We start from the raw sequence: 113,713 nt of genomic DNA, 5'->3' as shown, positions 1-113,713 counted from the left end.
AGGCAATGGCGGCGAGAGTAATCAGCGCGCTAACCATAGATGTCTCCTTTCATTGTGCTTACTCTGTTACCCGCAAGCGTTTAGTTACTACGCCTTAGTAGCCGCATGGTGCTGAACGCTGGCTGGGGCCACTTGCCTAAAAGAGAAGTGGCCCGCACAGCAGGGTAAGGTATCAGTCAGTGTTAAAACATGACCTGCCCACCAGTTATATTGATTGACTGCCCGGTACAATAAGAGGCTTTGTCACTGGCGTAAAACAGCAATAAGTTCAGGACATCCTGGTAATCACAACCGCGTTTTAGCGGGACTTTATCAATATAATACTGTTCCACCTGCTCGGGCTCGATCCCCAGTTTCTGCGCGTATTGCGGTAGCAGTGACTGGAACATCGGGGATTTCAACAGGTTGCCAAGCATCAGTGAGTGAACAGTAATTCCGTATTCAGCCAGATCCAGCGCCAGCGATTGTGTCAGCCCCACACCACCAAATTTTGCCGCACTGTACCCCGAGTTATGTTTGCTCCCCACTTTCCCGGACTTCGAGTTAATCTGAATAATACGCCCCTGGATATTGTCGCGAATCATCAGGCGTGAAAATTCACGCGCACACAGAAAGTAGCCAACCAGGTTTACTTGTAATGAACGGTCAAAATCACCCAGTGCAAAGTCAGAAATAAACGCCGCTTTGGCAATACCGGCGCTATACACCAGTAAATCAACCCGGCCAAAAAACTCATCCACACCACGGGCTACCGCCATGACGCTTTGCTCGCTGGTGGCATCGGCACCAAACCCGCAGGCAGTGCCTTCACCAAATTCATCGTTAATGGTTTGTGCAACACGCGAGGCTTTATCGCTTTGAATATCAACAACCGCTACGCAGTACCCTTCTTGTGCGAGCCCATGGCAAAGGAACGCACCAAGAGTTTGTCCCCCACCAATGACAACGGCAACCTGATTCATGTGTAACTCCTTAAGTAACCTGTTAAGCAATAAATTTGATAGTGCTGCCCGTGGGAATGTCACATGGCGTTTGCCCGGCGACATGAACGCACCCGGGATATTCCGCCTGTTCACTGCCATCGAAGCGCAAGGTGATATGCCCCAGTTCACGCAAGTTTTGCCCGGCAACTGAGCCCACAGCGGTAACGGGGTAACGGTGCCCGGCCAGTTCCAGTGTGCAGCCGGGTGCCAGGTCGGCATTCAGTGCGCCATGGCTGTGGATAAAACAGAACGCTTCAATGTCTGCCGGCGCTCCTTCACGGAAAGTAATCAGCATGTTGTCGAGCAGCGCGTCACATGCGTGTTCGCCAATATGTGTAATGGTGGTCTGATAAATAGTGTGCATTCGGTACCTCACTGATAAATAAACCCGGACACCAGCCATGCAATAAGCACTGTTGGCGCGCCAGTCAAAAAGCGGCCAACCAGCACGGAAGGCACCCCAACCCGAACGGTATCCTGGCGCGCTTCTGCCAGTGACAGCCCTACCGGGATAAAATCACAGGCGGCTTGTGCGTTGATAGCAAACAACGCAGGGAGCGCAAGATGAGGAGGAATATTGCCAAGGCCAATTTGCACGCCAATCAGCACGCCGATAACCTGAGCGATGACTGCGCCTGGGCCGAGAAATGGTGACAGAAACGGGAAGGAACAAATCAACGCCAGTATAACCAGCCCAACAGGGTTGCTTGCCAGGGGAGACAGACCATGAGCAATCCAGTCGCCCAGGCCGGAAGCCATGATGATGCCTATCAGTGCTGAAACAAAGGCCATAAAAGGCAAAATGGTTTTCAGAACCGTATCAATGGTATCGCGCCCGGCCTGGAAGAAAACCGCCACCACAGAACCCATTCCCATACCAATTTTTGCCAGCAGACCATCACTTTGTTCAGTGATTTTTTTGCTGGTGTCATAGTCCCGTGCTGTGTGCTGTTTTGCTTCTGCCTGTAGTGTGGGATTGGTAACCGGCGCAGGCTGTGAGGCCTGTGTTTCGTCTTCACCCAGCAGTGAAATGTTGTGCTCTTTCACGCCGGAAACATAAATATCTTCCACAATAAATTGGGCAAGAGGGCCAGATTTCCCGGTTGAGTGAATGTTGATGGTGGGGATACGGCGTTTAGGGTAGATACCGCAACGCAAGGTGCCTCCACAGTCAATAACCGCGACACCAATCTCTTCTGCGGGGGGCTCACCTTCTTTAAAGCCATCCACCGCTTCCCATCCGGTCAGTTCGCTGAGCTTATCCACAATCGCCGGGCGGGTGCCTGCTGTGATATAGACAATCTTCTTGCCTGGCTCTGCTACCAGTGTGAGTGGGCCACCCCAGCCGCCAGTGCCTTTAATAATTTGAACGGTACGCATAATGGATGTCCTTTAAAGTTGAACCTGACGGGCTAACTGGATCCCCATTTTTTTCTCAAAAATGGAGGTGGTGAGATCGGTTATCCAGCCACGGAAGAAGTTAGTGACCATGCCGACAAATAAATAGCTGACGGCGAGAGGTGCCAACGGCAGGCCGAGGGTGGTCAGGCCATTGGCTATCCCCAGGTAGACGAACAACTCACCGGGGTTGATATGTGGAAATAACCCGTTCATTGAGTGGCAACTGTAGGATGCGGCGGCGTAATAGCTGGGCTTGTATTTTTCCGGCATAAAACGCCCCAGGCTAAGTGTCATTGGGTTACAGAACACAAATGTGCCAATAATCGGCAGCAACAGGTAACGTGATACCGGGTTACCTGCACAGCGTTGGGCAAGGCGTTCAATTCTGTCCTGCCCTATGAAATTGATCAGCGCATTCATGACAACCAGCAAACTGATCAACAGCGGCAGTATGCCGGTCACCATGCCGGTGAAGACGGTGCCTCCCTTCTGAAACAGCCCGATAAACCATTCGGCACTGTGTGTTATGACATCAATCATTCTTATTCTCCTGTCGGGTAGTGAGGGTCACTTGTTATGAAGTGATGGCTTATCATAATCAAAATGAAACATTAAAATGTGTTAACTTGATCTCATTGTGAAAGATAAATATTTCGATGTGAAAGGTTATCGATCGTGATCGAGCCGTTTTTATCACCGACTGAGTGGGGAGATGCGGTATGTGGAGGAAGGGCGGGGAATTGTGTGTGGAGGCAGGCAGTTGGTAAGCGTTTTTGCTCAGTAAAACCCATTTCCCGTTTCCTGGCGCGTTTTTATTCTTGGTAGATTTATGTCAGGTGCCAGAAAGTGCTTTATATTAGTATGAATTTCCATTTTCATTGATAAATAAGGAAATTTATATGCCAATTCCTGGTTATTTGTGGCTGTATGACGATGGCGGTTCACACATCAAGGGCTCTGTTGATGTCCAGGGGCGGGAAGGTAGCATTGAAGTTGTTGGTTTTAGCCATGGGCTTAATCTCCCTGTGGGCCCGGTAAACGGTAAAATTACTGGTACTCGTAACCATTCACCGTTCATGATTGAGAAAGAGTTTGATGCATCCAGCCCATATCTGTATAAGGCTGTTTCTCAAGGGCAAACACTTAAAAGTGGTGAATTACGTCGGTATAAAATAAACGATGCCGGACATGAAGAGTGTTATTTCATTATGCTGATTGAAGGTGTGAAAATCACTGGCGTTAATCCGGGAATGCCTAATATTAAATATGTTGCTAATTCTCAAATAAACCATATGGAATCAGTAGGTATGCAATATGAAAAAATCACCAGGCACTATGTAGATGGTAACGTAAAACATACAGATGCATGGAATATGCGTTAATTGCTGGTGCGCCATTATTGGCGCACTTTTCTGATTACCCACATCACTATGTTATAGGAGACAACAGCACTTATCATTGATAAACCTGCATTCACAACAAACCACAGATCATCATAATTTTCCGGAGCCCGATAGCCGTGTAGCCATTCACCAAAATGTGCTGATTTGTCATAACTGATAAAAGTTGATGCATCTATCAGCCTTGCTGCAATGGTAAAAATTGCGAGAAATAAAACTATCTTACTGATTACGACACCCAGTACTTTAGCAATTTTTAGAACCATTTATGATAACCTCAATGCTTCCATAAGCTTTTAAATTCTTCATGCAGGGAACAGAAATCATGGGGGTGTTTAATAATGCATTTCGTAACCGGGAGTAATCGGAATTATGGGGAAGAGTAATGCACCCTTCAGAAATCGTTCCCGGGTGAAGACGGAAAAGGCCGCGTTGAATACTATTAACCCATGTATAATCGCTAATACTGATACCATCGCGATAGAGTGCAAACCATTCAGAGCGCATGAATTCGGAACCGCTCGAAATCTTGTTATATAAATCTTTCACGCCTCCCCACATTTTAGATAATCCGCCTCCTTGCCCTCTTTACACAATCCAGCACTTACCCGGTGGAATGGGGCCTTCTGTCGGAATATGCGCACAAGCCCCACGATTGCGATACGCTCCCTTACCAGAAAAAGCCATAAAAGTGCCGACGCCATAAATCGTTAAGGGGGAGAAATCAGCATCATTGATTACAAACTTACCATGTAGTGCCACGGAAAATCCTTTTATAATCCATTGAAATTTATAAACTAATTTTGTTTTATTTAGAATAATTTGACTTAAGTCAATCAATGCCTTTGTTCATGTCTGCTGAGGTGCTTAAGTGAGATTTTTGTCACGCTTGTGGTTACATTAAAAACACCATATTGAGAGGATGAAAGATTTCTCTTTTATGTAACGTCGGTGACAAATCCACTATCGTTACAAATTTCGGCTGTACCTCATACCTGCCGAAACTTTTTGGTGTGCATTGTTTGTCCTGTTGATAACTTTGACAGGCTTTATTCTGCATCACAGGTGCTCTGTTTGTGTGTGAAGGGATGAGGATGAAAACAGGACGAATCGTAAAAACCTGTGCTTTCACGCTTGTTACGCTACCTGGCAACCGGAAGTTGATTTACCATTAAGGCTCTTTAATTTCGGCTGCTATTTATGGACTACTTCATGCTGAAGCGTCGTTATGCTCTTATGCTTCCTGCTGCGTTATTACTCACAGCGTGCAGCAGCAAACCCCAAACACAAACACCAGTAGCGGCACCCACTGTGGGCTCGCCGTCAGGTGGTTTTTTGTTGGATCCACAACATAACCAGATGGTGCTGAGTGGTGATTTCGCCACTAACCCGGTGGCTGAACAGTTTATTGATATGATGGTCAGTAAACATGGTTTTGACCGCCAGCAACTCCACGAGATCTTATCTCAGGCAAAGCGTCTTGATTATGTTTTGCGCCTGATGGACAGGCAGGCACCAACGGCAATGGCTCCTACCGGGCCAAATGGTGCATGGTTGCGTTACCGCCAGAAATTTATTACACCCGACAACATACAGAATGGTGTGGTTTTCTGGAATCAGTACCAGGATGCACTCAACCGTGCATGGCAGGTGTATGGCGTTCCACCGGAAATTATCGTCGGCATTATTGGCGTAGAAACGCGCTGGGGTAGAGTGATGGGGAAAACCCGCATACTTGATGCGCTGGCGACTCTCTCCTTTGATTACCCACGCCGCGCCACTTATTTCCAGGGAGAACTGGAAACCTTCTTGCTGATGGCACGCTCTGAAGGCGATGACCCACTGGATTTACGCGGATCTTTCGCCGGGGCGATGGGCTATGGGCAGTTTATGCCTTCCTCTTTTAAACAATATGCGGTTGATTTCAACGGTGATGGTCATATTAATTTATGGGATCCGGTTGATGCGATTGGTAGTGTGGCTAATTACTTTAGAGCTAATGGGTGGGTGCCCGGCGACCAGGTTGCTATTATGGCAAACGGCCAGGCTCCTGGTCTGGATACCGGGTACAACACAAAATACAGTCCGTCGATGCTGACGATGGCAGGGTTAACGCCACAGCAACCCCTTGGCGCACATCAGCAAGTCAGCCTGTTACGGCTGGATATGGGCACCTCATATCAATACTGGTATGGGTTACCAAACTTCTACGCCATAACCCGCTACAACCACAGTACCCATTATGCGATGGCTGTGTGGCAACTGGGGCTGGCAGTTGCCCAGGCTCGGGGGCAATAAGCGTTTGCCCTGAGGGCGGCGTTTTCTGCGTGGGTGCCCGTCTGCGGGCGAGTTTTTCGGCGTGGCCCGCAGAGTTGACTACTTCCGGGCATTACGGGCTGGGGCGCGTAGCCAGAGCAAAAAAAGTGGAGGTACAATGGGTAATATAATGAGCGACCAGGCTTTAATGCAGCTCAGTGAGCAGGTTGGTGAAGCATTGCTGCAACAGAGAGCAACACTGACGACTGCCGAGTCCTGCACCGGGGGCTGGATTGCGAAAGTTATTACTGATATCGCCGGGAGTTCCGCCTGGTTTGAGCGTGGTTTCGTGACTTACAGTAATGATGCCAAACAGGCCATGATTGGGGTTCACCCGGAAACATTACTCAGTTATGGCGCGGTCAGTGAGCAGGTTGTCCGCGAAATGGCTCAGGGAGCCATGCAGGCGGCCGAAGCTTCTTTCGCAGTTGCGGTCAGTGGTATTGCAGGCCCGGGTGGTGGAAGTGCGGAAAAACCGGTGGGTACAGTCTGGTTTGGTTTTGCAAGCCAAAACGGGAAAGTAACCGCTTGCCACCAGTGTTTTAGTGGCGACAGGGAAGCAGTGCGCCGCCAGGCGACAGCCTTTGCCCTTAAAACCCTGGCTGAAGATTTTCTACAAATTGCTTGATACTGTATGATTGTACAGTATAATCAGTTCAACAAAACAGCATTCGTGAAACGCAGCAGGTAGAGCAATCACTCTGGGCTGCATGACAGGAGTAAAAATGGCTATCGACGAAAACAAGCAAAAAGCGTTGGCGGCAGCACTGGGCCAAATTGAAAAACAATTCGGTAAAGGCTCCATCATGCGCCTGGGTGAAGACCGCACTATGGATGTGGAAACGATCTCCACCGGTTCACTCTCCCTGGATATCGCTCTGGGTGCAGGTGGCTTGCCGATGGGCCGTATCGTAGAGATCTATGGGCCGGAATCCTCAGGTAAAACAACACTGACACTGCAGGTTATTGCTGCCGCGCAGCGTGAAGGTAAAACCTGTGCGTTCATTGATGCGGAACATGCCCTTGATCCTGTTTATGCCCGTAAACTGGGTGTTGATATTGATAACCTGCTGTGTTCACAGCCGGATACTGGCGAACAGGCTCTGGAAATTTGTGATGCACTGGCGCGTTCTGGCGCTGTCGATGTTCTTGTTGTTGACTCCGTTGCAGCACTGACACCAAAAGCTGAAATTGAAGGCGAAATCGGTGATTCGCACATGGGGCTGGCTGCACGTATGATGAGCCAGGCAATGCGTAAGCTTGCCGGTAACCTGAAACAGTCCAATACGCTGCTTATTTTCATCAACCAGATCCGTATGAAGATTGGTGTGATGTTTGGTAACCCGGAAACCACTACGGGTGGTAACGCACTGAAGTTCTATGCCTCTGTTCGCCTGGACATCCGCCGTATTGGCGCGGTGAAAGAAGGCGATAACGTGGTGGGGAGTGAAACCCGCGTTAAGGTTGTGAAAAATAAAGTTGCCGCACCGTTTAAACAGGCTGAGTTCCAGATTCTCTACGGTGAAGGTATTAACTTCTACGGCGAGCTGGTTGACCTGGGCGTGAAGCATAAGCTTATTGAAAAAGCCGGTGCATGGTACAGCTACAATGGTGACAAAATTGGCCAGGGTAAAGCAAACGCCACCAGCTACCTGAAAGAGAATGAAGCCGTTGCCAAAGTGATTGAAAGCAAGCTGCGTGAAATGCTGCTCAATAACCAGGATAGCACGCCTGATTTCTCTGCTGATGAAACAGAAGACCATGCAGACAACGCGCAGGAAGAGTTTTAATCCAGGCGCACTGTGCTGAAGGTATGTCGTTCCGGTTACAGGCAGTTTTGAATGATTATTCTTAGCCCTTATTTTGAATGATTTTTTCGGATTCTTGTTTGGAATGAATGCCTTGAATGAATGTACAGAATGAATGACGTACAGAATAAATGTACTGAATATAATCAGGGCTGCTTCGGCGGCCCTGAACTCTTTCTGGAGTGCACTTTATGCCCCGTTCCCCCTCATCCAAACCGTCCTCGCATTCCGTTGAACCTTGCGAGCCTTATGAACCAAAGGCGTGGCAAAACACATCAGGGAAGCCGGGTGAAGGTGAATCATTACCAGACCGGGTAATTCACGGGCAACAGAATACACCTGTGCCGCGTACCACCCAGAGAAAAAACACGCCAAAAACACCTGAAGAGCGGGTACGTGGTTTGCAGGAACGTGCAGTGCGCATGCTGGCTATGCGTGACCACAGTGAACTGGAGTTACGCCGCAAACTCGCCACGCCTTCCCGGTTCAGTAAAGACCTGGAGCAAGAGGCTGTGCGGCCAGAAGAAATTGAACAGGTTATTCACGCTTGCCGCGAACATAACTGGCTTGATGACAGCCGTTTTGCTGTGCGTTTCATTGAAAGCCGCTACCGTAAAGGGTATGGCGCGCAACGTATCCGCCAGGAAATGCAGCAAAAAGGCGTGGGGCGCGAAGAAATTGACAGCGCCTTTATGGCTTTTGACGGTGACTGGGTGGCACTGGCCCGGGATGTAGCCCGGCGTAAATTCGGTACACCACTGCCTGCGGGCTTCCCGGAGAAAATCAAAGTGCAGCGTTTTCTGCAATATCGTGGTTTCTACATGGAAGAGATACAGCAGATTTACTCAGAATATGATGAGCTGTGACAGAATTTTTACCGACCAAACGCATAGGGATTTTACTTCCCCGCTAAGAAAACATATCTTATTCCCACTTTTTTCCCGGTAAAAGCGCACATGAAAGCGTAATAGCGTTTATCATGGTGGTTTTACAAGACTCCGTTAGCTTGATTTCAGGATAATTATGAGCAAGAGCACCGCTGAGATCCGTCAGGCGTTTCTCGACTTTTTCCATAGCAAGGGACATCAGGTTGTTGCAAGTAGCTCCCTGATTCCAAATAACGACCCGACATTGCTGTTTACCAACGCCGGGATGAACCAGTTCAAGGATGTTTTCCTTGGTCTTGATAAACGTAATTACTCGCGTGCGACAACCGCGCAGCGTTGTGTGCGGGCCGGTGGTAAACATAATGACCTCGAAAACGTAGGTTACACCGCACGCCATCACACTTTCTTTGAAATGCTGGGTAACTTCAGCTTTGGTGATTACTTCAAGCATGATGCCATCCAGTTTGCCTGGGAACTGCTGACGGGTGAGCAGTGGTTCAACCTGCCCAAAGACCGCCTCTGGGTAACCGTCTATGAAAGCGATGACGAGGCGTATGCTATCTGGGAAAAAGAAGTTGGCGTTCCGCGTGAACGTATTATTCGCATTGGCGATAATAAAGGCGCGCCTTACGCGTCAGATAACTTCTGGCAAATGGGTGACACCGGCCCTTGCGGCCCATGTTCTGAAATTTTCTATGATCATGGCGACCATATTTGGGGTGGGCCTCCGGGGAGCCCGGAAGAAGACGGCGACCGTTATATTGAAATCTGGAACATCGTCTTCATGCAGTTTAACCGTCAGGCGGACGGGTCAATGGTTCCGTTACCGAAGCCTTCGGTAGATACCGGTATGGGGCTGGAGCGTATTGCCGCTGTTCTGCAACATGTGAATTCAAACTACGATATTGATTTGTTCCGCAATCTTATCAAATCAGTTGCTGATGTAACTGGCGCGACGGATTTGGGCAGCAAATCACTGCGGGTAATTGCCGACCACATTCGTTCCTGTGCGTTCCTGATTGCAGATGGTGTAACACCTTCCAATGAAAACCGTGGTTATGTTTTGCGCCGTATTATTCGTCGCGCAATTCGTCACGGTAATATGCTGGGGGCGAAAGACACCTTCTTCTACAAACTGGTTGCACCGTTGATTCAGGTTATGGGTGCGGCTGGCGAAGATTTGCAACGCCAGCAGGCTTTGGTTGAACAAGTTCTGAAAACAGAAGAAGAGCAATTTGCCCGTACACTGGAACGCGGCCTGGCGCTGCTGGATGAAGAGCTGGCGCAACTGAAAGGGGATACCCTTGATGGTGAAACAGCTTTCCGCCTGTATGATACCTATGGCTTCCCTGTGGACTTGACTGCTGATGTGTGCCGTGAACGCAATATCAAAGTTGATGAAGCTGGTTTTGAAGCTGCGATGGAATCACAACGCCGCCGTGCCCGTGAATCCAGTGGTTTCGGTGCGGATTACAATGCGATGATTCGTGTTGATGATGCATCTGAATTTAAAGGCTATGAAGAACTGGCCGTGACCGGCAAAGTGACGGCGCTGTTTGTAGATGGTAAGCAAACAGAACAGGTTACTGCCGGGCAGGAAGCTGTTGTTGTGCTGGATAAAACTCCGTTCTATGGTGAGTCTGGCGGCCAGGTTGGTGATACCGGTGAACTGAAATCTGCTAATGCCACTTTTACTGTGTCTGACACGCAAAAATATGGCCAGGCAATAGGTCATCAGGGTACTGTGGCAGCAGGTATGCTTAAAGTGGGCGACAGTGTGAATGCGCAGGTTGATGAAGCACGTCGGTCACGCATTCGCCTTAACCACTCTGCAACTCACTTATTGCATGCGGCGCTGCGTCAGGTGCTTGGTACACATGTTGCGCAGAAAGGCTCACTGGTTAATGATAAAGCACTGCGTTTTGACTTCTCGCATTTTGAGGCGATGAAGGCGGAAGAAATCCGTGCCGTAGAAGATATCGTTAACGCACAGATTCGCCGTAACTTGCCGATTGAAACCCATGTGATGGACCTTGATGCAGCAAAAGAGAAAGGGGCCATGGCGCTGTTCGGTGAAAAATACGATGAGCGCGTGCGTGTGCTGAGCATGGGGGATTTCTCTACTGAACTGTGTGGTGGTACTCACGCCAGCAGAACCGGCGATATTGGCCTGTTCCATATTGTTGCTGAATCAGGTACTGCAGCTGGTGTTCGCCGTATTGAAGCCGTAACGGGTGAAGGTGCGGTGGCCGTGATGCATAACCAAAGCGACGAGTTGACGGATATTGCACAATTACTTAAAGGCGACAGTCACAATTTAGCTGATAAAGTACGCGCTGTGATTGACCGGACACGTCAGCTTGAGAAAGAATTGCAACAACTGAAAGCTCAGCAGGCGGTACAAGAAAGCGCCAGCCTGTCCAGCAAAGCTGTCGATGTGAAAGGCATTAAGCTGTTGGTGAGCGAGTTGAGCGATGTTGAACCGAAAATGTTGCGCACGATGGTAGATGACCTAAAAAATCAACTGGGCTCCACTGTGATTGTCCTTGGGACTGCCGCAGAAGGGAAAGTTTCGTTGATTGCCGGGGTATCTAAAGATCTTACCGACCGTATTAAAGCGGGTGAGTTGATCGGCATGGTTGCACAGCAAGTTGGTGGTAAAGGTGGTGGCCGTCCCGATATGGCTCAGGCCGGTGGGACGGATGCACAGGCGCTGCCTGGTGCGCTGGCCAGCGTTGAAAGCTGGGTAGCAGCCAAACTGTAAAATTATAAGCGTAACAGGCGCCATTTTGTGAATAAATGGCGCTAAGACTTTAACGCGCTGGCAAAAATGATAAAGTCGGGTTGAAGTGTCGTATATCGGCTAAACTAAGTAACAGCAGGCTGTGCAATGACTACTGACACATATGTGTTTGTCATCCATGGCGGTACTCGTTATATGATGGATAGGCCGGGGTACAAGCAACCCGACTCTTTTAATCTTTCAAGGAGCAAAGAATGCTGATTCTGACTCGTCGAGTTGGTGAAACCCTCATGATTGGTGATGAGGTAACCGTGACAGTTCTTGGGGTAAAAGGTAACCAGGTGCGCATTGGTGTAAATGCCCCGAAAGAAGTTTCTGTACACCGTGAAGAAATTTACCAGCGTATCCAGGCTGAAAAGTCACAACAGTCCAGCTACTGATCTAAAGCGTCTCGCATTTGTGCGAGGCGCTCCCTTCCAGGTTTTTAATCGGTTTTATCCGCGTTTTTGTTGTTTTCCCTGTCTGTTTTGTTCGCTGATACCATAAGCGTTGCTGCCACTTTAAGTGGGGTGACTGGCTTTGTTTGCGAGTAAAAAAACAGCTTCGCGCTGGTAAAACAGGCGAATTGTTTGTGAAATGTGCAAACGATTAGAACTCCGGAAAAATTGTTTGACTTATAAGTCTCAGAAAGTAATATGTGCGCCACGCAACGCCGATGAGCAGAAACAAGTTCTTCGGAGTTCCTCGCAAGAGGCGTGTGGTGAGATGGCCGAGAGGCTGAAGGCGCTCCCCTGCTAAGGGAGTATGCGGTCAAAAGCTGCATCGAGGGTTCGAATCCCTCTCTCACCGCCATTTTGCATCCGTAGCTCAGCTGGATAGAGTACTCGGCTACGAACCGAGCGGTCGGAGGTTCGAATCCTCCCGGATGCACCATCTCTTGTTTACTCACCAGTAGCAGGTAGTAAACGCACTACACCAAATGTAGTGGCAGTGAGGTTACCATTGTTAATGCAATGGCAGGAAAGGTAATGCAACCAGAGCCTTTCAGAATGCGTTATGTCCTTTATTGCTGTCGCAGTGGTAAAGGTTGGCTGTAAAGTAGTTATTCCGATGCATCCGTAGCTCAGCTGGATAGAGTACTCGGCTACGAACCGAGCGGTCGGAGGTTCGAATCCTCCCGGATGCACCATCTCTGCTTTTATGCGCCAGTTTTATGTCATACCCGATGCATCCGTAGCTCAGCTGGATAGAGTACTCGGCTACGAACCGAGCGGTCGGAGGTTCGAATCCTCCCGGATGCACCATCTCCTTGTTTTCTTTATATCCCCATCTTCTGAGTTTCCTTGTTTCTACTCCACTATTTTAATTTCATTATTTCCTGTTTGCCGTTTTATCTCAGCGCTCCTTCTCCTGCGCCTTAGCCGTTTGGATTAATCGCTTACCCGAGCTATTCTGATGGCCCGTAGAAACAGAATTCCCTTTTTATTAAAAGGGTTAATTCGACAGGTAAATGCGGGCAATACACCTTTGGCAGCGACAAATATTACCAGGTGCGCTAAAGTAGCCTCTCTTTTCATCTTGCCGGAGGTTCCGATGTATGCACAGTATGATGGCCTGATATTTGATATGGACGGCACAATTCTGGATACCGAACCCACGCATCGTAAAGCCTGGCGCACTGTACTGGCTCGCTATGATATGCAACTGGACGAGCAGGCCATTATTGCCCTGAATGGCGCGCCTACCTGGCAAATCGCCCAGGCGATTATCAACTGGAATAATGGCTCACTCTCGCCTCATGTTCTGGCAGATGAAAAAACAGCACTGGTAAAAACGATGTTGCTGGACAGTGTGACACCACTGCCTTTAATTGACGTGGTGAAAGCCTGGTATGGCAAGAAACCGATGGCGGTAGGCACCGGGAGTGAAAGCCGCGTGGCCGGGTTGCTGTTAAATCATCTGGGGCTGAGCCAGTACTTTGATGCTGTAGTAACCGCTGATGATGTCGAACACCATAAACCCGCGCCCGACACTTTTTTGCGCTGTGCGGAGTTAATGGGAGTGGCCGCACACAAGTGTGTTGTATTTGAAGATGCGGACTTTGGTATTGAGGCTGCACAACGTGCAGGCATGGCGGTTGTGGACGTTCGCACGCTGTGAGTGACTGGCTACCCGTACTCTCTTTATTCACCAGTAGCTTTCTGAGTGCCACGTTGTTACCGGGAAGCTCGGAGGCTGTGCTGGCGGGGTTATTAGTTGCCGGAAACAGTTCCCCCTGGTTATTAGTCATAACCGCATCAATCGGTAATAGCCTTGGCGGTCTGACAAACGTTATTCTAGGGCGCCTGTTCCCGTTACGGGAAACCAGCCACCGGCATGACAGAGCCTTACAATGGTTAAATCGGTTTGGCCCCGTTACGCTACTATTGAGTTGGTTACCGTTGATTGGGGATTTGTTGTGTTTGATGGCCGGATGGCTGCGTATGGCCTGGGGGCCAGTAGTCCTCTGGTTGTGCCTGGGTAAGGCACTGCGTTATGTATTTATCATGCTGGTAACAGTACAAGGGATGGCGTGGTGGCAAGGGTAAAACAGGGCGGGTAATTGTTGTTGATGTGCGAAAGGGCAGGGTGTGGTGTCAGTGCTCACAAGACTGGAGCGGCATACTCAAAAACTTTCGTTTCCGGCAAACAGGTTTATTACTCGCCAGGAGTGACCTTTATTCGTCAACCATTACAATTATGCTTAACAGAAGAATTTTGACAGGCGGGAGGTCAATTTGATCCCTGACGTATCACAGGCATTAGCCTGGCTTGAACAACATCCACAAGCGGTTGCAGGTATTCGCCGTGGGCTGGAACGTGAAACACTGCGTGTTGCACCTGATGGCTCGCTTGCAACAACAGGGCACCCGGAGCGTCTTGGTGCTGCGCTGACACATAAATGGATTACCACAGACTTTGCCGAAGCCCTGCTGGAGTTTATTACTCCAGTAGACCGTGATATCGGCCATATGCTGCGCTTTATGCGGGATTTACATCGCCATACAGCGAACAACATTGGTGACGAACGGATGTGGCCGCTGAGTATGCCGTGTTTTATTGAAAATGGGCAGGATATTGAACTGGCGCAATATGGCAGTTCAAATCTGGGGCGTTTTAAAACACTCTACCGTGAAGGGTTGAAAAACCGTTACGGGGCATTGATGCAAACCATTTCTGGCGTGCATTACAACTTTTCGCTGCCACTGTCTTTCTGGCAGGCGAGAGCTGGCATTACCGACGAAGTGAGCGGTAAAGAAGCAATATCTGAAGGCTATTTCCGCCTGATTCGTAATTACTACCGTTTTGGCTGGGTTATTCCTTATTTGTTTGGGGCATCACCGGCGATTTGTTCTTCGTTCCTGCAAGGCAAACCGAGTGCGTTGCCTTTTGAACAGACAGAAAATGGCCTGTATTACCTGCCATATGGTACGTCACTGCGTCTCAGTGACCTGGGGTACACCAATAAATCCCAGAGCCAGCTGAATATCACTTATAACCACCTTTCAAGCTATGTTGAGAACCTGAAACAGGCTATCCATACACCTTCACTGGAATACAGCCAATTGGGGCTGCAAAAGAATGGTCAGTGGTTACAACTGAACACCAATATTTTGCAGATTGAAAATGAGCTGTATGCGCCGATTCGGCCCAAGCGTGTTACCCGGGCGGGTGAATCGCCTTCAGATGCGTTGCTGCGCGGCGGAGTGGAGTATATTGAGGTGCGTTCGCTCGATATTAACCCCTTCTCACCTATTGGTGTGGATGAAAGCCAGGTACGTTTCCTTGATTTGTTTATGATTTGGTGTGTGCTTGCTGATGCGCCAGAAATGAACAAGGATGAGCTGGCCTGTACCCGTAAAAACTGGAATAAGGTTATTATCGAAGGGCGCAAGCCTGGCCTGATGCTGGATGTGTTTGCCATGCTTGAAACGGGCTGCCATGCAACACAACACTCACTGAAAGAGTTGGGTATGGCGCTGTTTGCTGATTTGCGCCGCGTGGCGCAAACACTGGATGCCATGACAGATACTCCGGCTTACCTGAATGTTTGCGACCAGCTGGTTGCCAGCTTTGAGAACCCGGAATTAACCTATTCAGCGCGTATTTTACGATCTATGATCGATAATGGTATTGGTGGTACTGGTAAAGCGCTGGCTGCTCATTACCGTGACTTGTTAATGAAAGAGCCGCTGGAGATCCTCACTCAGGCCGATTTTGACCGTGAGCGTGATGCGTCTGTAACGCGCCAGAAGGTGCTGGAAGAGAGCGATAGCGAAACATTCGAGGCACTGCTTGCCCGCCAGGCATGAACCAAAAGAAAAGGCCACATTACTGTGGCCAAATAATTCATCTCTGAAGACAGGGATGATGATAACAAATGCGCGTCTTTCATATACTCAGACTCGCCCCGGAATTAATAGTTCAGTTTATTTTTAAAAAAAATCACTTATCGGAGGTGATCAGATGCCATTGTTGGATAGCTTCACTGTTGACCATACCCGTATGGGCGCACCAGCGGTACGTGTAGCGAAAACGATGCATACGCCGCATGGCGATACTATTACCGTATTCGACCTGCGTTTTTGTATCCCGAATAAGGAAGTTATGCCAGAACGAGGGATTCATACCCTTGAACACTTGTTTGCCGGCTTTATGCGTAATCACCTTAATGGTGATGGCGTGGAGATAATCGATATTTCTCCGATGGGCTGTCGTACCGGTTTCTATATGAGCCTGATTGGCCAGCCTGGCGAACAGCGTGTCGCTGATGCCTGGAAAGCGGCAATGAGTGATGTGCTGAAAGTTCAGGATCAGTCTCAGATCCCGGAACTGAATGTTTACCAGTGCGGTACATGGGAAATGCACTCTCTGTCTGAAGCTCAGGATATTGCCCGCCATATTATCGAACGTGGCGTAGGGGTAAACAGCAACCAGGAACTGGCGCTGCCTAAAGAGAAGCTGAAAGAACTGCATATCTGACAGCCATCAGTTCTGATGAGCTGAACCAGTTTGTTATCAGTCAAAAGAGAGGCTCGAGAGCCTCTCTTGAGTCTGACGACGATCCTCATGTCCGCACAGAACGAGAGGATATCACCCAATAAAAAACCAGGAAAATCAATTCATTAATTTTCGGCTGCTAACCAAAAAGAAGGAAAAACCACGCTTTTCCCTTCTTTTTCATCAATCTGAAGAGAGGCTCGTGAGCCTCTCTTTTTTTACGGGTGACAGGTGGGATTCTGGCAAAAACGGTTTTGCGCTGGTGCTGTTTTTTGGCGTTGACAGGGAGAATGGCGCAATAAAAAAAGCGCGGGATTTACATCGCCCGCGCTCAGATTTTAATGCTCTGGTTGCACCTGTCAGTGAGCGCCACCGCCACCACCGCCTGAACTGAACGGTGGTTTGGCAAACCATACCAGACTCAGCAAAACAATAAACACGGCGGCTGAAATCCAGAATATTTCGTTGGCGGAGATAATCAGCCCCTGGTTAGTGATTTGCTGGGCAATATACCCGGAAGCCTGCTGGTGAGACATTCCCATGCCTTCTAACTGGTTGTACATCTGCTGTGCGTTTAGGTTATACGGCGTCACAGATTCTGTCAGATGCGCATGATGCAGTGATTCCCGGTCGGTCCACATCGTTGTCGTGATAGACGTCCCTATTGAACCTGCCAGTGTTCGCGTAAAGTTCGACAGACTGGATGCTGCGGCCAGGCGCTCCGGCGGCAGACCGGAAAGCGTAATGGTCGTCAGCGGCATAAAGAAGCAGGCAACAGCGAAGCCCTGAATGAACTGTGGCCACGCAGAAGCGCCAAAATCCATTCCGGGTTCGAATGTCCATGCCCGCCAGTAGAAGCACACCGCATACATAATAAAGCTGAAGGTGACCAGACGGCGCATATCCAGTTTATGGGCAAAACGGCCAATAATCGGTGACAGAATGACCGGAATCACCCCGACCGGCGCTGATGCCAGGCCTGCCCAGGTTGCTGTGTAACCATAAACTTCCTGCAATAACTGAGGCAACAGCACAATCGCGCCAAAGTAGAGCATGTAAGCAAGGCTGATACACAGGCAGCCAATGGTAAAGTTTCTCGACTTGAACAATGACAAGTCCACGATGGGATTGTCGTCAGTGAGTTCCCATACCACCAAAAAACTGAGAGCAACGACCGCGATAATCGTCAGAATGATAATTTCTTTCGAATTGAACCAGTCCAGCTCTTTCCCCTGGTCAAGCATAACCTGCAGGCAACCAATACCTAATACCAGCAATGCCAGCCCAATGGCGTCTATGCGCCGTTGTTCGGTGCGTGTTTCACGGCCGCGCAGGGTTTGCAGTGTCATCATTACCACGATGGCCCCAATGGGGACGTTGATAAAGAATATCCAGCCCCAGTGGTAGTTATCGCTGATCCAGCCACCCAGAATAGGGCCGCATATCGGCGCAACGATAACAGTCATTGACCACAGTGCAAGAGCAATACTCCGTTTGGCAGGAGGATAATTACTCAGTAGCAAACTCTGTGACAGCGGGATCAACGGACCAGCAACCACACCCTGTATGACACGGAAAAAAATCAGCATCGTCAGGCTGTTGGACATCCCACACGCCCAGGAGGCCACGGCAAAAGCACCGGTGGACCACAGGAATAATTTTACCTCGCCCACCCGTTTGGCGAGCCAGCCGGTAATGGGGATGGAGATAGCGTTAGCCACCCCAAATGAGGTAATAACCCAGGTACCCTGGCTCAACGAAGAGCCCAGGTTACCTGCAATGGTGGGAATGGCGACGTTTGCAATTGTCGAATCCAGCACCTGCATGAATGTCGCCAGAGCCAGCGCAATGGTCATGACAACCAGTTGTGGGCCTTCAAGCGGTTTTTGTGGCATACACCCTCCGCTGTTTACCCTTCGTTGGCCCGGATAATATCGTCAATTACTTTATTGACTGGAACCAGTGAAATTTCACGCGCGTTGCTAACATAGGCTGGTGTTTTACGCACTTCGCTTGCCAGCACTTTGCCGTCATGGTTACTGGTATTCACTGTCACCAGAGTCGATAAGCCAATACGCAATGGATGCTGTTCCAGTTGTTTCTCATCAAGCTCAATACGCACAGGTAGCCGCTGAACCACTTTGATCCAGTTACCCGTAGCGTTTTGCGCTGGCAGCAATGAGAAGGCACTCCCGGTACCCATATCAAGGCCAACCACTTTACCGGTGTATTTCACGTCATCACCATAGATATCGCTGACAACGGTAGCAGACTGCCCAATACGCATGTTTGCCAACTGGGTTTCTTTGAAGTTAGCGTCAACCCACATATGGTGTGCCGGAACAATCGCCATCAGGGCGCTGGAGGCACTGATTTGTGCACCAACCTGTACTGCGCGCCGGGAAACATAACCTGTTACCGGGCTGACAACGTTAGTACGTTGCAGTGCGAGCCAGGCATCACGTACAGCTGCGGCTGCTTGTTTTACACTCGGCTGGTCTTCAATTTTATCGCCCAGTAACATCGCTTTATTGGCGTTGTACTGTTGAATGGCAACATCAAGTTGAGCCTGGGCACTGGCAACGGCATCTTTGGCATGTTGCAGTTCTTCTTTACCAATCAGGTTATCCGTTCCTAATGGTACGCGGCGTTTAAAGTCATTTTGTGCTTTGGTTAACGCGGTTTTTTGCAGTGCGATATTCGCTTCATATTGCTTGCTGTTGATCATCAATTGATGAACTGAGCGCACGCTGGAAGCCAGCGCGGTTTTCGCTTTATCAAAAGCCAGCTGTGCGTCTGTCGGGTCAAGGGTGACCAGTGTGTCGCCTTGTTTTACAAAGTCAGTGTCATCGACCCATACTTTTGTCACGCTCCCGGAAACCTGAGACATAATCTGCACCTGGTTTCCCGCGACATAAGCATCGTCAGTGTCTTCATAATGGCGTAGTACCAGGAACCAATAAATTCCGTAAGCTACCGCAATAACAACAAAAAGTGTCGTAAGGAAAAGTAACGCGTTCTTGCGCTTACCTTTCTTTTTCTTAGCGTGCTGCTGCGGTGCCTGATTTTCCGCATTTGCGCTCATACTATTCTCCACCATCTTATTATTTTCTTAGGTTTGGTCGGCATGACCCTGTTTTTATCAGACAGGCCAGTCGGGTAATCAACTGGCCTGAGGTTGAATCTGTCTGGTTGTGGCTTGCTATTCGAGGCGGGGAATTATCGTACCGCTTCAAGCACGGCTTCATCGGCTTCCATCTGGTCAAGCCTCTGGAGCAACTTACGCGTTATTGTTTCGAGTTGAGATTTCTCTTGTTCATCCAGTGATGACCACAGCATGTGCAAACAACTGTGTTGCGGCGGTAATACTTCATCAAGAAAGTCTTTACCTTTTGCCGTTAACTGCAAATGCAGGCAGCGTCTGTCATTATCACTTTCACGACGTTCAATCCAGCCACGCTTTTCCAGTTCATCAGCAATGCGGGTGGCATTGGTGCGGGAAGAACCCAGTGCACAGCTTAGTTCAGAAGGCTGGATACTGTGGTTCTCTTGTGACTCAAGCGTGATCAACGCCATAAACAGAGTTTCATTAATGCCCTGAGCTTTCAGCATTTTATTACGGTTTTCCAGCAGCTTACCCTGCATATGCATGCACAAGCGGGTCAGCAAAATTTCCTGGTAAGGGAAGGCTTTTTGGCGGCTGGCGCGAAACTTAAGCATTTGTTCTATGGGCGTGAACGAACTATCCATTAGATTAACCTCATTAGTTGCAGCCGATATAGTAACTATAGTGATAAATAAAGTAAATGGATTATTCGTGCGCTTAAGGTTCGCTAATCACCCGCCACTCATCAGTTTCAGCGCCAGGCCAAAGCTCAATGCACTGAGCAGTGTCGGGATGATAATGGTGCGTAATTTGTAGAAACTGGCAATCAGCACGGTGAAACCGATGACAACGGGTAACACATGTTGGTGATGCTGAATTAAGTCTGGCGCTGTGGAGACAACCAGCAACGCGCAAATAGACGCGATACCAATACTGTCGAGTAAAATCGTCACCGCACCGCGTCGGTTTTGCACATTTTGCCCACGGTTGAGGCGCAGCGGCAGGTAACGGAACAGGTAGTTCACGCAGCCAACAAACAGCCCAAGTACCAATACATCAATGCTCATCGCTGGCCTCCTGATAAAACGCCTGAATCAATGCTGCTGCACAACCACAGACGATTCCGCACAGAATCGACGCCGGAATCGAAAACAGGGTAATACCCAGCACAGCGCCCGCCAGCGCCGCAATCACACATAACGACTGTTTGCGTTGAAATGAAGCCAGCAGAAAACTTAAAAATAACGCTGGCAACATAAAGCTCAGTGAAGCCTCAACGGCGGGCCAGTCATCCAGCAGGCCATTGCCTGACCATGCCCCCGCCAGTGTGCCTGCCACCCACGCGGCCCAGGAGGTCAGGGCAATAGCTATCATCCAGGGCTCACTCCAGCGCCGGTTATCGCGCACCAGTTTGGCGGTAGCCGCCGCAAAAACTTCATCGGTCAGCCCAAATGCCCATAGCGCGGTGCGCGAACCCGTTAACCTGATGCGGATACGGCTTTGCAGTGACGGACCATACAGGATATGGCGAACATCCATTGCCATAACAGTCAGGGCCGCCACCCACAGGGCGCTGCCAGCAGACAGCATGGCCGTTATCACAAACTGGCTGGCCCCGGCATACACGATGCAGGAAAAAAAAGTGGCTTCAAGGGGAGTAAAGCCCAGTTTCGTGGCATTCAACCCGAAAGCAAAAGCGACGGGCAGATAGCTGATAACAATCGGCAGGCTGTCTTTACAACCTTCAGCCCAGGTGGCTGTTATTTGGGGTTCAGTTACGCAGGAGGATTCTGTCATTTTTATTATCTGTAATTAAATTCGAGTCAGCGTTATCTCTCGTTGTGGTGTAAAGCTCTGAACACCAAACTAAAGAAGTCAGCGAGCCTTTACTGACCCATGCGATTGTGTCATTGCGGAGTTTCGTTGGCCGGGGCCTGGCGATGATACCCTAATGCCCACACCACCAGACTGAGTACACCGGTACTGGCACCGGCCAGGCAAACACCTGGCCAGCCTGCGTGCTGGTAAGCACCCGCAGAAACCAGTGAGCCGAATGCACCACCAATAAAGTAAGTGGTCATATATCCGGCTGTCAGCCGGTTACGGGCTTGCGGATATAAACGGTAAATTACACTCTGGTTGGTAATGTGTACACCCTGGACTGTCAGGTCGAGCAGTACAATCCCTGCCATCAAAGGAATAACTGAAAATTTCCCCAGATATATGGCTATCCAGGCCAGAACCAGCAGAATCAGCCCCGCAGTGGTTGTCAGGTGTGACTTACCTTTATCTGACAGACCACCTGCCGGGCGGGCTCCCAATGCACCTGCCGCGCCTGCCAGCCCAAATAAACCAATAACAGCTTCGGAAAAGGAAAACGGCGGAGCAGAGAGTAAAAACGCCATTGAAGTCCACAGCATACTGAACTGTGCAAAGATCAATCCGCCTGTCAGTGCCCGGGTACGTAATACCCGGTTGTGAAAATAGAGGGAAAAAATAGAAACCAGCAATTGGGGGTAATTCAGGTGATTTTCCTGTTTTACAGTTGGCAGCATGCGCCAGAGTGCCAGCGCCATCACAATCATCAGGCCACTTGCCAGCCACCAGACCGTGCGCCAGCCACCGAGACTTGCCAGCGCACCTGCAACTGTTCGCGCCAGTAAAATACCCAGTAACAACCCACTCATGATGGTGCCAACAGTGCGGCCGCGTTTTTCTGGCGCGGCAAGCGTTGCGGCCAGAGGAACCAGTATCTGAGCCACGACAGAAAATAGCCCGGTTAACGCCGTACCCACCAGCATCATACTAAGTGAATGGCTGCTGGCGGTGATTATCATGCCGCAGGCAGCCAGTAGCGTCATGCTGACAATCAGCCCACGTCGTTCAAACATATCTCCCAGCGGGACAATAAACAGTAACCCGGCGGCGTAACCCATTTGTGCGGTCGTCACAATAAATCCGGCCTGGTTGACGGATAGCGAAAACGCCCGGGCGATCGTGTCCAGTAATGGCTGGGCATAATAATTACTGGCAACGGCCAGCCCGGTGGCGACAGCCATCAGGAGGGTCAGCGCAGGCGTTAATGGGCTGGTTCGGGCGGTGTAATATTGTTGAGTCATGTCTGGTGCAATGGGTTAATTTGTCGTGAGAATCACAGATAATAGCGAAGATTAGTGAAGGGGAAACAATTTGCTCTGATTATCGCGTAGCAGAACGTGCGGTTTGTGGTGTGGGAGAAAAAAAGAACCTCCTGGAAAGGGAGGTTCAGATTGATGAAAAAGAAGGAAAAAGCGTGGTTTTTCCTTCTTTTTAGTTAGCAGCCGAAAATCAATAAATTGATTTTCCTGGTTTGTTATTGGGCGACATCCTCTCGTTCTGTGCGGACATGAGGTTTGTCATCAGACTCAACCTCCCGTGAAGGGAGGTTCTGAGTGGCGGCGTTTTACTTTGCGGCAGCCAGTGAGGCTTTGATCCAGCCATTGAATTCAGACTGGTGAGCTTTAATCCAGCCATCAACATGGCCATTAATATCTGCTTCGGAAGAGTGGCCTTCATGCATCATGGCATTCTCAGCATTGATATCGGCAATAGGCAGTTTCATCAGAGAGAACAGTTTTGCCGCTGCCGGGTTTTTCTCAGCCCAGGCTTTGTTGGCAACAATGTACATGTTGTTAACCGGGAAGCCATAGTTCGCGCCGTTGGGAAGTTTGGTATCTACACCTTTCTGTGCGCCAGGCAGTGAAGAGAACGGTACCTGTAGCCAGACAACGTCTTTGCCTGGCACCAGCACGTCACTTACCCAATAAGGTGTCCAGGTGTAGTACAGAATCGGTTTGCCTTCTTTATAACGGGTAATGGTGTCCGCAATCATTGCAGCGTAGTTACCCTGATTATGTACTACGGTATTGGTCAAATCATAAGCTTTGAGCTGGTGGTTAATTACCGCTTCACAACCCCAGCCAGGCGTACAGCCCGTCAGGTCTGCTTTACCATCTCCATTGCTGTCGAACAGTTTCGCCAGTTTTGGGTCTTTCAACTGTGCAATATTAGTGATGTGGTATTTCTCAGCCGTTTTTTTGTCAATCAGGTAACCCTGAGCGGCACCGGTTACATAAGTCCCTTTGCGGTAGAATTTTTTATCGCCGCCTGCTGCGTTATACATGTCATCATGCAGGGGCTTCCAGTTCACCGCCATGAATGTGGCATCGCCGTTGGCAATAGAGGTATAACCCACGTTGTAGTCAACTTCGCTGGGCTTGTCTACGGTGTAACCCAGTTTCTCCAGTGCGCGGCTTACCAGCAATGTCTGGAAGCTTTCTTCAGAGATAGTGCTTTGAACCGGTTTAACGGTGATGCCTTTACCCGGTAAATCCGCCGCAAAGGTGCTGGTGGAAACGAGTGTGGCAAAGGCTGTGGCTAAAAGAACAGAATGTCGCATCGTTATTCCTTTTTTGTCATGAGAGACCGAAAACCAATAAGCTGGTTGGTTCGATGATGTGTTGAGCCTGGAATAACATGTTTATCCAGGTACTGATGCAGTCTCAGGCAGCCAGAGCTGCCCGGACTTGTTGTGCGTGTTACTTCTTGATGAATGGGCGGGCCAGAAGACCCACCGGGCCAGTGGTATACCAGCGGCGGTTACCCCGGCTGCGAGCATCGCGGCCAACTGACTGCGTTAAGCGGTCAAGGATGATGGCGAGAATAACGATACCCACACCACCAACCGTCGCCAGACCCATGTCGAGGCGGCCAATGCCACGCAGAACCATTTGCCCCAGACCACCTACAGCAATCATTGATGCAATGACCACCATCGACAACGCCAGCATCAGTGTCTGGTTCACACCAGCCATAATGGTGGGCATAGCCAGTGGTAACTGCACTTTGAACAGCATCTGACGCGGGCTGGAACCAAAGGAGCGGGCAGCTTCAATCAGGTCTGCCGGAACCTGGTTAATTCCCAGAATTGTCAGGCGCACAATCGGCGGCAGTGCAAAGATAATGGTGACGACGACGCCAGGTACATTACCGATACCAAACAACATAACGATAGGCACCAGGTAAACAAACGCCGGAGTGGTTTGCATAGCATCCAGTATTGGACGGACAACTTTTGCCGCTCTCTGGCTACGAGCCAGCCAAATTCCCATTGGCAGGCCTATTACCACACAGAACAATAATGCGGTAAGCACCAGTGCAAGTGTCACCATTGCCTGAGACCATGCCCCGATGGCACCGATGAAAACCAGCGAAATCATAGTGGCGATACCCATGCCCAGGTTTGACATCTGCCAGGCAATTAAGGCAAATATCAGAATTGCCACTGGCGCTGGCATACCTGTCAGTAAATGCTGGAAAGCGCTCAGAATATAATCAATCGGAACACGGATGCCCTGGAATACCGGGCGGAAATGAAACACAACCCAGTCAATAGCATGAGTGACCCAGCTATCGAGTGGGATCAGCGTCTTATGGAACGGGTCCATAAAGTTAAAATGTTCGGGTTTGGGGGCTGGCGCGTTGTTTAACCAGTCAGCCGCACCACTGGAACCTCCTGATGAAGCTGGTGTGCCCCATGCATCCGCTGAAGATGCTGCATTACTTGCGGCACTACTTGCGGCATCAGTGGTTGCGCCACTGGCATCCCATGGATTTGCTGCGTTACTCATTGGTTGCTCCCTCCCGGTCTAAGGCTTTCAGCAGTGTCCCTTTAGAGATAATGCCGAGATAGTGTTGGTTGTCGTCGATAACAGGAATCGCACAAGGTGCAAGGCCCACGGTAGAGAGCAGCTCATTAAGAGGCGTTTCTCCTGGTACAGATGTGGGTGATTCCAGTAAGGCGGCATCCAGCCCCTGGCCTTCAGACAGCGCTTTTTTCAGAGAGTCAATTGATACGATACCGACAAATTTTTGCCCACGTTCAATCACGTAGCCATATTCGCGGTCTTCATCCTGTAGCAGTTTAATTGCTGAGCGGGGCCCAAAACCGGGCGTTTTACGAATCAGACCAACTGGTGAACGGCGCGCAATATCTTTAGCGCTGAACACATGGCTGATATCCACACCACGGAAGAAGGTGCGCACATAATCGTTTGCCGGGTTATTGAGGATCTCATCAGGCGTGCCGACCTGCACGACTTCACCATTTTGCATAATGGCAATACGGTCGCCGATGCGCATCGCTTCATCGAGGTCATGGGAGATAAACACCACAGTACGTTGGTGTTTGGCCTGGAGCTTAACCAGTTCATCCTGCATTTCAGTACGAATTAATGGGTCGAGCGCGGAAAACGCTTCATCCATCAACAGAATATCCGGGTTAATTGCCAGAGCCCGAGCCAGACCAACACGCTGACGCATACCACCCGATAATTCATCCGGGTAGCTGTGTGCGTAGTTTTCCAGCCCAACCTGCCGAAGCGCATCAAGCGCTTTCTCTTCGCGCTCAGCAACTGGTGTTCCCGACAGCTCCATACCAAAAGCGGTATTTTCCAGTACATTCATGTGCGGCATCAGCGCGAAGGACTGAAAGACCATCGCAATTTTCTTTCTGCGCACTTCACGCAATTCTGCGTCTGAAACCTGGGCAATGTCAGTGCCATCGATCAATACCTGACCGCGGGTGGGTTCAATCAGACGATTGAGAAGGCGGACTAATGTGGATTTACCCGAGCCGGATAAGCCCATAACAACAAATATTTCGCCTTCTTCAATGGCCAGACTGGCATCTTTAACGCCGAGTGAGAGACCGGTTTTGGCAAGAATTTCTTCTTTTGATAAACCGCGCTCTATATATTTGAAAGCCCTGTTAGGGTGCTCGCCAAATATTTTATAAAGGTTCTTAACTTCTAATTTAATTGCCATGTAATAATGGTTTTCCTGTTATTGTTTAAATGCTATAGATGTCCTGGTGAAAATATTAGTTGCCTATACCCTAACATACTCAGGATTTGAGACAACCCTTAATTCCCTTATGAAAGTGTGATCCATGGCTGAATATTTTTCCACAAACCCCGTGATATAAGGGCTGAGGACGTAGCGCGGCTGCTGCCAATTTTCTGCAAGATCTGTGCTGTCAGTATATACAATGTTCAGGTTTTAGGCGGATATTGCCAGAGAACTGCATGATTCAGTTCGTAAAATGAGGTGACTATAGTAGAAACATATTCAGGTGTGTAATACAGCTGTAATAGTAAATATTTGTTAACCTGAGTATGTAATATTTTACCCGTAACCTGGTACGAATGTACCCAATAAAAGCTGCAATATTACGCTGGATGGGAGGTAGTTCTTCCACCTGCCTGTATTCAGGTATAGTGCACACCTGGTGACTTGTGGCCGGGTAAGCCTGACACTTTTCCCGGCAATATGTTAATTAAAAGTTCCAGTCTTCATCTTCGGTTTGCTGGCTTTTCCCAATGACATAAGAAGATCCGGCACCCGAAAAGAAATCATGGTTTTCATCTGCGGCAGGCGACAGTGCCGACAAAATTACTGGGTTGACGTCACACATTGATGCAGGAAACAGTGCCTGATAGCCCAGATTCATCAGGGCCTTATTGGCGTTATAACAAAGAAAAGCAGTAACCTCATCCACCAGCCCAGACTGCTGATACAAACTTTGTGTATAAGAAACCTCATTATCATATAAGTCCATAATCAAGTCTGCTGCTTCGTTTTCAAGTTCTTGCTGCCTCTGGTGATTCAGTGGTGCCACCATCTGCTGATATTTATAACCAATGTAATATCCGTGTACGGCTTCATCACGAATAATAAGGCGAATAAGATCTGCCGTGTTAGTTAATTTCCCCCGGGCAGACCAGAATATAGGTAAATAAAATCCCGAGTAAAATAAAAATGATTCCAGACAAACACTGGCAATTTTCTTACGATATGGGCACTCCCCGCGATAATACTTAAGTATTAACTCAACCTTATGTTGCAGCCAGGGGTTCTCTTCACTCCACTGGTATGCCGCATCCACTTCCTGCATTGAGCACAGGGTAGAAAAAACAGCGCTGTAGGAGCGGGCGTGTACTGCTTCCATAAAACTGATATTGGAGAGTACCGCTTCTTCATGAGGCGTCAGGGCATCGGGCATCAGGCTGGGGGCTCCCACCGTGTTTTGCACGGTATCAAGCAGTGTTAATCCGGTAAAGACACGAATGGTCAATATTTGTTCTTCATGGCTCAGCGTCTGCCACGATGGTAAATCATTGGCTAACGGTATTTTTTCCGGTAACCAGAAATTAGTTGTCAGGCGGTTCCAGATTTCCAGGTCTTTGGTGTCAATTAACCGGTTCCAGTTAATTGCACTAACAGGGCGTTGTGGATTCATGGTTTTTCCTTACAGCGTACAGGAGACACAGCCGTCGATTGCTGTTCCGGCTAATGCCTGTTGGCGCAGGCGAATGTAATAGAGGGTTTTGATCCCTTTTTGCCAGGCATAAATTTGCGCTTTGTTGATATCACGGGTGGTTGCGGTATCCGGGAAAAAGAGCGTCAGCGATAATCCCTGGTCGACGTGTTGTGTGGCTGCTGCGTAGGTATCAATTATTTTTTCCGGACCAATTTGCCAGGCGTCCTGATAAAGATGCATATTGCTCTGGTTGATAAACGGTGCCGGGTAATAGACCCGGCCGGTTTTCCCTTCCTTGCGTATTTCAACAGGGGCAATGACCGGGTGAATACTGGATGTGGCGTGGTTGATATAGGAGATAGACCCAGTGGGTGGGACAGCCTGCAAATTCTGGTTATATAACCCATCGCGCATAATGTCGTCACGCAACTGGCACCACATTGACTGGTCGGGGATGCAAATATTCGCACGGTCAAACAATTGCTGTACCCGGGCTGTTTCTGGATGCCACAACTTGCTGGTGTAACGTTGGAAATATTCACCGCTTGCGTATTGAGACTGTTCAAACCCGGCAAAACGCTGGTTTCGTTCGCGGGCGAGCCGGTTGGACGCACGCAACGCATACCATGCAATGCTGTAAAAATAGATATTGGTGAAATCAATGGCTTCTGGCGAGCCATAGGCAATTCCTTCACGAGCCAGGAAACCATGCAGGTTCATTTGCCCCAACCCAATTGCATGAGCCGATGCGTTTCCTGCCATTACCGAGGGTACACACTCAATAACGCTTAAATCTGAAACTGCGCTCAGTGCCCGGACGGCTGTTTCAACAGTTTGGGCAAAATCGGGGGAATCCATTGTGTGCGCAATATTAAGCGACCCAAGATTGCAGGAGATATCTTTACCGGTGTGCAGGTAATCCAGGTTTTCTGCCAGCACAGAGGGTTGGTTAACCTGCAATATTTCAGAACACAGGTTGCTCATGTTGATATAACCCGCAATCGGGTTGGCCCGATTAACGGTGTCTTCAAACATGATGTAGGGATAACCCGATTCAAACTGTACTTCAGCAAGAGTACGGAAAAAATCACGAGCCCGAACCCAGTGTTTGCGAATGCGTGTGTCGGCTACCAGTGAATCATAGTGCTGGCTGATACTGATATCGCAAAACGCCTTTCCGGTTATCCGCTCAACATCGTAGGGTGAAAACAGTGCCATTTGCGCATCTTCTTTGGCTAACCGAAAAGTGATATCCGGGATAACCACGCCCAGAGACAGGGTTTTGATACGCAGCTTTTCATCTGCGTTTTCTCTTTTGGTATCCAGGAAGCGTAAAACATCGGGATGGTGCGCATGTAACCATACCGCTCCGGCACCTTGCCTGGCGCCCAGTTGGTTGGCATAACTGAATGCATCTTCCAGCATTTTCATCACAGGTATGACCCCGGAAGACTGGTTCTCAATCTTTTTTATTGGTGCGCCTGCTTCACGTAATGCAGACAATACAAAGGCCACGCCACCCCCACGTTTGGATAACTGCAACGCGTGAGTAACGGCCCGTCCAATGGATTCCATATTGTCTTCGATGCGTAACAAGAAACAGGAAACCAGTTCACCACGCTGCTGTTTGCCAGCATTAAGGAATGTTGGCGTGGCAGGCTGGAAGCGGCCTGTGAGGATCTCGGCAAGTATCTGTGTGGCAAAACGAGCGTCGCCCCGGGCCAGGGTCAGTGCGACCATGCAGGCTCGTTGGGGAAAATCTTCCAGATACTGTGAGCCATCAAAGCTTTTCAGGGCATAGCTGTTATAAAACTTCCACGCGCCAAGAAAGGTCGCAAACTGGTATCCGCTCTGGTCGGCAGCAGCAAAGAGGGTGACAAGTTCTTCCTGGGTATATTGTGCCAGCATCTCACCATCGTAATACCCCTCATCAACCAGTGTTTTTAGCCGAACTGCATGGCTCGCGAAAGTGCGTCTGGCAGGCGCAATGTGCTGGTGCAAATATGCTTCCACTGCTGCTTTGTCTTTATCCAGTTGTAATTGTCCCGCGCTGTTATACATATTCAGCATGGCATTAAGCGCGTGGTAATCCTGGTCACGGGATGCTGCTGTGGTTGCAGTTATCGTTGCTGTAGCCAAAATTGTTTTACTCCCTTTCTCACGTTTTCGACGTCTTCAGGTGTTCCGAGTAATTCGAATCGATACAGGCAGGGCACCTGGCATTTCTCAGCGATTACCTTGCCGGCAAGACAGAATCCGGCACCAAAACTTCGGTTGCCAGAAGCGATTACTCCCTTGAGCAAATGCCGGTTTTCTGGTTGGTTCAGAAACCGAATCACCGGGGCTGGAACCGCTCCGTTAGTCCCGCCTCCGCCATAAGTGGGCACAATCAAAATAAAAGGCTCGCGGACATAGAGTATTGGATGTGGCGGTGTGGTGATACGCAGTGCGGGTATTGCAAGGCGTTCGACAAACCGCCGTGTATTTCCCGATGAACTGGAGTAATACACCAGATTACTCATGTGCCAGTCCCCGGCTGTGAATGCAGGCGATTAATCATATCCGGGCGAAAGCCGCTCCAGCGCAAGGTATCGGTAATGACAACCGGTAACTGGAGAAAGCCCTGGCTTTTTAACCAGCCAGTGCATTCAGGGTGGGTATCGATATCAATCAGAGTAAAGGGTATTGCACGTTGTGCCAGCATGCGTTTGGTGGCATGGCAGTGTACACAGTTTTCTTTTGTGTAAATACTAATGCTCATGATTCGTATTCTCATATGTGGAGTTAAAAAAACACCCTTACGCACAGCGGTGGGTGAGCTCTTGTGTTTCTGATACTAGATGTAGTTACTATTTTTATCAACCATACAATATATGGTGCTTAGGCAGGGCGTGAATGATCCGGGTGTTTGTGCAGTAGCCACTGGTGGAACAGAGGACAACCCGGCGTAGTTGCCGGGTTGTGTGAAGGCTTTATTTTCGTGTCAGCAGTGCGCCGACAATCACCCCCGCAGCTGCGCCCAGGCCAATACTGTGCCATGGCTTGTTGTGCACCCATTCATCCGTATGATGAGCGGCATCGCGCGTGGCTTGTTGCAGGCGGTTATGCCCATTAAGGCGGGCGCGCGTTTCACTGAGTAAACGTGTAGCATGGTGCTTAATGCTGTCACGCTCTTCTTTTGCATCACTGTCCCAGGCGTCCAGCACTTTTTCCAGCGTACTGGCGATATTTGTTATTTCATCCTGCATTGCCTGGTTTTCTGGTGCGTTTTGAAGTGTCTTCTGTTTGGTATTTCTAAGCACAGGACCTCCTTTTTTAAGTGATTCAGATAACAGTGTAGACGCCAGAATGCCGTTTTTCTGGCAGAAACTGCGGTAAAAGGCGGTTTCTGGACTATTCTGAAAGCATCTCCTTGTAGCCATGCGGTATGGTTGCGAAGCTGTTACGAGAGGATGAGGAAGCACAATGTATTTACGACCCGATGAGGTGGCACGCGTTCTGGAGAAAGCTGGTTTTATCATGGACAGCATGGAGCGGGGGGCATATGGATACCGCCGTGGAGAGAATTATGTTTATGTAAACCGGGAAGCGAGGATGGGTCGCACTGCACTGGTTATTCACCCGGCAATGAAAGAGCGCAGTCACACACTGGCGGAACCTGCATCAGATATAAAAACCAGCGAATTGTATAAACATTTCCCGTTGTGGCTGGGTGGAGATGCGCAAACACATTATGGCATTCCCCATGGTTTTAGCTCACGCATTGCCCTGGAACGTTATTTAGTTGGCTTGTTTGGCCAGGCGGAATAAAACAAATTTTTTCTTGTGAAGGGTAATACCAGGTAAGTATTTATTCAGTAAATACACTCTGGTATTAGTCTGTTACCAGCAACGGGCAGTTATTTCCGCCCGTGCTGTTAGCTTGCAGGTGCACAGAGCCTGCTGGTTGTTTGCTGCGGATTGTCCTGTCTGCTTTACTGTACTGCGTTTGAAATTTCAGCGTGAGCGGGTTGCTGTGTATCAACCACACGGAATAACCGGCGACAGAAATCGAGAAAGTAACCATAAGCCGCACCCATCATCATAGATACGACCATATTTGAACTCACCGCTGCCACAATCTGATGCCAGTCAGCGCCAACAGTAAACAGGATGGCAGCATAAACCGGTGACTGGAATGTCACATAGGCAAACATATCCGCCAGGTTCTTTATTTTTTTACCACCGCCCGCTCTGCGCGCATAACCCATTATTTTGTCGCGATAGAGCCCGTATGGCCAGGCAATAACCATGTTAACCGGAATGGCCACCAGGCGTGATGACAGAGACTGACGGAAATCCATCCCGGAGATAAATATTTCAATCATCATGCCAACAACAGAGCAATACACCACCATTGCAAAGGTGTCTGCAACCGCGTGACGCAGGCGTGAATGTGGCGAGAACATGTTACTGGTTCCTTGTTAAATCTGGCTATAAGTGCTGACTGATTGTTTGTTTATGGTTTATGCGTTTGGTTTTTACTGGCATGACCAGATTATATGACTGCATTGAAAACGGCAATTAGCGTAAAATTTTTATTTTAGTGCGGTTTGTCCATAAAATTCGCTACAGTAATGATTTTTGAGCGGGTTATGTCATTAAACTCCAGGTTTGATGATATTTTTGTTATTTATCAATAAATTGAATGATGGGCTTTATGGAGGGGTAATGAAACGGTACAACATATTTTTACTGGATCCAGTGTGAAATGCTTTCTGTTTGGTTGTTTTTTAACATTTGTTTTTTTATTTCTTGTTTTTCAATGTTTTTTGGTTTTTTATTCTGATGGTTATGATGAATAACTATTCTTAAAAATGACTGGTTATGCAATGCTGTTACTGAACTGACTACAAACCGGGATAAAAATAAGAGAAGCGTGTCGGACAAAAATATGCATCAGCATTTGGCTTATTGCGATGAACTCGTTACTACCATCACTGTAATCTGAACTGGATATGGACTGTCTATTTTTTTGATCTGTAGCCCGGATATGGGGTATGTATTTTTCTTAAAAAACAAGATTAATCCTTCTGTTTATTGGTGGTTTAGTATTGCTGTGTTTTATAATTATGTTGACTTGAGTTAGTGTTATTTTTATGTGGTCTTGAAATGTATTAGTTTTAATGTTTAAAATAACGCTTCTATTTATTTGAGTAAAAGGTGGCTAATTATAATGACTGTTGAGTTGCAAAAATTAAATAACATCCGCACATTGCGTGCCATGGCTCGCGATTTCTCCACTGACGTGCTTGAAGATATTCTGGAAAAAGTCAGGATCGTCACTGAAGAAAAGCGTGAAGAACAACAGGCTCAGGCTGAGGTTCTGGCTGAAAGAGAAGAGAAAATTAATCTTATTCTGAGCCTGATGGAAGAGGATGGCCTGGATCCCTCATTATTAATGGAAGCGACAGGTGGTAAAGGTTCAGGAACAAAACGTGCCGCCCGCCCTGCTAAATACCGCTTCACTGATACCAATGGTGAAGTAAAAACCTGGACCGGTCAGGGGCGTACTCCAAAACCTATTGCACAGGCGCTGGAACAGGGTAAATCATTAGAAGATTTCTTAATCTGACAGCCTGACGATATTCCTCCTGGTGAGACTGCGCAGCGGTCTCATGTACAATCATGTTTTACGGTTTGTGGTAAAAGAAAAGTCAGAAGAAATCATCTTTATGGCTAAAGATTTTTCTCGGCGGACAGATGCGGATTGTTTGTGAGAAAAATGCTGATGCAGACTGTTATTGCAGGATATTGTTATCAGTTCTGTTATATCTTCCAGAAAGTATGAATGGTCTGGATTAAGCCACAAGCGAAAAAAGTAAAACAGATTTGCAGTGGGAATATTTCGGGTCAGTAACGAATCCACAAGGGTGGCAAAACAATGTGTGTTCACCACCCTTGTGGATAATCAGGATGCTGCATCTTCACTCGTGTAGTCATAACTCACCAGTCGCCAGTTAGCCGACTGTCCATGATGCCAGGGCATCATTGCCCCTTTCTGAATACCCACAATGGCACTGGCTGTGATGTTAGTCATTTGCCACATCCCTGTCTGTGGACACCAGTTTCCACTGCTACGTTCTATACCCAGAGGTTGTCTTGCTGATGTGTCGCTGGCAAGGTTGTTGCCTGTCGCGAGAAAACCAGATTGTACGCTGTCTATTCTCATCATTAACCATCCTGACATCATTACCGGTCAGCCGTATAAAACGAATGACCTGTGTGATAATTTGACTTAAAGTGTCCGGATAAAGCTATTTGCTAAAAATATCCTATACATCAGCTTAAAGAGAATACTGCAGGCTTCGCATTAAACTGAAGGCTCCAGGTGAAGTTTCAATATAGCAAAGACATAATAAATAACACCAGTATTATTGCTTAATTTACTTTAAGTCGCTGTGAATATATAACAGATATAATTGCTGTTTTACTTTGGTTCATGATTTGTTTTTTATTGTGTCGTTGTTTCGTGATTCAGTTTATTCTAATAAAGTATTAGCTCCTTGAAATTGCATTGCTTTAAATTAAATTATCCGTTAAGTATGAGGGTATATATCAATCTGATGCTGTCAGATTTTAGATGTTGCTTTCCCCACTACAACTTCTTGTGGTGGTTGAACCAACAAGTTCCCTTGTGGGTAACGGCGCAATTGCCCATTATGATTGGTCACCACACAATTGCGGCCAGCTTCCTTGGCCGCATACAGTGCAATATCAGCCAGTTTAATGGCCTGATCAACCTGTTCGCTGGACATTTCCGTCATACCGCAAACACCAACCGAAACGGTGAATACAGGAATACCTTCATCGTGGTAGCCAGAAACACCAAAGCGAATACGCTCGGCAATGGTTACCCCGGTATCAAACGGGCAGCCGGGTAAAACAACAACAAACTCTTCTCCGCCAAAACGGCTAATAATATCGCTACTGCGGCAAAGACTTTTGAGACGTTTTGCCAGCGTGACTAATGTTCGGTCGCCAATATCATGCCCATATTTATCATTGATATGTTTAAAATTATCAATATCAAGCATGATGATAATATTATTGTTGGTCGATAAGTCACGCATTTTTTCAACTAATCCACGGCGGTTGTATAGCGCGGTGAGTTGGTCCGTCATGGCATCATTGTTTAAACGGGATACGGTGTATTGCATCGCCCGCAAACTTTTATAAACTGCTTTGCGTAATATTTTTGCTTCATAGTACCAGACGTTGATATTGAGAATGTTTTTGAGTTTTTCATCGGCGGGAAATTTTTCTGTTACCCGTGCAAGGCGAGTGAGTGGTGTTGATATGCGTGAGGCAAGATAGCCTGCAGTTAAGGCAATCAACACAATTACCGGGAATATCACCCCGGCAGACAGACTGATAGACGATGCCATCATTGCTTTGACTGCTGTCTGGCGTGAATAAATGACCACTTTCCATCCCGTGGAATTAACGGTTGAATAACTGATAAGCGCGGTCTGGTGGTGGATTTCCCCTTCAAATGATCCGGAAGCACTTTTTAGCAGGCGTTCAGATAAACTGGGTTCATCGAACAGAGCCGATGTATCTCCCGGGGTACGGCTGCTGTCGTAGATAACAGCTCCTGATGGTGTTTCAATGCGAACCTGGTTGCCCTGGGTGTAGTGATAGCTTTTCAGCAACCGGTTCAGTTCACTGTCTTTGTGTAAATAAATTACGCCAGCGAGGTAACCAACAGGCTGCCCTTGCGGAGAGCTGAGCGGATAGCTGAGCAGAACAACAAAATTATTCGCGGTTGAAATATACGGCAGGCTAATTTGTGGCTTGCGGCTTTGCAGTGCACTCAGGCTGCCCGGTGAATTGAGCGGTTTATGGCTATCCCCAGGCATTGCGGGGAAAATGGCATCAATGACATTGTGTTCATTGACGACAGCAACCCGGTTGAAAAGTTGTGATTGCTGGTACAGCCGCCGGGCTTCCTGGGCCAGATTTACCCGCTGGGTTGCATCCGGTACATTCTGTACGCTCCAGGCCAGTGCATGTTGTGCCTGAAGGAAATAATGGTTAATACTTTCAGCAAGTTTTTGTGATGACTGGGTGTTATCTGACAGGATAGTGCGGCGTAAATCATCACTCTGGAACCGGTAAACAAGGACAAGCAATATCACTGCCGTTGCCAGCACGCTGCCAACAGACAAAGCTATCATGAGATTTCTTAAATTAACCAGTTTATATGACACCATAGTTAACGTTTCTTATGTGTTGCCATTGAGACCGGGGTTCTGGAAACGCGTTACGCTCCCATTAACGTTTTCGGCACTGCGAGTTGTTTCTTGAGTGAAAAAGCATCAAAAAGTGCTATTGATTTGATTTTGAGTCATAAATCGTGAATCCGCAACTGCGCTTCATCTCAGGCAAAAAAAAGCCCACCAGGCGGTGGGCAAAGTCAACTTATTGGTTAGGAATGAAAATGCCAGAATAAATAACTTACCTCCCTGTGCTGTTCAATGGTTTAAAGCCAAACCTGGGAGGCTGGCGTTAACCAGGAAAAAGCAAGTTAATTTACTCTGGTGAAATGAATCATAATGAGGAATAGTGATGAGAAAACGGAGAAAATATGAATATGCTTTGTGGTGTTATATATTTAATCTAAGTGTATTCTTTTAAACCCTGTCGCCTTTTGTACAACAGTTCAATACCTGCCAGCGATATCATTTCATTTTAAAACTCGGCTGGTAAATTAGCACAGGTGATAAAAATTATTCTGGCATCATGATAAGTAAGATGATTAATGACTATTCATTTCACAGGGGGCGTTAAGACAAATCTGTATGATGAAAGTTCACTGATGTTTGATAAAATATTTTTTTATTTTAGATTATGTGAGAACTATTATTTCATTCATTTTTTCTTCATTGTTTCACCATTTTTCCTCGCTACTTTTCGGCTTCATGAAACTGTCAGCACTTCCTCACTTGCTACCAAAAATAACTTAGCTGGCAGGTGGATTTGCTGTGTACAGAAAACCCATTGCTGGATAGTGAAGAGATTATGCAAATTAGGCATTACTTGCTTGTGAGTTTATTGCTGCCGACAGTGACTGTCTGGGCGACAGAAGGCACCATCGTGAACAATATTCAGTTCACAGGATTACAGCGAGTAACGCCCGGAGCTGCATTACTGAGTATGCCAGTTCATCAGGGAGATGATGTCAGCAATCAGGACATTAGTAATGCGATTCGCGCGCTCTATGCTACCGGTTATTTTGAAGATGTAGCCATCTCCCGCGATGGCTCTACCTTGTTGGTGCAGGTGAAAGAGAAACCGACCATTGCCAGCATCAGTTTTGCCGGGAACAAGTCGGTTAAAGATGATCTGTTGAAACAAAATTTGGATGCATCGGGCATTACCGTTGGCAGTGCGCTTGACCGCAATACGCTCTCTGAAATGGAGCAGGCATTGCAGTCGTTTTACTACAGTGTGGGTAAATACAGCGCAACAGTAAAAGCGGTGGTTACGCCGTTGCCCCGTAACCGGGTTGATTTGAAATTTGTGTTTCAGGAAGGGGTGTCAGCAAAAATAATCCAGATAAACCTGATTGGTAACCACGCTTTTAGTACGCAAACGTTACTGGATAATTTCCAACTGCGGGACGATGTTCCCTGGTGGAACGTGCTGGCAGATCAGAAATACCAGAAAGAAAAATTGGCAGGCGATTTAGAAACATTGCGTAGCTATTACCTCGACCGCGGTTACGCACGCTTTGCCATAGACAGCACCCAGGTCAGTATGACCCCGGATAAAAAATCACTCTATATCACCATTAACCTGCGTGAAGGTGCCCGTTACCAGATTGACAGCACCCTGGTGACAGGCAATCTGGCCGGGCACAGCAACGAGATAGAGAAGCTGGCCACCTTTCCCAAAGGTTCTTTATACAGTGGCGCGAAGATTACCCAGGCAGAAGAAGCCATTAAAAAACTGCTGGGAAAATATGGCTATGCTTCCCCGGTTGTCCGAACCCAGCCTGAGATTGACGACACCACTCACCGGGTTGTTCTGCATATGCAAGTGGATGCCGGGCGGCGATTTACTGTGCGCCGTATCATTTTCAAAGGAAATGACATCACCCGTGATTCGGTGCTGCGTTGGGAAATGCGGCAAATGGAAGGTGGGTGGCTGAACAGCGAAAGTGTGGAACAGGGAAAAGCGCGGCTTGACCGGACGGGTTTCTTCGAGAAAGTCGATACTGAAACTCGCCCGGTTCCCGGCACGGCCGATCAGGTTGACGTTATCTACACCGTGAAAGAACGTAATACAGGATCTTTTAATGTGGGACTGGGCTATGGCACAGACAGCGGTGTGAGTTACCAACTGGGTGTCACCCAGGATAACTGGTTGGGAACAGGTAACACAGTGAGTTTTAGTGGCACACGCAACAGTTACCAGTCTTATGTCGAACTGTCTGCTACTGACCCTTATTTTACCCCGGATGGGGTGAGCCTTGGCGGGAAGATTTTTTATAACAGCTATGATGCCTCTGATTCTGATGAAGCCAGTTATAACCTGCAAAGTTACGGTTTAGGTGGCAACCTGGGCTTTCCCATCAGTGAGAATAACCGCCTGAACCTGGGGCTGGATTATGTTCATAACCGTTTAACCAACATGGATCCGGAACTGACCATCTGGAATTACCTCAGTTCGCAAAATATTAACCCGAAGGTGGTGACAAAAGACGGCGACAGTGGAGCAAGTTATAGCGGCAATGATTACTTTGCCAGCCTGGGCTGGCAATACAATGACCTGAACCGGGGCTATTTCCCGCAGTCGGGTAATAAAACCAGCCTGACCGGTAAAGTGACAGTACCGGGTTCTGATAACAGTTATTACAAACTGTCTTTTGATACCACTCAGTATGTCCCGTTATCCGCCAGTAAAACCTGGGTGTGGATGGAGCGGCTGCGGGCGGGTTACGCGGCGGGCCTGAATGGGCATGTTGTGCCGTTCTATGACAATTTCTATGCGGGTGGTTCGTCTTCTGTACGCGGGTTTTCTTCCAACACGATTGGGCCAAAGGCGGCTTATTACCAGTGTAATGGTACCGAAAGTAGCTACAGTGCGTGCCCGCTTGATTCTTCATCAGATGCCGTGGGCGGCAATGCCATGGCAGTACTGAACACGGAATTGATTGTACCGACGCCATTTGTGAATGACCGTTACGCGGATTCCCTGCGTACCTCGCTATTTGTTGATGCGGGTTCGGTATGGAGTACCACCTGGAAAAATACCGCACAAACCGAAAGTGCCGGGATCCCGGATTACAGCGACCCGGGTGATATCCGTGTTTCTGCCGGGGTGGCGTTGCAATGGATGTCTCCGCTCGGGCCTCTGGTGTTTTCTTATGCCGAGCCGGTGAAAAAATACAGTGGCGATAAATCAGAGCAGTTCCAGTTTAACATCGGAAAAACCTGGTAATGATAACGGGGGATACGTGATGAATGATGAGGAGAGTGTGATGACACGTTATGAGCAACTGTACGCGTTTTTACGGGAACATCCTGCTTCTGATGCCCAGACGATTAACCGCGCACTGGGCACATCCGGAAAAGTTATTTATTACGAGATAAAAAAAGGGATGCGGTCGGGAGAGATTCAGGCACGGAAAATTGCCGGACGCTACCGTTATTCAACCCGGGCAGGGGCCTGCTTCGGTTGCGCTAACCCACTGACGGCACTTTTCAACCGCTATCTGATGACGGCGCGGCGCAATAGTAAAGCAGCATAAAATTCAGACCTCTGAAACGGTATCCGGTTTATCACCAGGCCAGGTTGTGATGCGGTTGCGCCCATCACTTTTGCTTTGGTACAGCGCCTGGTCTGAGTGATTAAGCAAGTCTTCTTCGCCTTTCTCTTGTTCCGGGATGGTGCAGGCAATACCAATACTGATGGTAACGAACGGACTGACTCGTGATGTGGCATGAGGAATTTGGAGTGCTTTTATTGCGTTCAGTATGGCGCTGGCGCGTTCTTGTGCTCCCGCGAGATCTGTCAAAGGCAGCAGGCAAGTAAACTCTTCGCCACCATAACGGAATACCATATCCATCGGGCGGCGCAGTGTACCTTTCAGTGCGACGGCAATAGCCCGCAGGCAATCGTCGCCTTTCTGATGCCCATAGTTATCGTTAAAGCGTTTAAAAAAATCCACATCCAGCATGATAATTGCGAGAGGTCGCTGCTCGCGGCGGCATAACAGCCAGTGTTGTTTTAACATTTCATCAAACCGCCGGCGATTATACAGACCAGTTAACCCATCGAGCCAGGCGACTTCACGCATATTATCCATGTACAACTTGAGCATAAGTTGTGTCATAACCCGGGCGCGAACAATCGCCGGGTTAATTGGTTTGGCAATAAAATCGACCGCGCCAATTTCAAAACCGTATGCTTCCACATTGGCCTCAGTTTCGGCGGTGACAAAAATAATCGGGATCCATTCTGTGATGGGATCATTCTTCAGCTTCCGGCAAACTTCATAGCCATCAATATCCGGCATCACGATATCCAGCAGGATCAGATCAGGCTTCTGTTTCAGTGCCAGATGCAGTGCTTTCTCACCACTGGTAGCGACAATAATATCCAGTTCACCGTGGAATACGGCACTCAGAGTATGAATATTGACGGGTTGATCATCGACTATCAGAATGCGAGGTTTATAGCAACGAATGGCATATTCGTCCAGAACCTTATTCCACATGGGCCTGCTCCTGTATCTTTATTAAGAGGTACTTCGCCTGTTCAAAATCCAGTGCATCTGTGGCCTGTATCAGTTGGTTAAGCTCAGTACTTAAAATAGATTGCCCTGCCAGCGCATGGCGCAATAACTTCGCCAATTCCAGAGCTTCCATATTGCTGTTATCAAGGTGGCGGTGTAACGACTGAATAATCCCCGCAACAGGTGGAACAGGTTCTGTACCGCTGTGGCTGGTTTCTTCTTGTGCAATAAGCGCAGTAATTTGCTCCATTAGTGTGGCATATTCACTTTGTGCACGTTTTTCAATTTCATCAGGCAGAGAAGCAAACAGGCTGGCTTTCCCGGTATCGTCAGCGGTTTTCAGCGCGGCTTCCTGCCCGGCAAGCCAGGCCCACAGCTTATCCAGACCGGCGGAACCGCTGGTCCCTTTCAGGGTATGTATTACCACCATTGCAGCAGGCCAGTTTTCCGCCTGACATGCACGGCGTAGCTCGTTCTGTAATGAAATAAACGATGGCATAAAGGCATTGAGTAATGTTTGATACATGCCGGTATTTCCACCTGTACGTTGCAAAAAGCCAGGAAGGTTGTCGGATAAAGGTGAGGGCAACGTGTTATTGCGCCCTAATACCCGGGAAAGCGTGGCGATGACGTTATTAAAATCCAGAGGTTTGCCAATATGGTCATTCATCCCGGCATCAAGACAGTTTTGCCGGTCGGATGCACTGACATTGGCGGTCATTGCGATAATCGGTAAGTTTGCAAAACGCGGGTTGGCTCGAATACGCCGGGTGGCTTCCAGGCCATCAATGTCGGGCATTTGGACATCCATCAGCACCACATCAAACCTTTTTCTGCCGGACAGCACTGCACGAACACCGTCTTCCCCACCACTGGCGATATGCGTGTGCGCACCTTCACTGGTTAAAAATTCACTGATAACCATTTGGTTAAACGGGTTATCTTCCACAACCAGAATATTTACGCCAGTAAGACGGTGTTGCTGGGGCTGTAGGGTGGTGTCTGCATGCGCTCTGCCAACATTCATCGCATTGAACAGCTGTTCTGGCGTTAGTGGTTTGGTCAGCACGTTATCCAGCATCGGGAAGTTATGGGTATCGGGCAAATCGGCATGGTTAGCCGCACTGACCAGAATGAGTGCAGGAACTTTGGGCAGGTTCATTTGGTAGCGAATATGTTCCGCTAAAGCCAGCCCATCCATTTCCGGCATAATCCAGTCCAGTAACACGGTATCGAAGGGATGTCCTTCCTGAGCTGCTCTGGCAATAAGTTGTATTGCATCATCCGGATTGTTGGTACTGATTGTCGAAACCTTCATCGTCGTTAACTGGTGTTCCAGAAGTGCCCTGGCGACCGGGTTATCATCGACAACCAGCACTCTGGGAGCTGGCGATGGGAAAGTAAGTGGATGCCATTTTGTCTTATCTGCGCGCGGCAGTGTCAGGCTGAATGAAAAGTCACTGCCTTTGCCCTCGGTGCTCTGTACGGACAGTTCGCCCCCCATCTGTTCGACCAGCCGGCGGCTGATTACCAGACCCAATCCGGTACCACCATAGCGGCGGGATGTGGACGCTTCCGCCTGAGTAAATACATCAAAAATACGTCCCAGATGGTTCTCACTAATCCCAATACCCGTATCTGACACGTTGAACTGCAGTGTGACGTTGTGGCGGGTCAGTGACAGCAGACGGGTTTTCACCACCACTTCACCTTGCTCAGTAAATTTGATGGCATTACTGACCAGATTGATCAGCACTTGTTGCAGACGCATTTCATCGCCAGTCAGGTCTGGGGGTAATTGATTATCGAGGTCGAAAAGTAACTCAATGGACTTGTTATTGAGGTTACCTGACATCACGATAGCCAGGTGCTCCATCATTTTGTTGAGGTTAAAGGGCTGGTTATCCAGTTCCAGCTTGCCGGCATCAATTTTTGAATAGTCGAGAATATCGTTCAGTAAACCCAACAGGGACTTTGCAGCAATATGTGCCTTCTCTGCAAAATCATGCTGGCGTGGCGCCAGTTGGGTTTTAAGTAACAGTTGCAGCATACCCAGCACAGCATTCATGGGGGTGCGTATTTCATGGCTCATATTTGCAAGGAACAACGATTTAGCGGCATTCGCAGCATCGGCCTGTTCTTTGGCTTCAATCAGCTTGCCACGTAACATATGTTCTTCTGTCACATCAAGGTTTATCCCTGTCACCCGGGTCGCCTTACCGTTTGTGTCACGTTCAATGTATGCGCCTGCCTGCAGGTAGCGCACTTCACCATCTTGTTGAACCACGCGAAATGAAGGGGTGTATTCCCGGTTCAAATTAACGGCATCATGTAATTGCCGGATAGCCAGAGCCCGGTCATCCGGGTGAATACGGGATTCCCAGTGGTGAAGTGATAACCCATTACCTTCCAGTGAAGGTGGCAGGTCGTAAAAACTGTACATCAGGTCGTTCCATTCCAGCGAGTTATCCGCCAGATTCCAGCGCCAGATCCCAAGCCCTGCGGTTTTTGAGGCAGTCAGTAACGTTTGGGTTGTGCTCAGAAGTTGATCCCTTGCGGCTTCAAGTGCCTGTTGCGCCTGGCGCTGCTGGGTAATATCCATTGAAATACCCAGGTAACCTGTGGGGTTCCCATCCGCATCGCGCATCATGGTGACAACTTGCCTTACGGGAAAGTGGCTGCCATCTTTACGCACATAGGTCCATTCGCGTTGCTCTGAGCGCCCCTGGCGGGCGTGCCAGACAAAAACATCAAATCCGCGGACGGGTATGCTGGCCTCTGCGCTGAGTTGTTGACTGTAGTGTTCAACTTCTTCCGGTACATGAATAATTTCCGGCGTAACTTTACCAACAACATCTGCTTCGCTGTAACCCAGCATACGTTCAGCGCCTTTGTTAAACAGTTGGATGGTGCCGTTTAAATCAGTTGCGATAATAGTAAATTCATAGGTGGCAGACATAACTGTACTGAGCAGGGTATTCAGCCCGGCCAGTTCAGCTGTGCGCTCACGTACCTGTTGTTCCAGGTTTTGATTCAGTTCACGAATGCGTGTTTCATTCTCTTTTTGTTGCGAGATATCGCGCACTGTGGTCGAAGCACCAATAACGGTGCCGCCAGCATCCAGAATAGGAGACACCGTAGCGGATACCTGAAGTTCACTACCGTCTTTACGCCGCCGAACTGTTTCCAGATGATTAATAGTTTCTTTATTGACAACCCGTTTCAGGGTTATTACTTCTTCATCCTGCAGGCGTATGGGCACGATTAAGTCTGCAAGGTAATGCCCCCGCGCTTCTTTCCGGGTATAGCCAAACATGTGCTCCGCCCCGGTATTCCAACTGATTATTTTACCTGTGATATCTTTGCCAATAATCGCATCGGCAGAGCTTTCCACTATCATGGTCAGCTTGCTTTGCTCAACAGATAACCGCCTGCGGTCATTGGCGCGTGAAACCGCAATGTTGATTAGTAGCGCCAGAATCGCTGAAAAAAGGATGCCAACAACACTGGTTCCAGGTATGGAAAAAAGATTCAGCCCATTGAGCCAGGCTGGGGTTGCTGAAAGGCTAAATCGCCATGTGCGCCCCAGAATAGCATTCTCCTGATGCCAGGAATATAAACCGGTCTCAGTGCTGCTGCGGTAGAAGGTTTCAGGGTTTCCCGGGTCAGTCACATCACTTAATGTAAGAATCAGGTTGGGGTCGTGAAAGCGCTGCGACTGCATAATGTCGGTAATGTTTAAGGGAGCGAATGCCCAGCCGAAACACTGAATAACTCGCTCATTTTCAGTTTTCGGAATTGTCGCGTGCTGGTAGATAGGGAGTAAAATAAGAAAGGCGTTATGTTTTGTATCATTGGAAAATTGCAACGCCAGAGGCTGAGTAATGGTGGCGTTACCTGTTCTCATGGCTTTAATTGCTGCTTCCCTGCGTTGTGTTTCTGACGCAATATCCAGCCCAATTGCTTTGGCATTGGTGCTGATATTTTGCGGTTCTAAATACTCAATAACAAAGTGCTCACCTTGCCAGGGCGCAATATACTTCACGGAAAAATCAGGCCAGTTTTCCCGCCGTTCTTCTGCGACAAAATCAGAGAGTGCTGCATGGGGAACCCGGCGTACAAAGCCAAACCCACGCGCTCCGGGGAAGTTTTTTCCCAGATCCAGTGTTTTTGTAAAAACATAAAACCCCGAGTTTTCAACATCTTTCCTGCCTCCACTGAGCACCGCCATGCGCGCTTCAAATAAACCGTATTGGTAACGGCTCATGGAGGCAATGACTGCGCTAAACTCGGGTTGAGCGCTGTTGATCATTGCCTGGCGGATATGTTCCTGATTAAGACGATACACAGTGAAAGTCACGCAGCCAGTCACCAACAGACCCGCTAAAAAAGTGATAACGGTGGCGAATCGCAGATGCAATAATTTACTTATGTGCCGTGCCTGCATACTGTCGTCCCGAGTTAGCGCGATTGAAGGCGCGATACATCAAACAGAGGTTACTCTGCGTTTGTTGTGATACCTGCTGTGTTACAGTATCGTCCCGGTCAGACATTTAATTTATGAATGACCTCCACGAATCCATTTACACCCCGGTTGATTTCATTAAGGCTGCGGGACAGATCACTTATTTTGTCGTGCTCTGTTTTCAGGAACTGATTTATTTCATCCAGTTGGCGATACATCTCCGCAATCAGTGCATTATTCTTTTCTACCACCTGGGTAATTTTGTGGGTTGCTTCGGAAGTGGAGGCCGCCAGGCGACGAACCTCTTCAGCAACCACAGAAAACCCGCGCCCGGATTCCCCGGCACGAGCAGCTTCAATGGCTGCATTCAATGCCAGGATATTGGTCTGCGAGGCGATGGCATCAATAGTGCCGACAATGGTGTTGATGTCCTGAGCTGACTCAGTGAGCTGGCTACCAATATGTGAGGCGGCGTCCACTTGCCCGGCAATATGCTCAGAGTTTTCAACGGTTTCATTCAGTACCTGGTTGGCATTATGGGTAATTTGTGATGTTTGCTCAGATGTTGTGACAGCAATGTCAGCAATACGTTTGGCATTTTCCACCCGGTCGGTAATATCTGAGGCGAATTTAATCACTTTATATACTTCGCCGTGGCTGTTGATGATGGGATTATAACTGGCCTCCAGCCATACACGCCCGCCATCCGCTGTTTTACGTTCAAACCTGCCTACAAAAGACTGGCCATTTTGCAAATTATCCCAAAAGTGAGGATTTTCCTTATAAAAACTGTCATAACAAAATAAGCGGTGATGTTTCCCCTGAAGCTCCTCTGCCTGGTAGCCCATGATTTTAAGAAAATTATCATTCGCCCAAATAATATGGCCGTCAGGTGAGAATGTAATCACCGCCAGCGAACGGTGTAAGGCAGATATAATGGCTTCTTTATCTTCCAGTTCCAGGTGTTGGCCGGTAATATCCGAAGCCAGTTTAATTACCTTAATGACTGTGCCTTGCTGGTTTTTTACCGGAAAATAAGTGGCTCGCAGGAAAAAAGGCTGGTGGTTTTTTTTATAACGTTCAAATATTCCATCCACAGGGTTACCTGCCGCCAGTCGTTGCCAGAAAGCGTTATATTCTGGGGTATGTGTATAATCTGGCCGGCAGAGCATGCGGTGGTGGTGGCCCTGAAGTTCACTGAGCGAGTAGCCCGAAACCGCCAGGAAAAGGTCATTGGCATATAAAATGGTACCATCGGGTAGAAATTCTATCCAGGCGACGAAGGATTTAATTGCATTTAAATCAAAAGATTGTAGATTATTTTTCAGACCAGGAACGGCGCTTTTTGTTAAGCTCTGTGGCTTCGATAATCCAAACATGACTTTCTCCGCAGTTGCAGTGGCGAATATTTTTACTCTCTATTTGTATAGAAAAGTATTAGCCTGGAGTTGTTCAAATAGCAGATATTCAGATGGTTTATTTTTTTATTAAGCAGGGCTAATTTTTATTTTTATTAATAATTAATTTTGATAAGGAATAGGCATCTTTGATTTGTGATTGTGGCGGGAAGTAATGCGCCATAAGTCAAAATAACAGATGGCGCAATGATTATTACCGTGTTTCAGGTACCACTGCAAACATGCTTTCCAGCACCTGTTCGCCAGCGGGCAAGTGGGTTAACAAGAAAGGCACAACGGAGCGCGGTGACAACAAATTAGTGTGTGCCCGCGCAGCAGCGTGAGCTTGTTTAGCATGAGAATCAAGGCTGGTTATTCTTGATTGCCCATTTTCACCTTCCAGAACAATCTGCGCACCTGAACCGGAGTTTTTTGCCAGGCAAGAATGTGCCTTATGCCACTGGTGCACGGCAAACCCGGTTTCAACTACCCGTGCAGGTTTGTGCAGCATAAAACGGTGACGCCGACGGCAGCCGCCATCACTCAGCACGGTTATCAGCGTTTCGACTTCGATATCACCAGCCAGCCAGAGGATTTGCATTGTATCCCCCTCAACCTGTACAGATTTATTGGCGTGGCGCATGTGCCAGTGAATGCCATTATCCTGGCTGAATGCGAGAATGTTATCACCAAAATTGAGCAGATGGCCGTATGCAGTACTTTCCATCTCCGGGCCAAATGCAGTGGAGTAAGCAAATTTATTGTATTTATCCCACTGAAACTTGGTCTCGATAAAACCGGCAAAATGCACAATGCTGTGGCCGTTTACCCGCTGAGCAATGCTATTGGCCGCTGGCATGGCAAATATTGGGCCGGGTGCGCAAGCCGCAGATTCTTCACTGCACCAGAATGGATGTGTTTCAGGCAACAGTAGTGGTAAAAAGGCTTTCATTGCCCACCAGGGCGAGGTTGGTGAGTTGTACCATTCTGCCATCAGCAAATTTGGGTAGCGGTAGCCCCGGGTTAACAAACCCCTTTCGCTGAATATCGGGCTGTGCTGCCAGCTGCGAATATGGCGTGCCCACAGGCCTTTTACCAGGGCCATCTCGCCCTGCTCTAAAGGCAGCATGGCGGCGGCACCCCAAAAGCCGGCACTGGCGAAACGGTAACAACCTGAACGCCCAATGGGCAGGGCTTCACCGCTATCCGCAAACCAGGTAGAAAAAGGTGTAATAAAGTCACGGGCATGCCTGATAAACAATTGAGCGTATTCTTCATTGGGGTTATCCAGCAGGCAGGCATAAATCAGCCCATAAAAATGCAGGGCGAAGCCGCCATAGTGGTCAATTGCCTGGTCGTCACCGTCACCATACCAACCTTCCCCCCGATACCAGCCAGCAATTTGTTCCAGGTAGCGCTGGTGTAATGCCTGGTCTACCAGATCTTCCCGGCCAACCCGGGTGAGCCCGGCCTGCACCAGTAAGGTAAAAAACAGCCAGTTGTTCTGTGGCATAGCGTGGTGCTGGATAGCCGCCAGCCAGGTAGCCAGTTGATTTTGGGTCGTGGCGGAAAGTGGCTGCCAGCCTTTTTCTGGCAACACTGCCAGCAAAAATCCAAAAGCAGCCATTTCCACACTGCGCTGATTGGTATCACCGGTTGGCCCCCAGTAATGGGGATGGGTTGGGTCAACGCCTTCGCGAATTGCGTTATGCAACAACGGCCACCAGGGAAACTCGCCACCTCCCAGCACCAGTGGAATAATTCCCCATAGCGGGCGAGCCACGCCTTCAAGCGCGCTGGCCTGCATATCGAAAATAGCGCCACCTTCATTGAGATCCAGCGCAGCGCCCTGGCCGGACAGGTAAGGAATGAGCGGAGTAAACAGGTCGCGCACCATCTGTTGAGCATCTGCGCGAGTTTTTAGTGGGTTATTGTTAAAGGGAAAGTAATATGCCATGGCGTGACTCCTTTCAGTTACAGGCCAAACAGCCCGGGTAGCCAGAGGGTAAAGAACGGGAACCAGGTAATAAGCAGCAAACCCACCAGTTGCATGGCGAAAATTGGCAGCAATGGGCGAATCACCCGGGTGACTTTCTCACCGGTGATACTGCAGGATACAAACAACACAGTGCCAACTGGCGGGGTGACAATGCCAATCGCCAGGTTGTAGGTGAGCACGACACCGAACTGTACCGGGCTCATGCCCAGCTCTGTAACCACCGGGAACAGAATTGGGGTAAAAATCAGCATGGCCGGGGTCATATCCATGAATACGCCAACCACTAACAAAGTTACGGTTATCAACAGTAAAATAACGAATTTGTTGTCACTGACACTGATTAACAGCTCGCCAATAGTGTCGGGGATATTGGCAAAGGTCATTGACCAGCTCATTAACCCTGAGCAGGCGATAAGAAACAAAATCACTGCGGAAGTGATTGCGGATTCTGCCAGCACTTTCACCAGTTTTTTCATGCTGAGAGTGCGGTAGATAAGCCCCAGCATCAGGCTCCAGGCAACCGCCACACCCGCGCCTTCTGTTGCGGTGAATATGCCACCAATGATACCGCCAATAATCACGACAACCAGGGAAAGGCTGGGTAATGCCCGTATGAGCACCTGCGATATTTCCCGCCACAGCCAGGGAGATTTATCGACCGGGTAGTTATGCCTTCTTGCCCAAATCCCGGCAACAATCATTACTGCCAGCCCCATCATGATACCGGGCAGGTAACCTGCCAGAAACAGGGCCGCAATCGACGCGCTGCCACCGGTTATCAGCGAGTACATGATAAACACGCCAGTGGGCGGGATAAGCATACCTGTGGGCGCTGAGCTGGCATTGACGGCAGTAGTAAAAGCCATGTCATAGCCTTTTTCTTTCGCCATGGGGGCGACAATACCGCCAATTGCCGTGGAAGCCGCAATGGCTGAACCTGACAATGAGCCAAACAACATATTGGCGATAATATTTGACTGCCACAGGTTGCCAGGGATGCGTTTACCCAGTAACAGGGCGAGGTCGAGCAGGCGGCGGGCAATACCGCCCTGGTTCATAATATTTCCGGCCAGAATAAAAAAGGGCAGGGCCAGAAAACCAAAGCTGTCCAGCCCGGAAAACATCTTTTCGCCGACCACTGCCAGCAGGTCTCCGGGGGCAATTTGCAGAGCCAGAGTGAATAAACCAGAAAGAGCCAGGCCAACGGCGATGGGGGTGTTCATTGCCAAAAACAGGAAGAATGTACTGAATAAAACCAGCAGTGAAGTGGCTTCCAGATGGTCGTAAACCAGCCATTCCCACAGTGGTGTGGTGGCAAACTGGCTGAAGGCGAACAGGATTACAGCCAGGCTCAGAGCACACACCAGACTTTCCAGTAAGGTGCGCAGTGAGCAGCCTAATTCGCGCAGGGCAAATAATACGCGGTGGATAATCATGAATGCCCCACACAGCACAACAGCGCCATGCAACATGCCAACAGATACTTTGAGCATGGGCGTCAGCATCTGGCTGTTTTTTTCCATCGCCAGCCAGCCGCCAGCCAGCAAAATCACCCCAAAGGTGATAACCAGCAGGTTATTAAATTGCATCATCCAGCGCTGGGTTGTGGCGCTGGCCCGGTCAAATAATATTGGCAGGCTGAGGTGGCGAGTGCCGTTAAAACACTGTGCTGCGCCAATTAATCCCAGCCAGATAAGTGAAAAGCGCAGCAACTCTTCCGACAGGCTGCTGGGTGACTGAAAAAAATAGCGGGTAATAACACTGTAAATAATCAGCAGGCTCATGGCGGCTAACAGGCACACCATAAAACAGCTGAGTATTTGCGACAATACTTGCTCAATACGGTGCAACCTGCTTGTTGCAAGGGACGCAGGCTGCTCCGCAAGGCTCGGGGTCGTGGTCTGGTTCATTGCGGTGATCACTCATAGTGAGCCGGGCGTGCGCGGGTTATGCACGCCGGCCAGGTTAAACATCCAGCTCGCGGTCTTCTATAGCGAAAATGCGTTCCAGTGCTTCACGTTTATCCGGGTCTTGCATGGCATCGCGCCACAGAGGTTTCATGGCTTCAATGAGTGGTGCTTTGTCAATATCGGTAATGACGACGCCCATTTTCTCTTCTGCCAGTTTTTCGGATTGTTTATGAGTGGCATCAATCAGAGTGATGGAGTGTTCGGATGCCGCGTGCATTGCGGTGCGCAGGACGGCCATGTCGTCATCAGTAATGGTTTTCATCGCGCGCTGGCTCAGGACAATAAAGTCTGTCAGGCGGGTTTGCTCACTGCGCACGCCATATTTAGTGACTTCACCAAATTTTATTTCCCACAGGCCAGCCAGGCTGCCTTCTGCGCCATCGACCATTCCTTGCTGCAGTGCGCCGTATGTTTCAGTGAACTCCAGTGGAACCGGAATCGCCCCCATCGCCTGCAACATACTGATATAGGTGTCTGATGCCATCGTGCGAATTTTCAGGCCCCGGATATCTTCAATGCTGTAAATGGGTTTAGAGGCATGCAGGCTGCGAAAGCCATTGCTGATATAGCCTAAAACCTCAAAGCCATTTTTCTGGGTGGTTGCCAGCAACTCGTTGTGCATGTAATCGCTGCTCATGACCTTGTGGTATTCCTCAAGGTCACGAAAAACATAGGGAAGGTTAATCACGCCAATTGCCGGTTGCAGGTTTTCCAGCATGCCGCTGTTTAGCATGCCCATATCTATCACGCCGCTTTGTACTTGCGAGATGTACTGGGTCTGCCCGCCTAATGCGCCATTCCAGTAAACGCGGATATTTACCCGGTTGTCTGTACCGGTTTTTACTGCGTCGACAAATTGTTTAATGACCTGTCCGGTAGGGCTGTCTGCCGGAGTGTTGGTTGCCAGTTTGTAGGTACGGGCCTGGGCACTGAATGACAGTACTGCAGCGAGCAGGGCGGTAATCAGAATACGGCTTTTCATTACGGTGTTCCTTTTCTGATGCGGGGTAAGTGTTATTTCCAGAAGAAGTCGGTATAGCCGTTGGCACGCATAAGCGCTTCCAGGTAGTAGTAATCGCCATATGGCAACATGTTGTTGCATAACCCTTCTTTCACATATGAAGCGCCTTCACTCAGCAACCCTTCTGCCTGAGGGTTACCTGCCAGGCAACACTGATCCACCAGGCTTGCGAGCATGCTGGCTCCGGCCTGTTGGTAGTGTTCCTGTTGGATTTGGTCACTACAGTGTTGGGCGATTAGTAACAAACCCGCGGCGGTGACAGCGCCTGCAGAGGAATCGCGCCAGGGGGTTTCATGGGCAGGAAGGCGGTAATCCCACAGGGGAATGCCATCATGTGGCAAATGGGCAAGAGCGTAATCCGCCAGGTGTATTGCTGTATCCAGCCACTGGGGATCGCCGGTATGCTCGAAAAGTTGTGCATAACCGTGAATGGCCCAGGCCTGGCCCCGTGACCAGCAAGAGTCATCGGCATAACCCTGAAACGTTTCCCCGCGCAGCGGTTGCTGAGTGAGTGGATCAAACAAGAAACAGTGCCAGGTGCTGTAATCTTCCCGAATGATATATTTTTTCAGTGTATGAGCATGGGCGAGAGCCGCTTCACGATAGACCGGGTTGGCAGTGCTCTCCGATGCCCAGAACAGTAGGGAGAGGTTTTGCAAAGAATCGATAATGGTACGGCCCAGAGTTTGTTCCAGCCCCAGCTCATGGTGTTCATTCCATGCCACCAGGTATTTCCCTACCCGACGAAACCGCCCGAGTAATGTATCGGCTGCTTTCAGTGCCATGGCTTTGCTGGTTTCACACCCGGTGAGTTTGTACTGCGCCACGCAAGAGAGCGAAAACTGAAACCCAAGATCGTGATCCATCCACTCGGGGTTATTCAGGAGTGTTTTGAAGTAAGGAAGGCGCATGGCTGCACTATTTCGCAAACGGCTTTCCCCGGTAACTTTGTAAGCCAGCCATAGTTGCCCGGCCCAGAAACCACACACCCAGTCCCTTGGTGGGCAAAAACGGTATTTAACACTGTTATCCAGGCCTATTTTGGGGTTCCGGTCGCCAATACGGCGGACATTATTCAGCACCGCGCAACATGCATCCTGCAATGCGTTTTCCAGTTTTTCATGAGGAACCTGAGCGGGAGTAAACAGAGAAGAGGTGGCATCAACAGCAGACATAATGTGTTCCTGTAATAAGTGAAGAGTCCATTTTTTCAGCGCAGCCAGGGTAACACTTGTCTTCAGGATCGTGTCGTGATCGTTTTCTCAGTTTTGAAAATTTTCTTGCACAGGAAAATTTTCCTGAGAATTTTACTTGTGTACAGCTGATACACATCGAGATTTATTTAAACGAATGACAAAAATGATGGAGTTGGGGTAGGATTCAGCTCAGTAACACAGCAGGAAACGACTTTTTTCAGGAAACATTTCCTTGTGGCAGGAGAATGAAGGATGCAGCCAGAGAACAAATCAAAAAAACCAACGCTGGCCGATATTGAAGCGCTGACTGGAATTTCCAAAAGTACAATTTCGCGAGTGCTCAATAACAGTAAATTTGTGACGCCTGAAATCACCACGAAAGTCATGGCGGCAATTGAAGAGACTGGTTACAAAAAAAACACCCCGAAATTACAAACAGGTATCACCATCACCCGGATTACACTGGTGGTGGGCGATTATGTCGGGCTGTCCACCGGTTTTTACTCTTACCTGATAAGCCATATCAAAGAAGAAGCACAGCGTATTCACCTGCATGTGGAACTGCTGGTATTGCATAATACTCAGAATGCTGAAGCCGTAGCGGCTCAGGTGGCAGGGCAGGAAGCTATTTTGCTTTTGGGGCTGGATACGCCAACCGTACTGAAGGTGATTCAGGCCCTGGGAATACCGGCGGTTATTATTAATGGCGCAGACTTGAATATGGTTTCTTCCTGCGTATCACCTGATTATACCCTTGGCGCAATGATGGCGACCCGGCATTTAATTGAAGCGGGCCACCGGGATATTCGTTTTATTACTGCCGGCTACCGGCACTCATTGTTTCAGCGTAAGGCGGGTTTTATGCGGGCAATGGAGCTGACGGGTACAGGTTTTGACGCCCGTTCACAGGTGCTGACGCTGGAAGATTACGCCCGTAACCAGATGCAAAATGAAGCACTGGCGGCAGAAATTGAGGCGGACCGGGCCGGTGGTGACTTTGGCGCGGCACAGGTAATCCCTCATGCGCTGTCTCATGGTGTGCTGGCAGGGGCGACTGCGTTATTTTGTGTCAGTGACATGGTGGCGATTTCGGTTATGGACTGTCTGCGCCAGGCCGGAATTGCAGTACCGGAGTCAGTTTCTGTTGTCGGGTTTGATGATTTGGCTATTTCGTCGCTGACCACGCCGCCGCTGACCACTGTGCGGACAGACTTTGCAGCATTAACCAAATCAGCTGTACATCTGCTGGTAACCGAAACTGGCCAGCAACATGATTACAGTGTCCGGATCAATACTCAGGTACATTTTGTGGCTCGTCAGTCTGTAAAAAGGTTGAAATAATAGTGAAGCACGGCGGTGTGAATTAACTATCTGGCCCGATTTCTGGGCCGTGATATATATTCATAAATTGTTTTTCTGTTCTTGCGGATTTTCCCAAATATGGAGAATCGGCAGAGTGGGGGTTGCAGACTGGTTTGGTTGTTTTGTAATCAATTGTAATGATTGCTCATTCAATGAAATGCCTTAAGCATAGTATTCCAATAATTCCTTCTTTAGGATGAATGCCACTTCTTATAATACAGCCTACTGAAAATGATAAAAAAATGATGATTTCCCGACAACCTGTTGCCATTTTTGGATTGTTATTAATGCTGTTGACGGGCTGTAGTTCACGGCCAGTTCATCAGGGAAAATATGCAAGTGATTTACAGGCAGATGATCAATTTTCCTCGCATCAACAGCCTGATTTAATTAATGTTATTGCTGCCCTGCATGATCAAATGGGCGCATGGAAAGGAACACCATATCATTGGGGGGGAACAACACTGAAAGGTGTTGATTGTTCAGGGTTTGTCTGGCGCACTCTCAAAGATCGCTTCAATATTGATATTAACCGGGTGACGACTGCGCAATTAATTCATATGGGGCACCGGGTTAGCGAGGATCAATTACAGCCGGGCGATTTAGTGTTTTTCCGTATTCACCATGAAATGCATGTCGGTTTTTATGATACCAAACACCATTTTTTGCACGCTTCTTCCAGCCGTGGGGTAATGCGCTCGTCGCTGGATAATCCTTACTGGCAAAAAGTATTTTTGGAAGGGCGACGTTTGCCTGGGGAATATGGTGCACAGATCTCTTTCAATTATGGCAATAATACTTCCGAGAAACTGGCTAACGAATAACGCGAATATTACAGCATCCGGCGCTGCAATATTACCGGGTTGTGCCGGCACTGGTATTGTATCAGGTTGCAGGTGATAGCTGGTGCAATGGATTGTCTGCCTGCTTCTTTCTTAAGGGCTTTTGCCCAATCTGCGGCCTGGGGCAGGCCCGGTAACTAAATGAGTACGGTTTGGCTGGCAGGCAATGCTGCCGGTTGTTTCTGTTGCTGAAGGTATAACCGGTAACCGCCTGGACATCATCCTGGTCTGGGTGCCAAAAAATGGAAAAAAAAGCCTGTAAGAACAGGCAATAACCGCAGGCACATTTCCCCTCCTCTTTCTTTACAAAAAATATTATCTGCATACCATAGTCAACATGATGTTTGTCAGTTACTTTAGGCACCGGAAAGACGTAGTCACTGGCAGGAATTATTTCCAGGTGGGAAAATAATCTCTGTGGACGTACCGCATAAAGACAGATGAAGAAATTCGTTTTTGCCTTACGCGTTACCAGTTTTAAACGCACTTTTATCAGGAAAAAACAAATGTCTTCAGGTTTCTGTCGTTCATTTCTTCATCCACGCTATTGGTCGCTCTGGTTTGGTCTGGGTGCCCTTTGGGTGCTGGTTCAGTTGCCATACCCTGTTCTGGTTAGAATCGGTAGCGCTTTGGGCCGGGCTTCTCGCCCATTTTTAAAACGCCGCGAACGTATCGCCCGGCGTAATATTGAATTGTGCTTCCCCAATATGGCTCAGTCTGAGCGTGAAAAGCTGGTTGAAAATAACTTTGTTTCCCTGGGAATGGGCTTAGTTGAAACCGGTATGGCCTGGTTTTGGCCTGATGCCCGTGTGCGCAAGTGGTTTGATGTGGATGGCTACGGGCACTTAGCTGCTGCTCTGGAACGCGGCAATGGTGTTATGGCGGTGGGTGTGCACTTTATGTCTCTTGAGCTCGGTGGCCGGGTGATGGGGTTATGCCGCCCGATGATGGCGACTTACCGCCCTCACAACTGTGCGGTAATGGAATGGGTGCAAACCAAAGGCCGTCTGCGTTCGAATAAGGCTATGATTGACAGGCGCAATCTGAAAGGACTGGTGGCTGCGCTGAAGAGCGGTGAAGCAGTGTGGTTTGCTCCGGATCAGGATTACGGCCCTAAAGGCAGCCTGTTTGCCCCGTTTTTCTCCGTACCTGACGCCGCCACAACAAATGGTACCTATGTACTGTCGAGGTTATCTCACGCATCCATGCTAACCATTACCATGGTGCGTAAAGCAGCCGGTAAAGGCTACCGGTTGTATATCAGCCCTGCAATGACAGACTATCCACAGGAAGACCAGGCGGCAGCCAGTTACATGAACCGGGTTATTGAACAGGAAATACTGCGTGCGCCGGAACAGTATCTGTGGGTGCACCGCCGTTTTAAAACCCGCCCGGTGGGTGGTGGTTCTTTGTACTGACAGGTAGCATTGAAACATAGTTCTGGCAGGCTTTACTGGCAGATATAACAAACCCCGGCTGGTTCCGGGGTTTCGTTTTTCTTATACCTTGCTTATAACGCTCTTAACTGTTTTATTAATTGTCCCGCTTCCTGAATAACCACTTCTTTGTAAGGTAAACAGACACATTCAAGTGAGATTGCTCCCTGGTAACCTCTGTTGTGAATGCCTGAAAGGTGCGGTGAACTGCCGGGCCGGGTGAACACCTGGAAAATGCAATGCCCATTGCAAGCTCTGCCATTTCTATGCAAATAAGATCACATTTTTTCAGTTTTTGTGCACCTGAGCAACTGTTGTACTGTGAGTGGGGAAAAATGGCAGGAATGCGTGTAGCTGAACAGTTTGCCATTTATCCTGACCGTATTCTGCTATCACCCTGAGTGTTGAAGAGATGCGCTATGCCCTGCGTCCAACGTTGTGTTCCACCATGCCTTACTGCGTCATGGGGCAGTGTTGCGAATGAGCTTCGCCGCTGGTTGTTGGCGCGGCTGCCTGCACAAACCAGTGTGGATGATGTGATGCAGGAAGTCTTTCTTCGAGCGCTTTCCACCCAGGAAAATTTCTGTACGGTACAAAACCCGCGTGCCTGGTTTTATCAGGTTGCGCGCCATTACCTGGCCGATACATACCGGCGTGGCAGGCACTTTATCCCGCTGGAGCAGGTTGTGGAAGGTGAACCTGCCGCCCCGGAAGCCATGGACAAGGCGGTAATTGACCAACTGGCTCAACAATGCCTGCCTCGGGTGCTCAGCGAACTGGCGGAAGCGGACAGCGATATCGTTCGCTATTGCGACCTGCAAGGGATGACGGTTGCCGAATATGCCGTAACACATCAGTTATCGCTTCCTGCTGCGAAATCCCGCTTGTTACGAGCCCGGCAGCGTTTGTACCAGTTGATGCGTAAAAAGTGCCAGGTACAGACCGACCCAACCGGCGCTGTATGCCAGTTTGTTCCACGCGATGCATCCTCTTCCTTAATAAAATAATCTGCATCCTTTTCTGCTCTGCTGCGTCTTCTTACCAGGAAGCCAGAATGAGGAGAGAAAAATGTGCCATTCAGTGTTGTTACAGCGCGCGTTGCTGCGCTGGCCTGCCATTGTGCTGCTGGTGGGCGGTGTGGTGTGGGTGGCGCTGTATAGCCTGCTGTATCCGCTTTCTGTAGCACTGCTTTCGTTATTGCCTGTTGACCAGCGCAGCCCGGCAGGGCAGGCGCTGCAATTTTTCCTCTACGATACGCCCAAAGTGTTGCTGTTACTGACCGGGGTGGTGTTTGTGATGGGGATGGTGAACAGTTATTTCACGCCAGAGAGAACCCGTGCGGTGCTCGCACGGCCCGGTGTGATTGGTTCACATATTCTGGCCGCATTGCTGGGTGTGGTGACACCTTTCTGCTCCTGCTCTGCGGTTCCGTTGTTTATTGGGTTTGTGCAGGCAGGGATCCCACTTGGGGTGACATTTTCCTTTCTCATTGCAGCACCCATGGTTAACGAAGTAGCGCTGGTTTTATTGTTTGGCCTGTTTGGCTGGCAAATTGCACTGCTGTATTTAGTGATGGGCCTGGCTGTTGCCATGGTCAGTGGCTGGGTTATTGGCAAGCTCAATATGACACTTTATCTCGAAGACTGGGTGCGGGAGATGCCCCGCGTTGATACCCACATGGCCCGTGAAACATTCCTGCTGGTTGAATTGATTAAACAAGGAGCCCGGGCTGTGCGAGAAATCGTAGGGCGAGTCTGGCCTTTCATTTTGGCGGGGATAGCTGCTGGCGCTCTGATTCATGGTTATGTGCCAGAAAACATGATGGTGAGCATCATGGGGAAACAGGCCTGGTGGTCCATCCCTCTCGCAGTGGCAGCGGGCGTACCGATGTATGCCAATGCGGCAGGGATCCTGCCTGTGGTTCAGGCCTTACTCGCCAAAGGTGCAGCATTAGGCACGGTACTGGCCTTTATGATGAGTGTTACGGCCTTGTCACTTCCTGAAATGGTGATTTTACGCAAAGTGCTGAAACTGCGCTTAATTGCCACATTCACGGGCGTGGTTGCCTGTGGGATTGTATTAGTCGGTTATGTATTTAATGCACTGTTTTAACAGGAGATAACAGATGAAAAACATCAAGGTGTTAGGTTCCGGATGTGCTAATTGCCGCAAGACCTGTCAGGTGATTGAAGAGGTTGCCTTTGATGCCGGGGAAACCATTCAACTGGAAAAAGTGGATGCCATTGAAGAAATTGCCCGCTATGGCATTTTACGTACGCCTGGCGTGGTGATGGATGGCAAAGTAGTGCATAGCGGTGGTGTGCCTGAGCGTGAAAAAGTGGCGCAATGGTTTGCTCACCATTAGCCCGGCAGGCGAGGCAGGGCAATTGCCCGCTTCGCCTGTGTTATTACAACAGTGTTTTTAGTGCCTCTGCGCACATGCTGGGTTCGAAAGCAGTAATGACCGTTTCTACCAGGTTATTTTGGGAAAAGGGATCGTGGCGCAATCTTTCAAGGAGTAATTCTTTGCTGGCACACTGTGCCAGAATAACACCACCCACCCGGGGAACCTGACGGCCTGATGCCAGAAATACCCCATCGGCATAACCCTGTTTCAACCATTCAATATGTGCCGGAATATGGGCATCAACCTCTTCCAGAGGTTTGATATATGTTAATGTCACTACATACAGTATCGTCATTGCTGTTTCTCTGTCCTTTGGCATAAAACATTTATCTTACTGCAAACTTAAGAACAACGGGTGCTGAATATTTGTAGCGACCAGTCTGTATTATATGGCTTCTACTGCAGTGAAATTTCAGTGTATTAGGAAAGTCTGATATAAGTTATATCCTTTAATGAACCATGCTGCTAAGGGTAAATAATGAAATTACGCCTTTTAGCGCTGGTTTTGGAGGGGGTTGTCTGCGGCCTGGCTCTGGCTTACGGTGCCAGAAAAAGCCCAAAAACAGGCACAAGCCAGGTGGTTTTGCGACATACTTTTCTGGTTTGTGTCTTGTGTTGGGCTCTGGCTCAATGTTATTAATGGAAGTGATAATCAGTGAGATTTTTATGGACAGAACAGAAATAACGATTGCCGGAAAAGCTGATTTACCTGAGTTATGCCAGTTATTTAACCAGGCACGAGCAGAAGGTGATGTATTTACCAGTAAACACTACACCGACAGTGAGTTCGCGCAGTTAATTACTGGCGAACAGGTATTTGTTGCCCGCCTTTCTGGTTCGGTTGCCGGGTTTGCTGCTGTATGGCTGCCAGATACTTTTCTTCATCATTTGTATGTTTCACCTGCTTGCCAGCATATGGGGGTGGGCACTGCATTACTGGAACACTGCTTGTGTGAAGTGGGCGAGACACTTTCGCTGAAATGCCTCGTGGCTAATATTACAGCCTGCCAGTTTTATGAAAAGCGGGGTTTTGTGAAGCGGGGGAAAGGGCTAAGCCCTGAAGGCCGCTATATTCTGTATGCCAGAACGCCGTTCGCGGCCATCAGGGGACTCAGAGAGTAACCGGGTTATTCACTGATTTTCTTTTTCAGTTTTTCCGCGCCGTTTTTGGTGGCATCCCACCCTTTTTCGGCACCTTCTTTGGTTGCGTCCCAACCTTTCTCGGTGGTGGCTTTGGTTTTATCCCAGCCTTTTTCCGCACCTTCTTTAGTGGCATCCCAGCCTTTTTCGGTACCCTCTTTGGTTTTATTCCAGGCTTTTTGCGAATCTTCGCTGACTTTGCTGCTCAGCGTGTCACTTTTGCCTTCAGCGGCATGTTTGGATTTAAGCTTCAGCTCATCGCCCTTGTCTTGTGCCTGATGCAGTTTTTCCTTCGCGGTATCTGCACCCTCGTGTGCCGCGGCAACGGTTTCGTCAGTTGCGTGTGTTGTTGCGGCAAAAACGGGAGATGCCAGCAAAAGCGCAGAGAATGCCATCACTGTTTTTTTCATCACTTCCTCACTAAACATGATCAGTACATGAGTATTCAGGAGTATGGCGTAATGAAATCTGTGATGCATTAGGAATAAACCCTAATTCAATCATCGGGTTTACTGGATACCTCTGGGGAATGCGTTGAACTGGCTCTGGTTTTACGCCTGCCACTTAGCACAGAATGCTTCAATATTTTCACTCTGAAAGTCTGCCAGATGCTCAATAATGGTATCCAGCGGCCAGTTCCACCAGGCTATTTGTTGTAACTGTTGTGCCGTTTCCGGGGCAAAGCGCGAGCGAATAACTTTGGCCGGAACGCCACCCACCACGGTATAAGCCGCCACATCTTTGCTGACAACCGCTCCGGCGGCAATAACTGCGCCATCACCAATAGTGACACCCGGCAGCACAATGGCGCCATGACCAATCCAGACATCATTACCAATAATGACCGTCGCGGCGCGGCGGCGGGCAAAGAATGCATGGTCTCGTTCTGCGTGCGGAGAATAGTACTCCGGGCAGTAGGTGATGCGGTGCTGAGCTGGCCTGGACATTGGGTGATTGGGTGCCCCAATTCGTACCTGGTTGGCAATCGCCGTGAATTTCCCTATTGCCGCATCGGCAACGGTACAATACTCACCAATATATGAAAAATCCCCTAATGTGCTGTATTCCATGGTGGTTGCAGCCAGAATTTCGCATTGCTGGCCGGTTTGGCATTCACGCATGCGTACACTGGGGTCAATAAAGGTTGTTGCGAGTTTAACGGGTTTCATTCTGGTTATGTGCTCATTTTTGTGTGTGCGGCCCTGGCAGTGTAGCCAGGGGCTGTGTCGGTAACATGACAGGCATCAGTGCAGACATAATGGTGTGAATAAAAGGAATACTGGCCCGCAATTATTGCTGCCGCCACCCTTTGCAGGTACTGGCAATCTATTACCAATATTTGATAGCCAAAACTTATTTTTCTTCCTGGCCGATGGGTTAAAAAAAAGCGCAATCTCTCATTTTTAGATTTCAAATGTAAGCGTTTCCACAGAGAGGGGATCGGTCACAGTAATAAAAAAGCAGGGAGTTAATATTGGTATCTGATTAACCATGGTGAAACATCATTATCTGGTGTTTTGGCTAAAAGAAAATGAGTACCTGTATTGAGGAATGCATATGTCAGAAGGGATTACTCTGCAAACTAAATTATCATATGGTCTTGGTGCATTAGGGAAGGACTTTGCTTGTGCACCTGTTTATATTTTTTTGATGTTTTACTTTACCGATGTAGCAGGGTTATCTGCCGCTTTTGTCGGGACGGTTTTTTTAGCAGCACGTATTATTGATGCTATTACAGATCCTGTTATGGGTATGATTGTGGATAATACACGTTCAAAATACGGTAAGTTTCGGCCATGGATTGTCATTGGTACCCTTTTGAATGCTGTGGTATTTATTGGCCTGTTCAGTACTCACCTTTTCGAAGGTACCACACTTTATATCTATGCCGCAGCGGCTTACATTCTGTGGGGGTTGACTTATACCATTATGGATATCCCTTACTGGTCAATGATCCCTGCATTGTCTGCATCCCGCCGGGAACGTGAAAAGTTTGTGGTATGGCCCCGTTTGTTTGCCAGCCTGGCCTGGTTTATCACTGGGGCTTATGGTTTACATATTGTCGGCAAATTGGGCAAAGGTGACCAGGGCGACGGTTTTTTAAATGTTGCTTTGCTGATTGCGGTGATGTTTATTATGAGTGCATTTTTAATTGCGCGAAATGTAAAAGAAACAATCAAAGCTGAGCCAGATGAATCAGCAGAAAAATTTAATTTTAAAGATGTTTTTAATATCATTGGTAAAAATGATCAACTGAAAGCGTTAATCGGTTCTGTATTGTTTTTTCAGATAGCCAACTTGTTAGTTGGCGGGTTTGCTATTTATTATTTCTCTTATGCGATTGGTAATGTGGAATTATTCCCGGTTTATATGATGGTGGCTGGTGCCGCTGAGGTTGCTGGTGTGTTTCTGTTCCCCCGGATAGCTTCTTTTTTCCCGCGTAAGCATTTGTGGTTTATGGCCTGCGGCTTCCCTGTTTTGTCCTGCCTGCTCTTGTTTGCGATGGGAATAATTTCACCAGCGAATGTTTTGCTTATTGGGCTGGCTGGAGCTGCAATTAAATTTGGTGTAGGGATTGCAAACGCACTCCAGACAGTAATGCTGGCCGATGTTGTTGACTACGGGGAAAGTAAGACTGGGCGTCGGAGTGAAAGTGTTATTTTTTCAGTTCAAACCATGCTGGTGAAATTCGCTGGTGCAGCGGGTGGGTTTATCGTTGGTATCGGGTTGTCGGTAGTGGGTTACCAGCCCGGCGTTGAACAGGCTCCTGCTACCATTGTGGGGCTGGAGTTCATGATGATTGGTTTGCCGACGATTTTGATGCTGGCAAGCAGTGTGATTTATCGCCGTTACTACCGGTTGCATGACGGTTTTATTCACGCCAGGGAGAGTAACGCCTGTTAATGCGGGTATTATACCTCTGCCAGCAGGTTATTTTATGCTGGCTGGAATTTTATTTATTATAAATCAATGAATTGAATAAATATTGACCAGGTTGCATAGCTGCCCTGGTCATTTGAACAAAGCACGGCATTTATTTCCGCACAGTGTGGTTAACTTACCCATTAGCGCCATTACTGCCCAGGTGAAATGCCTGCACTCTGGCTTGAATTTATTTGCGATAGCATCAGTTACCGTTATGGGGATTACTGTACACTGAGAACTTAACTTGCCAACGGACGCTATCCTATGAAAGACACAAAAATGATTTCTATCGACCAGTTCAGTGCCGATGAACGCCTGGTGGTTGAGGACACGCTGCAAGGGTTGATACAGAAATACCGCGAGCGCACTGGCAAAGAGCCGGATGGCAAGAAAGAGAAAGAGCTGACTGCCGAGGCCCGGCAACAGGTGATGTCTGTGAAGCTGGAAAAAGAGAAAGCGCAGGCTGAAAAAATGAAGAAAAAACCGGTGCGCCGCAAGAAACCTGAATCACTGAAAGAGAGTGAAGTGAGTGAGTTCAACTGGTCGGCTTCAGTGGCGAAGGGAAGGCGGCGGTAATCGTACTGTTTTGGTGGCGGTGCATCCCTGGCCTGCAACACTGAGGTTGATTTATTGGCAGCGGCAACATGGATGGGTTCAGCCAGTTTAAGCTTTTTATTACGGCATTTGGGCGATGCGGGTTTGTGGCTTCTGGCTGATAGCAATGAACTGCCCTGCCTGCGGCTGCGGGTTCAGTATTGACTCATTGTGCTGTGTCAGTTCTCGCGGGGTCTGCTCGCCCCGCTTTTTTCAGACTCCGCCAATCCAAAGGTTTTTCTCCTCTTCCGACCACAAGTGGAGAAGCATTTCCCTGAATTTTTCCGCCGCTGTGCTCATCGTATTGCCTCTTTTGAGAACCAGTCCAAGCGTTCTTCTTATCACCGGATCAACCAGGGGACGACTGACGAGAGTGTGATGTTCTTCCATGGGCATCGCAAGTTTCGGCACGACTGCAACGCCAAGACCTGCTTCAACCATACCTAGCGATGTGGACAGATGTCTGACTTCGTAAAACCAGTTTGGCTTCCACTCTAATGATTCCAGTGCGCTATCTATCAATAATCGGTTGCCACTCGATCGGCGTACCCCAATCAATTTTGCATCAGACAATTCATTCCAGCTAATGAGTTCCTTTTTTGCCAGTTCATGATCATTTCTGCAGGCTAAAACAAACGGCTCATTTACCAGTGGGGTGAAGTCGATATTTGAATGTGTGATGTTTATCATATTTATGCCGAAATCAGCATCACCATTTAGTACGGCCTCAAGACAATCATTGGCACCGTGCTCAAGAATACGAAACCGAATATTTGGGTAGAGATTGTTGTAATCTTTAATTACCGAAGGTAAAAAATAGAAGGCTGCTGTCGGCAGGCAGGAAATCGTTATCATCCCACTTTGATGAGTCGCCATTTCTTTTATGCCAAAAATGGATGATTCATAAAAATCTAGTAAATTCTTAGCCTTGGGTAAAAAACTACGACCTACCGCAGTCAATTTTACTCGTCGTGTGGTTCGCTCAAATAACGGCGTACCCAGATTTTCCTCCAGCTTCTTTACTCTTCTTGTTAATGCAGGTTGTGAAACATGTAAAACCTGTGATGCAGTGGTAAAACAACCAATTTCTGCAATTTTTACAAAGGCTTGAATACCCTGGAGCTCATGGAGCATTTCTCATTATTCCTGTTGTGGTTATACAACAAACTCTAATGGATATTTTATTAATACGCAAAACGCATGAATCGCTGTTTTTTTGGCATTAGAAGTATCTATTCGTCTGTGGAACACTTCCTGCCAATGATTAGCACCTAAGCAGAGAAACTCAACATGTTCCAAATTCCTTGCGTATTAATGCGCGGTGGCACATCAAAAGGCCCTGTGATTCTGGCCAGCGATCTGCCTGCCGATACCAAAGCACGCGATGCTGTTTTGTTAGCGTTGATGGGGGCCGGGCATGAGCTGGAAATAGACGGTATTGGTGGCGGAAGTCCGCAAACCAGTAAAGTGGCTATCGTCAGTAAATCAGCAAGCCCGGATGCCGATATTGATTATTTATTTGCGCAGGTCATGGTCAAAGAACGACGCGTAGATACGATGCCCAACTGCGGTAATATGTTGTGCGCTGTCGGGCCGTTCGCCATTGAAAAAGGGTTAGTCGCAGCCCAGAATTCGGTCACAACGGTTCGTGTGCGTAACGTGAACACCAATACCTTTATTGATGTTCAGGTGCAGACACCAGGCGGCCGGGTCAGTTATGAAGGAGATACCCATATTGATGGCGTGCCGGGTAAGGCTGCACCGCTCAGCCTGACTTTTTTAAATTCCGCTGGTTGTAAAACCGGGAAATTACTTCCAACAGGGAATGTTGTTGACATAATTGATGGTGTTGAGGTGACTTGCATCGATATGGCAATGCCTATGGTATTGATTGATGCACGAAGTCTGAATAAAACAGGCAATGAATTACCGGCTGAGCTGGATGCTGACAAAGCTTTTATGACTCAACTGGAAAACCTGCGTTGTAAAGCTGGGTTGGCGATGGGATTTGGAGATGTATCGGGCATGGTTATCCCTAAACCAGTATTACTGAGCTCGCCAACTGCGGGTGGGACGATAAAAGTCAGATACTTTATGCCACATAATTGCCATAAATCCCTGGCTATCACCGGTTCTATTGGAATTTCTACTGCGACGATTATTCCAGGGACAGTAGCGAATAAAATTACTAATAATAACTCTGTTTACGAACATACTGAAATTGTTGATATTGAACATCCAAGTGGAAAAATTTCCGTTTCTCTGCTTCGTGGCAGTGAAATAGAAGATACGCGGGCCGCTGTCATCAGAACTACACGCAAGTTATTTGAAGGTAACGTGTGTATACCCGATGTGGCCTTAACTGAAACTGTTTAATTTATTATCCGAATTCACACAATACTATTTTAAAATGTGAAACCCTACCTATGAAATAATTAAGCCGAGGACCCTATGGCTAATAATAATGCAACTGGAAGTGAAAGCGTGATGAGCGCTAAGTCTATTCGTATAACAATAGCTATGGCATTATCGGGGTTGATTGAACTGGCCTCGTTGTTCTTCATTCAACCATTGATGCCGGAATTATCTATTAACTACCATGTTCCGGTACAACATGTAAGTATTATTTTGTCAGCCAAAACTGCATTTATGGCAGTAGGTCTGCTTTTCACCGGTTCGTTGGCAGATTATTTTGGCAGAAAGCAGTTAATCATAGGCTCGCTAGTTTTGGGGGGCATGTTGACATTGCTATGTCCGTTGGTGCACTCCTGGACCGCATTGGTACTTATTCAGGCGACAACAGGTTTGGCATTGTGTGGGATTGCCGCTGCGGCCACTGCTTATATTAGTGAAGAAGTTGCTCCTGTGGTTGCCGGTGTGGTGACGGGGTATTTTGTGTTTGGCAATTCAATTGGCGGTATGTCTGGTCGTATCGTGGCAAGCCAGTTAATGGGGAATGTATCTCTTGATGCTATCTTCTACGGTTTTGGTGTTTGTTTACTTATTGCCTCGGTGGTAGTTTCTCTTTTGTTACCCGCATCGAAAAACTTCACACCGACACCGAGTCTGAATGTGTTAAAAATTGTTAAAGAAGGTGTTGTGCACTTTAAAAATAAGAATCTTGCAATGGCATTTGTGATCGGATTTATTATTTTTGGGGTGTTTACTTCTCTGTACAATTATCTTGCCTTTTTCCTGAAAGGTGAGCCTTTTCATATCTCACCAGTCCATGCTGGACTGTTATCATTTAGTTTTGCTCTGAGCTTCTTTACTGCACCACAAGCAGGAAAGTTATCTATAAAATATGGCAGCATGAAAGTATTGCGTGCATTGCTGATAACAATGGCTATCGGGATGTTGTTAACGTTAATGCCAAATGTGTATGTCTTTATTGCTGGTTCTGTCATCTTCACCGCATGTTTTTTTGGTTGCCATTCCGTAGGGCTGAGCTGGGTAAGTAAAAATGCATCTCATGCTCGTGCCCAGGCTGTTGCGCTGTATTTGTTCTTCTATTATATGGGCGGAGCTACAGTTGGTTTTATCAATGGCTTTGTTTTCCACTTTACCGGCTGGAAAGGAATGACTGTTTTAATTGTTATTTTATTAGCCATCGGTGCTTTAGTGGCAACCTGGATGGATGCAACCCATAAGTCTAAAACTGCTCTGGTTGCAGCTGAGAATAAATAGATATTGTTTACATAACTCGCTGTGCGGGCATCAGGTGTACAGCGAGAAAAATAAAGGTATTCATATGAAGCTGGCAAATTACATTCATGCAGGGCGTAAAAGCTACGGTATTTATACCGATGCGGGAATTATTGACCTTGAAAGCCGTATCGGAAATATATATCCCACGCTGAAAGATTTTTTGGCTGCTAGTTTTATTAGTATTGCCCAGCAATATAGTCGGGCACCTGTGGATTTAAGCGAAAACGACGTTCTGTTTTTGCCGGTCATTGATGAGCCCGGTAAAATTCTTTGCGTTGGTATGAACTATGCCGATAAACGCAAAGAATTTGATCAGCATAATCCGGCACCCACACTGTTTGTGCGTTTCCCTGATTCACAAACTGGGCATAACACACCAGTACTGAAGCCACGTCTTTCCAGTGAGTTCGACTATGAAGGCGAACTGGCGGTCATTATTGGCAAGGGCGGCGAACATATTCGTGCGGATGTCGCACTTTCTCATGTGGCCGGATATAGCTGTTACATGGACGGTTCTGCGAGAGACTGGCAGCACAGCTGGTTTACCGCTGGTAAAAACTGGCGCAAAACCGGGGCATTCGGGCCCTGCATAACCACCACGGATGAAATTCCCGATCCCCATCAGCTGGCTATCCGCACCTGGCTTAACGGCAAAATGGTTCAGGAAGATACGACAGCCAGTATGATCCATCGGGTTGCAAACCTTATTGAATACATCAGTACATTTACTTCTCTGAGCACTGGCGATGTCATCATCACAGGGTCGCCAGGCGGCGTGGGTAAAAAACGCAATCCTCCGCTTTTTATGTATGCGGGGGACCGGATTGAAGTTGAAATTGAACGCATTGGACGTCTGAGCAACATCATTATGGATGCCCCGCAATATGAAATGGCGGAATCTCTGTAACCGGGGCGGTGTGGTATGACAGAACTGACTCTCACTTTCAGCGTTACCGACCTCCAGCGCTACCCTCAACGAGCGGAGCCTGCTCGTCAGCTACTTGCTGATAGCGGGCTGGGTATGGACTGCGATATTCACTGGATGGTGGAAGCTCGCAGAGGGGGAGAATTGGTAGGCTGCGCGGGGCTTGTCGACAACGTTATCAAGTGTGTTGCCGTCAGTGAAAAGTTACGCGGGGAAAATCTCAGCGCACGTTTGCTCAGCGAAGTACAAAATTTGGCGCTGTCCCACGGTTATTTTCACCTGTTTCTCTGTACCCGGCCCTGTAATCGTGAGCGCTTTCAGCGCAGTGGGTTCTGGCCAGTGGCGCAAAGCGGCGAAAATGCGATTCTGATGGAAAACACACCACGGGGGATTCAGCGTTACTGTCAGAGCCTGTCCGCATTCAGACAACCCGGTACACATATTGGCGCTATTGTGATGAACGCGAACCCTTTTACTAAAGGGCATCGCTATTTGGTCGAACAGGCTGCTTTTAGCTGTGACTGGCTTCATGTTTTTGTGGTACGTGAAGATGCCTCTTTTATTCCTTTTGCTGATCGCCTGGCAATGGTCAAGAACGGCGTCTCGGGGTTGCCAAATGTAACCGTGCACCCAGGTTCGGACTACGTGATTTCACGGGCCACCTTTCCTGCCTATTTTCTGAAAGATACCGGGAAAGTTCAGCGTGCATGGAGTGAGATTGATGTCCTGATTTTCCGCGATGCAATAGCGCCAGCATTAGGGATCACACACCGTTTTGTGGGATCCGAACCTTTTTGCAAGATAACCCGACAATACAACCAGACGCTGCACAGCCTTCTGCGCGGGTATATCACCGTGGTGGAATTACCGCGTATTAAAGCAGACGGACAGGCTATATCTGCTTCAGAAGTTCGCCGTTTACTGAAGACAGAACAATTTTCTCGTCTTCGGGACATCGTTCCGGAGACAACTTTTACACACCTTGTCGCTCGCTATGCGGCGGCGAAGATAGTAGTGGCTTAATACCAGGACGAGAATATGAAGATTGTGAAGGAGGCGCTGGCAGGAACGATGGAGTCCAGCGACCTGATGGTTAAAATCGCTCCCGCAAATGGTGAGCTGGAAATCATTATTAACAGCGAAGTGATTAAGCAATTTGGCGAACAGATCCGACGGGTTGTGACAGATACGCTGCGCAAAGTCGATGTTCGTGAAGGTTTGATCATGATTGATGACAAAGGTGCACTGGATTGTGTGATCCGCGCACGTTTACAAAGTGCCATTCTCCGCGCAGCAGATGTGCAGGATATTGACTGGGAAAAACTGAAATGAAAAAACTCCGTCGCAGTATGTTGTTCCTGCCGGGAGCCAATGCCGCCATGCTTTCTACTGCATTTATTTATCACCCGGACTCTATCATGTTCGATCTTGAAGATGCCGTGGCGTTGCGTGAGAAGGACACCGCTCGTCTGCTGGTATTCCATGCGCTTCAACACCCGATGTATCAGGGGATTGAAACTGTGGTGCGCATCAATCCGCTGAATACGCCTTTTGGTCTTGCTGATCTGGAAGCGGTGGTTCGCGCCGGTGTTGATGTGATTCGCTTGCCGAAAACTGACACACCTGAAGATATTTATCAGTTGGAAGGCCATCTGGAACGTATTGAAGCTGACTGTGGCCGTGAGCCTGGATCAACCAAAGTGATGGCCGCCATTGAATCAGCGATTGGCGTTATTAATGCGGTTGCGATTGCGCGTAGTTCAAAGCGCTTGATTGGTATTGCTCTGGCGGCATTTGACTATGTGATGGACATGCAAACAGAGCGAGGTGACGGCACGGAACTGTTTTACGCGCGTTGCGCGGTACTTCACGCTGCCCGGGCAGCCGGCATTGATGCATTTGATGTTGTCTGGTCTGACGTTAACGATGAGGCTGGCTTTCTTCGCGAAGTGGAGCAGATCCGCAAGATGGGCTTTAACGGTAAGTCATTGATTAACCCCCGGCAAATTGAGTTGCTGCATAACGCTTACGCGCCGACCCAGCAGGAAGTGGATCATGCATCTCAAGTCATTGAAGCCGCACAAGAGGGGGCTCGCAATGGGTTGGGGGTTGTGTCGCTGAACGGAAAAATGGTTGATGCCCCGATAATTAATCACGCTCAAATGGTACTGGAGCGTGCCGCTGCTTCTGGCGTGCGCCGCTAAGGACAACATCATGAATCAAACAGAACATCTTCATAAACAGTTTCCTCACCTGAATCTGAAACCTTTCGAACGTGCGCACACGGCAACCCCGTGGCTGGATGACATCGACAGTAAGCATCAACGCAAGTTGTGTTCTTCTCTGGTTGAGGCAATTGAACGCAGTGGGCTGCGTGATGGAATGACCATCTCTTTTCATCATGCTTTCCGTGAAGGGGATCGGGTGATTAATCGCGTTGTGTCACAACTGGCTGCGATGGGTTTCAAAAACCTGACACTGGCGTCCAGTTCGCTGATGACCTGTAATGACGAACTCATTGAGCATATTCGCAACAACGTTATCTCCCGTATCTTTACTTCAGGAATGCGCGGCAAACTGGCGGAAGCGGTTTCTCATGGCCTGATGGATGAACCAGTGCAAATTCATTCCCACGGCGGCCGCGTTAAATTGTTGCAAGATGGGGAGTTAAATATTGATGTTGCCTTCCTGGGCGTGCCGTGCAGTGATGAATTTGGCAACGCCAATGGCACAGGAGGCCCGGCATGTTGTGGTTCGCTTGGCTATGCAATGGTGGATGCGCAGTTTGCGCATAAAGTGGTGGTGCTGACCGAAAAAGTGGTGCCATTTCCAAATATGCCCGCCAGTCTGGGCCAGGACCAGGTCGATTATATTGTGCAGGTGGATAGTGTTGGTGACCCTGACAAAATTAGTACCGGTGCCGCCCGTGTCACCAGTAACCCGCGTGAACTGATGATTGCCCGCCAGGCCGCTGAGGTCATAGAGCATTCCGGTTACTTCAAAAATGGTTTCTCGATGCAAACTGGATCTGGTGCTGCTGCAACGGCCTGCACTCGCTTCATGGAAGAGAAAATGGACCGTAATGGTGTCAAGGCGAGCTTTGCGCTTGGCGGTATTACCGGTAGCCTGGTCGATCTTCATGAAAAAGGGTTGATAGAAAAACTGCTTGATACCCAGTGTTTTGACAGCCAGGCCGCTGCCTCACTGGTGCGCAACCCTAATCATATTGAAATTTCAACCAATGTGTATGCCAATCCGGGCAGCAAAGCTGCCTGCTGCGATCAGTTGGATGTAGTTATCCTCAGTGCTCTGGAAATTGATGTTGAATTTAATGTCAATGTTATTACCGGATCGGACGGCGTGATGCGCGGTGCTTCCGGTGGGCATTGTGATGTCGCCGCCGCTGCTAACCTGACGATAGTGGTCGCACCGTTGCTGCGTAGCCGTATTCCTACCGTAGTGAAACGCGTTACCACGCGTTTAACGCCTGGGGAAAGCATTGATGTGCTGGTCACTGACCATGGGATCGCGGTAAATCCCGCCCGCCCGGAGATTCGTGAGCGTCTGGAAAAAGCGGGGCTGAATGTGGTGGCGATTGAGGAATTATACCAGCGCGCTATTTCTCTGACTGGCGTGCCAGAACCGATTGCGTTCACCGATAAAATTGTCGGGGTTATCCGTTACCGCGATGGCAGCGTGATTGATGTCGTCTACCAGGTTAAGGAAGCAGAAGCATGACTATCGCGACGCCTGTGAAAGCAGGTGTCAGCCTGGATGCGCTGCTCAGCGCGAGAGACAATCGTGCTGAGCGACAGACAGGCTGGCTGACCCACTACCGTAGAACAGTGATTTCGCTGACCCTGGTTACGCCAGGGGTTGTGAAGGATAGCATTCGTTATCGCAATACTATGGGGGTGGCGCTGCAGGCCTGCGATCAACTGCTGTGGCAGCAACGATGGCGCGTCTTGGATCGCCAGGTGCTGTGGCTACCCACAGGGCCAGAAGCAATGTGGTGCGTGGACCATGACGCCAGCGAAGTGAAAGCGCTCAGTACTCTGCTTGAACAAACGCATCCACTGGGACGACTGTGGGATATCGATGTGATTTGTCCACAACAAGGGGCTATTGGCCGTAAAGCCTTAGGGCGCGAGATGCGTCGCTGCTTGCTGTGCGATGAACCTGCTCATGCCTGTAGCCGCTCCCGCCAGCATTCGCCAGAGCAAGTGATCGCGTGTGTGGAGGCTATGATCGATGACTGGTTTGCCCGCGACTAAATGGATTTTTCCTGATGTTGCAGCCTTGGCTGAAGAGGCGCTGCTTCGGGAACTGGAGCTAACGCCGAAGCCGGGGTTGGTCGACAAAGACAACAACGGTTCGCATAGAGACATGGATTACCGTTTGTTCCAGAAGAGTATCACCGCGATTTCGCCCTGGTTTCGGGTGTTTGCAGACCAGGGAGGGCACTATGCACATTTGCCTGTGGATCAACAATTACAGCTGCTGCGTCCTTTAGGCATAGCCTGCGAGCAGGCCATGTTTGCCGCGACGGGGGGAGTTAATACCCACAAGGGCGGTGTTTTTTCTCTCGGGTTACTTTGCTTTGCTGCGGGACGTTTACAGGCGCAAGGGCAATGGTTTAGCCATGAGAGGCTGTGCGATGAAGTTAGCAAAATGTGCCAGGGCCTGGTAGCCGGTGAGCTGGTGGGCCGTAATGAAAAAGAAATGACAACAGCAGGTGAAAGACTATTTCGTCGCTATGGGCTGCGCGGCGCAAGAGGTGAGGCCGAAAGTGGTTTTGCTACTGTCCGTCATCATGTGTTGCCGTTCTGGTATCAGGAAACAGAAGTACGACAGCTTCACAGCGCGCTGCTCAGACTAATGGCTGTCAATCCTGACAGTAATTTGGTGTCGCGTGGCGGGCCTGATGGACTGGCATTTGTGCAGAACTATGCCGCTGAATTGTTAAAAAATGGCTGGGCGCGCCACGATCTCTGCGCAATGGATAAGATCCTCATCTCCCGCAATCTTAGCCCGGGTGGGAGTGCGGATCTACTTTCTGTTTCCTGGGTGCTGGCGTCAATTCAGGCGTAGCGATTCGGGGTAGATCCCTCGCATTATTCATAAGGAATTTAATTGTGTTAAATGATTATTGCCAGGCGCAGGCCGGGCGTGCGGCTCAACATATTCCTCCTCTGCCGCTGAATCAACACCAAATGAACTCACTGACTGAGCTTCTGAAAAATCCACCCGTGGGCGAAGAGACTTTATTATTACATTTGCTCGCGCATTGTGTTCCGCCTGGTGTTGATGATGCTGCTCGTGTTAAAGCCGAATTTCTGGCTGCAATCGCGAAAGGCGAAGCAATTTCTCCATTGGTATCACCGCAAAAAGCAGTCGAACTTCTGGGGACGATGCAGGGCGGTTACAACATTGAACCGTTGATTGCGGCACTGGACGTGCCGCAACTGGCACCGATCGCCACCAGTGCGTTATCGCAGACACTGCTGATGTTTGATAGTTTCTATTCCGTTGAAGAGAAAGCAAAAGCGGGAAATACCTTTGCACGGCAGGTGCTTCAGGCGTGGGCCGATGCACAATGGTTTCTCTGCCGACCATCCATCCCTGAAAAAATCACTGTAACGGTTTTTAAAGTTACGGGTGAAACTAACACCGACGATCTCTCCCCGGCACCGGATGCCTGGTCTCGGCCCGATATTCCGCTTCATGCGCAGGCCATGCTGAAAAATGCACGCGAGGGCATTGTGCCGGATGAACCAGGGGTAGTGGGGCCTGTTACGCAGATAGCAGAGTTAAAGAATAAGGGATTTCCTCTGGCCTATGTGGGCGATGTGGTGGGTACCGGTTCTTCGCGCAAGTCTGCCGCTAACTCTGTGCTCTGGCATATGGGTAATGACATCCCGTTTGTTCCCAACAAGCGGGCTGGTGGCATAGTGCTGGCCGGGAAAATTGCGCCAATCTTTTTTAATACCATGGAAGATGCGGGAGCATTACCAATAGAAGTGGATGTGACTCGCCTGAATATGGGCGATGTAATCGATATCTATCCATACCAAGGGGAGATTCGCCAACATCAAGGAGGGGAGTTAATCGCCACGTTTACGCTTAAAACGGATGTGTTACTGGATGAAGTGCGTGCCGGCGGGCGAATTTCACTAAGTATTGGGCGAAGCCTGACTGCCAAAGCCCGTGAATCCCTGGGTCTGCCAGCAAGTGATGTTTTTCGGCAGGCTAAAGAAGTGGCAACTGGCCAGCGCGGATTTACGCTTGCTCAAAAAATAGTGGGACGAGCTTGTGGTTTACGGGGAGTGCGTCCTGGGTGTTATTGCGAACCAAAAATGACGTCAGTGGGATCCCAGGATACTACGGGGCCAATGACGCGAGATGAACTTAAGGATCTTGCCTGCCTCGGTTTTTCGGCCGATCTGGTGATGCAGTCTTTTTGTCACACCTCAGCGTATCCGAAGCGTGTCGATGTTCAAATGCAACAGACCTTACCGACTTTCATCATGAACCGTGGCGGTGTCTCATTGCGCCCGGGGGATGGTGTTATTCATTCCTGGCTCAACCGGATGTTGCTGCCCGATACTGTGGGGACAGGAGGTGATTCGCATACGCGTTTCCCTATTGGGCTTTCCCTGCCTGCGGGCTCAGGTCTGGTAGCATTTGCTGCTGCAACGGGCGTTATGCCGCTCGATATGCCTGAATCGGTGCTGGTACGCTTTAAAGGAACTATGCAACCGGGCATCACTTTACGCGATTTGGTTCATGCTATTCCGTATTACGCTATCCAGCAGGGGTTGTTGAGCGTTGAGAAAAAAGGGAAAAAAAATATCTTCTCAGGCCGAATTCTGGAGATAGAAGGGTTGTCCGAACTCAATGTTGAACAGGCTTTTGAACTTACAGATGCCTCTGCGGAACGCTCGGCGGCGGGTTGTACTATTAAGTTGAATCTGGAGCCTGTCGTGAAGTACCTGCAATCGAATGTTGTACTGTTGCGCTGGATGATTGCAGAAGGGTACGGTGACAGACGCACACTGGAGCGACGTATCCATGGAATGGAAAAGTGGCTTGCTGATCCTCAATTACTGGAAGCTGATACTGACGCTGAGTACGCCGCCGTTATCGAGATAGATTTGTCGGAGATTAAAGAACCTATCGTCTGCGCACCAAACGATCCTGACGATGCCCGCTTACTCTCAGAAGTACAGGGAACGAGCATTGACGAAGTATTTATTGGTTCCTGCATGACTAATATCGGTCATTTCCGGGCTGCCGGTAAGCTGCTGGATGAACATCAGAGAGCCTTACCGACCCGGCTATGGGTTGCTCCGCCAACGCGTATGGACGCATCGCAGTTGATGGAGGAAGGTTACTACAGTGTATTTGGTAAATGTGGTGCCCGCATTGAATCGCCGGGCTGTTCCTTGTGTATGGGGAATCAGGCGCGCGTCGCTGAGGGTGCCACCGCAGTGTCAACCTCTACGCGTAATTTTCCCAACCGGATGGGGACGGGTGCGAATGTCTACCTTGCTTCTGCTGAACTTGCGGCTATCGCAGCACTGACCGGGAAACTTCCCTCACCAACAGAGTATCACCGGCGGATGTCCGAGATTGCAGACACTACTGCGGATACGTATTGTTATCTGAATTTTGATAAGATCCATCAGTACACTGATAAAGCCAGAGATGTCATTTTTCAGACACAGCCTTAGTGCATTCAGGCGCAACACCTGGCAGGTATGTTCTGCCTGCCAGGGCATCATTCGCCACGCTCTCTTTGGCTGCCCAGGCGGTAGTGCCAGCCGATGCAATAGCGAGAGCCAGCAGGGAAAGTTTGGTATAACGGTGCATAATGTTCCTCCAAAAGTGTGCAGGGATTTGCACAACCCATGGAGAAACTACACTGGCACACTTAGCATATACTTAGTGTTGGCGGAAGCTGAATGTATAGCTTGTTATTCATCCGTAAGCCACATATCCGCTTCTTCAAACATCTCTTGTACAACCCTGCTTATTTGTTCCTTTTCGTGCTTGGTGGCGTCTGTGTTGATTGCGGGTAGTGTCATCATTGGTTTAACCCGAACTTCTGCATCCGGAAAGATACGCTGCACTCTCTTGCTTAATTCGCCCAGGATGATATCCCTTGCGCCCGGCAAACCATCAAAATTCCTTTTGTCATAAACGAGTTCCACAAACATGCTTTAACTCCTCTTTACTGGGTATTTTCACAGTATATACTGTATGTATAACCAGTATCAACCTGAGAGAGTTTATTATGCGGTTTTATTCACCAAACGAACTGCGCCAGGCAATTGCGCTCCCTTTATTTAGCGATATGGTTCAATGCGGTTTCCCATCCCCAGCCGCAGACTACATAGAACAACGTATTGATCTGAATGAGTTACTGGTCGTACACCCGAGCGCCACGTATTTTGTGAAAGCCAGTGGCGACTCAATGATTGAAGGGGGAATTAGTGACGGTGATTTGCTTGTTGTCGACAGTTCACGCACAGCTGTGCACGGTGACATCGTGATAGCGGCTGTAGAAGGTGAGTTCACTGTTAAACGGCTTCAACTGCGCCCCACCGTGCAGCTTAATCCAATGAATAGTGCCTATTCGCCAATTGTTCCAGGCAGTGAAGATATCCTCGATATTTTTGGTGTTGTGACTTTTATTGTGAAAGTGGCGAGTTAAACCATGTTTGCGCTCTGCGATGTAAACTCTTTCTACGCATCTTGCGAGACGGTATTCAGGCCAGACTTGAAAGGGAAGCCAGTAGTTGTGCTTTCAAATAACGATGGCTGCGTTATTTCCCGCAGCGCCGAAGCGAAGGCGTTCGTGGTGATGGGGGAGCCCTATTTCAGGCAAAAGGAGGCTTTTCGGCGGCACGGTATTACGGCGTTCAGCAGCAATTATGAGCTTTACGCTGATATGTCTGACCGGGTGATGACAACACTGGAAGAAATGAGCCCCTGCGTGGAAATCTATAGTATTGATGAAGCCTTTTGTGACCTGACCGGGGTCCGTAACTGCAAGAGTCTCTGTGAATTTGGCAAGGAAATTCGTTCTACAGTGCTGAAGCACACTCACCTGACCGTAGGGGTGGGCATTGCGCAGACGAAGACGCTTGCCAAGCTGGCAAATCATGCAGCGAAAAAGTGGCAGCGGCAAACAGGGGGCGTTGTTGATTTGTCGAATGTTGACCGCCAGCGGCGGTTGCTGGCACTGACTCCAGTGGAAGAGGTATGGGGTGTTGGCAGGCGTATCAGTAAAAAACTCAACGCTATGGGTATTAAAACCGCTTTTGATTTGTCAGAACAAAGCACCTGGGTTATTCGCAAACACTTCAACGTAGTCCTTGAACGCACTGTGCGTGAACTGCGTGGTGAGCCCTGCTTTGAACTGGATGAGTTTGCCCCAGAAAAGCAGGAGATAGTGTGTTCACGTTCTTTTGGTGATCGCGTTACGGAATATGAGCAGATGCGGCAGGCTATATGTTATTACGCTGCGCGCGCGGCTGAGAAATTGCGAGGGGAACACCAGCACTGCCGTTTTATTTCAACGTTCGTTAAAACATCGCCGTTTTCCCCGAATGAGCCATACTACGGCAATAGTGCCTCAGTGAAGCTGCTGACACCGACACAGGACAGCAGGGATATTATTAATGCTGCGTTAAAATGCCTGGACCGTATCTGGAAAGAAGGGCACAGGTACCAAAAAGCTGGAGTCATGCTCGGCGATTTTTTCAGCCAGGGTGTTGCTCAGCTCGACCTGTTCGACGAGAACGCGCCCCGCAAAAACAGCAGGCTATTGATGAACACTCTTGATCAGTTGAATGCAAAAAGTGGGAAGGGCACGCTTTATTTTGCCGGGCAGGGTATTAAGCCGCAATGGCAGATGAAGCGCGATATGCTTTCACCACGGTACACCACGAGGTATGGTGATTTATTGTTGGTGAGGTGATGTGAAGTTATTTACAGACTTAAGCCCTCATTCGCGGGGTTTCATTTCTCTCTGGCATTATTATCCCCTGAATCACACCGCTTGTGTCTGCCAGATGAAAATGGCTTGTCAGTAAATAATAAGAATGGATGAAGAACATCCATTCTTATTGGCAAACAAACACGGGTTATTTATACAGCGTTGCTTCAATGGTTTTGTGATCTGTCTGGCCTTGTGAACCAGTAATAACATAGTATTTCCCGCCTTGCTCTGCCGCTTCATGTTTCAGCGACGCATTATCTACAGAAAAGCCTTGTTGAGTGACAGCAATTGTACCAATTTTTTGGTGGTTAACAGCTTGTGCCGGGCTGATTTCTTGTGGCTGTGGTGACACTCTTGCCAGCGCATCACCAGGGTCTGCAAAAAATGAGTTAAGCCCACTGGCATAAACGGAACCAGATAAAGAAGCAAGAGCAAGGGTAATAATGGCGAAAGTTTTTACGTTTTTCATGGTCTATCTCCGGTAATGGTTATCCGCATTTTCTTGCGTGACTATGAGATTACCAGGAGAGACTTAGCCAATGCTGAGTACTTATTATATTTTTGTCGGGAAATGTCATTTTTCTGCTGGTCATGAAACACGAGATTCCAGTGCGAAAATATGCCCGGAAGGATGGCGGAAAATAGTATTGGCAGGCAATAAATAATAACCGGCGCTGCAAAGTGGCAGCGCCGGCAGAGGCAGAGTAATAACAGGGCGGTTTATAAATTAAACGGGGCTTCACAGCTGTGGTAATTAGGGTTGCAGTAATGACTGGTGCTGCCGGTTTTCTTGGCAATCTGCCCCGGATTGAGGTTAAACGGAGCTTCACAACTGTGATAATTGGGGTCGCAGGTCTGTGCAGCCGGGTGGACGGCAGGGGCAATTTTATCCTTATTCAGGGTAAACGGAGCCTCGCAGCTGTGGTAATTGGGGTTGCAGTACTGGGTTGTGGCAGCCTGTGCGTAAGAGGCTGCAGTAAATGAGGCCAGGGCCAGTACAGTGGAAGTCAGCAGCATTTTAATATTCATGGTCTTTCTCCGGTCATTATTATCCGCATCTCTTGCGTGGTTCTGAGATTACCGGGTGAGACTTAGCTGACACTGAGTTGATGATCTGTTATCCGGGGCTGGTCTTACTGCAGCAGAGAAGAGGGAGGAATAGGTGGTAGACAACAGAAGCTTTCATTGGGGAAATGGGTACAAGCCAGCTGATAAAGGCTGGCGAATCAAGGCAGAACGTAGCCATAATTTTCGACGGAGGAACGTCAACGTGGTACAAAAATTCCCTTCCAAAATTGATAAATTACTTTCCAGAACAACGTTGAGTTAAAATTAATCCGGATTGTTTGAGACGCCAATCCAGATTTTTATCATGCCGGTTAACACCAACCCGAAGGAAACCAGAATTCCTGAAATGAGTAAAAAGGGTATCATATGCTTGCCTGTCTTTTGCTGAATGTATTCATTAGGCAATAATGTTTGCTGAAGGTTCAGAAAATTGCGTGCCAGCGATAGTCATGATTCGGTGGGTAATGGTTTTTGCTCTGTTGTTTGATTTCTGAACAGATATCGTAATTGATTATTGTGTCCGTTCCAGTCTGGTATCTGACACCTCAAAGCGGTGGTTAGTGGAGTTTTAAGTTATTACAATGCGCCAATACAAAAAAGCCCGCATCAGCGGGCTTTTTTGTCACTAGGGAGCCGCGGCTCCTTTGCGTATCCTTTTTTGTCACGTTGCTGTCTGGTCAGCGTACTACCGTAACGACTAACATCCTGTTTTATATAGTGTAGTCCATACACTGTCCAATCATGATTGGCTGGCGGAGTCTGAATTGGTGATGTAATTGGTTGAAGTATATGATCTAAATTCTAATTCAACTTTGTAATGGTGCCTAATATGGTGCCTAAAAATTTTTTTACCTTTTATGCCCAGTTAAGAGATGGGTTGTGGGGAGAAGACTGACACTGAATCGCCACGGGTTTAGCAGACACATCATCAATCATCTTTCAACTTGTTGGCGAAAAATACCAACTTCCGTTTTTGGCACGGAGCGGACAGAAATCAAGGTCGCAAGGTCCGCTGTGAGCGAGGAGCGGACGTTTTGAATCGAAAAATACAATTAATGGCGTAACTCTAGAGGCTGCAGAAGGAATACTAGCATTCTGGGAATGCTGGGTGATAGCCTCTGTATTTGTCAATGCGATTGAGAATTGAGGAATATTAATGAATAGGTGGGAAGATTTCGCTTTTAATGAAATTCACACGCTGATCCGAGCTCTCAACATAACACAGAACAACCCGCTTAATGTGAATGCTCCGGAACTGAGATACCTTGCCGCGCTTTTTGCCGAAATGTCTTATCACTTGGTACCAGAATGGGAAGTGGATAAGCATAAACGCGCAAAGCTCTACAGAGTCCCGAGTGAAGGCTATCAGATATTGGTCGACCAAGGTATCCGGGGCAGTGAAAATGTTTTCGAAGCTTTCATTGATGCGGAACTACCAAAACCCTTCATTGCGTCATCTGCAGGGATTGTAGTGGTTGGAGTGGTAATCGACGGGATTATGTTCATCGGATTCCGTGGTACGGCACTGCTGTTCGACTGGAAGGTTAACTTACGTGCAGAGCTTGTGCGCGTGGATTCCGCTCACCGCGTAACAAAATATCATTGGTTTGACCATTGCCACATTGAAGATAAAAAAATTATATCTGGTGGATTGCATAGTGGTTTTGCGGAAGAAGCCGTTCGGATAACAAAGCGCATTTTTGACGCAATACCTGAAGCAGACCGTTCATCTATCGAGCATGTTGTACTCGCTGGCCATTCACTGGGCGGAGCCGTAGCGGCAGTATCGAAGTCTCTGATAACACAATGGCCAGCTACGGCGTGTATATTCGGTGCACCAAGGTATGCTGATGCTGGTTTCTATCTGAATTGTTTCGACAATTATCCAATCCAGATACGCCGACTTGGTGATTTAGTACCAACCGTTCCCCCACGTTCATATGGTTTCTGCGACCACCCTAATGAGTTCGCCACCAACGGTGAAGAGTACATAGACACAAGTTTAAATTCATGGCTTGTGAGTGATCTATGCAATTGGACCAGATTTTTGAGTACAAAAACCGCTGCTCATAGCATGGAGAATTATCGCACGGAGATAGGCAAGGCGATAGGATCTCAGTTCGCAGATAAACCTCTGACAAAGGCAGTAAAAATTACGAAAAGGCACATATGACCTATCAACACAGGCTGTTGTTAGCTACTTCCGCTTTTGGCACGGAGCGGAAATGCCAGTAGGACTTTGGGGGCCGCTGTGAGCGCTCGGCGGAAGCTGGCAACGGTTCTGACCAATGATGATGGAATTGCTAAAATCGCGGCGCGTTAATCAGCGGGGAGCAAGTCATGATAGCTGGAGAGAATTTTTTCATATAGACCTCGTGATTGTGGGTGAAAGTCACCCACATCGGTTGTGTGATTCTCTATTCGAGATATAGTGCTCGAACATACATGTTTGATTCTATTCTCTTACTCGTGCATGTGGAGGGCAGTGTGTCATTTCGCTGTGTTGCCAATGTAGAACGCACGATCCTTTGGGCTTGATGCTATATGCCCCGTCAAATTCGGCATCTGACTGAATTACATAGGCTGTGATATCGAATCGCTTCAGACCGTGCTGCGCGCGTAAATTTATCAAGTCACTCCAGGTTATAACGCCATGCTCTTTCAGTTCGTTATCTAGCAACGTCACAATAGATGCAGGGATTTGGTAATCCTCGACCTGACGAAGCGTATGCCGAAGACTCATGACTAACCAACCCCATCCACGGGCGTGCGCCCATGCTCGCCCTGCATTTGATTTGACCCGGTTGATGCTTAGCGCCATTCTGTCTGTCGGTTTTATCTCTATAAGCAAGCCACGGCCGTCTACCGTAGCGATGAACAGATCTGGGTAATAATATCGATTTCTCCCCCCGAAGGTATAGGGGATGACGGCTGGCTGTTCCTGGTAATAGGTGATCTGTTCACTACGTTCCAGCAGTGTCAATATTTCAAGCTCAAGCCCGGATTCGTATTGCACCATACGGTCGAGTTTCTCAGAGTAGAAATCACCGGCAATATCCGAATCGTTGACCAGACGTTGGTTTGAAAGCTGCTCAGTGGGTGGGGGCGGTGCGATGGCCTCTGGCCATTCACTGTCATTCAACCAACCAGTGATGACAGATTCGGTTCTTTCCATTACAGCTCGATTGCGGTTCTGCTTACGCAATTGCGCCTTATGTGACCGCTCTATAGCGGGCAACAATGCCGCCACTTCAGTTACTTTCTGAACGGTGAAACCGGCGGTGCGAAGAATGAATTTCGCAGCCAGTCTAAGCGGAATGACGAAGTCAAAACGAACTGTATTAAACAACCACAATGCCAATTCATCGGTGGAGGTAGACGCTGGCTCCAGCAGTTTTTTCAGTGCTGAGCCATATGTGCCCTCATAGCGTGCGCGTGCTGCTAAACGTTTAAATCCTCGTTCCTGAATTTGACGCACTCTCTCCCCGGATACGCCCCATTCCTCTCCAATTTCAGCCAAGGTGTGTGGCTGATCATCTACACCGAGGCGCATTTCAAGCGCGTTCCGATCACGCTCTTTGGGCAAATTTGCCACTGCAGCAGTGACGAGCATCAGTACATCGGCGTCAGTGGCGTTATCAGCCAGGAACTCTGTGTATACGTTAAGCTCATGGCTTTTATTCGGCGCTTGTAAGTTGCCAGCGCCACTTGTTGATTGCTGACCATCAGGCGTTGGTTGTAATGTTAAGTTTCGGGCAGAAACGGCACACTTGCGGATAACAGGTGCCGGACAAATGGCTTGAACCAGCGAATTGAGATCGACATCTCCCTTCTCGCGCATATAGTTGGCTAGCACGTCCACCGCATGAATATAGCTTTCCGGTTTGTCTGCTGATGGGATCAAACGCATTGCTGCTGCAGTTATGCTGCCGGAGGTGCGCTGGTGGAGCTTTGCAAGTTGGGTTGTAGTGAGTCCACATTTGATCCCGTTGACCAGTTCAAGAAACTCTCGGTACTCCCAGGGCGCGCCATGCCGGGCCGGCAAGCGTTTGGACTCTTCAGACTCAGATGCAGCTTTAAGCTCGGTCATTATCGTTTACTACCTGCTCCATGCGGGAAATACATTCCACTTTGATGCTTGTCACTTGCCAGTGCAACTTTTGTGTTTGGCATAACTGGCATGAATAATATCATTTCAGACTGTAGTTAATTACGTTAGGTACGCATGAAAGGGGCCAGGGTAACATTCAATCTGTACGTTTTGATATAGGAGCCAGACCTCGACTACCTCTAACCGAACATTGAAGTCGTAGTGTCAGTATTATCGGGAAAACCCACCCTGGAAGAAGGACTGCCATGGTCGTGCTGCTTTTTAATCAGCTTGCCTATATTTAACATGAATTGCCTGTTCAGCAATGCGTCCGACAAACTCTGATCGCTTACTTTCTGGATCGCTGTTTACGGTGCGGATGAAAGTGCGTGTGCTACTTCCGCTCTTGTCACAATGCTGCCCCATTGCAAGGTTTAAAGGGCAGCGAAGAGCGGAAGTTGACACTTTTGCGACCACAGTAGTGATTATTAAAACACTTACTATTCATTCTTACTGTTTGATGACTGAAAAGTCAGGCTTCTTTGTTTCTTCTCCCTTGACGCCTTGCCTTGGCTTCAGCAAGGCGTTGAGGTTCAGTGTATAGCCGTTCCAGAAACAAGTATGTGAACTCCTCAAGATCTTCTGCTGTTGCCCTATCTAGAATCCCTTCATGAGCACCATCATTCCCATCATCTTTGACACACTCAGCTAGTTCTCTAAGAGTTTCCGGAATAAGTTTATTATCAAATAACCACTCCATTCTCAGTCCCAAGCTCCTCTTAATTTTTGCTGCTGGGCCACCATCGCCATCAGGGACAAGTCCTTTTGTTGCATAATCAAGACAAAGCCTAAACATTGTTCCAGCCGCATTATTGCAACCAATTGCGAGGCATTTTGCCCCTTCTTCATAAGCATCATTGATTTCTTGCGGTAAAAAATCAGGTGGTTCACCGACGCTCAAATCCGCTGGCGAAATCGGTCTTAATATCTTGGCTACATCTTTCAACCCGAACATGGCCACGCCCCAACTGATTCTATGAAGCTCTTGATGTTTGTCTATGCTGATCCCAAGGAAAATCGTTGTTTTATGACATTCTCGACACACGCAAAAAAATTCATATGCGGGAACTTCCGGCTTTGGAAACTCTTTATAATTACCAAAATGATTAGCACCGTGGACATCAAAAGTTATATTTTGACTAGCGCACCTTGGACAGTTATCTACATATATTGCCATCTGTATGTATTCCTCACTCCAGTAAAAAAATGCCACTCTTAATATTCGAACAACGTTATTTAGCTCTATTATGAAGCTTCAAATACTGTTTAACTCAGCTTGAGTGTGCTCATACCCCTGCCCAGATTGTGTGCACATATTCATCTCAGCAACAACAGCTCCTGGCACTAAGTAGTCACTCGTGTCCAACACCTCCAAAATTAAATCGAACTATAACTCTTAGCTTCCCTCAGTTCTCGGCCGCCCCATATTCGACTCATCATCATTGCCATTAGTATTGACCAAGTTGACTTGGTTCTATTAACGCTGACGGTCTTTTAGACAGCATTTCGATTAAGGGGGCATACTTTTCTTTTATTAATGGGAGCGATGCCTGACTTGCCATTTTTTTTAATTTTTTTACCAACAGCACTCTTTCTTCGTCTGTGACACACATCTTATAAGGATCCAACACAATGTAGCCGTCAACATCCTTTCTGAAATTGTCAATTAGATGCTCCACAATTCCGCTTGAATAGTTACTAGCCAAATTAGCTAGTAGCTTATTTAATTTTGACGAAGCAACAACCCTTGAAACTCTTGCTATTTCTGATTCAAGGCGATAAGCATTTATAAATGCCGGGCCCACCAGTTCGTTTTTGTCCCAATAAATCTCACCAAAATCAATAGCTCCTCGCAGGGTGTAGCCTAGTTCTATTGCTGTGCGCCAAACTTCTCGTACATTTGCCAGCAGTACCTCCAAACCTAAAACCATATCACCAATTATCAGCTCTTTCTCGAGTCCAAAAGCTATCGTGATGCTATCTGAGACAGTATTAACACGGCACACGTAATTACGGACAGACTGGCTAACTCCTGACTCGACTTCATCGTCGTGCAGCACTGGCAGTGCTGATTTTATAGCTAAGAGCTTATCCAATGGATTAGACTCAGTTGCGTTCCAGTTTGATAAAATATCTTGAGAGAACCCAAGTATATCGAGAAAGCAGACGTAACCAATTCCTTTGAAAAGCTTTACATTACCAAGCTGCATTTTTTTTCCTTAAATATGATTTTTGATCAAGGGAAGGGCTTTAGCCCATCTCCGATATGGGGCTGAAATTTAAAGCCTCATTTAGCAAAGTACTAAAGTAGGAACTGTCATTAGTTATCCGTCACACCGCTAAACGCATTCCTTTCGTACCTCCCTCAATCATACTTCCGCGATCAGCAGCCATAACGAAGTCAGCCCACCACTGCATCATTGGGCGACGTTGTTCGAGATAGTCACTGCGGTTATAAGCACGACGCACCTCATTCTTATCCACATGGGCCAATGCAGCTTCAATAACATCAGGCGGAAAAGCCTGTTCATTAAGGGCTGTACTGGCGATAGATCGCAGACCGTGTGAAACGAGCACTCCACCAAAACCTGCACGTTTTAGTGATGCGTTAACGGTTTGGCTATTCATGGGCTGGTTGGGCTTGATACGGCTAGGGAATATAAATTCTCGATTTCCACTTAACGGCTTCATCATCTCCAGTATCGCAATTGCTTCATCTGACAATGGAACAGTATGGTCGCGATTCATTTTCATGCGTGCTGCAGGAATCTTCCACTCTCGCGCTTCTATGTCTACCTCTTCCCAGCGAGATTCAGCCGCTTCGGCAGGGCGGGTAATAGTAAGAAGTTGCCACATGAACAGGCAGCGTGTGGAAAGGCTAATGCTGGCTGTTCGCATTGTCTGCATCAGTTGAGGTAGCTGATCCGGTCGAATGCTGGGCATGTTCTTTTTCTGAGGCTTCTCGAAGGCTTTACCAATATTAACGCTGGGAACAGCATCAATCAGCCCTGTGTTTTGGGCATAGATCATGACCTCATTAATGCGCTGGCACAGGCGACGAACGGTTTCCAGTGCTCCTCTGGCCTGAACCGGTTGGACGGCCTGAACCAGTGTGTGAGCTTTAATATCTGTAACGCTAACGTCGCCAATCGCAGGAAAGACATCTCTTTCAAGAGAGCGCCAGATATCTTCCGCATAGTCCTCTGTCACGCTGGCTTTCTTCACATTCCACCAACGTTCAGCTACGAGCTGGAAAGTATTGGTTTTGGCTTCCAGCGAACTGCGAAGTTGTTCTTGCTGATGTTCCTGTGGATCGATTTGTTTCGCCAGGAGAGAGCGAGACTCTGCTCTGTAGTTTCTGGCATCGGCAAGGGTAACTGACGGGTAGGGACCAATACTCTTCTTCGCTCGTTTCTTAGTGACAGGGCGAATGTAGCGAAACTGCCAGATTTTACTTCCGCTGGATTTGATGAGTAGCTCAAGGTCATCGCCATCATAGAGAACGTAGTCCGCTTCTTTGGGTTTAGCAGATTCGATTTCCTTAACGGATAGAGGTTTGGTTTGTCTTGCCATTGCCGGGTTTCCATAGTTTTAGGCACCTCAAAAACAATATAGCTTTATGAGGTGCCTAACAAGGTGCCTAAAAGGTTCGGATTTAATTAGTTGGCATCAGACTTCGCGGGACAAATTCAAGGCACAAAAAAGCCCGCAGGGCTTGCGCCGTGCGGGCTCTTAGGACTTCATCGGATGACTCTGGTAATCACCGATGGAGAATTTTGGTGGAGCTGGCGGGAGTTGAACCCGCGTCCGAAATTCCTACATCCTCGGTACTACATGCTTAGTCCGGTCTTTACATTCGCTTGCCAGCTGCGGACGGACACGCCACTAACAAACTAGCCTGATTAGATTTAACGCTTCAACCCCAGGCAGGGCATCCACGCGATCTCTTTTAGGTTTGACCTCTCTTGATCCCCGTCCTAAGAGCGGAGGCTAGGGAGAGAGGGCTCTAAGCAGGTTATTAAGCTGCTAAAGCGTAGTTTTCGTCGTTTGCGACTATTTTTTTGCGGCTTTTTACGAGGCCAACCGCCCCTCGGCATGCACCTTGGGTTTCGCGAATCCCGTCGAATCCAGAATCAGCCCCAAAGTATTCGTGGAAGTATAACAGAATTCAGTTGCTGCACACCAGTGTTGGCTGAATCCGTTTTACCTAAGTGCTGAATAAAACAGCACATTCACTTTTAACGCCCCGCGTGTTTCATGATGCGGGCTTTATCAACCTGCCATTCACGGTCTTTAATATCTGTACGCTTGTCGTGCTGTTTTTTACCTTTGGCAACGCCAATTTTGACTTTTGCCCAGGCATTTTTCCAGTAGAGAGACAGAGCGACCACGGTATAACCTTCGCGGTTTACCCGCCCGTACAGGTTATCGAGCTCGCGCTGGTTCAGTAACAGTTTACGGGTACGGGTTGGGTCGCACACCACATGGCTGGAAGCGACCTGAAGCGGGGTGATATTAGCCCCAAATAAATAGGCTTCGCCATCCTTAAGCAGAACGTAGCTGTCGCCAATGTTTGCTTTACCTGCACGCATGGATTTCACTTCCCACCCCTGCAGGGACAGGCCAGCTTCAAACTCATCTTCGATAAAGAACTCGTGGCGGGCACGTTTATTTAACGCAATGGTGGCTGAGCCTGGTTTGTGTGTTTTTTTCTTCGTCATAATGCTGCTCAGTATACGGATTCCTGTCGTAAATGCATCCCATCCAGTGTGAGAAACATATCATCTTACCATGGCTGCGTTCAGTGTTTTTCTTTACTCGTCGATAAATGATATTATTTATGCGATTTATGTAACACGGGAAACACTATGCCGCAGATCAATCGTTCTGCCCTTGTGCCATACAGTGCCGAGCAGATGTACCAGTTAGTTAACGATGTAAAATCGTATCCGGACTTCCTGCCCGGTTGCGTGGGCAGCCGGGTGATTGAAAGTTCTTCACAACATATGACCGCTGCCGTTGATGTTTCAAAGGCGGGGATCAGTAAAACGTTTACCACGCGTAACGAACTGACCAGTAACCAGAGCATTTTAATGCACCTGGTGGATGGCCCATTTAAAAAATTAATGGGCGGCTGGAAGTTTACACCGCTCACGCCGGAAGCCTGCCGTATTGAGTTCCAGCTTGATTTTGAGTTTACCAACAAGCTGATTGAGCTGGCATTTGGGCGTATCTTTAAAGAGTTAGCGGCAAATATGGTGAATGCGTTCACCAGCCGGGCGAAAGAGGTTTATCGTGTTGCCTGAAATCACGGTGGAAGTGGTATATGCCCTGCCGGAAAAACAGTATTTGCGCAAAGTAACGCTTACCGAAGGGGCAACCCTGCAACAGGCGATTGAGGCTTCCGGGTTACTGGCATTGCGCACCGATATTAACCTTGAGAAGAACAAAGTTGGCATCTACAGCCGCCCGGCTAAGTTGAACGATACCGTGCAGGACGGCGACAGGGTGGAAATCTACCGGCCATTAACTGCAGACCCGAAAGCGTTACGGCGCATGCGGGCGGAGCTGTCGGCGCAGAAGAAGTAATATTGCCGCAGGTTAGCCTGTAGCAAGCCAGCCAATAAAAAAGGTGCCACTGGCACCTTTTTTATTGGCTGCGCCAGGCGTAATGCCTGGAAAGCGGGCGAGCACTTAACCTTCGCTACCGGTTAAGGCTGGCTTATTATCGATATTGGTAAGAATGCCGCTGCTGTTAAAAGTGAGAGTCAGGGTTTGCTGAGTCACTTTTTCATGGCCTGGCTGGCGGCGGAAAACATAAATCCATGTATTACTGCCGAACGGGTCGGTCATCATTGGCGTACCCAGCGCGTAAGCAACCTGCTGTTGGGTCATACCGTTATGGACCTGGGCAATATCAGTACTGGTGAGGTAATTCCCCTGGTTGATATCAGGGCGGTACACCACTCGCTCCATGGTGGAGCAGCCAGCAGTTAACATCAGAAGAACCGCTGTGGCAGCAGTCAGCGTTTTACAGCGCATAGTTTTTAGATTCCTTTTTGGGCCCGAGTTGTGCCTGGCTCATGTGTCATGTAGCCGATGATAATAAACCTTCAGCCAGTTTAAAACCTTAAGGCGCTTCAGTATGACCTTAGAGTTGAAAAAAAGTTGAGTGTAAGTGGAAAAACAGGGCATAAAAAACGTGCTGTGTTTGTTTTTTATACAAACACAGCACGGCGCAGAAGCAGAGGGTAATTATTGCGAATCAGGCAGCCAGTAATTCCCTGGCATTCGCCAGCGTGTTACGGGTGACTTCACTGCCACCTAACAGGCGGGCGAGTTCATTCAGGCGGGCGCGTTTATTCAGTGCCTGCATATGGGTTTCAGTAACGGTGCCATCGGTTTCTTTGCTGACAAAGAAATGCTGGTGGGCACAACCAGCAACCTGAGGCAGGTGCGTGACACACATAACCTGGGTGGATTCGCCCAGTGCGCGGAGCAACTTACCAACCACTGCGGCTGTTGGCCCGCTGATACCCACATCCACTTCATCAAAAATCAGTGCCGGGGTATCCATTTTACGTGCGGTAATCACCTGAATGGCCAGGGCGATACGCGACAGTTCACCCCCAGAGGCAACTTTACCTAAAGGCTGTAAAGACTGGCCCGGGTTAGTGCATACCCGAAACTCAATGCGGTCTGCGCCTTCTGGTGTCAGGTGGTTTTCATCAAAGGTGACATCAATAGTGAACTGACCATGAGGCATGGATAGTGAGTGCATACTATCAGTAACCAGTTGGCTAAGTTCTGCGGCGCGTATTTCGCGTTTTTCATGCAGGGTTCGGGCTACCGAAAGCGCACGCATATGATGTTGTGTAACGGTATCGCTCAGTGTGTCTTGTGCTTCGCCTTGCTCTTCCAGTTCCATTTGTTCCTGGAGCAGAGCCTGGTGTAGCCCGGGCAGTTCTTCCGGGGAAATATGGTGTTTGCGCGCCAGAGAAATTTGGCGGGAAATACGCTGTTCCAGTTCAAACAGGCGGTTAGGATCAAGTTCCGTGCTTTCGCAGTAATGGCGTAGTTCATCGCTGGCCTCACTAACCTGGATGGCGGCTTCCTCCAGCATGTCCAGCACGCTGGAGAGTTTGCTGTCCATGCTCACCAATTCACTCACCTGCTGGCGAGCGGTGTACAGCAGGCTTTGTACGTCGGCTGATTCTGTATCGGATAATATGGCTAATGCCTGCTGGCTGGTGGACAACAGTTGCCCACTGTTTGCCAGGCGTTTGTACTCTTCATCTATTTGTTCGAACTCGCCAGCCTGAGGCGCAAATTCATTGAGTTCTTTTAGCTGGTAATGCAGCAGTTCCAGGCGGGCTGTGCGTTCCTGGCTTTGCTGCTGGTGCTGCGCCAGTGCACGGCAGCTTTGGTTCCAGTTTTGCCAGCACAGCTTCATTTCCTGAGTAAGTGCATACTCACCTGCAAAGCCATCCAACAGGGCTTTTTGATGTTCTGGTTTGAGCAGTAACTGGTGGGCGTGTTGCCCGTGGATTTGAATAAGTAACTGCCCCAATTCACGTAACTGAGACAGGGGAACAGCGGTGCCGTTGATAAAGCCACGGGAGCGGCCATCTGCGCTGATTACCCGGCGAAGCAGGCATTCGTTGCCGTCTTCCAGCTGGTTTTCTTCCAGCCACTGTTGTGCCGCTGGTGTGTCTTTTAACTGAAAACGGGCGCATAAATCTGCCCGGGCTGCGCCCGCTCGCACGCTGTCACCTTCTGCACGGCCACCCAGGCATAAGCCCAGAGCATCAATGGCAATTGATTTCCCCGCGCCCGTTTCACCGGTAATGGCAGTCATTCCTGCGTGAAAATCAATTTCCAGTTCACGAACGATAGCGAAGTTACTGATTGTGAGTTGTGACAGCATAGCCACCTTCCTGTATAAAATAACAGAGCTGTGTTTTCATACAGTATAAACTGGTTTTATATACAGTAAAGTGGCAAACGCGAATTTTAGAATAATTTTTTTGACCAGCCGAGTTTAGAGCTTAATGTGTTGAAATAGCTGTAATCGATAGGGTGTATCAAGTTTAGCTGGTAGTCGCACCGGCGAATGAATACGTCTTCGCCTTCCTGAATAGGAAGCGCAATCTGGCTGTCGCAACTGATTTCAAGGTCATTGCGCCGGTGGGAAAACCGCAGGCGAATGGTGCTGCTGCCATTGATAACCAGTGGCCGCGCTGAGAGCGTATGGGGGAACATTGGTACCAGCGTAATGGCGTCCAGCGACGGGGTGAGAATTGGGCCGCCGGCAGAAAGGGAGTAGGCGGTGGAGCCTGTCGGCGTGGAAATAATCAGGCCGTCGGAACGCTGAGAGAAAGCAAATTTTTCGTCAATATAGACTTCAAATTCTATCATGTGTGCCACTTTGCCCGGGTGCAGCACAACTTCATTAATTGCCGTGCTCAGCCGTTTTGGGCTGTCTTTCTGGCAAACCTGTGCTTCCAGTAAAAAGCGTTGTTCACTGATATAATGGCCTTCGAGTACATCGGCAAGTTGCTGGTGAGCGTTATCCGGGTCAAGGTCCGTCAGGAACCCCAGGTTCCCTCTGTTAATGCCAATCACTTTAATGCCATAACGGGCAAGAACCCTTGCGGCCCCGAGCATGTTACCGTCACCGCCGACCACAACAGCCAGGTCCGCCTGCTGGCCTATATCCGCCAGCGTACCGGTGCGGGCTTGCTTCAGGCCCAGTTCATGTGCAATTTGCTGTTCCATAATGACGTCATAACCTTTACTGCACAGCCAGCGCCATAACATTTCATGGGTGCTGAGCGCGCCAGGATGACGAGGGTGCCCAACAATGCCGATGCAGTTAAACTGTTTGTTCATTATTACGGAGTCCTTACATGGGGTTGGATCACGACAATCTGCCCTGTTCCCTTGAAACACGGAAACTGATCCCCATAATAAGCGAACCAGCGAGACAAATGCGAAAAAACGCGGAGAATTTCATGAGCAGTAAAGATCAGAAAACACCTGAAGAGCATCAGCCGGATGAAATCGTTATGGAACAACATGATGAAGTAGACGCTGCGGACACAGCGGACCAGGTGGATCCGCGCGATGAACAGATTGCTAACCTGGAGAAACAGTTAGCTGAAGTTCAGCAGCGCGAACAAGACAATGTGCTGCGCGCACGGGCGGAAATGGAAAACCTGCGTCGCCGTACTGAGCAGGATGTCGAAAAAGCGCATAAATTTGCGCTGGAAAAATTCGTTAACGAATTACTGCCCGTAATCGATAGCCTGGACCGCGCTCTGGAAGTGGCGGATAAAGAAAATGCGGATATGGCATCCATGGTTGAAGGGATTGAACTGACCCTGAAATCCATGCTGGATGTAGTACGCAAGTTTGGTGTCGATGTCATCAGTGATGTGAATGTACCGCTGGACCCGAATGTTCACCAGGCTATTGCTATGGTGGAATCTGAAGAGGTGGCGGCTGGTAACGTGCTTCACGTTATGCAAAAAGGTTACACCCTGAATGGCCGCACTATTCGTGCCGCTATGGTAACCGTTGCTAAAGCAAAAGCCTGATACTTTTCTTTGGTAGAAAAAACCTCTGCCGGGCCAGGCAGAGGTTTTTTGGTGAGTAAATGGCGGTAATTATTCTGCGCTCTGAATACTGGTTTTAAGCGGGGTAACCGGGGTCACCTTTACCTGCTTAATCATGTTGTCCTGCACATCGAGAATATCTATATCGTACTGGCCTATATTCACTCGCGTACCTGCCGCAGGTATCTCTTCCAGCGCCTCAAGCAACATCCCATTTACGGTACGCGCTTCTTCTTCCGGGAAATGCCAGTTAAAGGCTTTATTGAGGTCACGAATGTTGGCGCTCCCTTCAATAATGACCGAGCCATCATTTTGCGGTGTGACTTCTTCCGCCAGAGAAGGCGACATAGAGGTAGTAAAATCCCCGACAATTTCTTCAAGGATATCTTCAACGGTAATCAGCCCCTGAATATCGCCGTATTCATCTACCACCAGACCCACTTTCTTTTTATTGCGCTGGAATTTGATGAGCTGGGTGCTGAGCGGCGTGCCTTCGGGAACAAAATAAATTTCATCGGCGGCGCGCAGCATCACTTCTTTCGTGAACTCTTTTTTCTCCGTCATTAGCCGGTAGGCTTCACGGACACGCAGCATGCTGATGGCATCATCCAGCGATTCACGGTAGAGAACGATACGCCCGTGCGGTGAGTGAGTCAGCTGGCGAACAATCGATTTCCAGTCGTCGTTGATATCAATACCCACGATTTCATTGCGCGGCACCATGATGTCGTTAACACTTACTTTCTCCAGGTCCAGCACAGAAAGCAGCATGTCCTGGTTACGCTGGGAGATTTTGGATTTGGATTCATTAACAATAGTGCGCAGTTCATCTTTGGTGAGCGCGGCACTCACCACAGCGTCGGTTCTTATCCCCACAGTGCGCATTAAGATGCGGGTTATCATGTTCAGCAACCATACCAGTGGCATCATGATGACCTGGAGCGGCGCTAATAACACACTGCTGGGGAACGCGACTTTTTCAGGGTAGAGTGCAGCGACAGTTTTAGGCAGCACTTCAGCAAAAATCAGTACCACGAAGGTGAGAACACCTGTGGCAATAGCAACCCCGGCATCGCCATACAGGCGCATACCAACAATGGTTGCCAGTGCAGAAGCAAGGATATTGACCAGGTTATTGCCAATCAGCACCAGGCTTATCAGGCGGTCCGGTGTACGCAGAAGTTTTTCGACACGCCGCGCAGATTTATTTCCCTGCTTTGCAAGATGGCGCAGGCGATAACGGTTAAGTGTCATCATTCCGGTTTCCGAACCGGAGAAGTAGGCGGAAATCAACACCATGATCACCAGGGTGATAATCAACGTGGTGGTGGAAATGTCTTCCAAAAAAATCGTCCTTTATTAATAAGAAAATTAGCCGAGGAGTTGTTGCAGTACACGGCTTCCAAAGTAAGCGAGAGTGAGTAACAGCGCACCGGCCATATTGAACCAGACAACGCGGCGACCACGCCACCCTTCATGATAATGCCCCCACAGCAGGATGATATAGACAAACCATGCCAGAATAGACAGCACGGCTTTATCAATGTTCTCCATGGTAAACATGTTGTGCATGTAGAACAGGCCTGTTGCCAGGGTTAGCGTGAGCAGCACCACACCAATTTGCGTGATGTGAAACATTTTGCGTTCAATGCCCATAAGTGGCGGCATATCTGCGCTGAACGCCAGGCGTTTGTTCTTCAGTTGGTAGTCAATCCAGGCTAACTGCAGGGCATAAAGCGCTGCGATAATCAGCGTAGCATAAGAGAAGAGAGACAACCCAATATGCACCATCATACCCGGGGTGGTTTCCAGGTGAGTAATAAACTCATTTGGCATAAATGAGGCGAAAGCCAGATTAATGAGGGCAAACGCATACACAATCGGCAACAGCAGCCAGCCACGGTTTTTTGTCGCGACAATGGTCATCACGATACAAATCATCAGGCTGACCAGCGAGCCGACGTTAAGCAAACTGAGGTTTTGCCCGCCATTGATAAAAATACGGGATTCAAGCGCCAGAGCATGGCAAACCAGGGCGATAATGGCCGACAAAATCGCCATACGGCGCCAACCGCTCTGTTGTTTTAACAGACCAGGAATGATGAGCGCGAGGCTGACAGAGTAGGCCGCCAGCGCAAGAATAGAAAAAACAGGCATATAGGATGTCGGTGTTAGCCAGAATCAGAAGACGCAGTATAACGTTACACGCTCCCGGCTCCAACCGTTGCATAACATCAATGACTGCTTCATGTTATACTGCGCCAATTCATGAATCACTGTCGCGCTTGCGGCCTAAGTTACCATTCGGGTAAGAAGACAATGTTTGATAATTTAACAGACCGTTTGTCGCGCACGCTGCGCAATATCAGCGGCCGTGGGCGGCTTACCGAAGACAATATTAAAGATACACTGCGCGAAGTGCGCATGGCGCTGCTGGAAGCAGATGTCGCTCTGCCAGTGGTGCGTGAGTTTATCAACCGCGTTAAAGAAAGTGCGGTTGGTCATGAAGTGAACAAAAGCCTGACGCCTGGCCAGGAGTTCGTGAAAATTGTCCGCACAGAACTGGTTGCGGCGATGGGTGAAGAAAACACGGCACTCAACCTGGCGGCACAACCCCCGGCTGTTGTTTTGATGGCGGGGTTGCAGGGGGCCGGTAAAACCACCAGTGTGGGGAAACTGGGGAAATTCCTGCGCGAGAAACATAAAAAGAAAGTGCTGGTGGTGTCTGCCGACGTGTATCGCCCGGCTGCTATCAAACAGCTGGAAACCCTGGCGCAACAGGTTGAGGTCGATTTCTTCCCTTCTGATGTTCAGCAAAAGCCTGTGGATATTGTTAACAGCGCGCTGCAACACGCGAAACTGAAATTCTACGATGTGCTGCTGGTGGATACAGCCGGCCGTTTGCACGTTGATGAAGCAATGATGGATGAAATCAAGCAAGTCCATCAGGCTATTAACCCGGTGGAAACGCTGTTCGTGGTTGATGCCATGACCGGGCAGGATGCCGCGAATACCGCAAAAGCGTTTAACGAAGCGCTGCCATTGACGGGGGTTATCCTTACCAAAGTTGATGGTGATGCCCGTGGCGGTGCGGCGTTGTCCATTCGTCATATCACCGGGAAACCTATTAAGTTCCTGGGTGTGGGCGAAAAAACAGAAGCGCTTGAGCCTTTCCATCCGGACCGTATCGCTTCACGTATTCTCGGTATGGGCGATGTGCTGTCGCTGATTGAAGATATCGAAAGCAAAGTTGACCGTGCTCAGGCCGAGAAACTGGCAACCAAGCTGAAGAAAGGCGATGGTTTTGATCTGACCGATTTTCTTGAGCAACTGAAGCAAATGCGCAATATGGGCGGTATGGCGAGCCTGATGGGTAAATTGCCGGGTATGGGCCAAATACCAGATAACGTGAAATCCCAGATGGACGACAAAGTGCTGGTGCGGATGGAGGCTATCATTAATTCAATGACCCTCAAAGAACGTGCTCAGCCAGATATCATCAAGGGATCCCGTAAACGCCGTATTGCCGCCGGTTGCGGTATGCAGGTTCAGGATGTTAACCGTCTTCTGAAACAGTTCGACGACATGCAACGCATGATGAAGAAAATGAAGAAGGGCGGGATGATGAAAATGATGCGTGGTATGAAAGGCATGATGCCACCGGGCTTCCCGGGGCGTTGATGCCTGTTAGTCAACAACGTTTGGCTGGCTGGCATTGTGTTGCCAGGGTGTAAGCTGAACGCCGGTGTAGCTGGAATTGTACTGCACTGCGGCCACACAACCCGTAAATTGAATTGATTTTTACGCAGAAATGAGTAAAATTTTCGGGCTTTTTATATGACACCGGGCTCCGTTCCTCGATGGAGCCCGGTTGTTTTATTAACTCAAGAGGATGTTATGGTAACTATTCGTTTAGCACGTCACGGCGCTAAAAAGCGTCCGTTCTACCAGGTTGTCGTTGCTGACAGCCGTAATGCGCGCAACGGTCGCTTCATTGAGCGCGTTGGTTTCTTCAACCCGCTGGCCAGCGAAAAAGAAGAAGGCTCACGCCTGGATCTGGATCGTATCGCTCACTGGGTTGGCCAGGGCGCAACTGTATCTGATCGCGTTGCTGCGCTGATCAAATCAGTAAAACAAGCAGCTTAATCTGTCGCGGTGGTCATGATGAGCAAGCAACAAACCGTATCAACGCCCGTTGAACCCATAGTTCTGGGGAAAATGGGGTCTCCCTACGGTATTCGTGGTTGGCTCAGAATGTTTTCTTCCACTGAAGAGACCGAAAGCATTTTTGACTATCAGCCCTGGTTTATCCAGAAGGCGGGTCAGTGGCAAGTTGTTGAGCTGGAAAGCTGGCGCTACCACAATCAGGATGTTGTCATCAAACTGAAAGGTGTTGATGACCGTGATGCCGCGAATTTACTGACTAATTGCGAAATTGTTGTGGATTCGTCGCAGTTGCCGCAACTTGAAGATGGTGATTATTACTGGAAAGACCTGATGGGTTGCCAGGTAGTCACAACTGATGGTTATAACCTGGGTAAAGTCATTGATATGATGGAAACCGGGTCGAATGACGTTCTCGTCATTAAGGCAAACCTGAAAGATGCATTTGGTGTCAAGGAGCGGTTGGTTCCGTTCCTGGACGGGCAGGTTATCAAGAAAGTCGATCTCACTACTCAAACTATTGAAGTAGATTGGGATCCTGGTTTTTAACCACCGGATAATACGGTAATAACAGCGCTATGTGGATTGGCATAATTAGCCTGTTTCCCGAGATGTTTCGCGCGATTACCGATTTCGGGGTAACTGGTAGGGCTGTAAAAAATGGCCTGCTCAGCATCGAAAGCTGGAGTCCCCGTGACTTCACGCATGACAGGCACCGTACTGTGGACGATCGTCCTTATGGTGGCGGGCCTGGGATGCTGATGATGGTTCAACCTTTGCGGGATGCCATCAATGCAGCCAAAACCGCGGCAGGTGAAGGCGCTAAGGTGATCTATCTGTCACCTCAGGGGCGCAAGCTTGATCAAGCTGGCGTCAGTGAACTGGCAACAAATGAGAAGCTGATTCTGGTTTGTGGCCGGTACGAAGGTATTGATGAGCGCGTTATACAAACCGAGATTGACGAAGAATGGTCTATCGGGGATTACGTGCTCAGTGGTGGTGAGTTACCCGCCATGACGTTAATTGATTCTGTTGCCCGGTTTGTTCCCGGTGTACTGGGTCATGAGGCGTCAGCAAATGAAGATTCATTTGTGGATGGGTTGCTGGATTGTCCACATTATACCCGGCCTGAGGTTCTGGAAGGCATGGAAGTACCGCCAGTGTTACTGTCGGGTAATCATGCTGAGATTCGCCGCTGGCGTTTGAAACAGTCGCTGGGCCGCACCTGGCTTAGAAGACCTGAACTTCTGGAAAACCTGGCTCTGACTGAAGAGCAAGCAAAGTTGCTGGCGGAGTTCCAGCGGGAACATAAGCAGCAACATAAACATGATGGGAATGGCGAAGCATAGGCTGCCACCCGAAACATCAGTTTACCCAGGATAAGAGATTAAATTATGAGCAACATTATCAAGCAAATTGAACAAGAGCAGATGAAGCAGGACGTACCTTCCTTCCGTCCGGGCGATACCGTGGAAGTGAAAGTATGGGTTGTTGAAGGTTCTAAAAAACGTCTGCAGGCATTCGAGGGCGTGGTTATCGCTATTCGTAACCGCGGTCTGCACTCTGCATTCACTGTTCGTAAAATTTCCAACGGCGAAGGTGTTGAGCGTGTATTCCAGACTCACTCACCGGTTGTTGATTCTATCAACGTCAAACGCCGTGGTGCCGTTCGTAAAGCTAAACTGTACTACCTGCGTGAGCGTACTGGTAAAGCGGCTCGTATTAAAGAGCGTCTTAACTAAGTACACGCGCAAGCGTCATCTTAAAGTTAATAGAAAACAAGGGGTTGGCATTATGCCAGCCCCTTTTTCTTTGCCATGTTTATTGCCAGTGCTCTCAGGAAAGCATTGTGTTGTCAAATGGTTTTCAATAGCCGGATTTGGCATAATCCTGCCGTTGCTCTGCAGGTTATGAATAGAGCTGAGCGGCACCTTCCGGGCGAGTTTTAAAACGCCGGTGTACCCATAAATACTGCCCGGGTGCACGCAGGATCTCTTTCTCTATAACTTTGTTGATGTACCTGGCTGCCTGTATCTTGCTGTCCGGGTAGTCTTCAAAGGCTTTACTGATATGCAAGCGGTAACCGGCATTGCCGGGTTTACGGACCATGGTGATAGTCAGCATCTGTGAACGGGAAAGTTGCGAAACGGCATAGGTACCATTGGTGGTAGCGGCATCCGGTACTGAGAAAAAGGGAGCGAAGACACTGCCTCTCGGCCCATAATCCTGGTCTGGAGCAAACCATACCGCTTCCCCGCTTTTCAGTGCGTTGACCAGACCTTTCAGGTTTCGCCGGTCTATCATTGCTTTATTTGACCGCAGGCGGCCCTTTGTTTGAACCCACTCCATTAATGGGCTGTTATGAGGCCTGTATGTCGCCATCATTGGCTGGCACAAACCCATCACTCTGCCGCCCAACTCAAGTGACATGAAGTGAACACCGATTGCTATTACGCCCTTTTTGGTGCTCATTGCCTGATCAAGGTGTGTGCAACCTTCAACATCGAACCACTTTCGCACTCGCGAATCGCGCCAAAACCACGCCATGCCTGTTTCAAGCAACCCCATGCCGAGGGAAATAAAGTTGTCGTCAACAAGCTTTTCTTTTTCGGCGGTGCTCATTTCAGGAAAGCACAATTCAATATTACGCCTTGCTATTTTCTCACGGCGTTTCAGAAATGGGCGAGATGCTTTACCCAGCCCACGACCAATGCAGGCTATAACGGGATACGGAAGCTGAACCATGGCCCATAAAATACCCAGACCCAGCCAGGTTAACCAGTTTCTTGGGTGAAGGAAGGATTTCTTAAAGCCTGAAAACATGCATTCTCCAGTGACATGAAACGGTGTGGTGAGCAAAGAGAAAACAAACCGTTAATCAGCCAGTTGTACTTGGAATATGGTGTTTAGACAGCCAGAATTTGAAACGATTCACCCATTTACGAATGTTTAATCAAACCAAAGGCCGTTAAGGTGTGGTAATCACCACAGCTACATGGCGGTTTTCCGCTCGCCCTTCGCGTGTTGCGTTACTGGCTACCGGGTATTTGTCTCCCAGGCCTTCAGCAGTGAGGTTGTCTCTGGAAACGCCTGTTCCATCTGCCCACGCATCAGCAACAGCATTTGCACGTTTCAGTGACAATGCGAGGTTGTACTGCCTGTCACCGTAATTATCGGTGTAACCATTAAAATGCGCGTGAGTAATGCCCACCTGCGCCAGGTGATGGGCCATGCCCTGTATTTTTTGTTTGCTGGCGGGTTTCAGGCGAAATTGATCGGTGTCGAACAGAATTTTATCCGACATCCCCAGGGACCAGCCTGAATTTGTCTGTTTAAAACCATAAGACTGCATGGCCGCAACCTGCTGATGGGTGAACGCGCCAGTATTCGTCTGGCAGGCAGTCAGTAATACAGTCGCTGTTAACAGTACTGGAGCGAAAACGTTTCTCATAATTATCATTCCCTATTGCTGTGTCTTATGCTGCTTATCTGCGTGTTGAGCGCTTCACCTGGTACATGCTGGTGTCTGCACTATCAATGAGTTCTTCAGGGGTACTGCAAGTGTGTGCCCATGCATAGCCAATGCTTAATGACATCACCACACTTTTTTCTGGTGAGATTGCAATAGAAGAAGACAGGCGTTGCGTTATTTCACTGATTTTCTGCGTGATATCAGCCTCATGCTGTATGCCGGCCAACAAGATAGCAAATTCGTCCCCACCTAACCGAAAGGCCGGGCAGGTTTCGCCAGCGAATGTCGCCAGTCTGTGGGCTGTCTCAATCAGTACCAGGTCTCCTGCGTTGTGCCCCCATGTGTCGTTAATGGTCTTGAAATGATTACCGTCCATATACAGCAACACGGCACCGGTTCTGGCCTCTGGTGCGCTGTACAGTTTATCCAGCGCCTGGCGAAATGCATTACGGTTACCCAGCCCGGTCAGCGGGTCATGCAGCGTACTCTTCAGTAAAGAGGCATTGCGTTGCTGGAGCTGGATTTGCCAGGTCTCCATGTCATCAAGCAGGCTGTTAAAGTCTTTGGCAAAATGGTAGAACTCATCAATGTGGGTTGGCGTGGCTCGTCGCGAGAAATCACGGTTTTCACGCACGTCGTGCACCACGCTTGTCATTGCATGCAGGGCTTTATTCAGGTCGCGATGCAGATAGTTACTGATAAGCAGCGACAACAATGCAGCCAGGAACAAACAGCCGCCCAAAACAGCCAGCGAGAGCCAGACAAAATGTGTGACGATGCCATCGGTGCCAGTCAGCACAAGTGTGCCTACCACCTGGCCATTGTGTTCAATTGTTTTATAGACCGGTTCCGGGTAAACCCACTTACTGACCAGACTTTCTATCATGGTCTGATGGCGAATTTTGGGGCTGTTCCAGCGCGTCATTTCCTGCTGCTGAGTATCATAAACAATGGCGGCAGAGAATTGCCCTTGTTCCCCCAGTGTTTGCAGTGTGTTCAGCGCAGCCTGCGAATCATGAAATACCGTGGCGGCTTCAAGGCTGTGGCTGATGGTGCTACTCAATAACGCTAAATTTGTCTGTGCATACTGCTTGAGAGCCACCATAGATGTCAGAGAAATAAGGATCCATGATGCAATCATCGCCACAATGACGCTAATCAGGCTGATGCGTCGTAACGTATTTTTGAATGTTGGTCGTGAGCAAAACCGGGTGTCCTTTACCATCACTTCTCCGTTTTTCTTGCGAGCAACAAAACATCAGGCGAAACGTGCACACCGCTGCGTGTCAACGAATCCAGATTGACGGAAAATTTTACCGAATCAGATGTTATGGCAAGGCAAAAAGCGCTGCCTGTTACACATTGTGGATTATTTTCTGAAATGAACAGACGCGCCCCAGCTGGGAGTTGCTGAATAACGGTCTGTTGTGTTTGTGCTGATTCCTGACCGAAATAGATGCCATCACACTGCGCTGCGGTTGTACTGTTAATCTCAGTTAATATGACTGGCTGATAAGGCATACTTTCCGCGTTATTCGGCGATGTCAGTGCGTCCAGGTATGGTGTGCTGCGCGAAAAGCACATACGGGGCCTGGTGGTCAAAGCAGGCCACCGGGTATAGCTGACAATGCCATAAACTATTCTTTTTACATTTTGAGCGGTGCCGGACAGGTATGGCTGAGACCCTGCGTCAGAGGCGCTGGCCTTTGCAGAAATAGAACATGCAAAAATCAGGAATAGCATTGAGACGAGTCGGGGCATGTGAGTTTTCTGGCTCGTGCTTACAATATGCGAATAATCTGATGATAATAACATTTTGTTATCATTTCGTCAGTCCGGAAATAGCGTGTTGATTCTCCATATGGTTTTTTCCTGGTTTGCCAGACCAGGAAGCTGTTTTTCTGTAGTAAATACGCGTCATGCTGAGTGACGTGAGATAAGTATCTTAGTGAAGTGTCTTTCATGGTGTAATTATAAGTTTACATTTTTATGGTGATTTTTCCGCTTTAATGGCAATTAAATTGATGGTGTAAACTAAAGTTTACGTATTTTGGATTGAAATCTTTACCTGCTGTGGTAAGGTTAATGCGCCTCTCGGGGAAAATATCGCAAACTTCGTTTTAACAGGACTTCCACCATGCAAAAAGACACGCTGAATAATATCAACATCGCTGATGAACAAATCTTGATTACACCTGAACAACTCAAAGCGCAGTTTCCGCTTACTGCACAACAGGAAGCTCAAGTGTCTGAGTCTCGCAAGACCATTGCAGATATTATTGCCGGGCGCGATCCGCGCTTGTTAGTGGTGTGTGGCCCTTGCTCTATTCATGATCCCGAAGCAGCAATTGAATATGCCCGTCGTTTTAAAACACTCTCAGAACAAGTCGGCGATAGCTTGTATCTGGTGATGCGTGTCTATTTTGAAAAACCGCGTACTACTGTTGGCTGGAAAGGCTTAATCAATGATCCGCATATGGATGGTTCATTTGACGTGGAAGCTGGTCTGAAAATTGCCCGTCACTTGCTGGTGGAACTGGTTGGTATGGGCTTGCCACTGGCAACAGAAGCACTGGATCCAAACAGCCCGCAATACCTGGGTGATCTGTTCAGTTGGTCTGCTATTGGTGCCCGTACAACTGAGTCGCAGACCCACCGTGAAATGGCTTCCGGGCTGTCTATGCCTGTTGGCTTTAAAAATGGGACAGATGGCAGCCTGGCTACCGCAATCAATGCAATGCGTGCCGCATCTATGCAGCACCGGTTTATGGGGATTAACCAGGCAGGCCAGGTTTGCCTGTTGCAGACCCAGGGTAACCCGGATGGGCATGTTATTTTGCGGGGCGGAAAAGCACCCAACTACGGCCCTGAAGATGTTGCTCAATGTGAAAAAGAGATGCAGAAGGCGGGACTCCGTCCATCTCTGATGATAGATTGCAGCCATGGCAACTCAAACAAAGATTTCCGTCGTCAAACCGGGGTTGCGGAATCGGCTGTTGCTCAGATAAAGGATGGCAACCGTTCTATTATTGGCCTGATGATTGAAAGTAACTTATTCGAAGGCAACCAGTCATCAGAACAACCCCGCAACGAAATGAAATACGGGGTTTCTGTAACTGATGCCTGTATCAGTTGGGAAGCGACCGAGGCGCTGTTGTGTGATATCCATGAAGATCTTCGTGAGCATATTGCTGCGCGCCAGGCTTAAGAGGAAGAATGAATGGTTGCTGAACTGACTGCACTGCGCGATCAAATTGATGAGGTGGATAAAGCGTTACTCGGATTACTGGCACGTCGCCTTGAACTGGTCGCTGAAGTCGGAGAAGTAAAGAGCCGTTATGGGTTACCGATTTATGTTCCAGAGCGAGAGGCGTCAATGCTGGCTTCGCGTCGCCATGAAGCTGAAATGCTTGGTGTACCACCGGATCTTATCGAGGATGTGTTACGTCGGGTGATGCGCGAGTCTTATTCCAGTGAGAATGATAAAGGCTTTAAAACACTGATGCCGGGGTTGCGTCCTGTGGTGATTATCGGTGGCGCAGGGCAAATGGGGCGGTTATTTGAAAAACTGCTGGTGTTGTCCGGTTACCAGGTGAGAATTCTGGAACAAGGAGACTGGCCGCAGGCCGAAACGCTGTTGCATGATGCCGGAATGGTTATTGTCAGCGTCCCCATCCATTTGACTGAGCAGGTGATTAACCAGCTTCCGCCTCTGCCACAGGATTGTATTCTGGTTGACCTTGCTTCGGTGAAGAATTCTCCGTTACAGGCGATGCTGGCTGCTCACTCCGGGCCTGTTTTGGGGCTGCATCCTATGTTTGGTCCGGATACTGGCAGCCTCGCTAAACAAGTTGTTGTGTGGTGTGATGGGCGCCAACCGGAAGCGTATCAATGGTTTCTTGAACAAATCCAGGTTTGGGGCGCGCGCATACACCGTATTAGCGCGGTTGAGCATGATCAGAATATGGCTTTTATTCAGGCGTTGCGTCATTTCGCCACGTTTGCTTATGGCCTGCATCTGGCTGAAGAGAATGTTCAGCTTGATCAACTGCTGGCGCTGTCTTCGCCTATATACCGGCTTGAGCTGGCAATGGTCGGGCGCTTGTTTGCCCAGGACCCGCAGTTATATGCCGATATTATTATGTCTTCTGGAAATAACCTGGCACTCATCAAGCGTTATTATCAGCGCTTTGGTGAGGCGTTGAGCCTGATAGAGCATGGCAACAAACAGGCCTTTATCGACAGTTTCCGCAGAGTTGAACACTGGTTTGGTGATTACGCGAAACATTTTCAGGAAGAAAGCCGAAATTTATTACGTCAGGCTAACGATAGCCGCCAATAAGCAAAACAGGTTTTATACTTGAAAACCAGCAGGGTAAATCTGCTGGTTTTTTATTTTGGGGGAAAATCATGGGGACGCCAGAGCTGTTACTGGATTATATCGGGCACTTGCCGGAAAGCCCGGTGTGGGATGAACAGGAAGGTACACTGTACTGGAGCGATATTCTGGAACAAGAAATTCATAGTTTCCAGTTAGCCTCACGCCAGCATCGTGTTATTCGCTTTCCGGAAGAGGTTGGGTGTTTTGCTTTACGTCAGTCTGGTGGGTTCATTGTGGCAATGCGTAGCGGTATTTGGCTGTGTAACGCAAATGGCATTTTGCTGCATAAAGTGTGTGATAACCCTAATAACCCTCAGCTCGCACGCTTCAACGACGGGGGAACAGACCGCCAGGGCAACTTTTATGCCGGAACCTTTTGGGCTCCAGGTGATTTCAATGGTGCGTTACTGGTGCGTGTTGGCAGCACTTTGCAGCCCCAGGTTATTCAGTGTGATCTGCAGGGAGCTAATGGGCTGGCGTTCAGTCCATCGGGTGAATACATGTATAACTCAGATTCCCCCAACCGTGTGATTTACCAGAGCAGAATAGATGAGCAGGGCGAACAAGGTGTGCGCCGGGTGTTTCGCAATTTCACACCAGAAGAGGGACTGCCAGATGGCGCTGCAGTGGATGCCGAAGGGTGTTACTGGAGTGCATTTCATGGCGGCAGCCGTATTGCCCGATTTTCATCACAAGGGGAACAGTTACTGGAAGTGCGACTGCCAGTACCTATGCCTACTATGGTCTGTTTTGGCGGTGAGGATATGCGCACGTTGTTTATTACCACCACCCGGGAAAATATGAGTGACGAGGGGCAGGCTCAGTACCCCTTATCTGGCGCTATCTTCACTCTGTCTGTTGATGTGGAGGGTATAGCTGCGACCCGTTTTGCGGGCTAGTAGCGTACAGTTCCACTGGTGAACGACTGTTATGCTGGTTCAACTGGAATCACATTTTCGCTGGGGTAGCAGCCCAGTACCTTCAGGTAACGGGTGATGCTCTCCAGTTCAGCCAGCGCATGTTGCATGGCGCTAGATTGCAGGTTGGCCTGAATATCCAGGTAAAACATTTCTTCCCACGGGTTACCATGAATCGGACGGGATTCCAGCCTGGTCATGATCAGGTTGTGGTTGCGCAGCACCAACAGTGCTTCAACCAGCGCGCCTGCCTGTTGCCCGGTAGCCATAAGCAGTGTGGTTTTGGCCGGAACCTGGTCAGAAACGTTTACAGGTTTGCGGGCCAGTACTACAAAGCGGGTAATATTTTGTTTCTGGTTCGCCAGATTGCGTTCAAGTACTTGCAGCCCGTATAAAGCGCCGCCAGGTTCACTTCCCAGTGCTGCGACAGAAGGGTCTGAAGACTGGGCCACTTTTTCCATTGCCGCCGCAGTGCTCTCACAGTATTCAATATTCCAGTGCGGGTAGCGGTTAATGAATTGGCTGCATTGCTGAAAGGGTTGTGGATGGCTGTAAACGGTTTTGATTGTATCAAGGTCCGTTGTTGTGGATACCAGTACACAATGGTCAATTGGCAGTGTCAGTTCTCCCACAATAGACAGGTTAGTGTGTTGCAGTAAATCATAAACATCATTGATTGCGCCTGAGCTGGTGTTTTCCAGTGGAACAACTGCGTAGTCTGCCTGACCTGTTTCGACCTGGCTGAAAATATCCTGAAACTTATTGCACCCACACTCAACAAATTCTTCAAAATGGCGTGCGGCATACTGGCGGGAAGCCAGATGAGACCAGGAGCCTTTTGGACCGAGGAAAGAGATACGTGCGGTGTGGGGGTTTGTTTTATTCAGGTTTTGTTGCAGAAGGGCTTGCTGGGTAAGAACGGAGTCTTCAATAATTAATTGAAACAGGCGGGTAATATAGTGTGCGTCGAGTTGCTTTTGTTTACCCAGAATAATCAGGCGCTCAAGCAAATCTTTTTCTCTGTCAATATCGCGCACAGGCCGGTGCGTTGCCAGTTTCGCTTTACCTACTTCCACCGCCAGCGCTTTACGCTCAGACAGGAGATCCAGCAGCTTTTTATCAACTGCGCTGATTTTGTCCCGCAGGGCCAGTAATGGATTTTCCGGAGTCATAACTCAACCTTTTTGTTAGCCATAAAAAAGGCCTCCCCGTTTGGGGAGGCCTGCTTATTCGTCTTCGCGTGCTTCTTATATGACGAATCGCCCCCCCGAAATGGGGAAGATAAAGAAGAATGCGAAGAAGAACAGACGTTGTTTCATGTACGTTTCTCTGAAAGTGATACCAGTAAAGTACCCGCAGAGTTTTCATTCTGTCAATAAAAAACGCGCCCGAAGGCGCGTTAGGAAATATACCTGCGATGTATCACGCTTCTTCAGCACTGATCACATCTTTTACTGAAGCATCGGCCCGGCGGGCTTCACTTTTATGTTGTAGCTTATTCAGTTGGCGCTCCAGTTTCGTTATCAGTTCATTAATGGCGGCGTACATATCTTCATGTTTTGCGCTGGCCACCAGATGCCCATTCGGTGTGTTGATGGTTGCATCTGCAACAAAACCCTTAGGTTCTTTGGACAAAATAATATGCGGATTAATAAGATGCGTTTGCCATTTGTCCAGTTTGGAGAGACGTTCGGTGACATGCTGGCGAATAGCTGGGGTGATTTCCATTTGTTTGCTGGTAATGTTCATTGTCATAAATTTACCTCTTGTCTTTCCGTCTTGGTGATTTCAGCATACCGCGCTTAATGTCAAAATGCGTGAGTAAAATCACGTAATTTTGTCACTTTTTGTCAATCTAACGTGTTTTGTGAGGCAGGACAGGATGAGGCCATTTAGGCCTTGTCGAATACGCTAAAAAGCGCCATAGTTGACTGGATAACACAACTGAAAAAGTGACAGTTTGTGTGTGAGTGGCATAAAAAACGGCAGCCTGTGGCTACCGTTTTTTTGTGTGAGGCACCAATCAGGTGTTCGGGCTGTTTGATGCGATAATTTTGGCTACTTTCTCTGCCTGCGCATCCAGTTGCATTTTGCGGTAGGCATTTTCCATCAGAGGCAGGGCATCACGAGTAGCCTGCGTATCCTGGTAGTTTTTCAGCATACCTTCCACACGGTTAACAACTGCAACCCAGGCGCCACGTCTGGTGTAATATTGCGCCACGGAGAGCTCGTATTTTGCCAGGCGGTCTTTCAGGAACAGCATCCGTTTCTCTGCATCGTTCGCATACTCGCTGTGCGGGTAACCACGTACCAGTTTTGAGAAATCGTTGAACGCATCACGCGCATGCTGTGGGTCACGGTCTGAACGATCCACACCGAAGAAACCTTGCAGTGCGCTGTCGTCGAGCGCCATGTTGGTCAGGCCACGCATGTAAAGCACATAATCGATGTTAGGATGCGTGGGGTTCAGGCGCAGGAAGCGGTCAATGGCTGCCTGTGCCAGCGGCAAGTCTGCGTTTTTATAATAGGCGTAGATAAGATCCAACTGAACTTGTTGCGAATATGGGCCAAACGGATAACGGTTATCCAGCGCTTCAAGTTGCTTTATCGCCGCTTTCCAGTTACCGTCCTGCAGCTTTTGCTGAGCAGTCGCGTAAATTTCAGAAGGCGGATTATCAGGCACCTCATCTTTGGAGCTGGAACAACCAGCCAGAGCAAGGCTCAGTGTGGCGGCTGCCAGCAGATATTTCATACGCATCATGACGTTTTGGCTTTCCTCAAAATGTTATTCCGGGAGACTTTCCGTGAAGCTTCCGGTCAAGACCAGCTACAATAGCACACTATATTAAACGGCAAAGCCGTAAAAACCCAACGTTAAACAAAGAAGCTGTATATGGCACAACTAGTACAACTCACTGCAACGGTATCCGAAACTCAACTCGGTCAACGCTTAGATCAGGCTTTGGCTGAATTGTTCCCGGATTATTCCCGTTCTCGAATAAAAGAGTGGATTTTGCAGGGCCGCGTTCAGATTAATGGTCTGCTTTGCGATAAGCCTAAAGAAAAAGTGCTTGGTGGGGAACAGGTTTCCATCAATGCGGAAATTGAAGAAGAAGTGCGTTTCGAACCGCAGGATATCCCGCTGGATATCGTGTACGAAGATGAAGACATCATCGTTATTAATAAACCGCGCGATTTAGTGGTTCACCCGGGTGCTGGTAACCCGGATGGCACTATTCTAAACGCATTACTGCATTATTACCCGCCGATTGTGGATGTTCCTCGGGCTGGGATTGTGCACCGCCTGGATAAAGACACCACCGGGTTGATGGTGGTGGCAAAAACTGTCCCGGCACAAACGCGCCTGGTTGAGTCTTTGCAGCGCAGAGAAATCACCCGTGAGTATGAAGCAGTGGCAATCGGGCATATGACCGCCGGTGGTCTGGTTAATGAACCTATCAGCCGGCATCCTACTAAGCGCACTCATATGGCTGTGCACCCAATGGGCAAGCATGCTGTGACGCACTACCGGATTATGGAACAGTTCCGGGTGCATACCCGCCTGCGCCTGCGCCTGGAAACTGGCCGTACGCACCAGATTCGCGTTCATATGGCACATATCAGCCACCCGCTGGTGGGCGACCCATTGTATGGCGGCCGCCCTCGTCCACCAAAAGGTGCCTCTGAAGCGTTTATTGACACTCTGCGTAAATTTGACAGGCAGGCGTTGCATGCCACTATGCTGCGCTTATATCACCCCATTTCCGGTATAGAAATGGAATGGCATGCGCCTATTCCACAAGACATGATTGATCTTATTGCCGTAATGCGTGACGATTTCGAAACCTATAAAGATCAAGTGGACTGGTTATGACAAAAATGATCACCCCGCAGTGGCCATTACCTGAAGGTGTAATGGCGTGCAGTAGTACCCGAATTGGCGGGGTGAGTCAGCCACCCTGGGGGGGCCTGAATCTGGGCGCCCACTGTGGTGATGATGCCGCCCATGTTGAACAAAACAGGCAAATTTTTTATACGGCAGCTGGTTTGCCAGCTCAGCCAGAGTGGCTTGAGCAAGTTCATGGCACGCATGTACTTAATCTGGATTCTCCCTGGGAGAATAAGCGTGCAGATGCGGTATATACCCGGCAAAAAGGGAAAGTGTGTGCTGTTATGACGGCAGACTGTTTGCCGGTTTTATTATGTAACAATGTAGGTACGGAAGTGGCTGCTGTACATGCTGGCTGGCGTGGGCTGTGTGAAGGTGTTATTGAAGCAACCGTTGCTTGTTTTGAAGATGAACCAGCTAATTTACTCGCATGGTTAGGCCCGGCGATTGGTCCTGAGGCCTTTGAAGTTGGCCCGGAAGTGCGGGCCGCATTTATGGAAAAGGCCCCGGAAGCACAGCAGGCATTCAGGCCTGTGGGTGAGAAATATTTCGCCAATATTTACCAACTGGCTCGCCAGCGCCTGGCAAAGCTGGGTATTAACCAGGTGTATGGCGGTGACCATTGCACATTCAGTGAGTCCAGTACGTTCTTCTCTTATCGCCGTGACAGAACAACCGGGCGTATGGCAAGTTTTATCTGGCTGATATAACCTATTAAATCAAGGCGATCCGGTACGTGTATTTTTTCCCAAACATAATTATGGTCATTAACCTTGAATAAATTGAGGGATGACCTCATTTAATCTCCAGTAGCAAATTTGACCTGTTATGGGAGGAATTATGCGTCTGGATCGTCTTACTAACAAATTCCAGCTTGCTCTCGCTGATGCCCAGTCTCTTGCTCTCGGGCACGACAACCAATTTATCGAACCGCTTCACCTGATGAGTGCTTTATTCAATCAGGAGGGGGGCTCTGTACGTCCTTTACTGACTTCTGCTGGCGTTAATACTACTCAGCTTAAAAGCGCCATGGAAAATGCGTTATCCCGGCTACCTCAGGTTGAAGGTACCGGGGGCGATGTTCAACCTTCGCAGGATCTGGTGCGAGTATTGAACATGTGCGACAAACTGGCGCAAAAACGTGGCGATAACTTTATTTCGTCTGAACTGTTCGTTCTGGCTGCGCTTGAATCGCGCGGTTCACTGGCAGATATTCTGAAATCTGCTGGAGCAACAATCGCCAATATAACACAAGCGATTGAGCAAATTCGCGGAGGGGAAAACGTGAATGATCAGGGTGCCGAGGACCAACGGCAAGCATTAAAAAAATATACGCTTGACCTGACTGAGCGGGCGGAACAAGGCAAACTTGATCCGGTTATTGGCCGTGATGAAGAAATTCGCCGAACCATTCAGGTATTGCAGCGCCGTACTAAAAATAATCCAGTACTGATTGGTGAGCCTGGTGTGGGTAAAACCGCCATTGTGGAAGGGCTTGCCCAACGTATTATCAACGGCGAGGTGCCTGAAGGCTTGAAAGGCCGCCGTGTTCTGGCTCTGGATATGGGGGCGCTGGTGGCTGGCGCTAAATACCGCGGCGAGTTTGAAGAACGACTGAAAGCAGTACTGAATGATCTGTCCAAACAGGAAGGCAACGTCATTCTGTTTATTGATGAATTACACACTATGGTAGGGGCTGGTAAGGCCGATGGCGCAATGGACGCGGGCAATATGCTGAAACCGGCACTTGCTCGTGGTGAGTTGCATTGCGTTGGGGCTACCACACTGGATGAATATCGTCAGTACATTGAAAAAGACGCTGCGCTGGAGCGTCGTTTCCAGAAAGTATTTGTCGCACAACCCAGTGTTGAAGACACCATCGCTATTTTGCGTGGTTTAAAAGAGCGGTATGAATTGCATCACCATGTGCAAATAACTGACCCGGCTATTGTTGCTGCGGCAACGCTGTCACATCGCTATATTGCAGACCGGCAATTACCGGATAAAGCGATTGACCTGATAGATGAAGCTGCTTCCAGCATTCGAATGCAGATTGACTCAAAACCTGAAGAGTTGGATCGTCTTGACCGCAGAATCATTCAACTGAAACTGGAACAACAGGCGCTACTGAAAGAATCCGATGATGCCAGTAAAAAGCGTCTGGAAATGCTTAATGATGAGTTATCTCAGAAAGAGCGTGACTACGCTGAGCTGGAAGAAGAATGGAAAGCTGAAAAAGCGTCGTTATCCGGTACTCAAACTATTAAGGCGGAATTAGAACAGGCTAAAATTGCCATCGACCAGGCGCGTCGTGCTGGAGACCTGGCAAGAATGTCTGAACTGCAGTACGGCAAAATTCCCGAGTTGGAGAAACAGCTGGCGGCAGCTACGCAGTCTGAAGGTAAAACGATGCGCTTGTTGCGTAATAAAGTGACAGATGCAGAAATTGCTGAGGTGCTGGCTCGCTGGACGGGGATCCCTGTGTCCCGCATGTTGGAAAGCGAACGGGATAAGTTATTACGTATGGAAGATCAATTGCATCAGCGTGTGATTGGCCAGGATGAGGCGGTTCAGGCTGTTTCGAATGCTATTCGCCGTAGCCGTGCGGGGCTTTCTGATCCTAATCGTCCAATTGGTTCTTTCTTGTTCCTCGGTCCTACGGGGGTTGGGAAAACGGAATTGTGTAAATCCCTGGCGAATTTTATGTTTGACAGCGATGACGCCATGGTTCGTATCGACATGTCGGAGTTTATGGAAAAGCACTCGGTTTCCCGTTTAGTCGGGGCACCTCCAGGATATGTCGGTTATGAGGAAGGGGGCTATTTGACGGAAGCCGTGCGTCGCCGCCCATATTCGGTCATTTTGCTGGATGAAGTTGAAAAGGCACATCCTGATGTATTCAATATCTTACTACAGGTATTAGACGATGGGCGCCTTACTGACGGCCAGGGGAGAACGGTCGATTTCAGGAATACTGTAGTCATCATGACTTCAAACCTGGGCTCTGATTTAATCCAGGAACGGTTTGGGGAACTTGATTATGGCAATATGAAAGAGTTGGTAATGGGCGTAGTGACTCATAGCTTCAGGCCTGAGTTTATCAACCGTATTGATGAGGTAGTTGTTTTCCACCCACTTTCAGAGCGCCATATTGCTTCTATTGCGAATATTCAGTTGCAGCGGTTGTATAAACGCCTGGAAGAACGTGGTTATGAACTTCATATCACAGATGAAGCTTTGGTAATGCTTGGTGAAAATGGCTACGACCCGGTTTATGGTGCGCGGCCGTTGAAACGAGCCATTCAGCAACAGGTTGAGAACCCACTGGCCCAGCAAATTTTGTCGGGCGAGTTAATTCCGGGAAAAACAATTGAGCTGAAAGTTAAAGATGGTTCGATTGTCGCAGTGCAGTAAATCACAAAAATAACAAAAACAGGCCCTGTGCGGCCTGTTTTTGTATAATAAATATCCAAAAATCACAGTTTAAGATGTGATTTGCCTGGAAAATAATCGAACGATAATTTTTTTGTATTAAACACTTGCCAGCGAGAGATTAGTCCCTATAATGCGCCACCACTGACACGGCACAACGGCAAACAAACCGGCCTGTCAGGCAAAGTTAAGTAAAAATAAATGCTTGACTCTGTAGCGGGAAAGCGTAATATACGCAGCCCGCGCCACCCGGAAATACGGTGGCACTGCTCTTTAACAATTTATCAGACAATCTGTGTGGGCACTCATAAGCACTGATATCTTAACGTCGCAAGACGCTAAAAATTATCAAGTCTTAAAGAGTGACTAACAGTTAATTCATTACGAATAAACAGTTTAATTC

Annotated in this window: 109 protein-coding genes, 4 tRNA genes, 1 other RNA gene, 3 pseudogenes and 1 other annotated feature (1 of these 118 cut by a window edge); of the genes and pseudogenes, 56 read left to right on the top strand and 61 right to left on the bottom strand. The window is 48.7% G+C overall.

What is annotated here, in order from left to right; all coding sequences use genetic code 11:
- The 5 genes from gutM to srlA all read right to left on the bottom strand — a co-directional run.
- Nucleotides 1–37, bottom strand: the 5' end (the start) of a protein-coding gene (gene gutM, locus A9B99_RS20830; protein ID WP_064600901.1) for a transcriptional regulator GutM. 323 nt of this gene lie to the left of the window's left edge; only the first 37 of its 360 coding nucleotides appear in the window; its start codon is at nucleotides 35–37; its stop codon lies off the left edge, out of view.
- Between the two features lie 145 nt (nucleotides 38–182).
- Nucleotides 183–962, bottom strand: a complete 780-nt coding sequence (gene srlD / locus A9B99_RS20825) for a sorbitol-6-phosphate dehydrogenase (protein WP_064600899.1) — start codon at nucleotides 960–962, stop codon at nucleotides 183–185.
- Between the two features lie 22 nt (nucleotides 963–984).
- Nucleotides 985–1,347, bottom strand: a complete 363-nt coding sequence (gene srlB, locus A9B99_RS20820) for a PTS glucitol/sorbitol transporter subunit IIA (protein WP_064600896.1) — start codon at nucleotides 1,345–1,347, stop codon at nucleotides 985–987.
- A gap of 8 nt (nucleotides 1,348–1,355) precedes the next feature.
- Nucleotides 1,356–2,363 (bottom strand): PTS glucitol/sorbitol transporter subunit IIB, encoded by a 1,008-nt coding sequence (srlE, locus tag A9B99_RS20815; protein WP_064600894.1) that lies wholly within the window; start codon nucleotides 2,361–2,363, stop codon nucleotides 1,356–1,358.
- Between the two features lie 12 nt (nucleotides 2,364–2,375).
- Nucleotides 2,376–2,924 carry a PTS glucitol/sorbitol transporter subunit IIC gene (srlA, locus tag A9B99_RS20810; protein WP_064600892.1) on the bottom strand — a complete coding sequence of 183 codons (549 nt, stop codon included), beginning with the start codon at nucleotides 2,922–2,924 and terminating at the stop codon, nucleotides 2,376–2,378.
- A gap of 359 nt (nucleotides 2,925–3,283) precedes the next feature.
- Between srlA and A9B99_RS20805 the strand changes: the two genes are divergently transcribed.
- Nucleotides 3,284–3,766 carry an Hcp family type VI secretion system effector gene (locus A9B99_RS20805; RefSeq protein WP_064600890.1) on the top strand — a complete coding sequence of 161 codons (483 nt, stop codon included), beginning with the start codon at nucleotides 3,284–3,286 and terminating at the stop codon, nucleotides 3,764–3,766.
- Between the two features lie 14 nt (nucleotides 3,767–3,780).
- Here A9B99_RS20805 and A9B99_RS20800 read toward each other — a convergent pair whose 3' ends face one another.
- Together A9B99_RS20800 and A9B99_RS20795 are read right to left on the bottom strand one after the other, a co-directional pair.
- Nucleotides 3,781–4,050, bottom strand: a complete 270-nt coding sequence (locus A9B99_RS20800; protein ID WP_051691251.1) for a hypothetical protein — start codon at nucleotides 4,048–4,050, stop codon at nucleotides 3,781–3,783.
- Nucleotides 4,031–4,546, bottom strand: a pseudogene (locus A9B99_RS20795) (DUF2778 domain-containing protein). Before A9B99_RS20795 ends, A9B99_RS20800 begins: the two are co-directional and overlap by 20 nt.
- Nucleotides 4,547–4,996: 450 nt before the next feature.
- Between A9B99_RS20795 and mltB the strand changes: the two are divergent.
- From mltB to A9B99_RS20720, 15 genes are all read left to right on the top strand, one after another.
- Entirely contained in the window at nucleotides 4,997–6,082 is a 1,086-nt protein-coding gene (gene mltB, locus A9B99_RS20790; protein ID WP_064600888.1) for a lytic murein transglycosylase B, read from the top strand.
- A gap of 148 nt (nucleotides 6,083–6,230) precedes the next feature.
- On the top strand, nucleotides 6,231–6,728 hold the full coding sequence (gene pncC, locus A9B99_RS20785; protein ID WP_064601025.1) for a nicotinamide-nucleotide amidase: 498 nt from the start codon (nucleotides 6,231–6,233) through the stop codon (nucleotides 6,726–6,728).
- 97 nt (nucleotides 6,729–6,825) lie between these two features.
- The gene (gene recA, locus A9B99_RS20780; protein WP_064600886.1) at nucleotides 6,826–7,890 is read left to right on the top strand and encodes a recombinase RecA; all 1,065 of its coding nucleotides are present in this window, start codon (nucleotides 6,826–6,828) and stop codon (nucleotides 7,888–7,890) included.
- Nucleotides 7,891–8,330: 440 nt separating this feature from the next.
- Nucleotides 8,331–8,774 (top strand): regulatory protein RecX, encoded by a 444-nt coding sequence (locus A9B99_RS20775; protein WP_082917932.1) that lies wholly within the window; start codon nucleotides 8,331–8,333, stop codon nucleotides 8,772–8,774.
- A 157-nt stretch (nucleotides 8,775–8,931) separates the two neighbouring features.
- Nucleotides 8,932–11,559: an alanine--tRNA ligase gene (gene alaS, locus A9B99_RS20770; RefSeq protein WP_064600884.1), complete on the top strand. Its 2,628-nt coding sequence runs from the start codon at nucleotides 8,932–8,934 to the stop codon at nucleotides 11,557–11,559.
- 233 nt (nucleotides 11,560–11,792) lie between these two features.
- On the top strand, nucleotides 11,793–11,978 hold the full coding sequence (gene csrA, locus A9B99_RS20765) for a carbon storage regulator CsrA (RefSeq protein WP_000906486.1): 186 nt from the start codon (nucleotides 11,793–11,795) through the stop codon (nucleotides 11,976–11,978).
- A gap of 319 nt (nucleotides 11,979–12,297) precedes the next feature.
- Nucleotides 12,298–12,390 (top strand) — tRNA-Ser (locus tag A9B99_RS20760).
- A 4-nt stretch (nucleotides 12,391–12,394) separates the two neighbouring features.
- Nucleotides 12,395–12,471, top strand: a tRNA-Arg gene (locus A9B99_RS20755).
- Nucleotides 12,472–12,650: 179 nt separating this feature from the next.
- Nucleotides 12,651–12,727 (top strand) — tRNA-Arg (locus A9B99_RS20750).
- Nucleotides 12,728–12,765: 38 nt separating this feature from the next.
- A tRNA-Arg gene (locus A9B99_RS20745) sits at nucleotides 12,766–12,842 on the top strand.
- A 289-nt stretch (nucleotides 12,843–13,131) separates the two neighbouring features.
- Nucleotides 13,132–13,698 (top strand): fructose-1-phosphate/6-phosphogluconate phosphatase, encoded by a 567-nt coding sequence (gene yqaB, locus A9B99_RS20740; protein ID WP_064600881.1) that lies wholly within the window; start codon nucleotides 13,132–13,134, stop codon nucleotides 13,696–13,698.
- Nucleotides 13,695–14,126, top strand: coding sequence for a YqaA family protein (locus tag A9B99_RS20735; protein ID WP_064600880.1), 432 nt, complete (start codon nucleotides 13,695–13,697; stop codon nucleotides 14,124–14,126). The genes yqaB and A9B99_RS20735 overlap by 4 nt, the downstream gene beginning before the upstream one ends.
- 189 nt (nucleotides 14,127–14,315) lie before the next feature.
- Nucleotides 14,316–15,890 carry a glutamate--cysteine ligase gene (gshA, locus tag A9B99_RS20730; RefSeq protein ID WP_064600878.1) on the top strand — a complete coding sequence of 525 codons (1,575 nt, stop codon included), beginning with the start codon at nucleotides 14,316–14,318 and terminating at the stop codon, nucleotides 15,888–15,890.
- Between the two features lie 154 nt (nucleotides 15,891–16,044).
- Nucleotides 16,045–16,560, top strand: a complete 516-nt coding sequence (luxS, locus tag A9B99_RS20725; protein WP_064600876.1) for an S-ribosylhomocysteine lyase — start codon at nucleotides 16,045–16,047, stop codon at nucleotides 16,558–16,560.
- Between the two features lie 220 nt (nucleotides 16,561–16,780).
- Nucleotides 16,781–16,972 carry a hypothetical protein gene (locus A9B99_RS20720; RefSeq protein WP_064600874.1) on the top strand — a complete coding sequence of 64 codons (192 nt, stop codon included), beginning with the start codon at nucleotides 16,781–16,783 and terminating at the stop codon, nucleotides 16,970–16,972.
- On the opposite strand, the gene emrB is transcribed toward A9B99_RS20720, so the two are convergent.
- From emrB to A9B99_RS20650, 14 genes are all read right to left on the bottom strand, one after another.
- Nucleotides 16,938–18,473: a multidrug efflux MFS transporter permease subunit EmrB gene (gene emrB, locus A9B99_RS20715; protein ID WP_064600872.1), complete on the bottom strand. Its 1,536-nt coding sequence runs from the start codon at nucleotides 18,471–18,473 to the stop codon at nucleotides 16,938–16,940. The genes A9B99_RS20720 and emrB overlap by 35 nt on opposite strands.
- 14 nt (nucleotides 18,474–18,487) lie before the next feature.
- A complete protein-coding gene (emrA, locus tag A9B99_RS20710; RefSeq protein WP_064600871.1) occupies nucleotides 18,488–19,663 on the bottom strand; it encodes a multidrug efflux MFS transporter periplasmic adaptor subunit EmrA in 1,176 nt (391 codons plus the stop codon).
- A 134-nt stretch (nucleotides 19,664–19,797) separates the two neighbouring features.
- Nucleotides 19,798–20,328 carry a transcriptional repressor MprA gene (mprA, locus tag A9B99_RS20705; protein ID WP_064600870.1) on the bottom strand — a complete coding sequence of 177 codons (531 nt, stop codon included), beginning with the start codon at nucleotides 20,326–20,328 and terminating at the stop codon, nucleotides 19,798–19,800.
- Nucleotides 20,329–20,415: 87 nt separating this feature from the next.
- Nucleotides 20,416–20,751, bottom strand: coding sequence for an L-valine transporter subunit YgaH (gene ygaH, locus A9B99_RS20700; protein WP_064600869.1), 336 nt, complete (start codon nucleotides 20,749–20,751; stop codon nucleotides 20,416–20,418).
- Nucleotides 20,741–21,481, bottom strand: a complete 741-nt coding sequence (locus A9B99_RS20695) for an AzlC family ABC transporter permease (protein WP_064600868.1) — start codon at nucleotides 21,479–21,481, stop codon at nucleotides 20,741–20,743. Before A9B99_RS20695 ends, ygaH begins: the two co-directional genes overlap by 11 nt.
- Before the next feature lie 110 nt (nucleotides 21,482–21,591).
- Nucleotides 21,592–22,803: an MFS transporter gene (locus tag A9B99_RS20690; RefSeq protein WP_064600866.1), complete on the bottom strand. Its 1,212-nt coding sequence runs from the start codon at nucleotides 22,801–22,803 to the stop codon at nucleotides 21,592–21,594.
- 323 nt (nucleotides 22,804–23,126) lie between these two features.
- Complete coding sequence (gene proX, locus A9B99_RS20685; protein ID WP_064600864.1) at nucleotides 23,127–24,122, bottom strand: glycine betaine/L-proline ABC transporter substrate-binding protein ProX; 996 nt, start codon at nucleotides 24,120–24,122, stop codon at nucleotides 23,127–23,129.
- A 139-nt stretch (nucleotides 24,123–24,261) separates the two neighbouring features.
- The gene (gene proW, locus A9B99_RS20680) at nucleotides 24,262–25,353 is read right to left on the bottom strand and encodes a glycine betaine/L-proline ABC transporter permease ProW (protein ID WP_064600862.1); all 1,092 of its coding nucleotides are present in this window, start codon (nucleotides 25,351–25,353) and stop codon (nucleotides 24,262–24,264) included.
- Entirely contained in the window at nucleotides 25,346–26,548 is a 1,203-nt protein-coding gene (gene proV / locus A9B99_RS20675; protein ID WP_064600860.1) for a glycine betaine/L-proline ABC transporter ATP-binding protein ProV, read from the bottom strand. Before proV ends, proW begins: the two co-directional genes overlap by 8 nt.
- Nucleotides 26,549–27,059: 511 nt before the next feature.
- Nucleotides 27,060–28,022: a class 1b ribonucleoside-diphosphate reductase subunit beta gene (gene nrdF / locus A9B99_RS20670; protein WP_064600858.1), complete on the bottom strand. Its 963-nt coding sequence runs from the start codon at nucleotides 28,020–28,022 to the stop codon at nucleotides 27,060–27,062.
- A 9-nt stretch (nucleotides 28,023–28,031) separates the two neighbouring features.
- Nucleotides 28,032–30,113 carry a class 1b ribonucleoside-diphosphate reductase subunit alpha gene (gene nrdE, locus A9B99_RS20665; RefSeq protein WP_231889227.1) on the bottom strand — a complete coding sequence of 694 codons (2,082 nt, stop codon included), beginning with the start codon at nucleotides 30,111–30,113 and terminating at the stop codon, nucleotides 28,032–28,034.
- A 50-nt stretch (nucleotides 30,114–30,163) separates the two neighbouring features.
- Nucleotides 30,164–30,565 (bottom strand): class Ib ribonucleoside-diphosphate reductase assembly flavoprotein NrdI, encoded by a 402-nt coding sequence (nrdI, locus tag A9B99_RS20660; protein WP_064600856.1) that lies wholly within the window; start codon nucleotides 30,563–30,565, stop codon nucleotides 30,164–30,166.
- The gene (gene nrdH / locus A9B99_RS20655; protein ID WP_064600855.1) at nucleotides 30,562–30,804 is read right to left on the bottom strand and encodes a glutaredoxin-like protein NrdH; all 243 of its coding nucleotides are present in this window, start codon (nucleotides 30,802–30,804) and stop codon (nucleotides 30,562–30,564) included. Before nrdH ends, nrdI begins: the two co-directional genes overlap by 4 nt.
- Before the next feature lie 211 nt (nucleotides 30,805–31,015).
- A complete protein-coding gene (locus tag A9B99_RS20650; protein WP_231889223.1) occupies nucleotides 31,016–31,345 on the bottom strand; it encodes a glycine zipper domain-containing protein in 330 nt (109 codons plus the stop codon).
- 163 nt (nucleotides 31,346–31,508) lie between these two features.
- Here A9B99_RS20650 and A9B99_RS20645 point away from each other — a divergent pair, with 163 nt between their 5' ends.
- Nucleotides 31,509–31,853 (top strand): DUF2002 family protein, encoded by a 345-nt coding sequence (locus A9B99_RS20645; protein ID WP_064600854.1) that lies wholly within the window; start codon nucleotides 31,509–31,511, stop codon nucleotides 31,851–31,853.
- A 164-nt stretch (nucleotides 31,854–32,017) separates the two neighbouring features.
- Here the strand turns inward: A9B99_RS20645 and A9B99_RS20640 are convergent, their stop codons facing one another.
- The gene (locus tag A9B99_RS20640; RefSeq protein WP_064600853.1) at nucleotides 32,018–32,491 is read right to left on the bottom strand and encodes an L-alanine exporter AlaE; all 474 of its coding nucleotides are present in this window, start codon (nucleotides 32,489–32,491) and stop codon (nucleotides 32,018–32,020) included.
- 767 nt (nucleotides 32,492–33,258) lie between these two features.
- On the opposite strand from A9B99_RS20640, the gene A9B99_RS20635 reads away from it, so the two are divergent.
- A complete protein-coding gene (locus A9B99_RS20635) occupies nucleotides 33,259–33,657 on the top strand; it encodes an H-NS family histone-like protein (RefSeq protein WP_064600852.1) in 399 nt (132 codons plus the stop codon).
- A 336-nt stretch (nucleotides 33,658–33,993) separates the two neighbouring features.
- Here A9B99_RS20635 and A9B99_RS23970 read toward each other — a convergent pair whose 3' ends face one another.
- Both A9B99_RS23970 and A9B99_RS20630 read right to left on the bottom strand, forming a co-directional pair.
- On the bottom strand, nucleotides 33,994–34,257 hold the full coding sequence (locus tag A9B99_RS23970) for a hypothetical protein (RefSeq protein ID WP_156519114.1): 264 nt from the start codon (nucleotides 34,255–34,257) through the stop codon (nucleotides 33,994–33,996).
- A 397-nt stretch (nucleotides 34,258–34,654) separates the two neighbouring features.
- A complete protein-coding gene (locus A9B99_RS20630) occupies nucleotides 34,655–36,262 on the bottom strand; it encodes a sensor domain-containing diguanylate cyclase (RefSeq protein WP_197499301.1) in 1,608 nt (535 codons plus the stop codon).
- A gap of 844 nt (nucleotides 36,263–37,106) precedes the next feature.
- On the opposite strand from A9B99_RS20630, the gene bamA reads away from it, so the two are divergent.
- Nucleotides 37,107–39,530, top strand: coding sequence for an outer membrane protein assembly factor BamA (gene bamA, locus A9B99_RS20625; RefSeq protein WP_064601018.1), 2,424 nt, complete (start codon nucleotides 37,107–37,109; stop codon nucleotides 39,528–39,530).
- A gap of 40 nt (nucleotides 39,531–39,570) precedes the next feature.
- Nucleotides 39,571–39,840 (top strand): hypothetical protein, encoded by a 270-nt coding sequence (locus A9B99_RS20620; RefSeq protein ID WP_064600850.1) that lies wholly within the window; start codon nucleotides 39,571–39,573, stop codon nucleotides 39,838–39,840.
- Nucleotides 39,841–39,843: 3 nt separating this feature from the next.
- Here the strand turns inward: A9B99_RS20620 and A9B99_RS20615 are convergent, their stop codons facing one another.
- The 9 genes and pseudogenes from A9B99_RS20615 to A9B99_RS20585 form a co-directional block, all read right to left on the bottom strand.
- Entirely contained in the window at nucleotides 39,844–40,809 is a 966-nt protein-coding gene (locus A9B99_RS20615) for a diguanylate cyclase domain-containing protein (protein WP_064600849.1), read from the bottom strand.
- A complete protein-coding gene (locus A9B99_RS20610) occupies nucleotides 40,799–44,500 on the bottom strand; it encodes a PAS domain S-box protein (RefSeq protein ID WP_414855560.1) in 3,702 nt (1,233 codons plus the stop codon). The genes A9B99_RS20615 and A9B99_RS20610 overlap by 11 nt, the downstream gene beginning before the upstream one ends.
- Nucleotides 44,480–45,058: pseudogene (locus A9B99_RS24545) on the bottom strand (CHASE domain-containing protein); the annotation flags it as partial. The gene A9B99_RS20610 and the pseudogene A9B99_RS24545, both read right to left, overlap by 21 nt.
- A gap of 314 nt (nucleotides 45,059–45,372) precedes the next feature.
- Nucleotides 45,373–46,671 (bottom strand): methyl-accepting chemotaxis protein, encoded by a 1,299-nt coding sequence (locus A9B99_RS20605; protein ID WP_064600845.1) that lies wholly within the window; start codon nucleotides 46,669–46,671, stop codon nucleotides 45,373–45,375.
- 232 nt (nucleotides 46,672–46,903) lie between these two features.
- Complete coding sequence (locus A9B99_RS20600) at nucleotides 46,904–48,646, bottom strand: DUF2264 domain-containing protein (protein WP_064600842.1); 1,743 nt, start codon at nucleotides 48,644–48,646, stop codon at nucleotides 46,904–46,906.
- Between the two features lie 17 nt (nucleotides 48,647–48,663).
- Nucleotides 48,664–49,965, bottom strand: a complete 1,302-nt coding sequence (locus A9B99_RS24315) for a TRAP transporter large permease (RefSeq protein ID WP_064601016.1) — start codon at nucleotides 49,963–49,965, stop codon at nucleotides 48,664–48,666.
- Between the two features lie 135 nt (nucleotides 49,966–50,100).
- A pseudogene (locus A9B99_RS24310) lies at nucleotides 50,101–50,472 on the bottom strand (TRAP transporter small permease); the annotation flags it as partial.
- A 181-nt stretch (nucleotides 50,473–50,653) separates the two neighbouring features.
- Nucleotides 50,654–51,640, bottom strand: a complete 987-nt coding sequence (gene dctP / locus A9B99_RS20590) for a TRAP transporter substrate-binding protein DctP (protein WP_064600840.1) — start codon at nucleotides 51,638–51,640, stop codon at nucleotides 50,654–50,656.
- A gap of 32 nt (nucleotides 51,641–51,672) precedes the next feature.
- Complete coding sequence (locus tag A9B99_RS20585) at nucleotides 51,673–52,854, bottom strand: glycoside hydrolase family 88 protein (RefSeq protein ID WP_064600838.1); 1,182 nt, start codon at nucleotides 52,852–52,854, stop codon at nucleotides 51,673–51,675.
- 273 nt (nucleotides 52,855–53,127) lie between these two features.
- On the opposite strand from A9B99_RS20585, the gene A9B99_RS20580 reads away from it, so the two are divergent.
- The 6 genes from A9B99_RS20580 (at nucleotide 53,128) to A9B99_RS20555 (ending at nucleotide 58,880) form a co-directional block, all read left to right on the top strand.
- Nucleotides 53,128–54,216 (top strand): LacI family DNA-binding transcriptional regulator, encoded by a 1,089-nt coding sequence (locus A9B99_RS20580; protein ID WP_064600836.1) that lies wholly within the window; start codon nucleotides 53,128–53,130, stop codon nucleotides 54,214–54,216.
- Between the two features lie 263 nt (nucleotides 54,217–54,479).
- Nucleotides 54,480–55,061, top strand: coding sequence for a C40 family peptidase (locus A9B99_RS20575; protein ID WP_064601015.1), 582 nt, complete (start codon nucleotides 54,480–54,482; stop codon nucleotides 55,059–55,061).
- Nucleotides 55,062–55,585: 524 nt separating this feature from the next.
- Nucleotides 55,586–56,497 carry a kdo(2)-lipid IV(A) palmitoleoyltransferase gene (lpxP, locus tag A9B99_RS20570; RefSeq protein ID WP_064600834.1) on the top strand — a complete coding sequence of 304 codons (912 nt, stop codon included), beginning with the start codon at nucleotides 55,586–55,588 and terminating at the stop codon, nucleotides 56,495–56,497.
- Nucleotides 56,498–56,934: 437 nt separating this feature from the next.
- A complete protein-coding gene (locus A9B99_RS20565; protein WP_064600832.1) occupies nucleotides 56,935–57,522 on the top strand; it encodes a sigma-70 family RNA polymerase sigma factor in 588 nt (195 codons plus the stop codon).
- A gap of 61 nt (nucleotides 57,523–57,583) precedes the next feature.
- Entirely contained in the window at nucleotides 57,584–58,627 is a 1,044-nt protein-coding gene (locus A9B99_RS20560; protein ID WP_064600830.1) for a permease, read from the top strand.
- A 13-nt stretch (nucleotides 58,628–58,640) separates the two neighbouring features.
- Nucleotides 58,641–58,880: a thioredoxin family protein gene (locus tag A9B99_RS20555; RefSeq protein WP_064600828.1), complete on the top strand. Its 240-nt coding sequence runs from the start codon at nucleotides 58,641–58,643 to the stop codon at nucleotides 58,878–58,880.
- Between the two features lie 43 nt (nucleotides 58,881–58,923).
- Here the strand turns inward: A9B99_RS20555 and A9B99_RS20550 are convergent, their stop codons facing one another.
- Nucleotides 58,924–59,217: a YciI family protein gene (locus tag A9B99_RS20550; protein WP_064600826.1), complete on the bottom strand. Its 294-nt coding sequence runs from the start codon at nucleotides 59,215–59,217 to the stop codon at nucleotides 58,924–58,926.
- 371 nt (nucleotides 59,218–59,588) lie between these two features.
- Here A9B99_RS20550 and A9B99_RS20545 point away from each other — a divergent pair, with 371 nt between their 5' ends.
- On the top strand, nucleotides 59,589–60,044 hold the full coding sequence (locus A9B99_RS20545) for a GNAT family N-acetyltransferase (protein ID WP_064601014.1): 456 nt from the start codon (nucleotides 59,589–59,591) through the stop codon (nucleotides 60,042–60,044).
- Nucleotides 60,045–60,049: 5 nt separating this feature from the next.
- On the opposite strand, the gene A9B99_RS20540 is transcribed toward A9B99_RS20545, so the two are convergent.
- Nucleotides 60,050–60,472, bottom strand: coding sequence for a hypothetical protein (locus tag A9B99_RS20540; protein WP_064600824.1), 423 nt, complete (start codon nucleotides 60,470–60,472; stop codon nucleotides 60,050–60,052).
- A 141-nt stretch (nucleotides 60,473–60,613) separates the two neighbouring features.
- Nucleotides 60,614–61,231, bottom strand: coding sequence for a DapH/DapD/GlmU-related protein (locus A9B99_RS20535; RefSeq protein ID WP_064600822.1), 618 nt, complete (start codon nucleotides 61,229–61,231; stop codon nucleotides 60,614–60,616).
- 388 nt (nucleotides 61,232–61,619) lie between these two features.
- Between A9B99_RS20535 and melB the strand changes: the two genes are divergently transcribed.
- Nucleotides 61,620–62,966: a melibiose:sodium transporter MelB gene (melB, locus tag A9B99_RS20530; RefSeq protein WP_064600819.1), complete on the top strand. Its 1,347-nt coding sequence runs from the start codon at nucleotides 61,620–61,622 to the stop codon at nucleotides 62,964–62,966.
- A gap of 285 nt (nucleotides 62,967–63,251) precedes the next feature.
- Nucleotides 63,252–63,563 carry a hypothetical protein gene (locus A9B99_RS20525; protein ID WP_064600816.1) on the top strand — a complete coding sequence of 104 codons (312 nt, stop codon included), beginning with the start codon at nucleotides 63,252–63,254 and terminating at the stop codon, nucleotides 63,561–63,563.
- Nucleotides 63,564–63,794: 231 nt separating this feature from the next.
- Here A9B99_RS20525 and A9B99_RS20520 read toward each other — a convergent pair whose 3' ends face one another.
- A complete protein-coding gene (locus A9B99_RS20520) occupies nucleotides 63,795–64,715 on the bottom strand; it encodes a LysR family transcriptional regulator (RefSeq protein ID WP_064600814.1) in 921 nt (306 codons plus the stop codon).
- 156 nt (nucleotides 64,716–64,871) lie between these two features.
- Here A9B99_RS20520 and A9B99_RS20515 point away from each other — a divergent pair, with 156 nt between their 5' ends.
- The 10 genes from A9B99_RS20515 (at nucleotide 64,872) to acnB (ending at nucleotide 75,947) form a co-directional block, all read left to right on the top strand.
- On the top strand, nucleotides 64,872–65,957 hold the full coding sequence (locus tag A9B99_RS20515; RefSeq protein WP_064600812.1) for a 4-oxalomesaconate tautomerase: 1,086 nt from the start codon (nucleotides 64,872–64,874) through the stop codon (nucleotides 65,955–65,957).
- A 75-nt stretch (nucleotides 65,958–66,032) separates the two neighbouring features.
- Nucleotides 66,033–67,268, top strand: a complete 1,236-nt coding sequence (locus A9B99_RS20510) for an MFS transporter (RefSeq protein WP_064600810.1) — start codon at nucleotides 66,033–66,035, stop codon at nucleotides 67,266–67,268.
- Nucleotides 67,269–67,332: 64 nt separating this feature from the next.
- A complete protein-coding gene (locus A9B99_RS20505) occupies nucleotides 67,333–68,196 on the top strand; it encodes a fumarylacetoacetate hydrolase family protein (protein WP_064600808.1) in 864 nt (287 codons plus the stop codon).
- Nucleotides 68,197–68,211: 15 nt separating this feature from the next.
- Nucleotides 68,212–69,237: a [citrate (pro-3S)-lyase] ligase gene (gene citC, locus A9B99_RS20500; protein ID WP_064600807.1), complete on the top strand. Its 1,026-nt coding sequence runs from the start codon at nucleotides 68,212–68,214 to the stop codon at nucleotides 69,235–69,237.
- Between the two features lie 15 nt (nucleotides 69,238–69,252).
- The gene (citD, locus tag A9B99_RS20495; RefSeq protein WP_064600805.1) at nucleotides 69,253–69,546 is read left to right on the top strand and encodes a citrate lyase acyl carrier protein; all 294 of its coding nucleotides are present in this window, start codon (nucleotides 69,253–69,255) and stop codon (nucleotides 69,544–69,546) included.
- Nucleotides 69,543–70,418 (top strand): citrate (pro-3S)-lyase subunit beta, encoded by an 876-nt coding sequence (gene citE / locus A9B99_RS20490; protein ID WP_064600803.1) that lies wholly within the window; start codon nucleotides 69,543–69,545, stop codon nucleotides 70,416–70,418. Before citD ends, citE begins: the two co-directional genes overlap by 4 nt.
- A gap of 10 nt (nucleotides 70,419–70,428) precedes the next feature.
- Nucleotides 70,429–71,952: a citrate lyase subunit alpha gene (gene citF, locus A9B99_RS20485; protein ID WP_064600801.1), complete on the top strand. Its 1,524-nt coding sequence runs from the start codon at nucleotides 70,429–70,431 to the stop codon at nucleotides 71,950–71,952.
- Nucleotides 71,949–72,488, top strand: a complete 540-nt coding sequence (citX, locus tag A9B99_RS20480; RefSeq protein WP_064600799.1) for a citrate lyase holo-[acyl-carrier protein] synthase — start codon at nucleotides 71,949–71,951, stop codon at nucleotides 72,486–72,488. The genes citF and citX overlap by 4 nt, the downstream gene beginning before the upstream one ends.
- A complete protein-coding gene (citG, locus tag A9B99_RS20475; protein ID WP_064600797.1) occupies nucleotides 72,466–73,305 on the top strand; it encodes a triphosphoribosyl-dephospho-CoA synthase CitG in 840 nt (279 codons plus the stop codon). The genes citX and citG overlap by 23 nt, the downstream gene beginning before the upstream one ends.
- 44 nt (nucleotides 73,306–73,349) lie before the next feature.
- Nucleotides 73,350–75,947, top strand: a complete 2,598-nt coding sequence (gene acnB / locus A9B99_RS20470; RefSeq protein ID WP_156519113.1) for a bifunctional aconitate hydratase 2/2-methylisocitrate dehydratase — start codon at nucleotides 73,350–73,352, stop codon at nucleotides 75,945–75,947.
- Here acnB and A9B99_RS23965 read toward each other — a convergent pair.
- Together A9B99_RS23965 and A9B99_RS20465 are read right to left on the bottom strand one after the other, a co-directional pair.
- Nucleotides 75,925–76,086 carry a hypothetical protein gene (locus A9B99_RS23965; RefSeq protein ID WP_156519112.1) on the bottom strand — a complete coding sequence of 54 codons (162 nt, stop codon included), beginning with the start codon at nucleotides 76,084–76,086 and terminating at the stop codon, nucleotides 75,925–75,927. The genes acnB and A9B99_RS23965 overlap by 23 nt on opposite strands.
- A gap of 104 nt (nucleotides 76,087–76,190) precedes the next feature.
- Nucleotides 76,191–76,433 carry a DinI family protein gene (locus tag A9B99_RS20465; RefSeq protein WP_064600794.1) on the bottom strand — a complete coding sequence of 81 codons (243 nt, stop codon included), beginning with the start codon at nucleotides 76,431–76,433 and terminating at the stop codon, nucleotides 76,191–76,193.
- A gap of 77 nt (nucleotides 76,434–76,510) precedes the next feature.
- Here A9B99_RS20465 and A9B99_RS20460 point away from each other — a divergent pair, with 77 nt between their 5' ends.
- Both A9B99_RS20460 and A9B99_RS20455 read left to right on the top strand, forming a co-directional pair.
- Nucleotides 76,511–76,930 carry a translesion error-prone DNA polymerase V autoproteolytic subunit gene (locus A9B99_RS20460; protein WP_064600792.1) on the top strand — a complete coding sequence of 140 codons (420 nt, stop codon included), beginning with the start codon at nucleotides 76,511–76,513 and terminating at the stop codon, nucleotides 76,928–76,930.
- A 3-nt stretch (nucleotides 76,931–76,933) separates the two neighbouring features.
- Complete coding sequence (locus tag A9B99_RS20455; protein WP_064600790.1) at nucleotides 76,934–78,199, top strand: Y-family DNA polymerase; 1,266 nt, start codon at nucleotides 76,934–76,936, stop codon at nucleotides 78,197–78,199.
- Between the two features lie 166 nt (nucleotides 78,200–78,365).
- On the opposite strand, the gene A9B99_RS20450 is transcribed toward A9B99_RS20455, so the two are convergent.
- From A9B99_RS20450 to A9B99_RS24540, 3 genes are all read right to left on the bottom strand, one after another.
- The gene (locus A9B99_RS20450; RefSeq protein ID WP_064600788.1) at nucleotides 78,366–78,689 is read right to left on the bottom strand and encodes a YdgH/BhsA/McbA-like domain containing protein; all 324 of its coding nucleotides are present in this window, start codon (nucleotides 78,687–78,689) and stop codon (nucleotides 78,366–78,368) included.
- 251 nt (nucleotides 78,690–78,940) lie between these two features.
- Nucleotides 78,941–79,249 carry a hypothetical protein gene (locus tag A9B99_RS20445; protein WP_064600786.1) on the bottom strand — a complete coding sequence of 103 codons (309 nt, stop codon included), beginning with the start codon at nucleotides 79,247–79,249 and terminating at the stop codon, nucleotides 78,941–78,943.
- A gap of 303 nt (nucleotides 79,250–79,552) precedes the next feature.
- Nucleotides 79,553–79,654 (bottom strand): YnaM/YnfT family protein, encoded by a 102-nt coding sequence (locus tag A9B99_RS24540; protein WP_414855559.1) that lies wholly within the window; start codon nucleotides 79,652–79,654, stop codon nucleotides 79,553–79,555.
- A 790-nt stretch (nucleotides 79,655–80,444) separates the two neighbouring features.
- On the opposite strand from A9B99_RS24540, the gene A9B99_RS20440 reads away from it, so the two are divergent.
- On the top strand, nucleotides 80,445–81,461 hold the full coding sequence (locus A9B99_RS20440; RefSeq protein WP_064600784.1) for a lipase family protein: 1,017 nt from the start codon (nucleotides 80,445–80,447) through the stop codon (nucleotides 81,459–81,461).
- 282 nt (nucleotides 81,462–81,743) lie between these two features.
- Here A9B99_RS20440 and A9B99_RS20435 read toward each other — a convergent pair whose 3' ends face one another.
- From A9B99_RS20435 to smpB, 6 genes are all read right to left on the bottom strand, one after another.
- On the bottom strand, nucleotides 81,744–83,378 hold the full coding sequence (locus A9B99_RS20435) for a TnsA endonuclease N-terminal domain-containing protein (protein WP_082917923.1): 1,635 nt from the start codon (nucleotides 83,376–83,378) through the stop codon (nucleotides 81,744–81,746).
- A 532-nt stretch (nucleotides 83,379–83,910) separates the two neighbouring features.
- Nucleotides 83,911–84,615, bottom strand: coding sequence for a DUF4145 domain-containing protein (locus A9B99_RS24080; protein WP_064600782.1), 705 nt, complete (start codon nucleotides 84,613–84,615; stop codon nucleotides 83,911–83,913).
- Nucleotides 84,616–84,886: 271 nt separating this feature from the next.
- Nucleotides 84,887–85,648: a hypothetical protein gene (locus A9B99_RS20425; protein ID WP_064600780.1), complete on the bottom strand. Its 762-nt coding sequence runs from the start codon at nucleotides 85,646–85,648 to the stop codon at nucleotides 84,887–84,889.
- 121 nt (nucleotides 85,649–85,769) lie between these two features.
- Nucleotides 85,770–87,011 carry an integrase gene (locus tag A9B99_RS20420; protein ID WP_064600778.1) on the bottom strand — a complete coding sequence of 414 codons (1,242 nt, stop codon included), beginning with the start codon at nucleotides 87,009–87,011 and terminating at the stop codon, nucleotides 85,770–85,772.
- 204 nt (nucleotides 87,012–87,215) lie between these two features.
- Nucleotides 87,216–87,579, bottom strand: a transfer-messenger RNA (tmRNA) gene (gene ssrA, locus A9B99_RS20415).
- A 97-nt stretch (nucleotides 87,580–87,676) separates the two neighbouring features.
- Entirely contained in the window at nucleotides 87,677–88,159 is a 483-nt protein-coding gene (smpB, locus tag A9B99_RS20410; protein ID WP_036104014.1) for an SsrA-binding protein SmpB, read from the bottom strand.
- Between the two features lie 147 nt (nucleotides 88,160–88,306).
- Between smpB and A9B99_RS20405 the strand changes: the two genes are divergently transcribed.
- Nucleotides 88,307–88,744 carry a type II toxin-antitoxin system RatA family toxin gene (locus tag A9B99_RS20405; protein ID WP_036104016.1) on the top strand — a complete coding sequence of 146 codons (438 nt, stop codon included), beginning with the start codon at nucleotides 88,307–88,309 and terminating at the stop codon, nucleotides 88,742–88,744.
- Entirely contained in the window at nucleotides 88,734–89,027 is a 294-nt protein-coding gene (locus A9B99_RS20400; protein WP_414855558.1) for an RnfH family protein, read from the top strand. The genes A9B99_RS20405 and A9B99_RS20400 overlap by 11 nt, the downstream gene beginning before the upstream one ends.
- Before the next feature lie 105 nt (nucleotides 89,028–89,132).
- Here A9B99_RS20400 and bamE read toward each other — a convergent pair whose 3' ends face one another.
- From bamE to nadK, 3 genes are all read right to left on the bottom strand, one after another.
- Nucleotides 89,133–89,480 (bottom strand): outer membrane protein assembly factor BamE, encoded by a 348-nt coding sequence (gene bamE, locus A9B99_RS20395; RefSeq protein ID WP_064600776.1) that lies wholly within the window; start codon nucleotides 89,478–89,480, stop codon nucleotides 89,133–89,135.
- Between the two features lie 223 nt (nucleotides 89,481–89,703).
- Nucleotides 89,704–91,365, bottom strand: a complete 1,662-nt coding sequence (gene recN, locus A9B99_RS20390; RefSeq protein WP_064600775.1) for a DNA repair protein RecN — start codon at nucleotides 91,363–91,365, stop codon at nucleotides 89,704–89,706.
- 86 nt (nucleotides 91,366–91,451) lie between these two features.
- A complete protein-coding gene (gene nadK, locus A9B99_RS20385; RefSeq protein WP_036104029.1) occupies nucleotides 91,452–92,330 on the bottom strand; it encodes an NAD(+) kinase in 879 nt (292 codons plus the stop codon).
- Nucleotides 92,331–92,452: 122 nt separating this feature from the next.
- Between nadK and grpE the strand changes: the two genes are divergently transcribed.
- Nucleotides 92,453–93,037 (top strand): nucleotide exchange factor GrpE, encoded by a 585-nt coding sequence (gene grpE, locus A9B99_RS20380; protein WP_156519111.1) that lies wholly within the window; start codon nucleotides 92,453–92,455, stop codon nucleotides 93,035–93,037.
- A 69-nt stretch (nucleotides 93,038–93,106) separates the two neighbouring features.
- Here the strand turns inward: grpE and A9B99_RS20375 are convergent, their stop codons facing one another.
- Nucleotides 93,107–94,399, bottom strand: coding sequence for an HlyC/CorC family transporter (locus tag A9B99_RS20375; protein ID WP_064600772.1), 1,293 nt, complete (start codon nucleotides 94,397–94,399; stop codon nucleotides 93,107–93,109).
- A gap of 27 nt (nucleotides 94,400–94,426) precedes the next feature.
- On the bottom strand, nucleotides 94,427–95,212 hold the full coding sequence (locus A9B99_RS20370) for a cytochrome C assembly family protein (protein ID WP_064600771.1): 786 nt from the start codon (nucleotides 95,210–95,212) through the stop codon (nucleotides 94,427–94,429).
- Nucleotides 95,213–95,374: 162 nt separating this feature from the next.
- Between A9B99_RS20370 and ffh the strand changes: the two genes are divergently transcribed.
- The 5 genes from ffh (at nucleotide 95,375) to rplS (ending at nucleotide 98,961) form a co-directional block, all read left to right on the top strand.
- Nucleotides 95,375–96,736: a signal recognition particle protein gene (gene ffh / locus A9B99_RS20365; RefSeq protein ID WP_064600770.1), complete on the top strand. Its 1,362-nt coding sequence runs from the start codon at nucleotides 95,375–95,377 to the stop codon at nucleotides 96,734–96,736.
- Nucleotides 96,737–96,952: 216 nt separating this feature from the next.
- Nucleotides 96,953–97,201, top strand: a complete 249-nt coding sequence (rpsP, locus tag A9B99_RS20360; RefSeq protein ID WP_036104040.1) for a 30S ribosomal protein S16 — start codon at nucleotides 96,953–96,955, stop codon at nucleotides 97,199–97,201.
- A gap of 18 nt (nucleotides 97,202–97,219) precedes the next feature.
- Entirely contained in the window at nucleotides 97,220–97,768 is a 549-nt protein-coding gene (rimM, locus tag A9B99_RS20355) for a ribosome maturation factor RimM (protein ID WP_064600769.1), read from the top strand.
- Between the two features lie 29 nt (nucleotides 97,769–97,797).
- Entirely contained in the window at nucleotides 97,798–98,568 is a 771-nt protein-coding gene (trmD, locus tag A9B99_RS20350) for a tRNA (guanosine(37)-N1)-methyltransferase TrmD (protein WP_064600768.1), read from the top strand.
- Nucleotides 98,569–98,613: 45 nt separating this feature from the next.
- Nucleotides 98,614–98,961, top strand: a complete 348-nt coding sequence (gene rplS, locus A9B99_RS20345) for a 50S ribosomal protein L19 (protein ID WP_064600766.1) — start codon at nucleotides 98,614–98,616, stop codon at nucleotides 98,959–98,961.
- A 166-nt stretch (nucleotides 98,962–99,127) separates the two neighbouring features.
- Here the strand turns inward: rplS and lpxP (A9B99_RS20340) are convergent, their stop codons facing one another.
- From lpxP (A9B99_RS20340) to A9B99_RS20325, 4 genes are all read right to left on the bottom strand, one after another.
- Entirely contained in the window at nucleotides 99,128–100,042 is a 915-nt protein-coding gene (gene lpxP, locus A9B99_RS20340) for a kdo(2)-lipid IV(A) palmitoleoyltransferase (protein WP_064600764.1), read from the bottom strand.
- A gap of 145 nt (nucleotides 100,043–100,187) precedes the next feature.
- Nucleotides 100,188–100,670 carry an OmpA family protein gene (locus A9B99_RS20335; protein ID WP_405027735.1) on the bottom strand — a complete coding sequence of 161 codons (483 nt, stop codon included), beginning with the start codon at nucleotides 100,668–100,670 and terminating at the stop codon, nucleotides 100,188–100,190.
- A gap of 34 nt (nucleotides 100,671–100,704) precedes the next feature.
- Nucleotides 100,705–101,916, bottom strand: a complete 1,212-nt coding sequence (gene dgcN / locus A9B99_RS20330) for a diguanylate cyclase DgcN/YfiN (protein ID WP_064600762.1) — start codon at nucleotides 101,914–101,916, stop codon at nucleotides 100,705–100,707.
- On the bottom strand, nucleotides 101,916–102,506 hold the full coding sequence (locus A9B99_RS20325; RefSeq protein WP_231889222.1) for a regulatory sequestration protein YfiR: 591 nt from the start codon (nucleotides 102,504–102,506) through the stop codon (nucleotides 101,916–101,918). Before A9B99_RS20325 ends, dgcN begins: the two co-directional genes overlap by 1 nt.
- 322 nt (nucleotides 102,507–102,828) lie before the next feature.
- Here A9B99_RS20325 and aroF point away from each other — a divergent pair, with 322 nt between their 5' ends.
- From aroF to A9B99_RS20310, 3 genes are all read left to right on the top strand, one after another.
- The gene (aroF, locus tag A9B99_RS20320; RefSeq protein WP_064600760.1) at nucleotides 102,829–103,899 is read left to right on the top strand and encodes a 3-deoxy-7-phosphoheptulonate synthase AroF; all 1,071 of its coding nucleotides are present in this window, start codon (nucleotides 102,829–102,831) and stop codon (nucleotides 103,897–103,899) included.
- Nucleotides 103,900–103,911: 12 nt separating this feature from the next.
- Nucleotides 103,912–105,033, top strand: coding sequence for a bifunctional chorismate mutase/prephenate dehydrogenase (tyrA, locus tag A9B99_RS20315; RefSeq protein ID WP_064600758.1), 1,122 nt, complete (start codon nucleotides 103,912–103,914; stop codon nucleotides 105,031–105,033).
- 68 nt (nucleotides 105,034–105,101) lie between these two features.
- The gene (locus A9B99_RS20310; RefSeq protein WP_064600756.1) at nucleotides 105,102–105,971 is read left to right on the top strand and encodes an SMP-30/gluconolactonase/LRE family protein; all 870 of its coding nucleotides are present in this window, start codon (nucleotides 105,102–105,104) and stop codon (nucleotides 105,969–105,971) included.
- Between the two features lie 29 nt (nucleotides 105,972–106,000).
- Here the strand turns inward: A9B99_RS20310 and pheA are convergent, their stop codons facing one another.
- The 4 genes from pheA to bamD form a co-directional block, all read right to left on the bottom strand.
- The gene (pheA, locus tag A9B99_RS20305) at nucleotides 106,001–107,161 is read right to left on the bottom strand and encodes a bifunctional chorismate mutase/prephenate dehydratase (protein WP_064600755.1); all 1,161 of its coding nucleotides are present in this window, start codon (nucleotides 107,159–107,161) and stop codon (nucleotides 106,001–106,003) included.
- Nucleotides 107,162–107,182: 21 nt separating this feature from the next.
- Nucleotides 107,183–107,309: a sequence feature (Phe leader region), on the bottom strand.
- A complete protein-coding gene (gene pheL / locus A9B99_RS24075; protein ID WP_197499305.1) occupies nucleotides 107,237–107,308 on the bottom strand; it encodes a pheA operon leader peptide PheL in 72 nt (23 codons plus the stop codon). It overlaps the preceding feature by 72 nt.
- 102 nt (nucleotides 107,310–107,411) lie before the next feature.
- Nucleotides 107,412–107,744, bottom strand: a complete 333-nt coding sequence (gene raiA, locus A9B99_RS20300) for a ribosome-associated translation inhibitor RaiA (RefSeq protein WP_064600754.1) — start codon at nucleotides 107,742–107,744, stop codon at nucleotides 107,412–107,414.
- Between the two features lie 268 nt (nucleotides 107,745–108,012).
- A complete protein-coding gene (bamD, locus tag A9B99_RS20295) occupies nucleotides 108,013–108,750 on the bottom strand; it encodes an outer membrane protein assembly factor BamD (RefSeq protein ID WP_064600753.1) in 738 nt (245 codons plus the stop codon).
- A gap of 132 nt (nucleotides 108,751–108,882) precedes the next feature.
- On the opposite strand from bamD, the gene rluD reads away from it, so the two are divergent.
- The 3 genes from rluD (at nucleotide 108,883) to clpB (ending at nucleotide 113,292) form a co-directional block, all read left to right on the top strand.
- Nucleotides 108,883–109,863: a 23S rRNA pseudouridine(1911/1915/1917) synthase RluD gene (gene rluD, locus A9B99_RS20290; protein WP_064600751.1), complete on the top strand. Its 981-nt coding sequence runs from the start codon at nucleotides 108,883–108,885 to the stop codon at nucleotides 109,861–109,863.
- Nucleotides 109,860–110,588 (top strand): purine nucleoside phosphorylase YfiH, encoded by a 729-nt coding sequence (gene yfiH, locus A9B99_RS20285; RefSeq protein WP_064600749.1) that lies wholly within the window; start codon nucleotides 109,860–109,862, stop codon nucleotides 110,586–110,588. The genes rluD and yfiH overlap by 4 nt, the downstream gene beginning before the upstream one ends.
- A gap of 130 nt (nucleotides 110,589–110,718) precedes the next feature.
- The gene (gene clpB, locus A9B99_RS20280; protein WP_064600747.1) at nucleotides 110,719–113,292 is read left to right on the top strand and encodes an ATP-dependent chaperone ClpB; all 2,574 of its coding nucleotides are present in this window, start codon (nucleotides 110,719–110,721) and stop codon (nucleotides 113,290–113,292) included.
- The last annotated feature ends 421 nt before the right edge of the window (nucleotides 113,293–113,713 follow it).

This window comes from Mangrovibacter phragmitis (assembly GCF_001655675.1).
Lineage (GTDB): Bacteria > Pseudomonadota > Gammaproteobacteria > Enterobacterales > Enterobacteriaceae > Mangrovibacter > Mangrovibacter phragmitis.
Note: the sequence above shows the minus strand (reverse complement) of the source record. Positions and strands in the feature narration are given on the sequence as shown.

What these genes read in the sequence shown, in the direction of transcription:
- srlD (WP_064600899.1), bottom strand. Translation starts at nt 962, where the DNA reads ATGAATCAGGTTGCCGTTGTCATTGGTGGGGGACAAACTCTTGGTGCG.
- srlB (WP_064600896.1), bottom strand. Translation starts at nt 1,347, where the DNA reads ATGCACACTATTTATCAGACCACCATTACACATATTGGCGAACACGCA.
- srlE (WP_064600894.1), bottom strand. Translation starts at nt 2,363, where the DNA reads ATGCGTACCGTTCAAATTATTAAAGGCACTGGCGGCTGGGGTGGCCCA.
- srlA (WP_064600892.1), bottom strand. Translation starts at nt 2,924, where the DNA reads ATGATTGATGTCATAACACACAGTGCCGAATGGTTTATCGGGCTGTTT.
- A9B99_RS20805 (WP_064600890.1), top strand. Translation starts at nt 3,284, where the DNA reads ATGCCAATTCCTGGTTATTTGTGGCTGTATGACGATGGCGGTTCACAC.
- A9B99_RS20800 (WP_051691251.1), bottom strand. Translation starts at nt 4,050, where the DNA reads ATGGTTCTAAAAATTGCTAAAGTACTGGGTGTCGTAATCAGTAAGATA.
- mltB (WP_064600888.1), top strand. Translation starts at nt 4,997, where the DNA reads ATGCTGAAGCGTCGTTATGCTCTTATGCTTCCTGCTGCGTTATTACTC.
- pncC (WP_064601025.1), top strand. Translation starts at nt 6,231, where the DNA reads ATGAGCGACCAGGCTTTAATGCAGCTCAGTGAGCAGGTTGGTGAAGCA.
- recA (WP_064600886.1), top strand. Translation starts at nt 6,826, where the DNA reads ATGGCTATCGACGAAAACAAGCAAAAAGCGTTGGCGGCAGCACTGGGC.
- A9B99_RS20775 (WP_082917932.1), top strand. Translation starts at nt 8,331, where the DNA reads ATGCTGGCTATGCGTGACCACAGTGAACTGGAGTTACGCCGCAAACTC.
- alaS (WP_064600884.1), top strand. Translation starts at nt 8,932, where the DNA reads ATGAGCAAGAGCACCGCTGAGATCCGTCAGGCGTTTCTCGACTTTTTC.
- csrA (WP_000906486.1), top strand. Translation starts at nt 11,793, where the DNA reads ATGCTGATTCTGACTCGTCGAGTTGGTGAAACCCTCATGATTGGTGAT.
- yqaB (WP_064600881.1), top strand. Translation starts at nt 13,132, where the DNA reads ATGTATGCACAGTATGATGGCCTGATATTTGATATGGACGGCACAATT.
- luxS (WP_064600876.1), top strand. Translation starts at nt 16,045, where the DNA reads ATGCCATTGTTGGATAGCTTCACTGTTGACCATACCCGTATGGGCGCA.
- emrB (WP_064600872.1), bottom strand. Translation starts at nt 18,473, where the DNA reads ATGCCACAAAAACCGCTTGAAGGCCCACAACTGGTTGTCATGACCATT.
- emrA (WP_064600871.1), bottom strand. Translation starts at nt 19,663, where the DNA reads ATGAGCGCAAATGCGGAAAATCAGGCACCGCAGCAGCACGCTAAGAAA.
- mprA (WP_064600870.1), bottom strand. Translation starts at nt 20,328, where the DNA reads ATGGATAGTTCGTTCACGCCCATAGAACAAATGCTTAAGTTTCGCGCC.
- ygaH (WP_064600869.1), bottom strand. Translation starts at nt 20,751, where the DNA reads ATGAGCATTGATGTATTGGTACTTGGGCTGTTTGTTGGCTGCGTGAAC.
- A9B99_RS20695 (WP_064600868.1), bottom strand. Translation starts at nt 21,481, where the DNA reads ATGACAGAATCCTCCTGCGTAACTGAACCCCAAATAACAGCCACCTGG.
- A9B99_RS20690 (WP_064600866.1), bottom strand. Translation starts at nt 22,803, where the DNA reads ATGACTCAACAATATTACACCGCCCGAACCAGCCCATTAACGCCTGCG.
- proX (WP_064600864.1), bottom strand. Translation starts at nt 24,122, where the DNA reads ATGCGACATTCTGTTCTTTTAGCCACAGCCTTTGCCACACTCGTTTCC.
- proW (WP_064600862.1), bottom strand. Translation starts at nt 25,353, where the DNA reads ATGAGTAACGCAGCAAATCCATGGGATGCCAGTGGCGCAACCACTGAT.
- proV (WP_064600860.1), bottom strand. Translation starts at nt 26,548, where the DNA reads ATGGCAATTAAATTAGAAGTTAAGAACCTTTATAAAATATTTGGCGAG.
- nrdF (WP_064600858.1), bottom strand. Translation starts at nt 28,022, where the DNA reads ATGAATCCACAACGCCCTGTTAGTGCAATTAACTGGAACCGGTTAATT.
- nrdE (WP_231889227.1), bottom strand. Translation starts at nt 30,113, where the DNA reads ATGCTGAATATGTATAACAGCGCGGGACAATTACAACTGGATAAAGAC.
- nrdI (WP_064600856.1), bottom strand. Translation starts at nt 30,565, where the DNA reads ATGAGTAATCTGGTGTATTACTCCAGTTCATCGGGAAATACACGGCGG.
- nrdH (WP_064600855.1), bottom strand. Translation starts at nt 30,804, where the DNA reads ATGAGCATTAGTATTTACACAAAAGAAAACTGTGTACACTGCCATGCC.
- A9B99_RS20645 (WP_064600854.1), top strand. Translation starts at nt 31,509, where the DNA reads ATGTATTTACGACCCGATGAGGTGGCACGCGTTCTGGAGAAAGCTGGT.
- A9B99_RS20640 (WP_064600853.1), bottom strand. Translation starts at nt 32,491, where the DNA reads ATGTTCTCGCCACATTCACGCCTGCGTCACGCGGTTGCAGACACCTTT.
- A9B99_RS20635 (WP_064600852.1), top strand. Translation starts at nt 33,259, where the DNA reads ATGACTGTTGAGTTGCAAAAATTAAATAACATCCGCACATTGCGTGCC.
- A9B99_RS23970 (WP_156519114.1), bottom strand. Translation starts at nt 34,257, where the DNA reads ATGATGAGAATAGACAGCGTACAATCTGGTTTTCTCGCGACAGGCAAC.
- A9B99_RS20630 (WP_197499301.1), bottom strand. Translation starts at nt 36,262, where the DNA reads ATGATAGCTTTGTCTGTTGGCAGCGTGCTGGCAACGGCAGTGATATTG.
- bamA (WP_064601018.1), top strand. Translation starts at nt 37,107, where the DNA reads ATGCAAATTAGGCATTACTTGCTTGTGAGTTTATTGCTGCCGACAGTG.
- A9B99_RS20620 (WP_064600850.1), top strand. Translation starts at nt 39,571, where the DNA reads ATGACACGTTATGAGCAACTGTACGCGTTTTTACGGGAACATCCTGCT.
- A9B99_RS20615 (WP_064600849.1), bottom strand. Translation starts at nt 40,809, where the DNA reads ATGTGGAATAAGGTTCTGGACGAATATGCCATTCGTTGCTATAAACCT.
- A9B99_RS20605 (WP_064600845.1), bottom strand. Translation starts at nt 46,671, where the DNA reads ATGTTTGGATTATCGAAGCCACAGAGCTTAACAAAAAGCGCCGTTCCT.
- A9B99_RS20600 (WP_064600842.1), bottom strand. Translation starts at nt 48,646, where the DNA reads ATGGCATATTACTTTCCCTTTAACAATAACCCACTAAAAACTCGCGCA.
- dctP (WP_064600840.1), bottom strand. Translation starts at nt 51,640, where the DNA reads ATGAAAAGCCGTATTCTGATTACCGCCCTGCTCGCTGCAGTACTGTCA.
- A9B99_RS20585 (WP_064600838.1), bottom strand. Translation starts at nt 52,854, where the DNA reads ATGTCTGCTGTTGATGCCACCTCTTCTCTGTTTACTCCCGCTCAGGTT.
- A9B99_RS20580 (WP_064600836.1), top strand. Translation starts at nt 53,128, where the DNA reads ATGCAGCCAGAGAACAAATCAAAAAAACCAACGCTGGCCGATATTGAA.
- A9B99_RS20575 (WP_064601015.1), top strand. Translation starts at nt 54,480, where the DNA reads ATGATGATTTCCCGACAACCTGTTGCCATTTTTGGATTGTTATTAATG.
- lpxP (WP_064600834.1), top strand. Translation starts at nt 55,586, where the DNA reads ATGTCTTCAGGTTTCTGTCGTTCATTTCTTCATCCACGCTATTGGTCG.
- A9B99_RS20565 (WP_064600832.1), top strand. Translation starts at nt 56,935, where the DNA reads ATGCCCTGCGTCCAACGTTGTGTTCCACCATGCCTTACTGCGTCATGG.
- A9B99_RS20560 (WP_064600830.1), top strand. Translation starts at nt 57,584, where the DNA reads ATGTGCCATTCAGTGTTGTTACAGCGCGCGTTGCTGCGCTGGCCTGCC.
- A9B99_RS20555 (WP_064600828.1), top strand. Translation starts at nt 58,641, where the DNA reads ATGAAAAACATCAAGGTGTTAGGTTCCGGATGTGCTAATTGCCGCAAG.
- A9B99_RS20550 (WP_064600826.1), bottom strand. Translation starts at nt 59,217, where the DNA reads ATGACGATACTGTATGTAGTGACATTAACATATATCAAACCTCTGGAA.
- A9B99_RS20545 (WP_064601014.1), top strand. Translation starts at nt 59,589, where the DNA reads ATGGACAGAACAGAAATAACGATTGCCGGAAAAGCTGATTTACCTGAG.
- A9B99_RS20540 (WP_064600824.1), bottom strand. Translation starts at nt 60,472, where the DNA reads ATGAAAAAAACAGTGATGGCATTCTCTGCGCTTTTGCTGGCATCTCCC.
- A9B99_RS20535 (WP_064600822.1), bottom strand. Translation starts at nt 61,231, where the DNA reads ATGAAACCCGTTAAACTCGCAACAACCTTTATTGACCCCAGTGTACGC.
- melB (WP_064600819.1), top strand. Translation starts at nt 61,620, where the DNA reads ATGTCAGAAGGGATTACTCTGCAAACTAAATTATCATATGGTCTTGGT.
- A9B99_RS20525 (WP_064600816.1), top strand. Translation starts at nt 63,252, where the DNA reads ATGAAAGACACAAAAATGATTTCTATCGACCAGTTCAGTGCCGATGAA.
- A9B99_RS20520 (WP_064600814.1), bottom strand. Translation starts at nt 64,715, where the DNA reads ATGCTCCATGAGCTCCAGGGTATTCAAGCCTTTGTAAAAATTGCAGAA.
- A9B99_RS20515 (WP_064600812.1), top strand. Translation starts at nt 64,872, where the DNA reads ATGTTCCAAATTCCTTGCGTATTAATGCGCGGTGGCACATCAAAAGGC.
- A9B99_RS20510 (WP_064600810.1), top strand. Translation starts at nt 66,033, where the DNA reads ATGGCTAATAATAATGCAACTGGAAGTGAAAGCGTGATGAGCGCTAAG.
- A9B99_RS20505 (WP_064600808.1), top strand. Translation starts at nt 67,333, where the DNA reads ATGAAGCTGGCAAATTACATTCATGCAGGGCGTAAAAGCTACGGTATT.
- citC (WP_064600807.1), top strand. Translation starts at nt 68,212, where the DNA reads ATGACAGAACTGACTCTCACTTTCAGCGTTACCGACCTCCAGCGCTAC.
- citD (WP_064600805.1), top strand. Translation starts at nt 69,253, where the DNA reads ATGAAGATTGTGAAGGAGGCGCTGGCAGGAACGATGGAGTCCAGCGAC.
- citE (WP_064600803.1), top strand. Translation starts at nt 69,543, where the DNA reads ATGAAAAAACTCCGTCGCAGTATGTTGTTCCTGCCGGGAGCCAATGCC.
- citF (WP_064600801.1), top strand. Translation starts at nt 70,429, where the DNA reads ATGAATCAAACAGAACATCTTCATAAACAGTTTCCTCACCTGAATCTG.
- citX (WP_064600799.1), top strand. Translation starts at nt 71,949, where the DNA reads ATGACTATCGCGACGCCTGTGAAAGCAGGTGTCAGCCTGGATGCGCTG.
- citG (WP_064600797.1), top strand. Translation starts at nt 72,466, where the DNA reads ATGACTGGTTTGCCCGCGACTAAATGGATTTTTCCTGATGTTGCAGCC.
- A9B99_RS23965 (WP_156519112.1), bottom strand. Translation starts at nt 76,086, where the DNA reads ATGCACCGTTATACCAAACTTTCCCTGCTGGCTCTCGCTATTGCATCG.
- A9B99_RS20465 (WP_064600794.1), bottom strand. Translation starts at nt 76,433, where the DNA reads ATGTTTGTGGAACTCGTTTATGACAAAAGGAATTTTGATGGTTTGCCG.
- A9B99_RS20460 (WP_064600792.1), top strand. Translation starts at nt 76,511, where the DNA reads ATGCGGTTTTATTCACCAAACGAACTGCGCCAGGCAATTGCGCTCCCT.
- A9B99_RS20455 (WP_064600790.1), top strand. Translation starts at nt 76,934, where the DNA reads ATGTTTGCGCTCTGCGATGTAAACTCTTTCTACGCATCTTGCGAGACG.
- A9B99_RS20450 (WP_064600788.1), bottom strand. Translation starts at nt 78,689, where the DNA reads ATGAAAAACGTAAAAACTTTCGCCATTATTACCCTTGCTCTTGCTTCT.
- A9B99_RS20445 (WP_064600786.1), bottom strand. Translation starts at nt 79,249, where the DNA reads ATGAATATTAAAATGCTGCTGACTTCCACTGTACTGGCCCTGGCCTCA.
- A9B99_RS24540 (WP_414855559.1), bottom strand. Translation starts at nt 79,654, where the DNA reads ATGATACCCTTTTTACTCATTTCAGGAATTCTGGTTTCCTTCGGGTTG.
- A9B99_RS20440 (WP_064600784.1), top strand. Translation starts at nt 80,445, where the DNA reads ATGAATAGGTGGGAAGATTTCGCTTTTAATGAAATTCACACGCTGATC.
- A9B99_RS20435 (WP_082917923.1), bottom strand. Translation starts at nt 83,378, where the DNA reads ATGACCGAGCTTAAAGCTGCATCTGAGTCTGAAGAGTCCAAACGCTTG.
- A9B99_RS24080 (WP_064600782.1), bottom strand. Translation starts at nt 84,615, where the DNA reads ATGGCAATATATGTAGATAACTGTCCAAGGTGCGCTAGTCAAAATATA.
- A9B99_RS20425 (WP_064600780.1), bottom strand. Translation starts at nt 85,648, where the DNA reads ATGCAGCTTGGTAATGTAAAGCTTTTCAAAGGAATTGGTTACGTCTGC.
- A9B99_RS20420 (WP_064600778.1), bottom strand. Translation starts at nt 87,011, where the DNA reads ATGGCAAGACAAACCAAACCTCTATCCGTTAAGGAAATCGAATCTGCT.
- smpB (WP_036104014.1), bottom strand. Translation starts at nt 88,159, where the DNA reads ATGACGAAGAAAAAAACACACAAACCAGGCTCAGCCACCATTGCGTTA.
- A9B99_RS20405 (WP_036104016.1), top strand. Translation starts at nt 88,307, where the DNA reads ATGCCGCAGATCAATCGTTCTGCCCTTGTGCCATACAGTGCCGAGCAG.
- bamE (WP_064600776.1), bottom strand. Translation starts at nt 89,480, where the DNA reads ATGCGCTGTAAAACGCTGACTGCTGCCACAGCGGTTCTTCTGATGTTA.
- recN (WP_064600775.1), bottom strand. Translation starts at nt 91,365, where the DNA reads ATGCTGTCACAACTCACAATCAGTAACTTCGCTATCGTTCGTGAACTG.
- nadK (WP_036104029.1), bottom strand. Translation starts at nt 92,330, where the DNA reads ATGAACAAACAGTTTAACTGCATCGGCATTGTTGGGCACCCTCGTCAT.
- grpE (WP_156519111.1), top strand. Translation starts at nt 92,453, where the DNA reads ATGAGCAGTAAAGATCAGAAAACACCTGAAGAGCATCAGCCGGATGAA.
- A9B99_RS20370 (WP_064600771.1), bottom strand. Translation starts at nt 95,212, where the DNA reads ATGCCTGTTTTTTCTATTCTTGCGCTGGCGGCCTACTCTGTCAGCCTC.
- ffh (WP_064600770.1), top strand. Translation starts at nt 95,375, where the DNA reads ATGTTTGATAATTTAACAGACCGTTTGTCGCGCACGCTGCGCAATATC.
- rpsP (WP_036104040.1), top strand. Translation starts at nt 96,953, where the DNA reads ATGGTAACTATTCGTTTAGCACGTCACGGCGCTAAAAAGCGTCCGTTC.
- rimM (WP_064600769.1), top strand. Translation starts at nt 97,220, where the DNA reads ATGAGCAAGCAACAAACCGTATCAACGCCCGTTGAACCCATAGTTCTG.
- trmD (WP_064600768.1), top strand. Translation starts at nt 97,798, where the DNA reads ATGTGGATTGGCATAATTAGCCTGTTTCCCGAGATGTTTCGCGCGATT.
- rplS (WP_064600766.1), top strand. Translation starts at nt 98,614, where the DNA reads ATGAGCAACATTATCAAGCAAATTGAACAAGAGCAGATGAAGCAGGAC.
- lpxP (WP_064600764.1), bottom strand. Translation starts at nt 100,042, where the DNA reads ATGTTTTCAGGCTTTAAGAAATCCTTCCTTCACCCAAGAAACTGGTTA.
- A9B99_RS20335 (WP_405027735.1), bottom strand. Translation starts at nt 100,670, where the DNA reads ATGAGAAACGTTTTCGCTCCAGTACTGTTAACAGCGACTGTATTACTG.
- dgcN (WP_064600762.1), bottom strand. Translation starts at nt 101,916, where the DNA reads ATGGTAAAGGACACCCGGTTTTGCTCACGACCAACATTCAAAAATACG.
- A9B99_RS20325 (WP_231889222.1), bottom strand. Translation starts at nt 102,506, where the DNA reads ATGTTATTATCATCAGATTATTCGCATATTGTAAGCACGAGCCAGAAA.
- aroF (WP_064600760.1), top strand. Translation starts at nt 102,829, where the DNA reads ATGCAAAAAGACACGCTGAATAATATCAACATCGCTGATGAACAAATC.
- tyrA (WP_064600758.1), top strand. Translation starts at nt 103,912, where the DNA reads ATGGTTGCTGAACTGACTGCACTGCGCGATCAAATTGATGAGGTGGAT.
- A9B99_RS20310 (WP_064600756.1), top strand. Translation starts at nt 105,102, where the DNA reads ATGGGGACGCCAGAGCTGTTACTGGATTATATCGGGCACTTGCCGGAA.
- pheA (WP_064600755.1), bottom strand. Translation starts at nt 107,161, where the DNA reads ATGACTCCGGAAAATCCATTACTGGCCCTGCGGGACAAAATCAGCGCA.
- raiA (WP_064600754.1), bottom strand. Translation starts at nt 107,744, where the DNA reads ATGACAATGAACATTACCAGCAAACAAATGGAAATCACCCCAGCTATT.
- bamD (WP_064600753.1), bottom strand. Translation starts at nt 108,750, where the DNA reads ATGATGCGTATGAAATATCTGCTGGCAGCCGCCACACTGAGCCTTGCT.
- rluD (WP_064600751.1), top strand. Translation starts at nt 108,883, where the DNA reads ATGGCACAACTAGTACAACTCACTGCAACGGTATCCGAAACTCAACTC.
- yfiH (WP_064600749.1), top strand. Translation starts at nt 109,860, where the DNA reads ATGACAAAAATGATCACCCCGCAGTGGCCATTACCTGAAGGTGTAATG.
- clpB (WP_064600747.1), top strand. Translation starts at nt 110,719, where the DNA reads ATGCGTCTGGATCGTCTTACTAACAAATTCCAGCTTGCTCTCGCTGAT.